This is a genomic window from Rhodococcus sp. MEB041, from assembly GCF_030208955.1.
GTDB lineage: Bacteria > Actinomycetota > Actinomycetes > Mycobacteriales > Mycobacteriaceae > Rhodococcoides.
The window spans coordinates 341647-456989 of record NZ_JARVSZ010000003.1 but is presented as its reverse complement, the minus strand read 5'-3'; the positions used below and the strand labels follow the sequence as shown (position 1 = coordinate 456989).

96 protein-coding genes and 2 pseudogenes (2 of these 98 only partly in view) are annotated in these 115343 nt (G+C 69.1%); 40 read left to right on the top strand and 58 right to left on the bottom strand.

The annotated features are described in order from the left end of the window. The 3 genes in view from QRN16_RS11950 to QRN16_RS11940 are tightly spaced (at most 2 nt apart) and all read left to right on the top strand, a layout consistent with a single transcriptional unit that may run on beyond the window. Positions 1-837: the 3' portion of a GlnX family signal transduction membrane protein gene (locus tag QRN16_RS11950; RefSeq protein ID WP_051613449.1), read on the top strand. Its footprint begins 474 nt before the window's first position; only the last 837 of its 1311 coding nucleotides appear in the window; its start codon lies off the left edge, out of view; the stop codon is at positions 835-837. Continuing rightward, positions 837-1808 carry a glutamate ABC transporter substrate-binding protein gene (locus QRN16_RS11945; RefSeq protein WP_027506227.1) on the top strand — a complete coding sequence of 324 codons (972 nt, stop codon included), beginning with the start codon at positions 837-839 and terminating at the stop codon, positions 1806-1808. The genes QRN16_RS11950 and QRN16_RS11945 overlap by 1 nt, the downstream gene beginning before the upstream one ends. A gap of 2 nt (positions 1809-1810) precedes the next feature. Next, a complete protein-coding gene (locus QRN16_RS11940; protein WP_051613448.1) occupies positions 1811-4132 on the top strand; it encodes a serine/threonine-protein kinase in 2322 nt (773 codons plus the stop codon). Here the strand turns inward: QRN16_RS11940 and QRN16_RS11935 are convergent, their stop codons facing one another. Both QRN16_RS11935 and pta read right to left on the bottom strand, forming a co-directional pair. Continuing rightward, complete coding sequence (locus tag QRN16_RS11935; protein ID WP_285186907.1) at positions 4133-5320, bottom strand: acetate kinase; 1188 nt, start codon at positions 5318-5320, stop codon at positions 4133-4135. Then, positions 5317-7434, bottom strand: a complete 2118-nt coding sequence (gene pta, locus QRN16_RS11930; protein ID WP_027506224.1) for a phosphate acetyltransferase — start codon at positions 7432-7434, stop codon at positions 5317-5319. Before pta ends, QRN16_RS11935 begins: the two co-directional genes overlap by 4 nt. Before the next feature lie 114 nt (positions 7435-7548). Between pta and QRN16_RS11925 the strand changes: the two genes are divergently transcribed. Continuing rightward, the gene (locus QRN16_RS11925) at positions 7549-9000 is read left to right on the top strand and encodes a DHA2 family efflux MFS transporter permease subunit (RefSeq protein ID WP_502943997.1); all 1452 of its coding nucleotides are present in this window, start codon (positions 7549-7551) and stop codon (positions 8998-9000) included. Further along, a complete protein-coding gene (locus QRN16_RS11920) occupies positions 8993-9463 on the top strand; it encodes a MarR family winged helix-turn-helix transcriptional regulator (protein WP_285186904.1) in 471 nt (156 codons plus the stop codon). The genes QRN16_RS11925 and QRN16_RS11920 overlap by 8 nt, the downstream gene beginning before the upstream one ends. On the opposite strand, the gene fgd is transcribed toward QRN16_RS11920, so the two are convergent. Further along, positions 9423-10436 (bottom strand): glucose-6-phosphate dehydrogenase (coenzyme-F420), encoded by a 1014-nt coding sequence (gene fgd, locus QRN16_RS11915; RefSeq protein ID WP_285186901.1) that lies wholly within the window; start codon positions 10434-10436, stop codon positions 9423-9425. The two genes, QRN16_RS11920 and fgd, sit on opposite strands and share 41 nt — an antisense overlap. 160 nt (positions 10437-10596) lie before the next feature. On the opposite strand from fgd, the gene QRN16_RS11910 reads away from it, so the two are divergent. Continuing rightward, complete coding sequence (locus tag QRN16_RS11910; RefSeq protein WP_285186948.1) at positions 10597-11700, top strand: LLM class flavin-dependent oxidoreductase; 1104 nt, start codon at positions 10597-10599, stop codon at positions 11698-11700. 2 nt (positions 11701-11702) lie between these two features. After that, positions 11703-13523, top strand: a complete 1821-nt coding sequence (locus QRN16_RS11905) for an FAD/NAD(P)-binding protein (RefSeq protein ID WP_285186899.1) — start codon at positions 11703-11705, stop codon at positions 13521-13523. Here QRN16_RS11905 and QRN16_RS11900 read toward each other — a convergent pair. Then, a complete protein-coding gene (locus tag QRN16_RS11900; RefSeq protein WP_285186897.1) occupies positions 13505-14851 on the bottom strand; it encodes an HNH endonuclease signature motif containing protein in 1347 nt (448 codons plus the stop codon). The two genes, QRN16_RS11905 and QRN16_RS11900, sit on opposite strands and share 19 nt — an antisense overlap. An 80-nt stretch (positions 14852-14931) precedes the next feature. Here QRN16_RS11900 and QRN16_RS11895 point away from each other — a divergent pair, with 80 nt between their 5' ends. Next, a complete protein-coding gene (locus QRN16_RS11895; RefSeq protein WP_051613446.1) occupies positions 14932-15591 on the top strand; it encodes a DUF998 domain-containing protein in 660 nt (219 codons plus the stop codon). Continuing rightward, a complete protein-coding gene (locus tag QRN16_RS11890; protein ID WP_285186894.1) occupies positions 15588-16358 on the top strand; it encodes a 2-phosphosulfolactate phosphatase in 771 nt (256 codons plus the stop codon). The genes QRN16_RS11895 and QRN16_RS11890 overlap by 4 nt, the downstream gene beginning before the upstream one ends. On the opposite strand, the gene QRN16_RS11885 is transcribed toward QRN16_RS11890, so the two are convergent. The 7 genes from QRN16_RS11885 to QRN16_RS11855 all read right to left on the bottom strand — a co-directional run bounded on the left by QRN16_RS11885 (position 16348) and on the right by QRN16_RS11855 (position 23462). Next, positions 16348-17319 (bottom strand): isopenicillin N synthase family dioxygenase, encoded by a 972-nt coding sequence (locus tag QRN16_RS11885; protein ID WP_285186892.1) that lies wholly within the window; start codon positions 17317-17319, stop codon positions 16348-16350. The two genes, QRN16_RS11890 and QRN16_RS11885, sit on opposite strands and share 11 nt — an antisense overlap. Then, positions 17316-18110 carry a DUF1684 domain-containing protein gene (locus tag QRN16_RS11880; RefSeq protein ID WP_285186890.1) on the bottom strand — a complete coding sequence of 265 codons (795 nt, stop codon included), beginning with the start codon at positions 18108-18110 and terminating at the stop codon, positions 17316-17318. The genes QRN16_RS11885 and QRN16_RS11880 overlap by 4 nt, the downstream gene beginning before the upstream one ends. Next, on the bottom strand, positions 18107-19234 hold the full coding sequence (locus QRN16_RS11875) for an LLM class flavin-dependent oxidoreductase (RefSeq protein WP_285186888.1): 1128 nt from the start codon (positions 19232-19234) through the stop codon (positions 18107-18109). Before QRN16_RS11875 ends, QRN16_RS11880 begins: the two co-directional genes overlap by 4 nt. Beyond that, positions 19231-20541 (bottom strand): LLM class flavin-dependent oxidoreductase, encoded by a 1311-nt coding sequence (locus tag QRN16_RS11870; protein WP_285186886.1) that lies wholly within the window; start codon positions 20539-20541, stop codon positions 19231-19233. Before QRN16_RS11870 ends, QRN16_RS11875 begins: the two co-directional genes overlap by 4 nt. Continuing rightward, positions 20538-21449 carry an LLM class flavin-dependent oxidoreductase gene (locus tag QRN16_RS11865; protein WP_285186884.1) on the bottom strand — a complete coding sequence of 304 codons (912 nt, stop codon included), beginning with the start codon at positions 21447-21449 and terminating at the stop codon, positions 20538-20540. Before QRN16_RS11865 ends, QRN16_RS11870 begins: the two co-directional genes overlap by 4 nt. A gap of 97 nt (positions 21450-21546) precedes the next feature. After that, positions 21547-22746: a GNAT family N-acetyltransferase gene (locus QRN16_RS11860; protein ID WP_285186882.1), complete on the bottom strand. Its 1200-nt coding sequence runs from the start codon at positions 22744-22746 to the stop codon at positions 21547-21549. Further along, positions 22746-23462, bottom strand: a complete 717-nt coding sequence (locus tag QRN16_RS11855; protein ID WP_285186881.1) for a GNAT family N-acetyltransferase — start codon at positions 23460-23462, stop codon at positions 22746-22748. Before QRN16_RS11855 ends, QRN16_RS11860 begins: the two co-directional genes overlap by 1 nt. Before the next feature lie 163 nt (positions 23463-23625). On the opposite strand from QRN16_RS11855, the gene QRN16_RS11850 reads away from it, so the two are divergent. Together QRN16_RS11850 and QRN16_RS11845 are read left to right on the top strand one after the other, a co-directional pair. Further along, positions 23626-24387, top strand: a complete 762-nt coding sequence (locus QRN16_RS11850; protein ID WP_037186095.1) for an HAD-IIA family hydrolase — start codon at positions 23626-23628, stop codon at positions 24385-24387. Continuing rightward, positions 24384-25469, top strand: a complete 1086-nt coding sequence (locus QRN16_RS11845; RefSeq protein WP_285186878.1) for an isochorismate synthase — start codon at positions 24384-24386, stop codon at positions 25467-25469. The genes QRN16_RS11850 and QRN16_RS11845 overlap by 4 nt, the downstream gene beginning before the upstream one ends. 72 nt (positions 25470-25541) lie before the next feature. Here QRN16_RS11845 and QRN16_RS11840 read toward each other — a convergent pair whose 3' ends face one another. Both QRN16_RS11840 and QRN16_RS11835 read right to left on the bottom strand, forming a co-directional pair. After that, positions 25542-26747 (bottom strand): O-succinylhomoserine sulfhydrylase, encoded by a 1206-nt coding sequence (locus QRN16_RS11840; RefSeq protein WP_027506211.1) that lies wholly within the window; start codon positions 26745-26747, stop codon positions 25542-25544. Then, a complete protein-coding gene (locus tag QRN16_RS11835; protein ID WP_027506210.1) occupies positions 26747-27157 on the bottom strand; it encodes a rhodanese-like domain-containing protein in 411 nt (136 codons plus the stop codon). The genes QRN16_RS11840 and QRN16_RS11835 overlap by 1 nt, the downstream gene beginning before the upstream one ends. An 82-nt stretch (positions 27158-27239) precedes the next feature. On the opposite strand from QRN16_RS11835, the gene QRN16_RS11830 reads away from it, so the two are divergent. Beyond that, positions 27240-28955, top strand: coding sequence for an MDR family MFS transporter (locus QRN16_RS11830; RefSeq protein WP_285186876.1), 1716 nt, complete (start codon positions 27240-27242; stop codon positions 28953-28955). A 6-nt stretch (positions 28956-28961) separates the two neighbouring features. Here the strand turns inward: QRN16_RS11830 and QRN16_RS11825 are convergent, their stop codons facing one another. Both QRN16_RS11825 and QRN16_RS11820 read right to left on the bottom strand, forming a co-directional pair. Further along, the gene (locus tag QRN16_RS11825; protein WP_051613444.1) at positions 28962-29363 is read right to left on the bottom strand and encodes an Rv0361 family membrane protein; all 402 of its coding nucleotides are present in this window, start codon (positions 29361-29363) and stop codon (positions 28962-28964) included. Positions 29364-29390: 27 nt separating this feature from the next. Further along, the gene (locus QRN16_RS11820; protein WP_027506209.1) at positions 29391-30443 is read right to left on the bottom strand and encodes an alkene reductase; all 1053 of its coding nucleotides are present in this window, start codon (positions 30441-30443) and stop codon (positions 29391-29393) included. Between the two features lie 294 nt (positions 30444-30737). Between QRN16_RS11820 and QRN16_RS11815 the strand changes: the two genes are divergently transcribed. Continuing rightward, a complete protein-coding gene (locus tag QRN16_RS11815; protein ID WP_027506208.1) occupies positions 30738-32117 on the top strand; it encodes an FAD-dependent oxidoreductase in 1380 nt (459 codons plus the stop codon). Between the two features lie 54 nt (positions 32118-32171). Here QRN16_RS11815 and QRN16_RS11810 read toward each other — a convergent pair whose 3' ends face one another. Continuing rightward, on the bottom strand, positions 32172-33041 hold the full coding sequence (locus tag QRN16_RS11810; protein ID WP_285186873.1) for an SMP-30/gluconolactonase/LRE family protein: 870 nt from the start codon (positions 33039-33041) through the stop codon (positions 32172-32174). Between the two features lie 77 nt (positions 33042-33118). On the opposite strand from QRN16_RS11810, the gene QRN16_RS11805 reads away from it, so the two are divergent. After that, positions 33119-33853 (top strand): amidohydrolase family protein, encoded by a 735-nt coding sequence (locus QRN16_RS11805; RefSeq protein WP_285186871.1) that lies wholly within the window; start codon positions 33119-33121, stop codon positions 33851-33853. Here the strand turns inward: QRN16_RS11805 and QRN16_RS11800 are convergent. After that, complete coding sequence (locus tag QRN16_RS11800) at positions 33850-34332, bottom strand: DUF456 domain-containing protein (protein WP_027506205.1); 483 nt, start codon at positions 34330-34332, stop codon at positions 33850-33852. The two genes, QRN16_RS11805 and QRN16_RS11800, sit on opposite strands and share 4 nt — an antisense overlap. Beyond that, entirely contained in the window at positions 34329-35558 is a 1230-nt protein-coding gene (purT, locus tag QRN16_RS11795; RefSeq protein WP_502943996.1) for a formate-dependent phosphoribosylglycinamide formyltransferase, read from the bottom strand. Before purT ends, QRN16_RS11800 begins: the two co-directional genes overlap by 4 nt. On the opposite strand from purT, the gene QRN16_RS11790 reads away from it, so the two are divergent. The 4 genes from QRN16_RS11790 (at position 35557) to QRN16_RS11775 (ending at position 39844) form a co-directional block, all read left to right on the top strand. Continuing rightward, complete coding sequence (locus tag QRN16_RS11790; RefSeq protein WP_200933792.1) at positions 35557-36129, top strand: DinB family protein; 573 nt, start codon at positions 35557-35559, stop codon at positions 36127-36129. The two genes, purT and QRN16_RS11790, sit on opposite strands and share 2 nt — an antisense overlap. A gap of 62 nt (positions 36130-36191) precedes the next feature. After that, complete coding sequence (locus tag QRN16_RS11785; RefSeq protein ID WP_285186864.1) at positions 36192-37280, top strand: CaiB/BaiF CoA transferase family protein; 1089 nt, start codon at positions 36192-36194, stop codon at positions 37278-37280. Beyond that, positions 37281-37883: a class I SAM-dependent methyltransferase gene (locus QRN16_RS11780; protein WP_285186862.1), complete on the top strand. Its 603-nt coding sequence runs from the start codon at positions 37281-37283 to the stop codon at positions 37881-37883. A 125-nt stretch (positions 37884-38008) separates the two neighbouring features. Further along, complete coding sequence (locus QRN16_RS11775) at positions 38009-39844, top strand: acyl-CoA dehydrogenase (protein WP_027506200.1); 1836 nt, start codon at positions 38009-38011, stop codon at positions 39842-39844. Between the two features lie 143 nt (positions 39845-39987). Here the strand turns inward: QRN16_RS11775 and QRN16_RS11770 are convergent, their stop codons facing one another. The 10 genes from QRN16_RS11770 to QRN16_RS11725 all read right to left on the bottom strand — a co-directional run bounded on the left by QRN16_RS11770 (position 39988) and on the right by QRN16_RS11725 (position 52661). Beyond that, positions 39988-40863: a PDDEXK family nuclease gene (locus QRN16_RS11770; protein WP_285186860.1), complete on the bottom strand. Its 876-nt coding sequence runs from the start codon at positions 40861-40863 to the stop codon at positions 39988-39990. Between the two features lie 212 nt (positions 40864-41075). Then, positions 41076-41852, bottom strand: a complete 777-nt coding sequence (locus QRN16_RS11765) for an HpcH/HpaI aldolase/citrate lyase family protein (protein WP_285186943.1) — start codon at positions 41850-41852, stop codon at positions 41076-41078. Positions 41853-41872: 20 nt separating this feature from the next. Further along, positions 41873-42352: a MaoC family dehydratase gene (locus QRN16_RS11760; protein ID WP_350310209.1), complete on the bottom strand. Its 480-nt coding sequence runs from the start codon at positions 42350-42352 to the stop codon at positions 41873-41875. Next, a complete protein-coding gene (locus QRN16_RS11755) occupies positions 42349-43518 on the bottom strand; it encodes an acyl-CoA dehydrogenase family protein (protein ID WP_027506197.1) in 1170 nt (389 codons plus the stop codon). The genes QRN16_RS11760 and QRN16_RS11755 overlap by 4 nt, the downstream gene beginning before the upstream one ends. Beyond that, on the bottom strand, positions 43515-45509 hold the full coding sequence (locus tag QRN16_RS11750; protein ID WP_285186857.1) for an acetyl-CoA carboxylase biotin carboxylase subunit: 1995 nt from the start codon (positions 45507-45509) through the stop codon (positions 43515-43517). The genes QRN16_RS11755 and QRN16_RS11750 overlap by 4 nt, the downstream gene beginning before the upstream one ends. A gap of 5 nt (positions 45510-45514) precedes the next feature. Next, on the bottom strand, positions 45515-47101 hold the full coding sequence (locus QRN16_RS11745; protein WP_285186939.1) for a carboxyl transferase domain-containing protein: 1587 nt from the start codon (positions 47099-47101) through the stop codon (positions 45515-45517). 171 nt (positions 47102-47272) lie between these two features. Then, positions 47273-47776, bottom strand: a complete 504-nt coding sequence (locus QRN16_RS11740; protein WP_285186855.1) for a flavin reductase family protein — start codon at positions 47774-47776, stop codon at positions 47273-47275. Between the two features lie 108 nt (positions 47777-47884). Then, complete coding sequence (locus QRN16_RS11735) at positions 47885-49618, bottom strand: VanW family protein (protein ID WP_350310208.1); 1734 nt, start codon at positions 49616-49618, stop codon at positions 47885-47887. 200 nt (positions 49619-49818) lie between these two features. Then, complete coding sequence (locus QRN16_RS11730) at positions 49819-51081, bottom strand: reverse transcriptase family protein (RefSeq protein ID WP_261775942.1); 1263 nt, start codon at positions 51079-51081, stop codon at positions 49819-49821. 281 nt (positions 51082-51362) lie between these two features. Continuing rightward, on the bottom strand, positions 51363-52661 hold the full coding sequence (locus tag QRN16_RS11725; protein ID WP_056441321.1) for an acetyl-CoA C-acetyltransferase: 1299 nt from the start codon (positions 52659-52661) through the stop codon (positions 51363-51365). Between the two features lie 127 nt (positions 52662-52788). On the opposite strand from QRN16_RS11725, the gene QRN16_RS11720 reads away from it, so the two are divergent. From QRN16_RS11720 to QRN16_RS11705, 4 genes are all read left to right on the top strand, one after another. Beyond that, complete coding sequence (locus QRN16_RS11720; RefSeq protein ID WP_027506192.1) at positions 52789-54138, top strand: 3-oxoacyl-ACP reductase; 1350 nt, start codon at positions 52789-52791, stop codon at positions 54136-54138. Positions 54139-54143: 5 nt separating this feature from the next. Continuing rightward, positions 54144-55025, top strand: a complete 882-nt coding sequence (locus QRN16_RS11715; protein ID WP_056442217.1) for a MaoC/PaaZ C-terminal domain-containing protein — start codon at positions 54144-54146, stop codon at positions 55023-55025. A gap of 220 nt (positions 55026-55245) precedes the next feature. After that, positions 55246-55854 carry an acyltransferase gene (locus tag QRN16_RS11710; protein WP_222637988.1) on the top strand — a complete coding sequence of 203 codons (609 nt, stop codon included), beginning with the start codon at positions 55246-55248 and terminating at the stop codon, positions 55852-55854. Beyond that, the gene (locus tag QRN16_RS11705) at positions 55851-57635 is read left to right on the top strand and encodes a glycosyltransferase family 2 protein (RefSeq protein WP_285186848.1); all 1785 of its coding nucleotides are present in this window, start codon (positions 55851-55853) and stop codon (positions 57633-57635) included. Before QRN16_RS11710 ends, QRN16_RS11705 begins: the two co-directional genes overlap by 4 nt. Here QRN16_RS11705 and QRN16_RS11700 read toward each other — a convergent pair. Then, a complete protein-coding gene (locus QRN16_RS11700) occupies positions 57630-58913 on the bottom strand; it encodes a hypothetical protein (protein ID WP_285186845.1) in 1284 nt (427 codons plus the stop codon). The genes QRN16_RS11705 and QRN16_RS11700 overlap by 6 nt on opposite strands. A 211-nt stretch (positions 58914-59124) precedes the next feature. Between QRN16_RS11700 and QRN16_RS11695 the strand changes: the two genes are divergently transcribed. Both QRN16_RS11695 and QRN16_RS11690 read left to right on the top strand, forming a co-directional pair. Then, positions 59125-60507, top strand: a complete 1383-nt coding sequence (locus tag QRN16_RS11695) for an O-antigen ligase family protein (protein WP_285186843.1) — start codon at positions 59125-59127, stop codon at positions 60505-60507. Position 60508: 1 nt separating this feature from the next. Then, on the top strand, positions 60509-61417 hold the full coding sequence (locus QRN16_RS11690; RefSeq protein ID WP_285186841.1) for a YveK family protein: 909 nt from the start codon (positions 60509-60511) through the stop codon (positions 61415-61417). 6 nt (positions 61418-61423) lie between these two features. On the opposite strand, the gene QRN16_RS11685 is transcribed toward QRN16_RS11690, so the two are convergent. The 12 genes from QRN16_RS11685 to QRN16_RS11630 all read right to left on the bottom strand — a co-directional run bounded on the left by QRN16_RS11685 (position 61424) and on the right by QRN16_RS11630 (position 74353). Further along, a complete protein-coding gene (locus tag QRN16_RS11685) occupies positions 61424-62437 on the bottom strand; it encodes a glycosyltransferase family 2 protein (protein ID WP_285186839.1) in 1014 nt (337 codons plus the stop codon). A gap of 71 nt (positions 62438-62508) precedes the next feature. After that, positions 62509-63693 (bottom strand): glycosyltransferase family 4 protein, encoded by a 1185-nt coding sequence (locus tag QRN16_RS11680; RefSeq protein WP_285186837.1) that lies wholly within the window; start codon positions 63691-63693, stop codon positions 62509-62511. Next, positions 63690-64922: a rhamnosyltransferase WsaF family glycosyltransferase gene (locus QRN16_RS11675; RefSeq protein ID WP_285186835.1), complete on the bottom strand. Its 1233-nt coding sequence runs from the start codon at positions 64920-64922 to the stop codon at positions 63690-63692. Before QRN16_RS11675 ends, QRN16_RS11680 begins: the two co-directional genes overlap by 4 nt. Then, positions 64919-66382: an oligosaccharide flippase family protein gene (locus QRN16_RS11670; protein ID WP_285186833.1), complete on the bottom strand. Its 1464-nt coding sequence runs from the start codon at positions 66380-66382 to the stop codon at positions 64919-64921. The genes QRN16_RS11675 and QRN16_RS11670 overlap by 4 nt, the downstream gene beginning before the upstream one ends. Before the next feature lie 4 nt (positions 66383-66386). Then, the gene (locus QRN16_RS11665) at positions 66387-67511 is read right to left on the bottom strand and encodes a DegT/DnrJ/EryC1/StrS family aminotransferase (protein WP_285186831.1); all 1125 of its coding nucleotides are present in this window, start codon (positions 67509-67511) and stop codon (positions 66387-66389) included. Continuing rightward, on the bottom strand, positions 67508-68155 hold the full coding sequence (locus tag QRN16_RS11660; protein ID WP_285186829.1) for a PglD-related sugar-binding protein: 648 nt from the start codon (positions 68153-68155) through the stop codon (positions 67508-67510). The genes QRN16_RS11665 and QRN16_RS11660 overlap by 4 nt, the downstream gene beginning before the upstream one ends. Then, positions 68152-69285, bottom strand: coding sequence for a DegT/DnrJ/EryC1/StrS family aminotransferase (locus tag QRN16_RS11655; protein ID WP_222637977.1), 1134 nt, complete (start codon positions 69283-69285; stop codon positions 68152-68154). Before QRN16_RS11655 ends, QRN16_RS11660 begins: the two co-directional genes overlap by 4 nt. After that, positions 69282-70274: an SDR family NAD(P)-dependent oxidoreductase gene (locus QRN16_RS11650; RefSeq protein ID WP_285186826.1), complete on the bottom strand. Its 993-nt coding sequence runs from the start codon at positions 70272-70274 to the stop codon at positions 69282-69284. The genes QRN16_RS11655 and QRN16_RS11650 overlap by 4 nt, the downstream gene beginning before the upstream one ends. Beyond that, positions 70271-71329 (bottom strand): Gfo/Idh/MocA family protein, encoded by a 1059-nt coding sequence (locus QRN16_RS11645; protein ID WP_285186823.1) that lies wholly within the window; start codon positions 71327-71329, stop codon positions 70271-70273. Before QRN16_RS11645 ends, QRN16_RS11650 begins: the two co-directional genes overlap by 4 nt. After that, a complete protein-coding gene (locus QRN16_RS11640) occupies positions 71326-72270 on the bottom strand; it encodes a WecB/TagA/CpsF family glycosyltransferase (RefSeq protein WP_222637974.1) in 945 nt (314 codons plus the stop codon). The genes QRN16_RS11645 and QRN16_RS11640 overlap by 4 nt, the downstream gene beginning before the upstream one ends. Positions 72271-72522: 252 nt before the next feature. Continuing rightward, positions 72523-73107, bottom strand: a complete 585-nt coding sequence (locus tag QRN16_RS11635; protein WP_027506190.1) for a TetR/AcrR family transcriptional regulator — start codon at positions 73105-73107, stop codon at positions 72523-72525. 64 nt (positions 73108-73171) lie between these two features. Beyond that, positions 73172-74353 carry a glycoside hydrolase family 3 N-terminal domain-containing protein gene (locus QRN16_RS11630; RefSeq protein ID WP_285186817.1) on the bottom strand — a complete coding sequence of 394 codons (1182 nt, stop codon included), beginning with the start codon at positions 74351-74353 and terminating at the stop codon, positions 73172-73174. Between the two features lie 85 nt (positions 74354-74438). Between QRN16_RS11630 and QRN16_RS11625 the strand changes: the two genes are divergently transcribed. From QRN16_RS11625 to QRN16_RS21815, 3 genes are all read left to right on the top strand, one after another. Continuing rightward, positions 74439-74906 (top strand): universal stress protein, encoded by a 468-nt coding sequence (locus tag QRN16_RS11625; RefSeq protein ID WP_285186809.1) that lies wholly within the window; start codon positions 74439-74441, stop codon positions 74904-74906. 102 nt (positions 74907-75008) lie between these two features. Continuing rightward, positions 75009-75170 carry a DUF2613 domain-containing protein gene (locus tag QRN16_RS11620; RefSeq protein WP_285186808.1) on the top strand — a complete coding sequence of 54 codons (162 nt, stop codon included), beginning with the start codon at positions 75009-75011 and terminating at the stop codon, positions 75168-75170. Further along, complete coding sequence (locus tag QRN16_RS21815) at positions 75167-79504, top strand: alpha-(1->3)-arabinofuranosyltransferase (protein WP_350310211.1); 4338 nt, start codon at positions 75167-75169, stop codon at positions 79502-79504. Before QRN16_RS11620 ends, QRN16_RS21815 begins: the two co-directional genes overlap by 4 nt. A 17-nt stretch (positions 79505-79521) precedes the next feature. Here QRN16_RS21815 and QRN16_RS11610 read toward each other — a convergent pair. After that, positions 79522-80607 (bottom strand): annotated as a pseudogene (locus tag QRN16_RS11610) (acyltransferase family protein); the annotation flags it as partial. 116 nt (positions 80608-80723) lie between these two features. Between QRN16_RS11610 and pgfA the strand changes: the two are divergent. Continuing rightward, complete coding sequence (gene pgfA, locus QRN16_RS11605; RefSeq protein WP_056441268.1) at positions 80724-81851, top strand: cell envelope lipid trafficking protein PgfA; 1128 nt, start codon at positions 80724-80726, stop codon at positions 81849-81851. Between the two features lie 47 nt (positions 81852-81898). On the opposite strand, the gene QRN16_RS11600 is transcribed toward pgfA, so the two are convergent. Genes QRN16_RS11600 through QRN16_RS11590 form a run of 3 tightly spaced genes read right to left on the bottom strand, consistent with a single transcriptional unit; the run spans position 81899 to position 85115 of the window. Next, the gene (locus QRN16_RS11600; protein WP_285186803.1) at positions 81899-82876 is read right to left on the bottom strand and encodes an alcohol dehydrogenase catalytic domain-containing protein; all 978 of its coding nucleotides are present in this window, start codon (positions 82874-82876) and stop codon (positions 81899-81901) included. Positions 82877-82926: 50 nt separating this feature from the next. Then, positions 82927-83889 carry a fumarylacetoacetate hydrolase family protein gene (locus tag QRN16_RS11595; protein ID WP_285186800.1) on the bottom strand — a complete coding sequence of 321 codons (963 nt, stop codon included), beginning with the start codon at positions 83887-83889 and terminating at the stop codon, positions 82927-82929. Next, on the bottom strand, positions 83886-85115 hold the full coding sequence (locus QRN16_RS11590) for a polysaccharide biosynthesis protein (RefSeq protein ID WP_222649882.1): 1230 nt from the start codon (positions 85113-85115) through the stop codon (positions 83886-83888). Before QRN16_RS11590 ends, QRN16_RS11595 begins: the two co-directional genes overlap by 4 nt. Positions 85116-85121: 6 nt before the next feature. On the opposite strand from QRN16_RS11590, the pseudogene QRN16_RS11585 reads away from it, so the two are divergent. Beyond that, positions 85122-86771: pseudogene (locus tag QRN16_RS11585) on the top strand (MmpA family trehalose lipid delivery protein); the annotation flags it as partial. Here the strand turns inward: QRN16_RS11585 and QRN16_RS11580 are convergent. Continuing rightward, positions 86709-88052 carry a glycosyltransferase family 4 protein gene (locus tag QRN16_RS11580; protein WP_285186796.1) on the bottom strand — a complete coding sequence of 448 codons (1344 nt, stop codon included), beginning with the start codon at positions 88050-88052 and terminating at the stop codon, positions 86709-86711. The pseudogene QRN16_RS11585 and the gene QRN16_RS11580 sit on opposite strands and share 63 nt — an antisense overlap. A gap of 100 nt (positions 88053-88152) precedes the next feature. On the opposite strand from QRN16_RS11580, the gene QRN16_RS11575 reads away from it, so the two are divergent. Together QRN16_RS11575 and QRN16_RS11570 are read left to right on the top strand one after the other, a co-directional pair. Continuing rightward, positions 88153-88962 (top strand): class I SAM-dependent methyltransferase, encoded by an 810-nt coding sequence (locus QRN16_RS11575; protein WP_285186793.1) that lies wholly within the window; start codon positions 88153-88155, stop codon positions 88960-88962. A 10-nt stretch (positions 88963-88972) separates the two neighbouring features. Next, positions 88973-89893, top strand: coding sequence for an ROK family protein (locus QRN16_RS11570; protein WP_285186791.1), 921 nt, complete (start codon positions 88973-88975; stop codon positions 89891-89893). 42 nt (positions 89894-89935) lie between these two features. Here the strand turns inward: QRN16_RS11570 and QRN16_RS11565 are convergent, their stop codons facing one another. The 4 genes from QRN16_RS11565 to QRN16_RS11550 all read right to left on the bottom strand — a co-directional run bounded on the left by QRN16_RS11565 (position 89936) and on the right by QRN16_RS11550 (position 94326). After that, on the bottom strand, positions 89936-91765 hold the full coding sequence (locus tag QRN16_RS11565) for a phosphoenolpyruvate carboxykinase (GTP) (protein ID WP_027506179.1): 1830 nt from the start codon (positions 91763-91765) through the stop codon (positions 89936-89938). Positions 91766-92043: 278 nt separating this feature from the next. Next, complete coding sequence (locus QRN16_RS11560; protein ID WP_051613439.1) at positions 92044-92361, bottom strand: DUF6802 family protein; 318 nt, start codon at positions 92359-92361, stop codon at positions 92044-92046. Position 92362: 1 nt separating this feature from the next. Further along, positions 92363-93742 (bottom strand): amino acid adenylation domain-containing protein, encoded by a 1380-nt coding sequence (locus QRN16_RS11555; RefSeq protein ID WP_285186789.1) that lies wholly within the window; start codon positions 93740-93742, stop codon positions 92363-92365. Further along, positions 93739-94326 carry a hypothetical protein gene (locus QRN16_RS11550; RefSeq protein ID WP_027506177.1) on the bottom strand — a complete coding sequence of 196 codons (588 nt, stop codon included), beginning with the start codon at positions 94324-94326 and terminating at the stop codon, positions 93739-93741. The genes QRN16_RS11555 and QRN16_RS11550 overlap by 4 nt, the downstream gene beginning before the upstream one ends. A gap of 132 nt (positions 94327-94458) precedes the next feature. Here QRN16_RS11550 and trmB point away from each other — a divergent pair, with 132 nt between their 5' ends. The 3 genes from trmB to QRN16_RS11535 are packed head-to-tail and all read left to right on the top strand — an operon-like array spanning position 94459 to position 99032. Continuing rightward, a complete protein-coding gene (gene trmB / locus QRN16_RS11545; protein WP_231476385.1) occupies positions 94459-95295 on the top strand; it encodes a tRNA (guanosine(46)-N7)-methyltransferase TrmB in 837 nt (278 codons plus the stop codon). Next, positions 95292-95984 carry an NYN domain-containing protein gene (locus QRN16_RS11540; RefSeq protein ID WP_027506176.1) on the top strand — a complete coding sequence of 231 codons (693 nt, stop codon included), beginning with the start codon at positions 95292-95294 and terminating at the stop codon, positions 95982-95984. The genes trmB and QRN16_RS11540 overlap by 4 nt, the downstream gene beginning before the upstream one ends. Further along, positions 95985-99032 (top strand): MMPL family transporter, encoded by a 3048-nt coding sequence (locus QRN16_RS11535; RefSeq protein ID WP_285186783.1) that lies wholly within the window; start codon positions 95985-95987, stop codon positions 99030-99032. Here the strand turns inward: QRN16_RS11535 and QRN16_RS11530 are convergent. The 5 genes from QRN16_RS11530 to QRN16_RS11510 form a co-directional block, all read right to left on the bottom strand. Beyond that, positions 98992-100821 carry a DUF2339 domain-containing protein gene (locus QRN16_RS11530; RefSeq protein ID WP_285186781.1) on the bottom strand — a complete coding sequence of 610 codons (1830 nt, stop codon included), beginning with the start codon at positions 100819-100821 and terminating at the stop codon, positions 98992-98994. The genes QRN16_RS11535 and QRN16_RS11530 overlap by 41 nt on opposite strands. A gap of 88 nt (positions 100822-100909) precedes the next feature. Continuing rightward, positions 100910-101566: a DUF1707 SHOCT-like domain-containing protein gene (locus QRN16_RS11525; RefSeq protein WP_285186779.1), complete on the bottom strand. Its 657-nt coding sequence runs from the start codon at positions 101564-101566 to the stop codon at positions 100910-100912. Between the two features lie 28 nt (positions 101567-101594). Beyond that, positions 101595-102269 carry a response regulator gene (locus QRN16_RS11520; RefSeq protein ID WP_222646350.1) on the bottom strand — a complete coding sequence of 225 codons (675 nt, stop codon included), beginning with the start codon at positions 102267-102269 and terminating at the stop codon, positions 101595-101597. After that, positions 102227-103384, bottom strand: coding sequence for a MacS family sensor histidine kinase (gene macS / locus QRN16_RS11515; protein WP_222632192.1), 1158 nt, complete (start codon positions 103382-103384; stop codon positions 102227-102229). The genes QRN16_RS11520 and macS overlap by 43 nt, the downstream gene beginning before the upstream one ends. Then, positions 103356-104534: an AI-2E family transporter gene (locus QRN16_RS11510; RefSeq protein WP_285186774.1), complete on the bottom strand. Its 1179-nt coding sequence runs from the start codon at positions 104532-104534 to the stop codon at positions 103356-103358. The genes macS and QRN16_RS11510 overlap by 29 nt, the downstream gene beginning before the upstream one ends. Before the next feature lie 103 nt (positions 104535-104637). Between QRN16_RS11510 and QRN16_RS11505 the strand changes: the two genes are divergently transcribed. The 4 genes from QRN16_RS11505 (at position 104638) to QRN16_RS11490 (ending at position 108363) form a co-directional block, all read left to right on the top strand. Next, positions 104638-106086 carry an adenylate/guanylate cyclase domain-containing protein gene (locus QRN16_RS11505; RefSeq protein WP_037186160.1) on the top strand — a complete coding sequence of 483 codons (1449 nt, stop codon included), beginning with the start codon at positions 104638-104640 and terminating at the stop codon, positions 106084-106086. A 30-nt stretch (positions 106087-106116) separates the two neighbouring features. Continuing rightward, on the top strand, positions 106117-107262 hold the full coding sequence (locus QRN16_RS11500) for a lysylphosphatidylglycerol synthase transmembrane domain-containing protein (protein ID WP_051613437.1): 1146 nt from the start codon (positions 106117-106119) through the stop codon (positions 107260-107262). A gap of 63 nt (positions 107263-107325) precedes the next feature. Beyond that, positions 107326-107877 (top strand): YceI family protein, encoded by a 552-nt coding sequence (locus tag QRN16_RS11495; RefSeq protein WP_027506170.1) that lies wholly within the window; start codon positions 107326-107328, stop codon positions 107875-107877. Positions 107878-107964: 87 nt separating this feature from the next. Continuing rightward, positions 107965-108363: a DUF3054 domain-containing protein gene (locus tag QRN16_RS11490; protein ID WP_285186771.1), complete on the top strand. Its 399-nt coding sequence runs from the start codon at positions 107965-107967 to the stop codon at positions 108361-108363. A gap of 13 nt (positions 108364-108376) precedes the next feature. On the opposite strand, the gene QRN16_RS11485 is transcribed toward QRN16_RS11490, so the two are convergent. The 3 genes from QRN16_RS11485 to QRN16_RS11475 all read right to left on the bottom strand — a co-directional run bounded on the left by QRN16_RS11485 (position 108377) and on the right by QRN16_RS11475 (position 112812). Continuing rightward, on the bottom strand, positions 108377-109114 hold the full coding sequence (locus tag QRN16_RS11485) for a sulfite exporter TauE/SafE family protein (RefSeq protein WP_027506168.1): 738 nt from the start codon (positions 109112-109114) through the stop codon (positions 108377-108379). A 25-nt stretch (positions 109115-109139) separates the two neighbouring features. Then, positions 109140-110780 carry a penicillin-binding protein 2 gene (locus tag QRN16_RS11480; RefSeq protein WP_027506167.1) on the bottom strand — a complete coding sequence of 547 codons (1641 nt, stop codon included), beginning with the start codon at positions 110778-110780 and terminating at the stop codon, positions 109140-109142. Positions 110781-110910: 130 nt separating this feature from the next. Next, on the bottom strand, positions 110911-112812 hold the full coding sequence (locus tag QRN16_RS11475; protein WP_285186768.1) for a penicillin-binding transpeptidase domain-containing protein: 1902 nt from the start codon (positions 112810-112812) through the stop codon (positions 110911-110913). 132 nt (positions 112813-112944) lie between these two features. Between QRN16_RS11475 and abmR the strand changes: the two genes are divergently transcribed. Beyond that, positions 112945-113622 carry an ATP-binding transcription factor AbmR gene (abmR, locus tag QRN16_RS11470; protein ID WP_285186766.1) on the top strand — a complete coding sequence of 226 codons (678 nt, stop codon included), beginning with the start codon at positions 112945-112947 and terminating at the stop codon, positions 113620-113622. Positions 113623-113787: 165 nt separating this feature from the next. Then, positions 113788-115343, top strand: partial view of an ABC-F family ATP-binding cassette domain-containing protein gene (locus QRN16_RS11465; protein ID WP_285186764.1) — the 5' portion only. Its footprint extends 61 nt past the window's final position; 1556 of the gene's 1617 nt are visible here — the first part of the coding sequence; it begins with the start codon at positions 113788-113790; the stop codon falls past the right edge of the window.

Below are 115343 nucleotides of genomic sequence, written 5' to 3'. Positions count from 1 at the left end.
GGCAATCCGGTGGGTTCCGCGTATCTGGCCGAGGCGTCGACCCTCATGCAGAACACGATCCTGCCGTGGGCCGAGGAACTGCACGCGGAGAAGTCCGGTGACGTGTCGGATGCGCAGCGCCAGTTCGCGACACCACCCTGGTCGGCGTTCGTCGTGCTGGGCATCACCGTGCTCGTGCTCGTCGGCGCGCAGATGTTCCTGAGCCGGAAGACCAAGCGCACCGTCAACGTCGGTTTCGCGGGTGCCACGGTGGGCGTCGTACTGCTGCTCGGCTGGATGCTCGTCGCGGGGCTCATCTCCTCGACCGCCACCGACCGCGCTCTGGTGCGCGGCGCGGAGCCCCTGGACCTGCTCACCACCAGCCGGATCCTCGCCCAGCAGGCACGCGCCGACGAGACCATCGGCATGACGCGGCGCGGCGGCTTCGCCGACTACGAGAAGTCGTACTCCGACGCGGTGTCCGGCCTCGCCGACACCCTCGGCACACTCGCGCACGACGACGACACGCACAGTCCCCGGATGGACGACGCCCGTGCGCTGGTGTCGCTCTGGACCAGCTCGCACGACCGGATGAACGCGTCGCTGGACGTCGGCGACTTCGACACTGCCGTCACCATCGCCACCGGAACGGCTGCCGGCGACTCCAGCGACGTGTTCGGTCGGCTCGACTCGGCTCTCGTCGAGGAGATCGAGGCGTCCCGCGCGTCCCTGCGAGACGACGTCCAGCGTGCGTCGGGCGTGCTGGCCGGCCTCACCGTGGGCACCGGCATCGTGTGCGGCCTGGCCGTGCTCGCCGTCGTGGGCGGTATGTGGTCGCGTATCCGGGAGTACCTGTGATGCGCCGCGCGGCCGTGATCGCCGCCGCGCTCATCCTCGTCCTGACCGGCTGCGCGGACACCACGCCGGTGCCGGAGGCGCCGGACCGCGCCACTGTCGCCGAACCGCTGCCCGACGGGGCTACCGGCGTCACCCCGGGCGCACCGATGCCACCGGCGGAGGACTGCGGCGACCCCCGTGCGAGCCTGCGGCCCAACTACGCCGCGCCCGACGGCGCACCCGTACCCGCTCCGAACGTCGACGCGATCCGCGCCCGCGGGCGCCTCGTCGTCGGGCTGGACACCGGCAGCAACCTGTTCAGCTTCCGCGATCCCGTGAGCGGTGAGATCGTCGGCTTCGACGTCGACATCGCCCGCGAGGTCGCCCGCGATCTGTTCGGGGACCCGGACCGGCTGGAGTACCGCATCCTCGCGTCCGCCGAGCGGATCGACGCCCTGGCCGAGGGCGAGGTCGACATCGTCGTCAAGACCATGACCATCACGTGTGCCCGGCGCGAACGGGTGACCTTCTCCACCGTGTACTACCAGGCGGATCAACGGGTCCTGGCCGTCAAGGGCTCGGGCATCACGGGTGTCGGTGACCTCGGCGGTCGGCGCGTGTGCGCCGCGGCGGGCACCACGTCGTTGCTGCGCATACAGCGTCTGCAGCCCAGTGCCCAGATCGTCAGCGTGCCCAGCTGGGCGGACTGTCTCGTGGTGCTGCAGCAGGGCGGTGTCGACGCCGTCAGCACCGACGACGCGATCCTCGCCGGACTCGCCGCCCAGGATCCGTACCTGGAGATCGTCGGGTTCTCCATCGCCGCGGAGCCGTACGGGATCGGCGTGACGCTGGGTCACGACGACCTCGTGCGCGTCGTCAACAGGACGCTCGAACGCATTCGCGGCGACGGCACCTGGAACCGCATCTACACCCAGTGGTTGTCCGTCCTCGGCCCGTCTCCTGGCGCGCCCTTTCCCGTCTACAACGGCTGATCATGAGTACCGAACCCGATCTCGAGGCGACCCGGGCCTCGTTGCGCGACGAGGATCCCGACGCCACCCGCGCCGCCCTGCGCGAGCAGGACTCCGACGCGACGAGGGCCTCGGTGCGCCCCGAGGAGGACGATGCGACGCGGGCCGCGCTGCGCGAGGACACCACGGGGCGCACCTCCCGGCCGAGCCGCCGCGTACGAACCGGAAAGCGTCGTCGCCTCGGTGGTGGGCTGGTGGAACTGCCGCGCATTCCCGAGGTCGATCCCGCGACCGCTGTCATGTCGGACCCCCGCGTCCCGGAGAGCAAGCGGTTCTGCTGGAAGTGCAACGCCCCCGTCGGGCGGAGCGTCGACGGCCGGCCCGCCCATCCGTCGGGTGACTGCGACAGGTGCGGAACGCATTTCGACTTCTCCCCGCTGCTCGAACCCGGTGAGATGGTGGCCGGGCAGTACGAGGTGCAGGGGTGTATCGCGCACGGCGGACTCGGGTGGATCTACCTCGCCATCGATCGCAACGTCAGCGATCGCTGGGTCGTGCTCAAGGGCCTGCTGCACTTCGGCAACGCCGAGGCACACGCGGTGGCGATGGCGGAACGCCAGTTCCTCGCCGAGGTGACCCACCCCGGCATCGTCAAGATCTACAACTTCGTGGAGCACCCCCGCCCCCTCGCGCCCGGCTCGCAGGAGGCGCCGTCGTCGACGGGGTACATCGTCATGGAGTACGTCGGCGGTCGCACGCTGCGCCAGATCATGACCGACAACCCGACGCGCACGAAACTGCCTGTGCAGGAAGCCATCGCCTACCTCCTCGAGGTGATGCCCGCACTGGCCTACCTGCACTCCATCGGTCTGGCGTACAACGATCTGAAACCCGAGAACGTCATGGTGACGCAGGACCAGATCAAGCTGATCGACCTGGGCGCGGTGAGCCAGCTCGAGGACTACGGGTACCTCTACGGCACGGCCGGATACCAGGCACCGGAGATCGTGCGGACCGGACCCACGGTGGCGTCCGACATCTTCACCGTGGGGCGCACTCTCGCGGTCCTGACGCTCGAGATCGCCTCGGAGCACGGGCGGTACGTGGACGGCATCCCGGAGGACGCGCCCGTCCTGCAGGAGTACCAGTTCTTCGCCCGGCTTCTCCGACGCGCGACGGCCGCCGACCCGCTCACCCGGTTCCGCAGCGCCGACGAGGCGGCGAGTCAGCTCAGTGGTGTGCTGCGCGAGATCCTCTCGCAGCAGACGGGTGACAGCCACCCGTCGCTCTCGTCGGTGTTCAGCCCGCAGCGCACCACCTTCGGCACCGACGAGCAGGTAGCCGTCACCGACGTGTACATCGACGGACGGCACCGCGTGGCCAGGCTGGATCCGCGCGACGTGGTGGCCGCGCTTCCGGTCCCCCTGATCGACACGTCGGACCCGAGTGCGCAGCTCATCGCCGCGGCCGTGCACAGCGAACCGCACCAGACGCTCGACTCGCTGCGCCTTGCCCGCGAGAACGGCCTCGATCGCACCGTGGGCGACGACTCCGTCGGGTCCGTGGAAGCGGTGCTGACCGAGGCCCGCGCGTATCTCGATCTGGGCGAGGGAGATTCGGCCGCGGAGGTGATGCGCAGGCTGGACGACGTGACGGGCAACTGGCGTGTCGACTGGCACCGCGGCACCATCGCGCTGCTGTGCCGTAACTTCGTCGACGCCGCCGACAAGTTCGACTCGGTGCTCTCCGCGATGCCCGGCGAGGTCGCACCCAAGCTCGCGCTCGCGGCGACGGCGGAACTGTTGGCGCAGCAGACCTCCGACGACGGCCACGACACGTGGTGCGCCCTGGCCGAGACGATGTACACCACGGTGTGGCGGACCGATCGCACCATCGTCAGCGCCGCGTTCGGTCTCGCCCGCAGGCTCGCGGAACGGGGTGCGCTGCTCGACGCCATCATGACTCTCGATCTGGTGCCCGCCACGTCACGGCACTACTCGATGGCACGGATGACCGGCGTACTCACACTGCTCTCCGGCTCCGCGGCCGACATGGACGAGGGTGCGCTCTACGAGGCGGCGCGGCGCGTCGAGGCGCTGCCGGCGCGCGAACCCCGTGCGCTGCAACTGCGGACGGTCGTCCTGGGCACCGCGCTCGAATGGATGGAGTCCGGGCACACGCCCGAGTCCACGGTGCCGCTGCTCGGCGTGCCCTTCACGCGGGACGGCCTCCGGACGGGCGCCGAGACCGCCCTGCGATCCCTCGCCCGGACCGCGCGGACCCGGTCGCACCGCTTCGCCCTGGTGGACCTGGCCAACGCGGTGCGGCCCAAGTCCCTCTTCTGATCAGCCGATCAGGGCCACCGCGGCGCGGGCGATGGCCAACTCCTCGTTGGTGGGCACCACGAGGACCGTCACCGGGGAATCGTCCGTCGAGATGACACGGATTCCCTTGCCGCGCTCGGCATTGCGCTCCTCGTCCAGCTCGATCCCGTACATCTCGAGGTCCGCCAGGGCCGCTGCGCGCACCTCGGCCGAATTCTCGCCCACGCCGGCGGTGAACGTGACGACGTCCACGTGGCCCAGCTCGATCATGTACGCGCCGAGGTACCGCCGCAGGCGATGGACGTACACGTCGAAGGCCAGGGCCGCGGCCTCGTCACCGTCGTCGATGAGGCGCCGGAGCTCACGGAAGTCGGTGACACCACTCAGTCCCTTGATACCGGAGCGGCGGTTGAGCAGTTCGTCGATGGCATCGACATCCATGTCGGCACTGCGCCGCAGGTGCATCACGATGCCGGGATCGATGTCGCCGCTGCGGGTTCCCATCACGAGCCCCTCGAGCGGGGTGAGGCCCATGGACGTGTCCACCGCGACGCCGCCGCGCACGGCCGATGCCGAGGCGCCGTTGCCGAGGTGCAGCACGATCTGGTTCACGTCCGACGGCGACCGTCCCAGATGCTCTGCCACGCGGCCACTCACGTACTCGTGGGACGTGCCGTGCATCCCGTACCGCTTGATGTCGTGTTCGGCGGCGGTGGCCGCATCGATGGCGTACGTCGAGGCGGCGGCGGGGAGGGTGTGGAAGAACGCCGTGTCGAACACGGCGACCTGCGGCACGTCGGGCAGCTCCCGGCGCGCCACCTCGATCCCACGCAGGTTGGCCGGATTGTGCAGGGGCGCCAGCGCACTGAGCTCGTCGATGGTGGCCACGACCGAGTCGTCGATGAGGGTGGGCTCGCTGAAGACGGTGCCGCCGTGCACCACTCGATGTCCCACTGCCGTGATGCCCGCCTCCGCCAGGGGCAGTCCCGCGTCGGCCATCATCTCGAACGCCAGCCGGAGGCCCGTGACGTGATCGGGGATGTCGGTCGTCTTCTCCGTCGTGTCGTCGCCGCGGGTGACGGCCACGCGCCCGTCGGCGTCCCCGATGCGCTCGACGATGCCCTGCAGGACGCTGTTTCCCGAGTCGGGGTTCACCACCTGGAACTTCACCGACGACGATCCCGAGTTGACGACCAGCACCGTGCTCACTTCGCGACCTCGAGACCGTCGGTACCGGACTGGGCCTGGATGGCGGTGATCGCCACGGTGTTCACGATGTCCTGCACCAGGGCTCCTCGACTGAGATCGTTGACGGGCTTGCGCAGTCCCTGCAGGACCGGTCCCACCGCCACGGCGTTGGCGCTGCGCTGCACCGCCTTGTACGTGTTGTTGCCGGTGTTGAGGTCGGGGAAGACGAACACGGTCGCCCGGCCCGCCACCTCGGAGTCGGGCAGCTTGGACTTCGCCACCGACGGGTCGATGGCCGCGTCGTACTGGATCGGCCCCTCCACCAGCAGATCCGGCGCCCGGTCGCGGACGAGGTCGGTCGCCGTCCGGACCTTGTCCACGTCGGCACCCGATCCGGAATCGCCGGTGGAGTAGCTCAGCATCGCCACCCGCGGCTCGATGCCGAACATCGACGCGGTGGCCGCGGACGAGACGGCGATGTCGGCGAGCTGCTCCGACGTGGGATCGGGAACCACGGCGCAGTCGCCGTAGGCGAGCACCTTGTCCGCGAGACACATCAGGAAGATGCTCGAGACCGTCGAGACCCCGTCCATGGTCTTGATGATCTCGAAGGACGGCTTGATCGTGTGCGCCGTGGTGTGCGCGGCGCCCGAGACCATACCGTCGGCAATACCCTTGTGCACCATCATGGTTCCGAAGTACGAGATGTCGGACATGATGTCGCGGGCCTTGTCCTCGGTCATGCCCTTGTGCTTGCGCAGCTCGACGTACTCCGCGACGAAGTCGTCCGTGTACTCCGAGTTCGTCGGATCCAGCACGGTGGCCTCGGACAGGTCCACCCCCAGTTCCCCGGCCCTGCGCGTGATCGCCGCCTCGTCGCCGAGGATGGTCAGATCCGCGACCTGCCGTTGCAGCAGTCGTCCGGCCGCGCGCAGGATCCGGTCGTCCGACCCCTCGGGCAACACGATGTGCTTGCGGTCGGCGCGGGCCCGGTCGATGAGCTGGTACTCGAACATCTGCGGCGTCACCACCGACGGCATCGCGACGTCGAGGCGGCCCAGGATCTCGGCGGCGTCGACGTGGCGCTCCATGAGCGCCAGCGCCGTGTCGACCTTGCGTTGCGATCCGACGGCCACCCGCCCGCGAGTGGACGCGGCCACACTCGCGGTGTCGAAGGTTCCGAGTTCGGTGGTGAGGATCGGTAGTCGGGGCTGCAGACCCTCGATGAGCTTGGCGATCATGGGATGCGGTGTCAGTCCGCCGTTCATGACGATGCCGGCGAGCGACGGAAACCCCTCGGCCTCGTGGGCGTTGACGAGCGCGAGCACGACGTCGGAGCGGTCGGCCGGAGCGATGACGACGACTCCCTCGGTGAGTCGCTCGAGAATGTGCTCGGCCGTCATGCCGCCGACCATCACGCGCAGGGCCTCCCGTTGCAGCAGTTCGGCGTCGCCGCTGTAGAGCTCGCCCTTCATCGCGTGCAGCAGTTCGTCCATGGTCGGTGCGACCAGCAGCGGTACCTCGGGCAGAGCCCACGCCGGCACGTCCTCTGTCGAGAGCTGCGCAATGACGTCGTCCAACGCGTCGGGATCGCACCGGTTGGCGACGATGCCGGCCAGATGGGCGCGGTGCGTCGACAGTTCCGATCGACACACGTCGGCGAGGTGGGCGATCTCCTCGGGCGTGCGTTCGGAGCCACGCAGCGCGAGGAGCACCGGGGCGCCCAGGTTCACGGCGACGCGCGCGTTGAACCCCAGCTCGCTGGGACTGGCGATGTCGGTGTAGTCGCTGCCCACGATCACCACGGCATCGCACTGGGACGCGACGTCGTGATAGCGGCGCACGATCTCGGCGAGCGCGGCGTCGGGATCCGCGTGCACCTCGTCGTAGGTGACGCCGAGCGACTGCTCGTACGTGGTGTCCGCGGTGGTGTGGTCGATCATGAGCTCGAGGATGTAGTCGGTCTCGGACGACGACCGAGCGATCGGCCGGAACACACCGACCCGAGCCGTCGAGGCACCGAGCATGCGCAGCAGCCCCAACGCGATGGTCGACTTGCCGGTGTCCCCCTCGGGCGACGCGATGTAGATGCTGGAGACGGGCGAGCTGGGCGTGTCTGCGGGCGCGGCGACCATGGTCTCAGCCTAATGGGCGCGCCGCCGCGGGCGTCCGAGACGATGTCCCGCAACCGGGCTGTGATCCCGGGAACAACTCCGCACTTTCTTAGCCTACGCAAGCATAATACTTGTGTGCCCACAACTGTCGCGTCAGGCGGTCTCGACCAGCGTCACAAGATGATCGTGCTGGCCACGTGCTGCCTCAGCCTGCTCATCGTGTCGATGGACGCCACCATCGTGAACGTCGCGCTGCCCGCCATCCGCACCGAACTCGGCGCAACCGTGTCCCAGCTCCAGTGGACCATCGACGTCTACACACTGGTGCTCGCCAGTCTGCTGCTGCTGTCCGGCACCACCGCAGACCGTGTGGGGCGGCGCCGTGTCTTCCAGATCGGACTCGTCAGCTTCGCCGTCGGCTCGCTGCTCTGCAGCCTCGCCCCCACCGCCCCGGTCCTCATCCTCGCGCGCATGATCCAGGCGATCGGTGGGTCGATGCTCAACCCCGTCGCCATGTCGATCATCACGCAGGTCTTCACCGGGAAGGCCGAGCGTGCTCGGGCGATCGGTATGTGGGGGGCCGTGGTCGGCATCTCCATGGCCCTCGGTCCCATGCTCGGCGGACTGTTGATCGAGATCTCCGGGTGGCGGTCCGTCTTCTGGATCAACATCCCGGTCTGCCTCGCAGCGTTCGTTCTGGCCGCCGTGTTCGTCCCCGAGTCGCGGTCGCCCGTCGTGCGCGCGTTCGATCCGGTCGGTCAGCTGCTCGGTGTCGTCATGCTGGCCTCCCTGGTGTTCGGCCTCATCGAGGGTCCCTCGCTCGGATGGTCGTCGCCCATCACCCTCGCGGTGTTCGCCCTGTCCGTGGCCGCGTTCGTCGCGTTCGTCCGCTACGAGAGCAGGCGCGTCGATCCGTTCATCGATCTGCGCTTCTTCCGCAGCATCCCGTTCTCGTCGGCGACGATCGTGGCCGTGTGCGCCTTCGGCGGATACGGAGCGTTCCTGTTCCTCATGTCGCTGTACCTGCAGGAGGTGCGCGGCTTCAGCGCGATCGGCACGGGAGCGTCCTTCCTGCCGCTCGCACTCGCCACGCTGATCTGCTCGCCGCTGTCCGGGCGGATGGTGGCGCGGTGGGGTGCCCGCCCCTCGATGACCATCGCCGGTGTGGTCATCGCCGTCGCCGGCCTGACCCTCACCCGCCTCTCCGCCAGCACCCCCGTCAGTGCACTGCTGGCCATGTTCGCGATCTTCGGAGTCGGCTTCGGGCTGGTCAACGCCCCCATCACCAACGCGGCCGTCGGCGGGATGCCCCGCGATCGCGCGGGTGCGGCGTCGGCGGTCGCGTCGACCAGCCGCCAGATCGGTGTCAGCATCGGCGTCGCGCTGTGCGGGAGCCTCACCACCGCGGGCGCCGCGGCCGGCATCGACGCGGGGTTCGCCGCCTCCACACACACGGTCTGGTGGGCTCTGGCCGCCATCGGTGTGATCGTCGCGGGCCTCGGGCTGGTCAGCGCGAGCAGGCGGGCCACGCGGACCGCGGACGACGTGGCCGCACTGTTCCGCACACCGGAGCCCGCCCGTGCCTGACCGCCGGAGCCGACCGATAGACAAGGCCTGGGCCGCAATGACCTCGCTGGTCTTCGAGAACCGCGACACCTGGCGCCGACGGGTGGCGGCCGAGGTCGACATGCCGTTCAGCCGGGTACGGGTGCTGCGGCGCCTGGTCGACGGACCGCTGACGATGAGCGCGGTGGCCACCGCGGCGGCGATGGACGCGCCGGCGACCACGGTGTGCGTCAACGAACTCGAGTCTCGCGGCTACGTCCGCCGCACCGTCGACGACAGCGATCGTCGCAGCAAGCGCGTCACGATCACCGACGACGGCCGCGCCCTGATGGACCGGGTGCACACGATCACCGACCCGGTACCCGACTCGCTCGCCGACCTCGGCGACGAGGACGCCGCGGTGCTGCACCGGATCCTGTCGGGCGCGGTGTCCTCCGGCGTCGTCAGCCCAGACGGCGCAGACGGGGCTCCAGATCGGTCTTGAACAGCTCCAGGAACCGACGCTGATCGTGGCCCGGCGCATGGAATACCAGATGGTTGAGACCGGCGTCGACGTACGGCTTGACCTTCTCGACGGCCTCGTCGGGATCGGACGCGACGATCCACCGCTTGGCCACCTGCTCGATCGGCAGCTCGTCGGCGGCCTTCTCCATCTCGATCGGGTCGTCGATGGAGTGCTTCTGCTCCGGCGTCAGTGACAGCGGAGCCCAGAAGCGCGTGTTCTCCAGTGCCGCATCGGGATCGGTGTCGTACGAGATCTTGATCTCGATCATGTGGTCGATGTCGTCGACGGGCCGCTCCATCTTCGCCGCACCCTCGGCGACGGCCGGAATGAGCTTGTCGGTGTAGAGCTCCATGCCCTTGCCCGAGGTGCAGATGAAGCCGTCACCGCTGCGTCCTGCGTAGCGGGCGACCACCGGGCCGCCGGCGGCGATGTAGACGGGGACGCCGCCCTCGGGCACGTCGTAGATCGATGCGCCCTTGGTCTTGTAGTACTCACCCTCGAAGTCGACGCGGTCGCCGAGCCACAGCTCGCGCATCAGCGACACAGCCTCGCGCAGACGCGCGAACCGCTCCTTGAACTCCGGCCACTCACCGTCGAATCCGGTGGCGATCTCGTTCAGAGCCTCACCCGTACCCACTCCGAGCATGATCCGGTTCGGGTACAGGCACGCCATCGTCGCGAAGGCCTGCGCGATGACGGCGGGGTTGTAGCGGAACGTCGGGGTCATCACCGACGTGCCCAGCTGCAGGGTCTTCGTGCGCTCACCGACGGCCGTCATCCACGCGAGCGAGAACGGTGCGTGGCCGCCCTCGTGGCGCCAGGGCTGGAAGTGGTCGCTCACGGTCGCCGAGTCCATGCCCGACGACTCCGCGAGAACGGCGATCTCCACGAGCTCGCGGGGGCCGAACTGCTCGGCCGACGCCTTGTATCCCAGCTTCAGTTCCTGTGCCACGCCGAACTCCCTCGTCTACCGCCGAACCCCGGTCACCGTCATGTCTATCAGTCGGGGCCTCCGATCCGCCCGAGGCCTTCGAATCGCAGTGCGCGCAACCCTGTCACCGAGGCGGGCGGCCCGGCACCGTGGGAGGTTGCACGAGCGCGAGGAGGCTGTGGTGCGCTTTCAGGTCCTGGACATCGTCTTCAATCCGCCCCACCCCGTCACCGGGGAGGTGGTACCCGCTGCCGAGCGGCTCGACCGAGTGGTCGACCTCGCCGTGCTCGCGGACCAGCTGGGAATCGACTCCTTCGCGGTCGGCGAGCGTCACGCCGGGGACGTCCTGTCGTCGAGCCCCACGGTGATCCTCGGCGCGCTGGCACAGGCCACGAACCGGATTCTGCTGTCGACCGGCGTCACGGTGCTCTCGGTACTCGACCCCGTGCGTCTCGCGGAGGACCTCGCGACCGTCGACCAGCTGAGCCACGGGCGGCTCGAGATCGTCGTCGGCAAGGGCAACGAGGCGTGGCAGTACCCATTGTTCGGGAAGGACATCGCGCGCCAGTACGAGTACCTGACCGAGAACTACGAGTTGTTCCGTCGACTGATCCGCGAGGAGAACGTCACGTGGTCCGGGCAGCACCGGACTCCGCTCGAGAACGCCACCACTCTGCCGCGGCCGTTCGCCGGTCCCTTCCGCGTCTGGCACGGGTCGGCGACGTCGACACACGCCGTCGACCTCGCGGCCCGGTGGGGTGACCCCCTCGTCACGGCCAACGCATTCCAGCCGCGGGAGAACTACGCCGTCCTCGTCGACCGCTACCGGGAGAAGTACGCCGAGGCCGGGCACGATCCCCGGTTCGCCTTCGTCGGGTCCGGCTCGGGAGGGCTGTTCCTCGCGGAGACGACCGATCAGGCCGTCGAGCAGTACCGCCCGCTCTACGAGGGTGCGGTGGCACAGGCCGACCAGCGTCGGCACGATCCCGGGGCGGTGGGCAAGGTGACGAGCTTCCGCTCGATCGAGGAGGCCGTGGATCGCGGTCCCGCGCTCGTCGGGTCGTCGGAGCGCGTCGCCGAGAAGATCGTGGACTACCACCACGCATACGGGCATGTCCTGCAGTCGGTGTCGATCAACCACCTGCTCGAACCGGAGCACCAGAAGGACATCCTCCGCCAGTTCGCCGAGGAGGTGGTGCCGCGAGTGCGCAAGGAACTTCCCGAACCACTGCTGTGGGGCGAGGACGATTCCCGGCGCGCTGCGGGCTTCACGGCGGGACCGTGATCGTGAGCATCGCGTTCGTGGGCGGAGGACCCCGCGCGACCGGCATCCTCGAGCGGATCGTCGGCCGGGCCGACGAGCTGACCGAACCGATCGACGTCCATGTCGTCGACCCCCACCCGCCGGGTGCGGGGCGGATCTGGCGACGGAACCAGGACCCCCTGCTGTGGATGAACTCCGTCGCGGCGGACGTGGCCATGCTGCCCGACGGGTCGGGCGGTCCCACCCTCGCGGAGTGGGTGACGGCGAACCGGGACACCCTCGTCACGGATCCGGCTCTGCGGGAGGAGGTTCTTCGTTTCACCCCGTCGTCGTTCGCGTCCCGGTCGCTGCAGTCCCACTATCTCGCTCACGTCTTCGAGAGCGCGGTGAAGGCGCGGCCGGATCGTGTTCGAGTGCACGTGCACCGGGCCTGCGTCGTCGACATCGAGGATCGGGGTGTCCACCAGCGTCTGATCCTCGACGACGGCACCGTGCTCGAGGTGACCGATGTCGTTCTGGCGCAGGGCCAACCCGACACTCTGCCGCCGGCAGACGTCCAGGCATTCGCCGCCCATGCCGAGACCCACGGTCTCCGGTACATCGGGCCGGGATACACAGCCGACCTCGACCCGGCGCTGGTTCCCGAGGCCGAACCCGTCCTGATCTCGGGCCTCGGTCTGGCCTTCGTGGACTGGATGGTGCTGCTCGCGGAGTCACGCGGCGGCACCTTCTCGCGCTCCGGTGACGGCACCCTGGTGTACACGGCCTCCGGCCGGGAACCCCTGGTGTACGCCGGATCTCGACGCGGGGTTCCGTACCACGCCAAGATCTCGTACTCCATCGCCGATGCGGCACCGCCTCTCCCGAGGTTCTTCGTACCCGAGGCTTTTCCCGGGACGGAGACGCTCGACTTCCGTACGGCGGTCTGGCCTCTCGCGGTCGCGGAACTTGCGTGGGCGCACTATCACGAGCTGTTCCGCTCCCACCCCGACCGTGTCCGCGGGCCGTTCATCGAACTCGAGGCCGCCCTGGGCCGTGACGGCGCCCGTGCAGTCGGTGAACTGGTCGAACGAATGGTCCCCGATCCCGAGGACCACTTCGACATCGACACGCTCGACCGACCGCTGCGGCACGCCCGAGTCGACTCAGCGGCCGATGCCGCAGAGCAGGTGCACCGCTACATCGAGGCAGACCTGGCACGACGGCGCGACCCCCGCTTCAGCGCGGACGCCGCCGTTTTCTCGGCCCTGCTGTCGGTGTATCGGACTGTGGGAGAGCTCGTTCGGACAGAGCGACTGCGCCCGGACGACGTCGCGTCGCAGGTGGAGGGACAGCTGCATTCCTTCTTCAGCTTCCTCGCGAGCGGTCCCCCGCCCGAGCGCCTGGAGCAGCTGCTCGCACTCGGCCGCGCCGGAGTCATTCGCTACCTCGGCCCCGAGGTGCGGTTCGAGGCGGACGGTGACGGCTTCCGGGCGACCTCGCACGTGCACCACGACGTGGTGCGAGCGCGGACGCTCATCGAAGCCCGACTGCCCAGCGCGTCCATCTCGCGCAGCGCCGACGCCCTGCTGCGATCGCTGCACGAGCGCGGTGAGGTCCGCGAGGTGAGTGCGTCTCCGACGAGTCCGGCCAAACTGGCCGTCGACGGCTCGTCCCGCGTGATCGACGCATCGGGCACGGCGCACCCCCATCGGTACGCGGTGGGAATGTGGGTGGCGGGCCACGCCTGGTCCGGCGCCTTCGCCCGGCCCGGCATCGACGCCGGCTTCTTCCGGCACAACGACGCGATCGCCGCGGATCTCGTGGCCGGCCACCGTGCTGTGTCTCACCCGGCTCGACGCTGAACGAGCAGCTCGTACAGCTGCGTCTCCACCATCGTGGTGGGAAGCGGCAACGGTACTGCCGGCGGAGCCGAGTCGTAGGTGTGGCCCGTCGGCGTCCGGAATCTGACGATGTGGCCGCCGTCGACGTGCTCGACGACCCGCTGGGCCTCCCACCCCTCCGCGTCCTTCGCGTAATTGCAGGCGGCGCACAGTCCCATGCCGTTCTCCGCCGTCGTCGGGCCACCGAACCTGAAGGGGCGTATGTGGTCGTGGTGTCGGATCGGCGCATCGCACCACGGTGTGCGGCACGTCCGGTCGCGGACGTCGATGTAGTGACCGAGTCCCGCCGGGAACACACGCGCCGTCGAGTCCATCGCCGTGAGCTGTCCCGTCGACGGGACGGCGTAGAGCCGCCGCAGGGTCGCACCGACACTCCCGCCGTCGATGCGGTCGGCCACCGCACGGCGGGCCACTTCGGCGGGAACCATGCCGTAGCCGGGAACGTGCGCGGCCTCGTCACCGCCGGCGAGCAACGACTCGTCGGACATGACCAGCTGCACCGCCACCGGGGGACCCGCCGCTGCATCTCCCCCGGTCACGCGCTCGAACAACAGGTCCGCCATCACCTGATCACGCGTTCGACCCTCGGCACGGCCGGCTGCGACGAGCGCGTCCGCGTCTCGGCGCAACGTGGCGTACACGCACACCGCCTTGTCCATCGGCAGCAGCGCCGTCGCGTATCCCATGAATTCCGGAGCCGGACGCACGCTCACGCGGCGCTGCGCAGCCGCACGCGCGTTCCTCCGCACCACGGCCGCGGTATCGAGCTCGACCGCCGCGGCCACCGCGAGCGCGACCACCTGCTTGTCGCCCTTCCCTTCCAACGTCGAGGCGTCGGCACACAACCGGCGATCGACCTCCCGCCGGTCCGCCACGGTGAGGTGCGCCGTCTCCCGCACCAGCAGCATCGCGCGGTACTCGCTCAGGCGGCCTTCGCGCATCGACTGCAGGGTGTACGGCATCTCGTGCACCAGTGCCCGTGCGAGTCCGAGGTATGTGCCACCACGCCGGTGTGACTCGCGACGTGCCAGACCCACCTGTGACGCGATCCCGAGATCCCACTGCTTCCTCGGCAGCCCGCGATCACGCCGATCGGCTCGAACGCTCGCCGCCACCCCGGCGGTCACTACCGCCTGCGTCGCCGCGCCCACGCACTTCAGGGCTTCGATGGCCGTCACGGCATCGATTCCTTCCCGCGCCGACCCGCCGTCCTCCACCAGCCCCAAACGCGCTGTGAACAGCCGTATCTCGTCCACCGACGGTGGGTGCAGCTCTACCGTGTCGTTCATCGATCTCCCCCCGGATCCTCGATTCCTGCAGAAGGTAACTCGAGGGTCCGACACCCTCCGCGCGCCGTAGAGTCGAGCCCATGAGCCCGCTCCGCGCCTGGTCCGACCCGCTCGCCGAGCACATCGTCGGCACGTATTTCGCGTTGCGCGCGGCGATGGCGATCATGGCCGTCGGGTTGCCTCTCCTGCTCGTCGCCTGGTCGCTGCTCGATCCCGACCTTCCCGTGCTCGGATCGATGAGCGAGTACTACTACAGCCCGGCCCGCGACGTGTTCGTCGGAGTGCTCTCCGGGACCGGTATCGCGTTGATCTGCTACCGCGGTCACGGGCCGCTCGAGAACAGACTGCTGAACGCGGCCGGCGCCTTCCTCGTCGTCGTCGCGCTCGTGCCCACGGATCCACCGGGGCAGAGCGACTTCGGCCTGCGTATGACGGTCCACGCCGTCGCCGCCGTGGCCTTCTTCGTCAGCTTCGCGGTGTCGGTCTGGCGGTGCGCGGACGACACCCTGGATCCGTCCCGGGACTCCGAACGGCGAATCCGCCGTTACCGCAGGGCCTATCGAGTCGTGGCGGTCGTGGTCGTCGTCGCTCCGGCGTCGGCGCTCGCCCTGGTGCTCGTCCTCCGCCAGGGCGCGCTCGCGGTACTGGTGGTGGAAGCGGTCGCAGTGATCACCTTCGGCGCGTACTGGACACTCAAGTCCTACGAGCTGCGGGGCACCGAGCTGGCCGAGCAGCCGTGAACCCCGAGCACCGTCAGCGGCGACATCGCACCCGGGTGGACTGGGGCCTGCGCGGAGCCGAGGCGATCGCGTCGGACGCCGACATCGCCGTGATCGTGGACGTCCTGTCGTTCACCACCACGGTGAGTGTCGCTCTCGACCGAGGAATCGGCGTCGTCCCGCACGCGGGCGCCGACACCGAGGAGGTCGCCCGACGTCACGACGCGTCCGTGGCGTTCCGCCGCTCGCAAGCGGCTCCGGGCCGCATCACATTGTCCCCCGGATCGATCCGGTCCGCGCGCGACGTGCCCGCCCGGCTCGTTCTTCCGTCACCCAACGGATCGACCATCGCCGAGGCGCTGGCGACGACACCCGTCCTGGCAGCGGCGTCCCTGCGCACGGCGACGGCGATCGCGCACTGGATCGCGCGCACCGCGGGACCGGACGACTCCGTGGCGATCATCGCTGCGGGCGAGAGATGGCCGGACGGATCGCTACGCCCCGCGATCGAGGACTTCTGGGGAGCGGGTGCAGTCGTCGCGGCACTCGCGGCCGTCGGGCGTCTTCTCGACCCGTCTCCCGAGGCCGACGCGGCGCAGGCAGCCTGGACGCCGGTGGCCGATGATCCGTCGACGGCACTGCGTGACTGCAGTTCCGGTCGCGAGCTGATCGCCCTCGGATTCGACGGCGATGTCGCGGTGGCAGCGGAGGTCGGGGAGAGCGCCGGCGTTCCGATTCTCCGTCAGGGGATCTTCGTCGATGCTGCGAGCGGCGGCCTCAGCGCCTGATCCCGTGGTGCTTCTCGGCCACGTCCGGGTGTGCACGGGTACGCGATTTCCACGCGTTCTCGCCGTAGGTCCGGAAGAGGGGGTTGTCCGGATCAGTGTCGACGCCCCGGGACCGCGCCGCCAACTCGGGTGGAAGGTCGATGAGCGGCACGCGCGCATCCAGTGCGGGGCTGAGGAAGTAGGGAACGGACACCCGGTCCGTGCCGGGCGTCGGCGCGAGGACGCGATGCCGAGTGGCACGCAGGTACCCACCCGTCGCGACCTCGAGCAGTTCCCCGACGTTGACGATGAACGCGCCGGCCACGGGCGGTACGTCGATCCACTCGCCGCCGCGCAGCTCCACCTGCAAGCCGGTCGACTCCGGCTCCACGAGAAGCAACGTCAGCACCCCCGAGTCCTTGTGCGCGCCCACCCCCTGCGGGTTCTCGGTGCTGCCGGGATACCGCACCACCTTGATCAACGTCGCGGGGAGCTCGGCGAAGGCGGCATCGAATGTGTCCTCGGCCGCGCCGAGGGAGACTGCCCAGTGTCGGAGCAGCCGAAGCCCGACGTCCGACAGGGCGGCGTCCCAGGCCTCGAACGCGGGACGCAGTTCGGGTAGCGCGGACGGCCACTGGTTGGGGCCCTGCAGGTTCCAGTATCCCTGCGCCGCGGGAATCACCTCGCGCTCCGGACCGATGTCGATCTGCTCTCGCCAATCGACGGCGCCGTTGGTCAGCTCGCCGCCGAGCCGACTGTAGCCGCGGAACTGGGGCGAGTTCAGTTGACTGATCTCGTCTTTGGCGTCTGCCGGCAGCGCGAAGAAAGTGCGCGCCAGCGACAGGACCGTCGACACGAGCTCGGGGTCGACACCATGACCGGTCAGGTGGAAGAAGCCGTGGTCGTGGGTGGACTCGCGCAATGCCGAACGAAACCCGTCGACATCCGCGGTCGACATGTCGAGAACGGGCAGCGCTGTCACCTGATCGGAAGCTTCTCGCCGGCCTCCACCGCGACGGTCAGCCGGTTCTCGGGAGGCGCCACCGGGCACGTCGCGTAGTCGGTGAGGGCGCACGGCAGGTTGGACGCGCGGTTGAAGTCCAGTGTCACCAGGCCGTCGGCGTCCGCATCGCCGACCGCGAGGGACCGGCACGCGGGGTAGGTGCTCACGCCGCTGGTCTCGTCGGTGAAGAGGATGTGGAAGCCGCCCGCCTTCCCTCGGAATGCGACGAACTGTTGCGGTGCGTTCCCGAGCGTGAAGTCGATGACGCCCAGCCCGGCGTGGTGGTGCTCCAGACCCTCGACGACGGCCGCGGTGGTGACCGTGCGCTCGGAGTCGTACGGCGTGAACGTGCCACTCACGCGCCACTTCTCGTCGGGTGCGAAGGTGGGGATCCCGCCGAACGACGCCAGGGTGGGGGCCGCGGGGTTGTGCACGCGCAGGGCCACCGAGCCGGTGCGGCGAATCACCTCGACGCGCCGCTCACCGGCGGCCACGAGGAGGCCGGGAGCCCCCTCGACGGGGTGCAGAGCGACAGTCCCGTCCACGACCACCCCGTCGACCGACAACCCGTCGCCCGTGCTCGCGGTGACCTGCAGAGTGTCGTCGTCGGCGCGCCACACACCGGGCAGATCCGCCACGGCCGCGTCGGTCTCGGTCAACCAGTACAGACCTGTGAGCGCGACCCAGCCCAACGGATCGCGGAAGTACTCCTCGCGATCGGAATGCCATGCAGTCCAGTCCTGCTCGAACGTGGTGACGGATGTTGTCATGATGCGTACTCCTTCTCGGACGGTGACGATGCGATTCTGCCGAGGACACCGGCGCCGACGTGACGTGCCTCCTCGAGATGGGGGTACCCCGACAGGATGATCTCGTCGACACCTGCCTCGCGATACTCCTCGATGCGGGCCACCACCTCGTCGTGGCTGCCGACCAGCGCGGTGCCGGCGCCGCCGCGTACGAGACCGATGCCCGCCCACAGGTTGGGGCCCACCACCAGGTTCCGACGATCACCGCCGTGCAACGCCAGCATGCGTCGCTGGCCTTCCGATCCCACGGCGCCCAGTTGCGCCTGTCGGGTCCGGACGGTCGCGTCGTCGACATCGGCGATCAGGTCCTCGGCTCGAGCCCACGCATCTTTCGCGCGCTCGCGGGTGATCACGTGCATCCGCAGTCCGGCACGCAGGGTGCGGCCGCGGGCAGCCGCCCGCTCCCGCACGTGGGAGATCTTCTCGGCCACCGCCTCGGGAGACTCGCCCCACGTGAGAAAGACGTCGGCATGCTCGGCGGCGACATCCAGTGCGGCGTCCGATGATCCGCCGAGATAGACGTCGGGAAGCGGCACCGGAGGATGCCCGCCGAAACCGCCGCCGTTCGGTCGGTCCACAGCGTAGTGGTCGCCGGACGGCCGCACCGGCCGGCCGTCGGAGACGGCGCGCGCGATGCCGAGGAACTCACCCGCCCGCGCGTAGCGGTCCTCCTTCGCCAGACGGTCGCCGTAGGACCGCTGCTCGACGTCGTCGCCCCCGACCACCACGTTGAGGAGCACACGTCCACCGGACAGTCGATGGAATGTACTGACCATCTGCGCCGACGTCACGGGCGAGACCTGGCCCGGCCGGAACGCCACCAGGAACTTCAGACGAGTGGTCGCCGGGATCAGCGCCGCGGTGACCAGCCAGGCGTCCTCGCAGTGCCCGCCCGTCGGGGTGAGCACGGCCTCGAAACCGAGTTCCTCGACGGTCACGGCCAATTCGGTCAGGTAGTCGAGTGTCGCGTCCCGATGTCCCGCACCCGCTGCCGAGGCGCCCCCACCGCCGATGGCGACTCCGTGCGAGTGCGCACCGAGCCTCTCGTCGTCACCCCCGGTGGGGAGGAACCAGTGGAATCTCACTCGCCGATACGGGGTCGACGTAGTCCGAGGTGCTCCCGCAAGGTCGACCCCTCGTAGGCGGCCGGGTACGAACCACGTTCCTGCAGTTCGGGAACCAGCTTGTCGACGATGCCGTCGAGCCCGCTCGGCACGAGGTACGGCGTGATGTTGAAGCCGTCGCTCGCCCCTCCGCGGACCCACCGAGTGAGCTCGTCCGCGACCTGGCTCGGCGTACCCGCGAATCCGGTACGCGCCGACGTCTCGATGACGACCTGCCGCAGCGACAGGTTCTTCGCCTCGGCGAGCGACCGCCATTCCCGCACGCGTGCATCCACGTCGATGCCGTTGAACGCCGACCCACGAGCACCGACGACGCCACTGACGATCGGATCCTCGGTGGGGAGCGGTCCGTCGGGATCACGATCGGACAGATCGCGCCCCCACACCTGGCCGGCGATCGACAGCGTCGTCGGGCCGGTGAACTGACCCTCCTTGACCCAGCGCACCTTCTCGTCCACGTCCCGCTCGTGGTCCGCGAGGACGATCTGGGTGCCGGGCAGGATCTTGATGTCGTCGTCCGGTCTCCCTCGGGCCACGAGTCGCGCGCGGATGTCGTTCGCGAAGTCGAGTGCGTCGTCGAAGTGGGTGCCGTGCGCGGAGAAGATCACGTCGGCGTGCTGGGCGGCGAAGTCGCGACCGGTGCTGGAATCTCCCGCCTGGAAGATCACCGGGTGGTCCTGAGGACTGCGGGGAATCGGTGCAGCAGTGACGATGTCGAACTGCGAGGACTGGATGCGCACGGAGTCGGGCGTGCCTCCTGCGTTCCACAACGCCCTGGCGACGTCCAGGAACTCTCCGGCGCGCACGTAGCGGTCCGCGTGGTCGAGGTAGCCACCGCGTCGGAAATTCTCGCCCGTCCACGCGTTGTCCGTCGTCACGACGTTCCAGCCGGCGCGACCACCGGACAGCACGTCCAGTCCCGACAGCCGACGCGCGAGGTCGACCGGTTCGTTGTAGGTGGTGTTCTGGGTGGCCACCAATCCGATGTTCGTGGTGATGCCGGCGAGCGCCGCCAACTGCGTGATCGCGTCGGGACGACCCGCGATGTCCAGGTCGAGGATCTTGCCGCCCTGCTCGCGTAGCCGCAGTCCTTCGCCGAGGAAGAAGGCGTCGAACAGTCCGCGCTCGGCGGTCGTGATCAGACGACGGAACGTCTCGAAGTCGATCTGCGAGCCACTGGCCGGGTCCGACCAGATCGTCGTGTGGTTGACGCCCTGAAAGAAGACACCCAGGTGGACGGTGGCGTCGGGACGGAAGTGAGCGGTCATCGCGCAGCCTCGAATCGGTTGACGGGGCGGGCCAGGCCCAGAGTGGAACGCAGCGTCGTGGCCGGGACCGGCCGAAGGGCCAGGTCCCGCTCGAACAGCTGAGGAAGGACGTAGCGTGCGGCGACGCGGAGATCGTCGTCGATCAGGTCAGGACGCAACCTGATCCCGCCGATCGCGTCGTCGAGGGCAGCAATGCGCTCGACGAGAGCCGCTGCAGCCGCCGGGCTTCCGGGGGCCTCGACGTCGAGAACGACGTGCACCCCGGACACCGCGCGCGCGTCCGCCTCGTTCTCCACGAGGACGACGTCGAGCAGATCTGTGTCGATCTCGCCGAATCGGCCGAACACCACCACCTGACCCTGCGGCGGCCGAGGCACGATCGCGGGGCCCTTCACCGAGTACTTCTCTCCGACGAAGTCGACGTAGTGCAGCTTCTGCTGGTCCAGGAACCGCCCCGTCGGAAAGTCGCGGATCACCGCGTCGTCCTCCCACGAGTCCCACAGCCCGCGCGCCACCGTCACCGAATCACGCTGCTCGCGCGCCAGATCGACGTCGGTCGAAACGACCTCACGGCCCCATGCTGCGGCGACGTCGGGTGTCAGCGACCGGGCCGCCACCCATCCCGCCCGGCCGCGGGACGCGTAGTCCAACGACGCGAGCTGCGACGACAGATGGAACGGCTCCGCGTAGGTGGTGCTGGCGGTGGCGACGAGGCCCACCGTGCTGGTGGTCGCGGCGACGAAGGCCGCGCGCGTGACGGCGTCGACGCCACCCGTCGCCAGATCGCCGTCGTCGAACGTGACGTAGCCGAATCCTGCGTTCTCGGCCGCGGTCACCGTGGCGGCCACGGCTCGTCCGTCGGCCGAACCGACTCCGACGTCGAAGCCGAGTGTCACCGTCCTGGTCATCGTGCGCTCCCTCGTATCGCCCCCGGACACCCGAGGTTAGGAGGGATCCGCACCCGGCACACGGGTTGGAATCGCAGAGATCGGAGGGGAATGTGCGTCAGAAACCGACGCCGGCGAAGGGCGCCGCCGCGGTCCGGAACAGAGCATCGGCCGCCGCGGGGTCGCCCTGCGCCAGGCCAGCGGTCACCAGAGTGGACCACGACGTCCCGCCGAGCAGCACCGACGCCAGATCTCGGACGTGCACCGTCAGATCCGGCGCCGCGTCGACCACCCGCACGCTGTCCGGTGCGACGGCGTAGGTCCCGGCGTTCTCCGGCAGGTCCGGGTCCTGCACGGCGATGGTCACAGCGTCCCCGGGCCCGTACGTGCGCGCGGACAGTGCCGCGGACACGTCGAGGATGCGCAGCCAGGTCTCGTCCTCGGTGCGATCGAGCCGTAGGGATCGGCGATCGTGCATCAGCAGTGGCAGCACGGTGTCGACGGGCAGTGCGGGAAACGTGATGCGGTCGACGAGGTCGAGTCGCAGGAGGAAGCGGACCAGGTCGGCGAACACCGCGTCGTCGGGCGCATGGAGGTCCTCGACGACCACCCGGCGGTCGTTCCCGGACCACCACGTCCGCGGGTCGCGCGGGCGGTACCGGACGTATCCGTCGTCGACCCCGCCGGTGGAGTGCACCGCGTTCCACACCGGACCGGTGTCGGTCCGCCCACGCAGCCTCGACGCGTTCCACCAGACGGGCAGTCGGGTGATGGTGCCCGGTCGACTCGACGGGTGCGACGCGACGATGCCGGCCTGCACGTCGAACACGTCCCCGTCGTCGACGAGGCGGACGGTGCCGCTGGACACGGCCTCCTCCCGCACCGACGCACGGGCGGTGACGACCTCGGCGGACACGGACGAGGTGGCGACGCCGTAGCCGTAGCGGCCGTAGATGACAGCTTCCGACGCACGGAGCGTGGCGACGACGTCCCCGGCATCGCGCGCGTCCCGCAGCTGGCGCCGCAGCAGAGCGGACACGACACCGCGGCGGGTGTGGGTCGGCAACACCCCGACATGGGTGACGGCCAGGTGGGGAACCCGAGCGCCGCCCGGCAGCGTCAGGGTTCCGCGGGCCGAATCGGTGGTCCCGACGAGTCGATCGCCGTCGAAGGCGCCGTAGGTCCGACCGGGCTCGCGCAGACTCGCGATCTCGTCCTCGGTGACCTGCAGCGTGGGCAGTCCCACCATCGCGGCACGGAAGACGCGCTGCGATTCCAGCAGGTCGGACCGCGACTCGAGAATGCGGATGTCGACCATCAGGCGACCTCGGCGATCGTCAGGGTGGTCTGTCGGCGGAGCACGAATCCGAGGGTGTCGTAGAGCGCGACGGCGCGGGTGTTGGTCACACTCGTGTGCAGGAACGGCACCTCGCCCCGCTCCCGGATGCCGTACCCGACAGCGCGGATGAGGCGGGTGGCCAGGCCCTGCCCTCGGTACTCGGGGTCGGTGCACACGGCGCTGATCTCGGTCCAGCCGTCGGGATGCATGCGCTCCCCGGCCATGGCGACGAGCCGCGACCCGTCCCGGACGCCCAGGTACGTGCCCATCTCGACGGTCCGCGAGCGGAACGGTCCCGGCCGGGTGCGGTGCACGAGATCGAGCATCTCCGGCACGTCGTCGGCGGTGAGCACCTGCGCGGCCGGTTCCGGCTCCACCACCAGCGCGGATCCGTCGAACTGCAGCAGCCCGATCCGGTCGAGAACGCGCCACCCGGCGGGCGGGGTGATGCCGTCGCCCCGCAGTGCAGCCTGCTCACCCACCGGGAGCAGGGCGCCGAGATCCACCCAGTCCTCCGCCGTCATGTCCTCGGGGTGACCGAAGAACCCGGCCACCTCGGGGTGGTAACGCGCGATCCGGCCCCGCCATTCGGCGAACCGGGAGTGGGCGCCGACGAGGGACGATCGGATGGGATCGTCCAGCGGATGCGCGTCGGGGAGGGTCGGGATCACCGGAACTCGGTCGTCGCACTGCACCAGGCCACTGTAAGGGTCGGCTCCGACGCCGCGGCGCGTTGTACTCGCGACGATTCCGGAGGGGCAGAATGGTGTCGTGAGCCCCGACAGAGTGAGTCCTGACGACGCCGTGCGACCTGACGATGCTCCGTCCACGACGGGGACACCCCCGTGGACGTACCTGATGGACATGGACGGTGTCCTGGTGCACGAGGAGCACCTCGTCCCCGGAGCGGACCGCTTCCTGAAGGAACTCCAGGACACGAACACCCCGTTCATCGTCCTGACGAACAACTCGATCCGCACCCGTCGCGACCTGCAGGCACGCCTGCGACGGACCGGCCTCGAGATCCCCGAGGAGTCGATCTGGACGTCGGCACTCGCCACCGCCACCTTCCTGGGGAACCAGCGGCCGAACGGTACCGCCTACGTGGTCGGGGAGTCCGGCCTGACGACGGCCCTGCACGACATCGGCTACATCATCACGGACATCGATCCCGACTACGTGGTGCTCGGCGAGACCCGCACGTACTCCTTCGAGGCCATCACCACCGCCATTCGGCTGGTCGAACGCGGAGCCCGTTTCATCGCCACCAATCCCGACGCCACCGGCCCGTCACGCGAGGGATCGCTGCCCGCCACCGGATCCGTCGCCGCGCTCATCACGCGCGCGACCGGACGTGAGCCGTACTACGTGGGCAAGCCGAACGCGCTGATGATGCGGTCCGCTCTGCGGGCCATCGGCGCGCACTCGGAGAACACGCTGATGATCGGTGACCGCATGGACACCGACATCGTGTCCGGGCTCGAAGCCGGTCTCCAGACCATCCTCGTGCTCACCGGTATCTCGACCCCCGCCAGCGTCGAGATGTTCCCGTTCCGCCCCACCCGTGTCATCGAGTCGGTCGCCGACCTCATCGGGCACACCGCGAACCCGTTCGGATGAGATTCGTCTACTCCCGGCCCGACCGCAGCGTCGAGGCGACGGGCACCCGGCAGGCGTTCGATCACATCGACGACGCGCGCGAGGCTCTCGAGGACGGGTCGGCGCGGGTTCTCGTGGGGGCCATCGGGTTCGATGCGTCCACGCGGTGTGCACTCGTCGAACCGTCGACGTTCGACCGGCGCGACGAGCCGCGGACACCGGAGCAGAGCACCCTGCCCGGAGCTGTGATCGCCTCCCAGAACCCACCACCCGACAAACACGTCGCGCGGGTGCAGCGTGCCCTGACGGTGCTGAACCATCCCGGATCCGCACTACGCAAAGTGGTTCTCGCGCGGTCGATCACGCTGGTGTTCGATGCCCCGCTGTCCCCGACGGCGTTCGCGGACACGCTCATCGAAGCGAATCCGATGCACAACGGTTTCGCCGTCGATCTCACCGCGGCGGGTGGTCCGTACTTCGGCCGCCACCTGGTGGGCTCGTCGCCGGAGTTGCTGGTGCGGCGCACCGGAACCCAGGTCATCTGCCGACCGTTCGCCGGAACTGCCGCACGACAACAGGATCCGGTGGCGGACGAGCAGGCGGGCGCCGACCTGCTCGCCAGCGCCAAGAACCTGGCCGAGCACCGCTTCGTCGTCGACGCCATCGCCGAGGCCCTGGCGCCACTGTGCTCGGAGGTGTCCGTCCCCGACGGGCCGACGCTGACCAGCACGCCGGCCGTGTGGCATCTGGCGACCCCGATCACCGCGACACTGGCCGACCCCGCCACCACGGCACTGGATCTCGCGCTCGCACTGCACCCGACACCCGCGGTCGCGGGCAGCCCCACCGACCTGGCGCTCCAGACCATCGATCTGCTGGAGTCCGGACGCAACCGCGACTTCTACGCCGGCATGGTGGGGTGGTGCGACGCGTCGGGCGACGGTGAGTGGATGGTGGCCATCCGCTGCCTGGACATCGCCGCCGACGGCCTCAGCGGGGTCGCGACCGCGGGTGGCGGCATCGTCGCCGCCTCGGACGCGAGCGCCGAGCTGGAGGAGACGACAGCGAAGTTCGCGACGGTGCTCAGGCCCTTCGGCCTCTGACGTCGATCCGGTGCGCCGAGCCGCGGATACCGCGGCTCAGCGCACCGAAGCCGGCCGTTGATGCACTCGGCTCTACCGGGCGAGCGCTCCCGCCAGATCGCCGAGCAGGTCCTCGAGGTCCTCCAGGCCCACGGAGATGCGCACGACTCCGTCCGTGATGCCCACGGCTGCACGGCCTTCCGGACCCATGGCCCGGTGGGTGGTGGTGGCGGGGTGCGTCGTCATCGACTTCGCGTCGCCGAGGTTGTTGGAGATGTCGATGATGCGCAGCTTGTTCAGGAACTCGAAGGCGCGCGCCTTGCCGCCCTCGAGCTCGAACGTGACGACGGTGCCGCCGCCGCTCATCTGCGAGACCGCGAGATCGTGCTGGGGGTGCGACGGCAGGTACGGGTACTTCACCCATCCGATACCCGGCTGCGCCTCGAGGAACTCCGCGACGGCCAGCGCCGAGGCGTTCATGTGCCGCACGCGGAGCGGCATCGTCTCGAGACCCTTCAGCAGAGTCCAGGCGTTGAACGGGCTCAGCGCGGGACCGGTGTGGCGCATGAGCGTCTGCACAGGACCGTCGATGTACTCCTTCGATCCCAGGATGGCGCCCCCGAGCACGCGCCCCTGTCCGTCGATGTGCTTGGTCCCCGAGTACACCACCACGTCGGCACCGAGGTCGAAGCTGCGCTGCAGCACGGGCGTCGCGAAGACGTTGTCCAGCACCACCTTCGCACCGGCCGCATGCGCCATCTCGGTCACGCGCCGGACGTCGACGAGCGACTGCATCGGGTTGGACGGCGTCTCGAAGAACACCGCGGTGGTGGGCACGGCGAGCGCCTGTTCCCACTGGTCCAGGTCGTCGCCGTCGACGAAGACGGTCTCGACTCCCCAACGCGGCAGGATCTCGTTGCACACGACGAAGCACGAGCCGAACAGGCTCCGCGCCGCGACGAGTCGGTCGCCGGCCTTCAGCAGCGCTCCGAGCCCGGTGAAGACCGCGGACATCCCGCTCGAGGTGCCGAAGGCCGCCTCGGCGCCGTCGAGCAACCGCAGCCGCTCCTCGAACATGGTGACGGTCGGGTTGCCGTAGCGCGAGTAGACGAAGTGGTCGATGTCGCCGGTGAACGCCTGCTCGGCGGCTTCGGCACTCTCGTACACGAAACCCGAACTGAGATAGAGGGCCTCGGCGTTCTCCTCGAACCCCGAGCGGTTCAGACCGCCGCGGACACCGAGAGTTCCCTGCCCGACCCCGTCGGGCAGGGGCTTGGAGAACCCGCCGCCGGTGGGGATCACTTCTGCCGCCAGGGCAGTCCGACGGCGCGCCACCCGGCACTGCCGCGGTGTCCCTCGGCGTCGGTCGCGCCCTCGAAGCCGTCGAGCACGTTGTAGGCGGGTCCGAGCCCCGCAGCGGTCGCGGCCTCGGCGGCACCGATGGACCGCTGACCGGAGCGACACAGGAAGACCACAGGGCCCTTGTCGACCCCGGCGGCACGGACCTCGTCGACGAAGTTCTCGTTTTTCGCGCCGTCCGGGTAGGCGACCCACTCGACGAAGGCCGTCGGCTTGTCCAGCGACGAGATGTCCGGGACACCCACGTAGCTCCACTCGGCGTGGGTGCGGACGTCGACGAGCGAGGCCTCCGGATCGGTGCTGAGAAGTTCCCAGGCCTGCTCGGGCGTGATGTCTCCTGCGTAGCTCACGACCCCAGTTTCTCACATGGTCGGCTCGGCCCGATATGTCCGATAGTCGCAGCGTACGGCCTCGAGGGGGCAAGATGAGCCGATGACGGACGACACACTGCGCCCTGCGACGGGCGCCGGCTCACCACAGCCGGACACGAGCGGCGACACGGGGCAGTTCACCCATCGCCAGATCATGACGATCATCTCCGGTCTGATGCTCGGCATGTTCCTGGCCGCGCTCGACCAGACGATCGTCTCGACGTCCATCCGCACCATCGCGGACGACCTGCAGGGCTTCTCCGTTCAGGCGTGGGTCACCACGGCGTACCTGATCACGGCCACCATCTCCACGCCGCTGTACGGGAAGCTCTCGGACATCTACGGGCGCAAACAGTTCTTCCTGACCGCGATCACGATCTTCGTCATCGGATCGGCGCTCTGCGGCTTCGCCACGTCGATGTACCAACTCGCGGCCTTCCGCGCGTTCCAGGGCCTCGGTGCCGGCGGCCTGTTCTCGCTCGCACTGACCATCGTCGGCGACATCGTCCCGCCGCGGGAGCGGGCCAAGTACCAGGGCTACTTCCTCGCCGTGTTCGGCACGTCCAGCGTGCTCGGTCCGGTCATCGGCGGCGTGTTGTCGGGCCAGTCCGAGATCCTGAACATCACCGGCTGGCGCTGGGTGTTCTTCGTCAACGTGCCCATCGGCATCGTCGCTCTGTTCGTCGTCGCCAAGGTGCTGAATCTGCCGCGTCGACACGGCAGCGCGGTCGTCGACTGGGGCGGCGCCGCGGCGCTGGCCGTCGGACTGGTGCCGCTGCTGATCATCGCCGAGCAGGGACGCACGTGGGGATGGGGCTCCGGGCGGGCCATGATCTGCTACACCATCGGCGTCCTCGGCATCGCGGCCTTCATCGCCATCGAGATCAGGATGAAGACGAACGCACTCATCCCGATGCGCTTCTTCCGCAACTCGACGTTCAGCGTCGGACTCGTGCTCTCGGTCATCACCGGTGCGGCGATGTTCGGCGGCATCACGCTGCTCCCCCAGTACCTGCAGGTGGTCAAGGGCTCGTCGCCGACGCTCGCCGGGTTCCAGATGCTCCCGCTGGTGCTGGGCATCATGGTCGCGTCGATCTTCTCCGGCCAGATGATCTCCCGCACGGGCCATTACCGTCCGTATCCCATCATCGGCACGACTCTCATGACGGTCTGCATGTTCGCGTTCTCGTTCATCGAGTACGACACACCGCTGTGGATGATCATGATCGCGATGTTCGGTTTCGGGTTCGGCCTGGGAAATCTGATGCAGCCGCTGACCCTCGCGATCCAGAACGCACTGCCGCCGCAGGACATGGGCGTCTCCACCTCGTCGGCCACGTTCTTCCGGCAGATCGGCGGCACCATCGGCGTCGCGGTGTTCCTGTCCCTGCTCTTCTCGCGCGTGACCGACGCCATCGCGTCGGCTCTGCGTTCCGCCGCGGAGACTCCCGAGTTCCGCGAGGCGGTGGGTCAGGCCGCGTCCAGCACCGATCCCGCGGTGTCCGGCCTCGCGCAGGGGCTCGTGCAGGGCAACGGGTCGGCCGCCGGGGGCATCCTGGACGACACGTCCTTCATCCAAAAGCTGCCCGACGCGGTGGCGGCGCCGTTCCAGATCGGATTCTCCGACGCGATGGACTCGGTCTTCGTCGTGGCCGGGTTCGTGCTGGCGCTGGCCTTCGTGATCAACCTGTTCTACAAGGAGGTCCCGTTGCGCACCCAGGGCGGCCTCGCAGCTCAGGCGTCGGAACGCACGGCGAGCAAGGACGCAGCCGAGTAGAGCTCGTCAGGGACTGCAGAGCAGCCAGTCGTCACCGGACCGCACCGCGTTCCAGGTGAGGCTCTGCTCGCTGCCGTCGAGGCTGACTCGCACGTCGGCCTCGGCGGCGTCACCCTTGACCCGCACCTCCTCGATGTTCTCGAGATCCACCGACGTACCCGCATCCGCCAGCGGTGCGTCGGTGATGCCGGGGCACTGCAGTGCGGTGACAGCGGCGGTGTCGCCGGACTTCACAGCCTCGACGTAGGCGGCGACGGCGGTCCCGACGCGCTGGTTGTCGCTGACGTTCTCGTCGGGCGACCCGGTCAGCGACAGGATCGCGATGATCACCGCCACGACGACCACCACCGCAGCGGCCGCGATGAAGGGCGCTGCGGTGGTGGGTCTCGGATCCTCTTCGGAGCTCATGCTCCGATCATGTCAGCTCGGTGCAGCTCAGCCCTCGAGCGACGGGTAATCGGTGTAGCCCTCGGCGCCGCCGCCGTAGAAGGTGCTCTCGTCGGGGGTGTTGAGCTCGGTGTCGTGGGTCCACCGGGTCACCAGGTCGGGGTTGGCGATGAACGGCCGACCCACCGTGACGGCGTCGGCGATCTCGTCGGACACCAGCTTCTCGGCCTCGTCGCGAGTGGTCATCGCGGCGAAGCCGGTGTTGAGCACGAACGGGCCGCTCCAGGCCGAACGCAGCTTGCCCAGGAACGGATCCTCGGCGTCGACGAGCACGTGCAGGTACGCCAGGCCGAGGCCGTCGATCTGCGACAGCAGCGCCTCGTAGGCACCCGTCGTGTCGTCCTCGGTGATGCCGCTCGCGGTGCCTCCGGGCGAGATGCGGATGCCGACCCGGCCCGCGCCGATGGCGGCGGAGACGGCGCGCACGACCTCCACGACGAGGCGCGCACGGTTCTCGGGGCTGCCGCCGTAGGAGTCGGTGCGGTGGTTCGCGCCGTCCGCCAGGAACTGGTGGAGCAGGTAGCCGTTGGCGGCGTGCAGCTCGACACCGTCGAGACCGGCCTCGATCGCACGGGTCGAGGCGTCGACGAACACGTCGACCACGCGAGCGATCTCGTCCGCGGCGATCTCGCGCGGCGCGGGGATCTCCTTCGACCCACCCTTGGTGAACATCTCGATACCGGGCGCGATGGCGGACGGTGCGATGGCCTCGAGGCCCGAGTTGTCGGGGTGGGACACCCGACCCGCGTGCATCAGCTGGACGACGATCTTGCCGCCCTCACCGTGCACCGCGTCCGCGATCTTCGCCCAGCCGGCCTGCTGCTCGTCGGTGTGCAGGCCCGGGGTGTTGGTGTAGCCCTTGCCGACGGCGGAAGGCTGCGTTCCCTCGGACACGATGAGGCCGGCACCCGCACGTTGGCGGTAGTACTCGACGACGAGGTCACCGGGCACACCGTCGTCACCACTGCGGCTGCGCGTGAGCGGCGCCATGAAGACACGGTTGCGGGCGTGGATGTCGCCGAGTTCGAGCGGCTGGAGCATGGGTGATTCGGGACTGAGTTCGGTCACGTCGATCGGCCTTTCGAAGGTGCTGACTGTCGGGCTGTCCTCTGACGCAAGCCCGAGGGGTCCGCGATCCATGCCCGACTGTGGGCCGCATCACTCGATGGAATCCTGATGTTCACCCAGTTCTCTGTGCACACGTCACGGCCACCTGGCGCACCGGAGGCGCCGCCTCGTCACTTATGCTGGGGTGTCCGCCTCCCTGCGGCCACGACGCCCGCTCCGAGCTCGATGGGCGGCCGGCCGACGACGATGTTAGGTAGATCCACGCTGATGACTGACCAGACCCGCCCGCTCCGAGTGGCCATCGTGGGTGCAGGCCCGGCCGGCATCTACGCCGCCGACGCGTTGATGAAGTCGGACCACAACGTCTCCGGCCCCGGCGTGAGCATCGACCTCTTCGAGCGCATGCCCGCTCCGTTCGGTCTGATCCGCTACGGCGTCGCACCGGATCACCCGCGCATCAAGGGCATCATCACCGCGCTGCACAAGGTGCTCGACAAGCCGCAGGTCCGCCTGCTCGGCAACATCGACTACGGCACCGACATCGACCTCGAGACGATGCGCCGCTTCTACGACGCCGTCATCTTCTCCACCGGCGCCAACGCGGACCGCGCGCTGAACATCCCCGGCATCGACCTCGACGGCAGCTACGGCGCCGCCGACTTCGTCTCCTGGTACGACGGTCACCCCGATGTGCCGCGCACCTGGCCCCTCGACGCCGAGAAGGTCGCCGTCCTCGGCGTCGGCAACGTCGCGCTCGACGTGGCCCGCGTACTGGCCAAGACGGGTGACGAGCTGCTGCCCACCGAGATCCCCGCGAACGTCTACGAGGGCCTGAAGGCCAACAAGGCCGTCGAGGTGCACGTGTTCGGCCGCCGCGGCCCCGCCCAGGCCAAGTTCACGCCGCTCGAGCTCCGCGAGCTGGACCACTCCCCCAACATCGAGGTCATCGTCGCTCCCGAGGACATCGACTACGACGAAGGCTCGGAGAAGGCCCGCCGCGAGTCCAAGCAGGTCGACATGGTCGCGAACACGCTGCAGGACTGGGCGATCCGCGATGCCGGCGACCGCCCGCACAAGCTGTTCCTGCACTTCTTCGAGTCGCCGCACGAGGTGCTCGGCCAGGACGGCAAGGTCGTCGGCCTGCGCACCGAGCGCACCGAACTCGACGGCACCGGCAACGTCAAGGGCACCGGCAACTACACCGACTGGGACGTCCAGGCCGTCTACCGCGCGGTGGGCTACCTGTCGCAGAACATCGCCGACCTCCCCTTCGACGACCTCGCGGGCACCATCCCCAACGAGGCCGGCCGCGTGAAGAACAACGACGGCACCCCCGTCGACGCCACGTACGTCACCGGCTGGATCAAGCGCGGACCCGTCGGCCTCATCGGCCACACCAAGGGTGACGCCAACGAGACCGTCGCGAACCTCCTCGCCGACGCCCCGTCGTTCGCGGGTGCCACCGACCCGTCCGAGGACGCCGTCGTCGCGTTCCTCGAGGACAAGAAGGTCCCGTTCACCACGTGGGACGGCTGGTACCGCCTCGACGCGCACGAGCGCAGCCTCGGCGAGCCGCAGGGCCGCGAGCGCGTCAAGGTCGTCGAGCGCGAGGACATGCTGCGCGCCAGCGAGCCCGACAAGGCCTGACCCCAGCAGCTGACGCACCGAAGCCCCGAGGATGTCCTCGGGGCTTCGTGCGTGTCAGATCCGGACGGACAGCAGCCGCCCCTCGCGCTCGTCCTTGCGGGCGTGCTCGTTGAAATCGGGTGCGGCGCAGACGAACAGGGTGCGGCCGTCGTCGCCGCCGAATCCGCACGCGAACACCCCGGTGTCGAAGGTCAACTCGTCGACCACTCCCTCGCCCTCGCGAATCTGCACGATGCGCTGCCCCAGTGCGTCGGCCGCCCACAGCGTGCCGTCCTGCGCGAGAGCGCAACCGTCGGGCGCCACCACCACCTGGCCGATGCCCTCGGCTATGTCCGTCGACTCGGGCATCGGACCGAGCACGGCCCAGTCGCGGCGCGGTCCGAGGACACCGTCGTCGCCGATCGCGAAGGCGCTGATCCGGTTGCCGAGCGTCTCGTCGACGAGGAGATCGCCGCCTGCGGTGACGGCCATGCCGTTCGGGAAGTGCAGATCGGTGGCGTCCTCGTGCACACTGCCGTCCGGCTCGACACGCAGCAGGGAGGCCGTCTCGATGGGCGCCATGTTCATGAGATCGAATCCGAAGTTGCCGACGTAGGCGCGCCCGTCCGCATCCACGTGCATGTCGTTGGCGTTGCCGGTCGCGTGCGCGGACAGGTCAGCGTGCACCACGAGGTCGCCGTTCTCCTCGCGCCGCAGAACGGTCTGATCTCGCATCGAGACGACCAGGAGCCGACCGTCGGGAAGCCACCCGAGCCCGGACGGCTGGTGCGGCACCTCGGCCTCCACCCGGACGTCGCTGCCGTCCTCGTTCGCCGACAGCACCTGGTGGGTGTAGAAGTCGGAGACCCAGACACGGCCCTCCCGCCACCGTGGACACTCGAAGTAGGTGTAGCCCTCCAGGACCACGGTCGGCTCTGCCTTCATGTGTAGCTCCTCGCACGACGAGACGGATGATCGAATGTGACGTACGCCTCATCACATCATGAGGCATCCTGGCAGACGTGTTCGACAGCCACGTCCACATCATCGATCCGCGGTTCCCTCTCGTGTCGAACGGCGGATACGAACCCCCCGTGTTCACTGCCGACGACTATCGCGAGGAGACCGACGGACTGGGGGTCGTGGGCGGCGCCGTCGTCGCCGGGTCGTTCCAGGGCAGCGACCAGAGCTTTCTGCTCGCGGCGCTGACCGAACTCGGTGACGGATGGGTGGGCGTGACCCACCTGCCGTGGGACGCCGAGGACGAGGACATCATCGCGCTCGACGACGCGGGCGTCCGAGCGCTCAGATTCAATCTGCGGCGCGGCGACACCGACGTGTCGACCCTCACCGAGCAGGCCGTCCGCGCGCACGAGATCGCCGGATGGCACGCCGAGTTCTACGCGGACGCCGGATTGTTGCTGTCCCTGGAGCCGGTCCTGTCCAAACTGCCGGCCATCAGCATCGACTACCTCGGCATGGCCGAGGACGCCATGCCGTACCTCCTCGATCTCGTCGACAGGGGAGCACGGGTCAAGGCGGCGGGCTTCGGCCGCATCGGCCACGACCCGGTGGAGGCGATGAGCAGGATCCATGCCGTCAACCCCGAGGCACTGATGTTCGGGACCGATCTGCCCGGCACGCGCTCCCCGCGACGCTTCGTCCCCTCCGACATCGACCTGGTGACCGAGGCAGTGGGCGGCGATCTCCAGAAGGTGCTGTTCAGGAACGCGAGGGCCTGGTACCGGGAGCGTTAGAGCACGATGACGGCAACGACCCACACGCCGGCCGCGAGCAGACCACCGAACAGCTCGACGAGGATCGACAGGCCGACGGCCTTGGTCGCGTGCACGGTCGACTGCCAGGCCGAACCCGACGTGCGCGCCCGTGGCAGCTCCGCCAGGTACACACCGAGGGGGAACCCGAGGAAGAGTCCGACGACCGGGACGACGAAGAATCCGACGATGCCGACGACGCCGCCCGCGACGATGGAACGGGTGGGCACTCCGGCCGTCTTCAGTCGTCTGCCCGGCCACAGGTACTTGACGACGCCCGATGCCACCAGCAGCGCCGTCGCGATGCCGAACACCGTCCACGCCGATGCGGTGCCGACGACGAAGGCCCAGACGCCGATCGCGGCGAAGATCAGGACCACACCGGGGAGCACCGGGACGACGATCCCGATCAGGCCGATCAGGACGACCAGTCCGACGAGGACCTCGGCACCGGCGGTCACCGTGCCGAGACCGGACGCACGCGGCTCGCGGCGTCGCGTGCACGCTCCCGCGCGGTCTCGACGTCCGGACCGGTCGACACGGCGACGCCCATCCGCCGCTTCGCGAAGCTCTCCGGCTTGCCGAACAAGCGGATGTCGGTCTCCGGGACGCGGAGCGCCTGCTCGACGCCCTCGAAGGCGATGCCCACCTCGTCGAGACCGCCGTAGATCACCGCGGACGCGCCGGGTGTCAGCAGCGTGGTGTCCACCGGAAGCCCGAGGATGGCGCGCGCGTGCAGCTCGAACTCCGACAGCCGCTGGGTGCCGAGCGTGACCAGGCCCGTGTCGTGCGGTCGTGGGCTGACCTCGGAGAAGTACACGTCGTCGCCCTTGACGAAGAGCTCGACGCCGAAGATGCCGCGGCCGCCGAGTGCCGCAGTGACCGTGCGGGCGACCTCGCGTGCGGCGTGCAGAGCGGCCGCCGACATGGGCTGGGGCTGCCACGACTCGATGTAGTCGCCGGACTTCTGGAGGTGGCCGATGGGCTCGCAGAAGGAGGTCTCGTCGGCGCCGTTCTCGTCGACCGCGCGGACGGTGAGCTGGGTGATCTCGTAGTCGAAGTCGACGAAGCCCTCGACGATGACCCGGCCCAGCGCGACTCGTCCCCCGGCCTGAGCGTGGTCCCAGGCCCGCTGGACGTCGTCGTCGCTCGTCACGACCGACTGCCCCTTTCCCGACGACGACATCACCGGCTTGATCACCGCCGGGAAGCCCGTGTGCTCGAGCGCCGCGCGAACCTCGTCCACACTGTCGGCGAACGCGTACGGCGACGTGGGCAACCCCAGCTCCTCGGCCGCGAGCCTGCGGATGCCCTCGCGGTTCATCGTCAGCTGCGTCGCGCGCGCCGTCGGCACGACGGTGGTGACCCCGCGGTCCTCGACCACGGAGAGCGCCTCGGTGGCGATGGCCTCGATCTCCGGCACGACGAAGTGCGGCGCCTCGGACTCGATGACGGCGAGCAGGGCGTCCGGATCGCTCATGTCCACCGTGTGGGCGCGGTGCGCGACCTGATGGCCGGGGGCGTCCGCGTACCGGTCGACGGCGATCACCTCGACGCCCAGGCGCTGGAACGCGATGATCACTTCCTTGCCGAGCTCACCGGAGCCCAGCAGTATCACCTTGGTGGCCGACGGAGAAAGCGGAGTACCGATGCGGGAGGACGTCACTCTTGGAATGCTATCGGGCATGGCGGAGACCGAGGACCTGCTCACCTACCTCCAGCGAGGACGGGACGCGGTGGTGTGGAAACTCGACGGCGCGTCGGAGTACGACATCCGTCGGCCCCTCACGTCGACCGGTACCAACCTGCTGGGAATCGTGAAACACCTGGCCATGACCGAGGCGGGGTACCTCGGGTCCACGTTCGGGCGACCGTTCCCCGAACCGATCCCGTGGTCCGACCCGACACTCGAACTCAATGCCGACATGTGGGCCACACCCGACCAGTCCCGCGATTCTCTCGTCGACCTCTACCGCCGGGTGAACGCCCATGCCGACGAGACGGTGCGCACCCTCGGACCGAGAGCGGAGGGGACGGTGCCGTGGTGGACGGCGAAGAACCCCGTGACCGTCGAGTACATCCTGGTGCACCTGATCGCGGAGACACACCGCCATGCCGGCCACGCCGACATCGTGCGCGAACTCGCCGACGGCAGCGCCGGACTGGCTCCCGGCAACTCCAACCTGGCGGACGGTGACGCCGACTGGTGGGGTGACTACCGGTCGCGGGTGGACGACGCCGCGTCGGAGTTCCTCTGAGTCTCCCGACCCGCACAGTCCGGTCCTGTCGTCGGGCAGGTTCCGGTGGATAGGGTCGCGCCATGACTACTGCAGGTGGACCTCTCGCCGGAATCAAGGTCGTGGAACTCGCGGGCATCGGCCCCGGCCCGCACACCGCGACGCTGCTGGCCGACCTCGGCGCCGACGTCGTGCGCGTCCAGCGTGCGGGCGCGTTGCCGGCCGAGGGATCACCGGGCGACCCCCTGCTCCGCAACCGCCGCATCGTCGAGGCGAACCTGAAGGATCCGGCCGAGCTGGAACGGGTGCTCGACCTGATTTCCCGCGCCGACGTCCTCATCGAGGGCTTCCGTCCGGGGGTCACCGAGCGCATGGGTCTGGGACCCGACGTCGTCGCCGAGCGCAGCCCCGGTCTGGTCTACGGACGCATGACGGGGTGGGGCCAGGAGGGTCCGTGGTCGCAGGTCGCGGGACACGACATCAACTACATCTCGGTCACCGGAGTGCTGCACGCGATCGGACGCGAGGGTGAGCGCCCGGTACCCCCGATGAACATGGTCGGCGACTTCGGCGGTGGATCGATGTTCCTCGTCATGGGCATTCTCGCGGCGCTGGTCGAGCGCGGTCGGTCCGGGAAGGGCCAGGTGATCGACGCGGCCATGGTCGACGGCACCGTCGCGTTGTCGCACATGATCTGGGGGTGGCGCGGGATCGGCATGTGGTCCGACGAGCGCGGCACGAACCTGCTGGACACCGGTGCCCCGTTCTACGACACGTACGAGACGTCCGACGGCAAGCACGTCGCCGTCGGCGCGCTGGAACCCCAGTTCTACGCCGCGATGCTGCAGGGACTCGGGCTCGATCCGTCGGCCTTGCCCCACCAGCTCGACCGTGAGCAGTGGCCGACGCTGCGGTCGACCTTCACGGAGGTGTTCGCCTCCCGCACGCGCGACGAGTGGGCCGCCGTCTTCGACGGCACGGACGCCTGCGTCACCCCCGTGCTGACCTTCGACGAGGCCACACGCCACCGCCACATGGCCGAACGCGGCAGCCTCATCGACATCGACGCAGTCACCCAGCACGCCCCGGCGCCGCGTTTCGGGCGTACCGCCACGTCCACGCCGGCGGGTCCGGCCCGCTCGTCCGTCGACCCCGACTCGGTCTGGACCTGAGTGGACGCCGCGGCCTGGGACGCCAAGTACGAACGCGCCGAACTCATCTGGGGCGCACCGCCGAACGACATGGTCGTCGAGTTCTGCACCTCCCTGCCGCGCGGCCGGGCGCTCGATCTCGCGTGCGGCGAGGGGCGCAACGCCCTCTGGCTCGCCACGCGCGGATGGAGTGTCGACGCCGTCGACTTCAGCAGCGTGGCGCTGACCAAGGCGGTCCGCATCGCCGCCACGGCCACCGCGTCGATCCGCGAGCGAGTGCGGTGGGTCCACGCGGACGTGACCACACTCACACCCGAGCGGAATTATGATCTCGTTGTCATCGCCTACCTGCATTTATCGCGGACCGAGCGTGAAAACGTCCTCGCGACTGCCGTCCGGGCGTTGAAACATGAGGGAATCCTCGTGATCGTGGGTCACCATTCTGCCAATCTAAAGAATGGCGTCGGTGGTCCTCAGGATCCCGAGATCCTGTACAGCCCAGACGATCTGGTCGCGGACATCGGCAACAGGATGCGCATTCTCGTCGCCGAGGACAGGGTGCGGCACGTAGGTGATTCCGCAGCGATCGACGCCCTTGTGGTGGGACGAGTTACCGACGAGTAGACCCCTATTGGCAGTGTTCCGGATCCGGCGTAACATAGCCGTATGTTACTGGCGAGTAGGTAGCGCCGGGCCACACAGGCGGTACCGAGGCCGGACCGCACCACTGAGACGGAGAACGCATCACCATGGGTCATTACAAGAGCAATCTTCGCGATCTCGAGTTCAACCTGTTCGAGCTGTTCGCCCTGGACAAGACGCTCGAGTCCGGACAGTTCGGCGATCTCGACGTCGACACCGTGCGTGACATGCTCTCCGAGGTCCGCCGCCTCGCCGAGGGCCCGCTCGCGGAGTCCTTCGCCGACGCCGACCGCAACCCGCCGACCTTCGACCCCGAGACGCACACCGTCACCCTCCCGGAGTCGTTCAAGAAGTCGTACCGCGCGCTGCAGGAAGCCGGCTGGGATCACCTGGGCCTCGACGAGGAACTCGGCGGCATGCCGGTACCGCGCCAGGTGTTCTGGGCCGTCGCCGAGATGATCCTCGGATCGAACCCCGCCGCCTTCATGTACTCCGCCGGCCCGGGCTTCGCCCAGATCCTCTCCGACAACGGCAACGAGCAGCAGAAGAAGTGGGCCGTACTCGCCTCCGAGCGCAACTGGGGCGCCACCATGGTCCTCACCGAGCCCGACGCTGGTTCGGACGTGGGCGCAGGCCGCACCAAGGCCGTCGAGCAGGCCGACGGCAGCTGGCACATCGAGGGCGTCAAGCGCTTCATCACCTCGGCCGACTCGGACGATCTCTTCGAGAACATCTTCCACCTCGTGCTCGCTCGCCCCGAGGGCGCCAAGCCGGGCACCAAGGGACTGTCGCTGTTCTTCGTCCCGAAGTTCCACTTCGACAGCGAGACCGGCGAACTCGGCGAGCGTAACGGCGTGTTCGTCACCAACGTCGAGCACAAGATGGGCCTCAAGGTCTCGGCCACCTGTGAGCTGACCCTCGGCGGACACGGCGTCCCGGCCAAGGGCTGGCTCGTCGGCGACGTCCACAACGGCATCGCGCAGATGTTCGACGTCATCGAGCACGCTCGAATGATGGTGGGCACCAAGGCCATCTCGACGCTGTCCACCGGGTACCTCACCGCGCTCGACTACGCCAAGCAGCGCATTCAGGGTGCTGACCTGACGCAGATGACCGACAAGGCCGCGCCCCGCGTCTCCATCACGCATCACCCCGACGTCCGTCGCTCGCTGATGACGCAGAAGGCGTACGCGGAGGGCCTGCGCGCGGTGTTCCTCTACACAGCCGCTCACCAGGACGAGGTTGCCGCACTGCACGTCTCGGGCGCCGACAAGGACACCGCGTTCCGCGTCAACGACCTGCTGCTCCCCATCGTCAAGGGTGTGGGTTCCGAGGTCGCGTACGAGCAGCTGGCGCAGAGCCTCCAGACGCTCGGTGGATCCGGCTTCCTGCAGGACTACCCCATCGAGCAGTACATCCGCGACGCCAAGATCGACTCGCTGTACGAGGGCACCACGGCCATCCAGGCGCAGGACTTCTTCTTCCGCAAGATCGCCCGGGACCGCGGCGTCGCACTGGCCCACGTCGCCGGCCAGATCAAGACGTGGATCGACAGCGAGGCGGGCAACGGTCGCCTCAAGAGCGAGCGTGCCTTGCTCAACACCGCCCTCGAGGACGTGCAGGGCATGGTCGCCACGCTCACGCAGCACCTCATGGGTGCCCAGGAGCAGCCGACCGAGCTGTACAAGGTCGGCCTCGGATCCGTCCGCCTGCTCATGAGCGTCGGCGACCTGATGATCGGCTGGCTGCTGCTGCGTCAGTCCGAGATCGCCATCGCCGCACTCGACAACGGCGCCGGCGAGAAGGACAAGGCGTTCTACGAGGGCAAGATCGGCGCAGCGTCGTTCTTCGCCAAGAACATCCTGCCCCGCCTGACCTCCACCCGTCAGATCCTGTCCGACCTGGACAACGACGTCATGGAGCTCGACGAAGCGGCGTTCTGATCCGCTGAATCCCCACTGCGGCCAGGCTGGTATTCCAGCCGGGCCGCAGTGCTGTTCCTGCCTGTTCCCGCACCCATGCTCGTACGCCGCACGCGTGTTGCTCGGCGAGGTCCCGTGCGGGCCACGAGCAAGGGTGCGGGAACTCAGAGGAGCGCGCGCAACCGGGCGATGAGCGCCTCGGGCCGTGCGAGATCCGCCCACGTCCAGCGCACGACGCGGAAGCCGAGCGCGCGCAATGCATCCTCGCGCCGCTTCTCCTCGAACACGGCGTCCCCGGCGTCCTGCCCGGGTCGGAGAAAGCGACCGTACTTCACGCGACCGTCGAACTCGCCGATCACATCGCCCCACAGGAAATCGACGCGCCACACCCCGATTCCCGCCTGAAGCACTGGTGGCGGGAGACCGACGCGATGGAACAGCACGCGGCTGCGCGACTCACCGACACTCCCCGAGAGCGGGTCGAGGAATGCGGCGACCCGCCTCGCGCCCGCGATGCCGTGCCGACGACTGGCCACAGCGAGTTCGTCCACCAGGGAGTCGCCCTCGATCCCCGCCGCGTCGCCCATGACCACGGCCTGCTCGAAGGGGACGGTCCGCGCCACGTCCACCAGGGTCCGAGCCGGCGACGTCACCGTGAACCCGTTCACCACGTGCACGGCGGAGCCCGGCAGCGGCGCGCAGTGCACCATCGTGTCGGCGCGCCGCCGTCCGCCGTTCCGCCGATCGCGCGTCACGTGCACCTTCGTCAGATCGACCGCCCACAGCGGCCACCCGTGCATCAGCGCTGCCGTCTGGTGGCTCATGACCGCACCACTCGACAGCGCGGGCATCACCGCCTCGAGCAGGACGCGGTGCTTCTCGACGCGGTTCAACCCGTCGAGACGAGTCGCGTCCAGATACGCCCCGTGACCCAGTCGGGTGATGTCGCCCCTCGTGTAGAGCCGTCGCAGCTCGTTGTCGGTGTACCCGTCCTGGAGAGCGTTCTGCCGCAGCACCAGCCGTGATGCATCGAGATCCATCGGTCGAGCATGAGCGGGTCCCCGCCCCGGCGATACCCGCTCGGCCGGCATCCTGTGGACAGCGCGCGGTCCGTCCACAGGCCAGTTCACCCGTTCCCGCACCGATGCTTGCGCGACGCACGCGTGTTGCTCGGCGAGGTCGGGTGCGGGACGCGAGGAAGGGTGCGGGAACGCCGGATCCAGCCCCTTCGTACCACCGCGACACCGACTCGCTAGCCGAGTCCCCGCAGGATGCGGTCGGCGTGCCGGATCACCGGCGCGTCGACCATCCTGCCGTCGACGGTGAACACTCCGCGCTCGGTGGCGGCGGCAGCCACGACCCGACGGGCCCAGTCCACCTGATCGGCTGTGGGGGTGTAACACTCGCGGATCACGGCGGCCTGCGTCGGGTGCAACGCCACCTTGGCGTCGAACCCCACCGCGACGGCGTCCTCCGACTCGGCGCGCAGTCCGTCGAGATCGGCGATGTCCAGATACACCGAGTCCAGAGCTTGGCGCCCGAAAGCCTTGGCCGCCAGCAGGGCGGTCGAGCGTGCGTGCACGGCCACGTCGCGATACGACCCGTCGCCGCGACGCGAGGACGCTCCGCCGAGCGCGGCCACCAGGTCCTCCGCGCCCCACATCAAGCCCTCGCACCCGTCGGCTGCGCAGATCTCCGCAGCGTGCAGGATCCCGAGTGGGGTCTCGACGAGGGCGACCACCGATCGTGGAGCCAGTGCCGAGACGTCCTGCGCCGATTCACACTTGGGCACCATCACGCGGTGGTAGACCGTCTCGGACAGGGCTGCCAGATCAGCCTCGAAGTACGGCGTCGATCGCGCGTTGACGCGGATCACGGTGCGGTCCGGATCGAGTGGGGTGTCGACGACGGCCTGCCGCGCCGCTTCCTTGTCACCGGGGGCCACCGCGTCCTCGAGGTCCAGGATCACCACGTCTGCTGCCGCGGCGGCTTTCCGGTAGCGCTCGGGCCTGTCGGCCGGGCAGAACATCCAGACCGGACCGAGCCCCGTCACGACGCGGGAGCCATCCGGACGAGGGTCTTCCGCACGGCGCGCGCGACGACGTCGCCGTGCTGATTGCGGCCCGTGTGCTCGAACGTCACGACGCCTTCTCCGGGTCTCGACGCCGACTCTCGCTTGTCCGCGATCACCGTCTCGCCGTAGAGGGTGTCACCGTGCAGCATCGGCTTCGGGAAGCTGATCTCCGAGAACCCGAGGTTCGCGACGATGGTGCCCTGCGTCAGCTGGGCGACGGAGAGCCCGACCAGCGTGGAGAGCGTCCACATCGAGTTCACGAGCCGCTCCCCGAACGCGGTGTTCACGCTGTACGCGGCGTCGAGATGCAGCGCCTGCGTGTTCATCGTGAGGGTGGTGAACAGGACGTTGTCCGCCTCGGTGACGGTGCGCCCGGGCCGGTGCTCGTAGACGGTGCCCACCGTCATCTCGTCGAACCACAGGCCGCGCTGGACGATGCGCTCCGGTTCGGTCACAGCCCCACCTGGCGCGCGATGAGCATCAGCTGCACCTCCGTGGTGCCCTCGCCGATCTCGAGGATCTTGCTGTCGCGGTAGTGCCGCGCGACCGTGTACTCGTTCATGAACCCGTAGCCGCCGTGCACCTGCGTGGCGTCGCGCGCGTTGTCCATCGCGGCCTCCGACGAGATCAGCTTGGCGATGGCCGCTTCCTTCTTGAAGGGCTTGCCCGCCGACATGAGCGCTGCAGCGTCGTAGTAGGCGGTCCGGGCGGCGTAGGCGCGCGCCTCCATGCGGGCGATCTTGAAGGCGATGGCCTGGTTCCGGCCGATGGCGGTACCGAACGCCTCGCGCTCCTTCGCGTACTTCACACTCTCGTCGACGCACCCCTGCGCCACACCGACGGCGAGCGCGGCGATGGCGATACGGCCCTCGTCGAGGATCTGCAGGAACCCGGCGTAACCACGGCCCTCGTCGCCGAGCAGATTCTCCAGCGGCACACGAACATCGGTGAACGACAGGGGGTGAGTGTCCGAAGCGTTCCAGCCGACCTTGTCGTACGCGGGACCGGCTTCGAAGCCGGGGGTGTCCGTCGGCACGATGATCGAGGAGATCTGCTTGCGCCCGGAGGCATCGGTTCCGGTCACGGCGGTCACCGTCACCAGCTCGGTGATGTCGGTGCCGGAGTTCGTGATGAACTGCTTCGATCCGTTGATCACCCAGTGATCACCGTCGCGCACCGCGGTGGTGCGCGTACCGCCGGCGTCGCTGCCGGCACCGGGCTCGGTGAGGCCGAACGCGCCGAGCGCCCGGCCCGACGTCAGCTTGGGGAGCCACTCCTTCTTCTGCGCGTCCGTACCGAAGCGGTACACGGGCATCGCGCCCAGGGAGACACCGGCTTCGAGCGTGATCGCGACGCTCTGATCCACCTTGCCCAGCTCCTCGAGGGCGAGGCACAGCGCGAAGTAGTCGCCGCCCATGCCGCCGTACTCCTCGGGGAACGGCAGTCCGAACAGTCCCATGTCCGCCATGCCGCGGACCACCTCGTAGGGAAACGTGTGGTCGCGATCGTGCTGCGCGGCGACGGGCGCCACCACGGTGCGAGCGAAGTCGCGCACCGAGGCGATCAGCTGCTGGTGCTCGTCGGACAACAGGCTGTGTCCCGCGACGGTCGATGTGCTCATGCTGCATCCTCTTTCGGGTCCGTGGTCATGCGTGCGAGTACCTGGTTCACGGCGACCTGGTCGCCTGTCGCCACCGTCACCTCGACGATGCCGTCCGCGGGAGCAGTGAGGGCGTGCTCCATCTTCATGGCCTCCACGACCACGAGAACGGTTCCGGCCGTGACGGTGTCACCGTTCGCCACCTCGACGGCGATCACGGTGCCCGGCATGGGGCTGCGCACCGTGTCCTCGAGCTCCGCCTCGCCCCCGGCGGCGAGGTCGATCTCCGCGGCGGGGCGCAGATGCCACACACCACCGGAAGCCGCGAGCCAGAGCCCGTCCGCGTCCCGCGCAGCCCTGTACGTCGTCCGGCGACCGTCGATCGCGACCACGAGAGTCGCACCGTCGAGAGTCACCGTCAGCGACCGAGCATCTCCGCCGTCGACGGTCACCGCCGCGTCGCTCGGCGACCCGGTCACCGCGACGGTGCGCCGCCGCCCGGAGTCCTCGACGAGGACGGTCGTCGGTGCGCTCCGACCACCGAGACGCCACCCGTTCGGAACGGTCCACGCGCCGTCGTCCTGCGCGGGCCAGGCTGCGCACCAGTCGAACACGGCTGCGGCGGAGATGACCTCGTCCGTCGCGACGGGCGCCGCGTAGTCGGGTGCGACCCGGTCCAGCAGGCCCGTGTCCAGACGGCCGGCGGCGACGTCGGGATCGGCCAGCAGGTACGAGAGGAAGTCGATGTTGGTGCCCACGCCGAGCACCGCGGTCTCGCCGAGCGCCCGCCGCAGGATGCGCAGTGCCTCGGCGCGGTCCCGACCGTGCGCGATGACCTTGGCCAGCATCGGGTCGTAGTCGCTGCCCACCACCGTGTCCGGTGCGAGCGACGAGTCCACGCGGACACCGGTGCCCGCCGGTTCGTGCAGTCCGATCACTCGGCCGCCGGTGGGCAGGAAGCCATGGCCCGGATCCTCCGCGTAGACACGCGCCTCGATCGCGTGACCGGTCAGCGTCACATCCTCCTGCTGCAGCGGCAGCGTGTCGCCCGCTGCCATCCGTATCTGCAGCTCCACGAGATCGATGCCGGTGACCTCCTCGGTCACCGGATGCTCCACCTGCAGACGGGTGTTCATCTCCATGAAGAAGAAGTCGTCGGGCGCGTCGGCGGAGACGATGAACTCGACGGTGCCGGCGCCGACGTAGTCGACACTCCGAGCGGTCGCACACGCGGCCTCGCCGATCCGCGCCCGCGTCACCTCGTCGAGCAACGGCGACGGCGCCTCCTCGATCACCTTCTGGTGACGGCGCTGCAGCGAGCACTCGCGCTCACCGAGATGGATCACGTGGCCGTGGGCGTCCGCCATCACCTGCACCTCGATGTGCCGGGGACGCAACACGAATCGTTCGAGGAAGAGGGTGTCGTCGCCGAACGACGACGCCGCCTCTCGCCTGGCCCGCACCAGTGCCGCCGCCAGGTCCTCGGCTCGTTCGACCAGATGCATGCCCTTGCCGCCGCCCCCGGCCGACGGCTTGATCAGCACGGGGTAGCCGATGTCGGCCGCGGCCGCGATCAGTTCGTCGTCCGTGAGTCCGGGTTCCGCGATACCGGGCACCACCGGCACGTCGAACGCGGAGACCGCCTTCTTCGCCGTGATCTTGTCGCCCATGGTCTCGATCGCACGTGTCGGCGGGCCGATGAACGTGATGCCGTTCTTCTCGCACGCCGCCGCGAATGCCGCATTCTCCGAGAGGAACCCGTATCCGGGGTGGATCGCGTCGGCGCCGCTGGCGAGAGCCGCGTCGATCACCTTGTCGATGTTCAGATAGCTCTCGCGTGCGGGCGCCGGACCCAGTCGTACCGCGGTGTCCGCGGAGCGCACGTGCAGCGCGTCGGCGTCCGCGTCGCTGTACACCGCGACGGAGCGAATTCCCATGGTGCGCAGTGTCCGGAACACCCGGACGGCGATCTCACCGCGATTCGCGACGAGCACCGTGTCGATCGTGGTCATCACACTCACATCCTGAAGACGCCATAGGACACCGGCTCGAGCGGCGCGTTGGCGCACACCGACAGAGCAAGTGAGAGAACAGTTCTGGTGTCGGCCGGATCGATGATGCCGTCGTCCCACAGCCGCGCCGTCGAGTGGTACGGGTTGCCCTGCTCCTCGTACTGACGGCGGATGGGTTCCTTGAACCGCTCCTGCTCGTCCTCGGTCCACGGCTCGCCGGACGCCGACCGCTGATCGCTGCGCACGGTCGCGAGCACCGACGCCGCCTGCTCCCCGCCCATGACGGAGATGCGCGCGTTCGGCCACATCCACAGGAAGCGCGGCGAGTACGCCCGGCCGCACATCGAGTAGTTGCCCGCGCCGTAGGACCCGCCGATGACGACCGTCAGCTTCGGTACCCGGGCACACGCCACCGCGGTGACCATCTTCGCGCCGTGCTTGGCGATGCCGCCCGCCTCGTACTCCCGCCCGACCATGAAGCCGGTGATGTTCTGCAGGAACAGCAACGGGACGCTGCGCTTGTCGCACAGCTCGATGAAGTGGGCGCCCTTCACGGCGGACTCACCGAACAGCACACCGTTGTTCGCGACGATGCCCACCGGGTGACCGTCGATGTGCGCGAAACCGGTGACCAGCGTCGTGCCGTACTCGGCCTTGAACTCCTGGAACTGCCCACCGTCCACCAGGCGGGTGATCACCTCGTGCACGTCGTACGGGGTGCGCGGATCTGTCGGCACCACGTCGTACAGCTCCGACTGATCGCTCGCAGGCAGCGGTGTGCGTACCTCCCACGGCGACGGCGTGCGGGGGCCGAGGGTGGCCACGATCGCGCGGACCCGGCGGAGCGCGTCACGATCGTCGGTCGCGAGGTGATCCGTCACGCCCGAGATCTTGGAGTGGACGTCGCCGCCACCGAGGTCCTCGGCCGTGACCACCTCGCCGGTGGCCGCCTTCACCAGCGGCGGTCCACCCAGGAAGATGGTGCCCTGGTTGCGGACGATGATCGCCTCGTCGCTCATCGCGGGCACGTACGCGCCACCGGCGGTGCAGGACCCCATCACCGCCGCGATCTGGGCGATGCCCTTCGCACTCATCGTCGCCTGGTTGAAGAAGATCCGGCCGAAGTGTTCCCGGTCGGGGAACACGTCGTCCTGCATCGGCAGGAACGCGCCACCCGAGTCGACGAGGTACACGCAGGGCAGCCGGTTCTGCAGGGCGATCTCCTGCGCGCGCAGATGCTTCTTGACGGTCATCGGGTAGTACGTGCCGCCCTTGACCGTGGCGTCGTTGGCCACGACCATCACCTCGCGGCCCGACACCCGGCCGATTCCGGCGATCACACCAGCGCCCGGGCACGCATCGTCGTACATGCCGTTCGCGGCCAGCGGGGCGATCTCGAGGAACGGGCTGCCGTCGTCGAGCAGCGTGTCGACACGGTCACGCGGAAGCAGCTTGCCGCGGGAGACGTGCCGCTCACGGGAGGCGTCACTGCCGCCGCGGGCAGCGGCCGCCATGGCTCGGTGGAGCTCGTCGACCAGCGCGAGGTGGTCGTCCCGCCTGCTCGTGCGCTCGAATCGAGCACCGTCCAGCATCGTCATCGCTCAGCCCGTCCGTCAGTTAACACTCACTAACCAGGACAGTAAACGATGATTAACTGAAAGTCCACGGCGGATGCGTGGATCGCCAGGCGCGCGTCCGGAGCCACCCGATCGCTCGGAAATCTGCGGATCCGCGGATTCTCGCTCGACATCGGAGGACGAGACTCAGCGCTGCTCGACGACCAGCTTTCGGAAGCGGCTGCCCTGGAACACGATGGGCGCGACGTCGGAGTGCACCTCGAGACCGTGCACGCGCAGCAGGACGATGGCGTGATCACCCGCCGGCAGCTCCTTCTCGATCGTGGTGTCGAGCCACGAGGACGCGCCGTCGATGAAGATGGCCCCGTCGGGCGTCGTCTCCAGCGTCAGACCAGCGAACCGGTCACCCGTCTTCGCCGCGAGGCTGCGCGCGGCCACGTCGTGGGCCTCGCCGAGAACGCTGATGCCGATGTGCGTCGCGTCGCGGAACTTGGGCCACGTGGTCGACGTGTTCTGGATGCACACCGCGACCAGCGGCGGGTCGAGGGAGACCGACACGAAACTGCTCGCGGCCAGACCGACCGGCACGTCGCCGATGCGAGCCGCGATGGCGACGACCCCACTCGGGAAGGTGCCGTACGCCTGACGGAGGGTCGCCTGGTCGAGCTCGGAGGATGCGGTCTGACTCATGGAACCCCACGGTAGGGCCGCGCGCCATCCGCCGCCACCATCGCGGGCCCGGCACTGGGCAAGGTCACAGCCCCTGGATTCGGATCACGCCGAGCCCAACGGCGGGCCTCACTCGCAGCGGACGATCGGCACCGGGTCGTAGCGCACCGTGCGCGTGTTCCGCGAGATCTCCGCACCCGTCGCCGCGTCGCGGATGATCCGGGTGTCGCTGGTGGTGAAGCCGGGCGCTCCGCTCGACGCGACACATTGCTCTCCGCGCGGCAGCCGGACTGTGTCCGGCGTGGTGGGTCGGCTGCGGGAGCCGGTGATCGACTCCACCTCGACGGTCTTGGTGCCCCACAACCGCACGGTGACGGAGGATCCGTCGGCGAACGACTCGACGACCACACCCGTCGACGCCGGGTTCCGGAACTGCAGATCGATCGCGCCCTCGAAGACCGTCGCCTCGCGGGCCTCGGGGTAGCGGCTGATGTAGTAGCTGTGTTCGGTGTGATCGACGTCGTCCATGCCGCCGAAGTAGCCGGCGTTGTACAGGGTGGTGGCGAATTGGCTGATGCCTCCGCCGACGGCGCGATCGGGTCGGCCGTTGTCGATGATGCCCGACTCGACGAACCCCTGCGCCGTCCCGCGGGGACCGGTGTAGCCATTGAGTGAGAACGTCTCGCCCGGCTTCACCACGGCGCCGTTCACGATGTCCGCCGTGAGACCGATGTTGACACCCGACGCGTACTCGAACCCGCCGGTCGTGTACTCGCTGATCACTTCCCGGATTCCGAGAGCGTTCGCCGCGTCCGTGGTCAGTGCCGCCGGACGCGGTCCGTACTGCGCGACGGTGGTGCGCGCGTCACCGGACGCCGCCAGCAGGTCCGGCAGGGTGGCCAGTGTCTCCGGCCAGCGCACCTCGGTGCCGTCGACGGACGGAACCACCACGGGTCGACCCCCGGAGAAGTCGAAGCGCGCGTCGACGGGCCGGGTCTCGGTGGCCGCCAGCCCGGGCGCGAGGATGCCGATCGCGGCATTCGTGTCGTACACCGGCCGCAGACCGCCGTCGTCGTCCGGTTCGAAGCTCAGGACCTCGCCGACGCGATCGGGTGCGAGCGTCGTCGTCGCACCGTCCTCGCCGGTCACGACCACCGGCGCCGACACCGCGGGCGTCGCCACGTCCTGGATCGCCGCGTCGATCGCGGCAGCGTCGACCTCGACGTCCTCGACGACGACGGGGAGCTCCACCGGACCGCCCTCGGCCCAGTCGGTGCGGAACGCGGACGCCGCACCCGGTACGTCGAGCGTGCGTCCGGGAACGGGTCCGACGGCGCGGGGCACGCCGGCCTCGATGACCACGTCGCCCTCCACCGCGGGGCGGTCGACCTGCAGGGACAACGACCCGACGGCGGCGGTGAGTGCCGCGTCGTCGACCGTGGACACGACACCGATCTCGCGGGTGCCGAAGAACGACGCGAGCCTGGTGAACGGGGAGAGAGGCTGGTCGCCGGCACGATCGAGGGTTGCGGCCCAGTCGATTCCGAGACCGGCGGCGGCCGGGGTGAGCGTGGCGGCGACGTCGTCCGCGCGCACGTCCACCGGGGCGTCGGTGCGCGGACCCAGGGCGTCGCGGAGCCGGTTGTCCGCCTCCGCCACACTGCGGCCGCCGACCTCGACGCCCGCGACGGTCACGCCGCGGGGGATGTCACCGGTGGAGGTGAACCAGTCGGCGGCGTACAGGAGCGCGGCCACGGCGACGACGCCGCCGGCCGCGGACAGCGCGATCGTGCGCCGGCGGGTGGAGCGCGTGCCCTCGGGGGCGGTCCGGTGCTCGTGCTGCGCCGGTACGTCCTCGGTCACCCGGCTCCCTTCCGTCGTGCTGAACAGGCGCGTTCGCCCTCTGCTCGAGCCTACCCACTGGGGTCGGAGCCCGACTCCTCACGAAGACGGCTCCGCACCGCTGCCGGGTCGGGGGTCAGGCAGCGATGCGGAGCCATGAGGAGTATCGCCGGACGACCGCACTCGTTACAACTCGAATCAGACCGAACGTCCCGGATCTGTCAGGAGTCCCAATCGACTCGTTCCGCCATGGCCAGAAGTCGTGACCGCCGCGAAGGACTGCTTTCGCCGATCCAGGCGATCTGCCCGTACACCGAGGCACGGAAGTCCGGTACACCTGCACGATTCTGGGCAGCGGCACCGGTACGAACACTGTTGTGGAGCAGCGCGCGGAGAGCGTCGTAGCGGTCGCGGGGCGCCGCGGCACTCTCGTTCACCACCAGCCCGGCCAGCGTCTGCCGACGGTGTGCACGCGCCACGTGAGTCTTGTCACCGTTCACCACGAAGCCCTCGTCGCGCACGATGCGGTCGAGCGCCCAGAGGATCGTGCCCACATCGGTGTCCGACGGGCCCGACAGCGCCAGGTCGTCGGCGTAGCGGGTGTAGACGAGCCCACGGGCGCGGGCGAGACCCGCGACGCGACGGTCGAGTCCGCGGGCCACCAGATTGGCGAGCGCAGGCGAGGTCGGTGCCCCCTGCGGGAGGTGCGGGACGCGCAGCAGTGCCGCCTGAGTCCGGGGCAGACCGGCGACCTCGTCGACCGGCATCGCGGTGGTGCAGATGCCGGCGAGGACCGACGCCACCCGGTACGGGTACCCGCAGGCCTCGAAGACGGCGCGCACGCGCGGCCTCGTCACCGTCGGGAAGAAGTCCGCGAGATCGACCCGGACGACGACGTCCCGGCCCTCGTGCGGGCGCGCGAAGGTCACGGCACTCCGACCGGCCCGGAAACCGTGAGCGGCAGGATGCGGCACCACGTGATCGAGGACGCGGTGGAGCACGCGCCGCTGCATCTCGCGCAGTCTCGGCTTGGGAATCTCCAGGATGCGCGTCCCGCCGCGACTCTTGGCCACCTCACGAGCCCGGTAGTGGCGCAGCGGCGGAGCCGCCCGACGCAACCAGCCGCCGACGTCGGCGAACCAGTCGAGTTCGGAGACGGTGACGTCCAGGGACGCGGCGAGCTCGGCGGTCGTCGCGAACGCGGGAACCCCGAAGCGCACCGCCGGAGTGGGACGGACGGGCGGCGCGGGGAGGACGAACGGATCACCGGGATACCCGATGACCTCGAGGAGTTCGGCGGCGACCTCCGTCGAATCGGGTGCATGGTTGCGCCGCTCGAGGAGCCTGGTGATGAGAGTCTCGACGTCCGCGACGTGCTCGAACCGGGCCAGCACCTCACCGAGCTCGGTGCTGTTCCACGCGATGTCGACCAGGCGCGGTGCGATCATCCGCGCCGTGCGGTGATGCCAGAACGACTCGGACATCAGCGAGCAGTGGACCGAGGACGTGCGGCGGGGCGAGGCGACCTGAGACTCTCGTCGTCGTCGCAGGCCAGCACGCGAAGCGTGCATCGCTGCGTCGGACGCAGTGCCCGATTCCGTGAATGTTCCCGAGGGTTGCCCTCGAGGAGGGTCGCGCAGGACCCACTCTCGCCTCGCCACCGCTGCACCCCGCCACTGTGCCAGACGCAGACCGCTCGGTCCGGGAAACGGCAGAGGACCCGGCCACCCCTCGCAGCCGGGTCCTCGTGTTCGGTACGGGAGGCTCAGGCCTCCACGATGGCCGTGATGCCCTGGCCACCGGCGGCACAGATGGAGATGAGTCCGCGGCCGGAACCCTTCTGCGCCAACATCTTCGCGAGCGTGGCCACGACGCGTCCGCCGGTCGCCGCGAACGGGTGACCCGCGGCCAGCGAGGAGCCGTTCACGTTCAGCTTGCTGCGATCGATCGATCCCAGCGCACCGTCGAGACCCAGACGCTCCTTGCAGTACTCGTCGCTCTCGAAGGCCTGCAGCGTCGCGAGCACCACGGAGGCGAAGGCCTCGTGGATCTCGTAGTAGTCGAAGTCCTGCAGTGTCAGGCCGTTGCGCTCGAGCAGACGCGGGATGGCGTACGTCGGCGCCATGAGCAGGCCGTCCTTGTACGAGCCGTTGCCGTGGATGTAGTCCACGGCCGCGAACTCCGAGTCGACGAGGTGCGCGAGCACCGGCAGGTTGTGCTGCGCGGCCCACTCGTCGGTGGACAGCAGCACGGAGGACGCGCCGTCGGTGAGCGGCGTCGAGTTGCCGGCCGTCATCGTGGCGTCGCCCAGCGAGGTGCCGAACACGGGCTTCAGCTTGGCCAGCTTCTCGGCCGTGGAGTCCGGACGCAGGTTGTCGTCGCGGGTCAGACCGAGGTACGGGGTGACCAGGTCGTCGAAGAAGCCACTGTCGTAGGCCTTCGCCATGTTCTGGTGGCTGGCCGCGGCGAGGGCGTCCTGGTCCTCGCGGCGCACGCCGAACTCCTTGGCCGTGACGGCGGCGTGCTCGCCCATCGACATGCCGGTGCGGGGCTCGCCGTTCTTCGGGATCTCGATCCCCAGCATCGACGGGCGGACGCCCGCGAGCAGCTTGAGGCGGTCGGCGGTGCTCTTCGCCCGGTTGAGCGTGAGCAGGAACTCGCGCAGCTCGTTGTTGACGCTGATGGGCGCGTCGGACGTGGTGTCGACACCGCTGCCGATTCCCACGTCGATCCGGCCCGACGCGATGGCATCGCCGACGGCGATGACCGTCTGCATGCTCGTGCCGCAGGCCTGCTGCAGGTCGAACGCCGGGGTGTACGGGCTCAGCGCGCTGCCCAGGACGACCTCGCGGGTGAGGTTGAAGTCGCGGCTGTGCTTGAGCACCGCACCACCGGCCACGAGGCCGAGCCGCTCACCCTGCAGGTTGAAGCGGGAGACGAGACCGTCGACGGCCGCCGTCAACATGTCCTGGTTCGAGGCGTTGGCGTACACCTTGTTCGAGCGCGCGAACGGTATTCTGTTTCCACCGAGGATCGCGACGGGGCGCTTCTCTTTGCTGGTCATCGAACGATTCTCCCTGTGCGCAGATGGCGCGGCCACAGTCGGGGCCGCTTCGTCGTGGACTCTATTCTTACTCACGAGTAAGTTACTTGTCGATACCGTTCGACATACCCGACACGAAGGTAGGAACATGGCAGCCACCAAGGGAGCCCCTGACCTCTACTCGCAGTTCCTCTCCTCTGCTCCCGGCGCGTTTCTCGCCAAGCAGGCGGGACTGCCGAAGCCGGAGACTCTGCGTCGCTACCAGCCGGGCGAGCCTCCGCTCGCCGGCCCGGTCCTGATCGGCGGCAGCGGTCGCCTCGTCGAGCCGCTGCGCGTGCTGCTCTCGGACTACCCCGCCGCGAGCCCCCACGACGACAAGCTGGGCGGCCTCGTGTTCGACGCCACCGGCATCGAGAACATCGAGCAGCTCGAGCAGCTGTACCAGTTCTTCCAGCCCGCGGTCCGCAACCTCGGACCGTCGAGCCGCGTCGTCGTCCTCGGCACCACGCCCGAGGAGACCGGCGACATCGAGGAGCACATCGCTCAGCGCGCCCTCGAGGGCTTCACCCGCAGCGTCGGCAAGGAACTGCGCCGCGGCGGCACCGCGCAGCTGGTCTACGTCTCCCCCGACGCCGCGCCGGACCTGTCCGGTGTCGAGTCCACCCTGCGCTTCCTGCTCTCGGCCAAGTCCGCGTTCGTGTCCGGCCAGGTCATCGCCGTCGGCAAGGACGGGTCCACGGCTCCCGCCTCGTGGGACCGGCCGCTCGAGGGCAAGGTCGCTCTGGTCACCGGCGCCGCCCGTGGCATCGGCGCCACCATCGCCGAGGTTCTCTCACGCGACGGCGCGCACGTCATCTGCGCCGACATCCCCGCGGCCGGCGAGGCCCTCTCGCAGACCGCCAACAAGGTCGGCGGCACGTCGCTGGCACTCGACGTCACGGCTCCCGACGCCGCCGAGGTGCTCGAGAAGCACGTGAAGGAGCGCCACAGCGGCGGCCTCGACATCGTCGTCCACAACGCCGGCATCACGCGCGACAAGCTCCTCGCCAACATGGACGACGGCCGGTGGAACTCCGTCATCGGCGTCAACCTCGCAGCGCCGCACCGCCTCACCACCGCTCTGGTGAAGTCCGGCACGCTGAACGACGGCGGCCGCGTGATCGACGTGTCCTCCATCGCGGGCATCGCCGGCAACCGCGGCCAGACCAACTACGGCACGTCCAAGGCCGGCGTCATCGGCCTGGTGCACGCCGAGGCACCCGAACTGGCGAAGAAGGACATCACCATCAACGCGGTGGCGCCCGGCTTCATCGAGACGGCCATGACCGCGGCCATTCCGTTCGCCACTCGCGAGGCCGGCCGCCGGATGAGCTCGCTGCTGCAGGGCGGCCAGACCGTCGACGTCGCGGAGACCATCGCGTACTTCGCGAGCCCGGCCTCCAACGCTGTCACCGGTCAGATCGTCCGCGTGTGCGGCCAGTCCCTGATCGGAGCGTGAGCGACGTGGCCACGGTGATCCCGCTCGACGGCCCGCCGAGGATCCGCGACATCTACACCCGCGCGGCTCTCGACTCGCTGCCGATCATCGGCGGCGGCAAGCGCACGCCGACGGCACCGGACGCGACGTACACCCTCGGCGGAATCCGGATCGATCGGGACAACCTCGCGACGTACGCCAAGGTGACCGGCCTCCGTCTCAGCGACACCCTGCCGCTGACGTACCCCTTCACCCTGGTGTTCCCCACCGTGATGTCCCTCATGGTGTCCAAGGACTTCCCGTTCGCGGCCATGGGATCAGTGCACGCGGAGAACGTGATCGAGAGCTTCCGCCCCGTCGGGACCTCGGAGCCGCTCGACATCGCGGTGCACGCGGAGAACGTCCGCGAGCACCGGAAGGGACTGCTCGTCGACGTCGTCAGCGACGTGTCGGTGGGCCGAGAGCTGGTGTGGCGTCAGACGTCCACCTTCCTCAGCCTCCAGAAGACGTCGCTGTCCGGTGGACCTCGCGAGGCACCGCCGGCCGACGAGGTCCCGCCGCCGCCCACCTCGACTCTGCGGGTGGACCAGAAGACCATCTCGCGCTACGCGGCGGTGAGTGGTGACCGCAACCCGATCCACGTCTCGTCGCTGGGCGCCAAGGCCTTCGGCTTCCCGCGCACCATTGCTCACGGGATGTGGAGTGCGGCGGCCGTACTCAGCGCCGTCGACGGCAAGATCCAGGACCGTGTCACGTACTCGGTGCGCTTCGGCAAGCCGATCGTGTTGCCCGCCAAGATCAACGTGTACGCCGAGCGGGTGGGCACGGGCGTCGGGCCGGGGCAGTGGGACGTGGCGCTGAAGCACCCGAAGAAGGGCTACCCGTTCCTGACGGGCACCCTGCGCTGACTCCGCGTCGGAACTCCTCCTCCGCACCCCTCCTCGACTCGCCGGTTCCGCGGGTTCGGGGAGGGGTGCGGTCGTCGGTCGGTCGAATGAGTGACACGGGCTCGACGCGACCGTAGCGTTCTCGGGCATATGCCCCGTTTCCCATCGTGACGCGGTCTCTCGCGACTGTTTCTCGGTTTGCCGAACACCTCGGGGCGAGCGCGACGACGAGGAGCACGACATGGCGGAACCGACGACGAGTACGGGCGCGGTTCGAGCCACCTCGTTCTTCGTGCACCCCGCAGCCCTCTGCGAGAGCGACTCGGTCGGCGACGGGACCCGGGTCTGGGCGTTCGCACACGTTCTCGCCGGCGCCGTCGTGGGCAAGGACTGCAACGTGTGCGACCACGCCTACATCGAGGGGAGAGCCGTGGTCGGCGATCGGGTCACCGTCAAGAACCGGGTCCTGATCTTCGACGGAGTCACCGTGCAGGACGACGTGTTCCTCGGCCCGGGCGTCACCTTCACCAACGACCTCCGCCCACGCGCCCACGTCAAGAAAGGGCCGGACGCGCTGATGCGCACTCTGGTGGAGCAGGGGGCCACCCTCGGCGCGGGTGTCGTGGTGGTGTGCGGCACGACGATCGGTCGTCACGCGTTCGTCGCCGCCGGTGCCGTCGTGACTCGGGATGTCCCGGATCATGCCGTCGTGGTGGGTAATCCGGCACGTCGCATCGGGTGGGCCTGCCGGTGCGGCGAAAGCCTTCCGGAGGATCTCGTGTGCGGCTGCGGTCTCTCGTACGGACTCGTCGACGGCGTTCCGGCACCCAGCGTGGCTCGACTTCCATGACCGAGCCGATCTCCCGCATCGAGCGTTCGACGGCCCACTTCGTCACCGGCGGCGATGCCACCGTCACCGCCCTCGTCGTCACCTACAACAGTGCCGACTCCATCGGCGGCCTCCTCGACAGTCTCAGAACGGAAGCAGCTGGAACCACCCTCCGGGTCGTCGTGATCGACAACGACTCGGCGGACGACACCGCAGCGCGGGTACACGAACATCCCGATGTCGTGTTCGTCGACGCCGGTGGGAATCTGGGATACGCCGCCGCGATCAACCTGGGTATGGAGCGCGTGGATCGGTCCGACGCGATCCTCGTCCTCAATCCGGACGCGCGGGTGTCCGCGGGGTGTGTCGAGGCTCTGGTGGCCGCCGTGACCGAACCCGATGTGGCCGCGGTAGTGCCGTTGCTCCAGGACGAGTACGGTTCCGTCTCTCCGTCGCTTCGTCGTGAGCCGGCCCTGCTCGCCACCGCTGTCGACGCCGTTCTCGGTGCGTACGTCCCGCGCAGACCTCGGGCACTCAGTGAGACGGTCCGCGATCCGAAGGCCTACGCCACTCCGCACGACATCGACTGGGCCACGGGTGCAGCCCTGATGATCGACGCCGATGCAGCACGTCGAGTGGGCGCGTGGGACGAACGCTTCTTCCTGTACTCGGAGGAGACCGATTTCTTCCGACGTCTCCGCACGGTGGGCCGCGTCCGGTTCGTACCCGATGCCGTGGTCGTGCACACGGGCGCCGGGTCGGGATCGTCTCAGGCACTCCAGAACCTGCTGTCCGTCAACAAGATCCGATACGCGGAGATGTATCACGGCAGACTGTGGAGCACGGCCTTCCGACTGTGTGCGGTGGTGTCCGAGATCGCGCGGACAGGATCCGCGTCCCATCGTGCGACCCTCCGAGTGCTGGTCGATCGGCGGCGCTGGACGCACCTGCCGTCAGCTCGACAACGGCCGGTCGAGGGCCGCACGGGGATGGGAACGGTCATCGTTCCCGCACACGACGAGGCAGCCGTCCTCGCACGCACACTGCGACCGCTGTCCGATCTTGCCGACCGCGGGGTCGTCGAGGTCATCGTCGCCTGCAACGGCTGCACGGACGACACCGCTGACGTCGCGCGGCACTTTCCCGGCATCACCGTGATCGAGACGTCCGCCGCGTCGAAGACCGAAGCAATGAACGCGGCGGATGACATCGCCATGTTCTGGCCGAGGATCTACCTCGATGCGGACGTGGTGATGACTCCGAAAGCCGTGACGGACGTTCTCACGCGGCTCACCGCGGGCGCGCCCATGTCTGCACGTCCTCGCTCCCGATACGACACCGGGCACAGTTCCTTCCTGGTGCGCCGCTACTACGCGGCCCGACAACGACTGTCGACCTTCGACGGACACCTCTGGGGTGCGGGGTGCTACGGCCTCACCGAGGAAGGCCACCGCCGCCTGGGCCGATTCCCGTCGGTCGTCGCGGACGACGTCGTCGTCGACGGACTGTTCCGGGGGGACGAGAAGTGCGTGGTACTCACCGATCCCGTGGTGATCTCGGTTCCCAGGACTGTCGCGGCCTTGCGGACCGTTCTGTCCCGGACCTACCGAGGTAACACCGCCGTCGCCCGAACCACGCAGACATCGAGCACGTTCCGAGAACTTCTCCGCTCGGTGCGAGGTCCCGTCACCGCTTTCGATGCGGCGGTGTACGCCGGATTCGCACTCGTCGGACGCCGCGCCGCGCGACGCGTGGTCGACACCGGCTGGGCTCGCGACGAATCGAGCCGAATCGGATCATGACCCGGCAGGCGGGAGACCACAGCCGTCGAGTCCGGTGATGCGGTAGACGTGTGCACTGTTCGAATCCGCGAAATCGTCCACGATCACACCCTTGTCGACCTCGACCCGACGGTCCTCTCCGACCACGTCCGCGGTCGAGTCGACAGCGCAGGACAATGTCATACGTCCAGTGGCACCGCCCTGTTCGGACATCGCCAGAACATGAACCACCCCATCGGTGTACTTGACCATCGTGTCCAGTCCCGGCGCCGACGCGAGAAACCCGTCGAGGTAGGGAGAGTTCAGGACCGGTGCCAGCTCGGTGATTCTCGCGTTGACGTCACCGACGCGCTCGAGCATGCCGCGGCCGCAGTCCAGAAGAACGTGCTGCGATCGGCACTCGCCGCCGAAGCTGTGGTTGAAGTACACGACACCCTGCGCACCGTGAATGATGCTGCTCCACACCGCACCTTCCACCTCCGCCGGTTCGATCGCTCGTCGAGATTCGGCGAACGGCTGACCGACCTCGACGAACGCCCACACCGGCTTGCTCCCCGCCGGCTCCACGAGTGATCTCACACGATCCACAGTCGCACCGTAGTTGGACGCGCGAAGGCATTCGTCGGGGTCGAGATCCACGCCGTCCTTCAGCAGCGTCCCGCCCTCGGTGGCGTCACAGATGTTGGGATCGGTGAACCAGTAGGCATCGGCGGACACCACGTCCTGGTAATCGTTCACGAACTTGCTCGACTGCTCGTCGGTTCCCCAGAACAGCACGCTCTTACCGTAATTGGTGTAGGTCAGACGCGTGCGATCACTCTGGGCCTCGAGCGCGTCCATGACCGTGTAGCCGCACTTCTCCGTTGCAGGAACGCAGATCTCGCCCTCTCCCGGGTAGAGACCTGTCCACGTCGCGTCACCCGGCCCCGCCCACATGTCGGCTTCGTCGGTGGTCACTCGACCGTCGGTGGGACCGTCCGAGCGCGACGACAGAACGTACATGCCGTTGAGGCCGATACGGGCGAGATCCGTGTCCGGTGTCGGTTCGACATACGTGGTGAACGAGGCCGCGGAGTACGAGGGCAGACGCGTGTCGTCGACCACTGATTCGGCCCAGACTCCGATGGGGAAGAACCCCGGGTCCGATGGCAGCGACGGCGAGAACTGCGAGAAGTACGTCGCCCCGCCGTCGATCTCGCGCAGCATCGGACGACCGTCGCTCCGATGTGCGCTCGACGGGACACCGCACGCGGCGGACAGCATCACTGCGCCGACCACGGCTGCTGTTCGAACCTTCACACTCGACCCTCCTGCACCACCGGATCGTGCCGTACCGACTGCACGTGTCCGCAGATCATGCCGTACCGAATGCCGGTTACACCACACGGAAGAATCATGCGATCGAACGACTTCCGGTTTACCGAACCGTGAGTATGTTTGTCGGAGAAAGGCCGATGTCGGGGGATTTTCGTCTTTCGCTCTCAGCACCCGACTCGAGGATGTCGCATTGATGGCAGCACGGGGCGTTCGCGCGATCGACGTGCGGGCACCAGGGCGGGACGCCACCACAACGGTTCCGCTTCTGTTGCGCGTCACGATCTTCGCTGCCCTCGTCCTCCCCGCCAACATGGTCTTCGAGGCGATCGGTGCTTCCGGCTACCTGGCGATGCTCATCGGGCTCGCGCTGTTCGCGGTGTGGGTGGCCGCCGTGACGTGGGGCGTGCACGATCCCACGAGAGTCCGTCATCCCGCCCGCATCGGTCTCTGCCTCTTCTGGGTCGCCACCGTGGTCTCGTACCTGCGAATGGGAGGTGTCGAGCCGATCCAACGCGCCGCCGCAGATCGGTGGCTGTTGGCTCTGTTCGCGATGTCCGTCCTCGTCCTCGCCACCGCCGAATGCGTCCGCACCGTCGAGCAAGCCCTCGTCATCGCCCGCACCGTCGCTCTCGGTGCCAGTGTGACAGCCGCGGTCGCCTTGTGGCAGTTCGTCGTCAAGACCGATCCCCTCGACCTGGTCCGCTCGATGATGGTCGGTATGACCGACAACGGCGGCGGCACCACGTTTCAGGGGCGTGGCCTGCTGACCCGGGTCGCGGGTAACACCTTCACCCCCATCGAACTCGGTCTCGTCACCGCGATGATTCTGCCGTTCTGTGTGTGGCGCGCACTCTTCGACACCTCGGGACGCCACTGGGTGCACTGGTTGCAGTGCCTGCTCATCGCGTTCGCCTCGTTTCTCACGGTGTCTCGTTCAGCTGTGCTGGGTCTCGTCGTCGCCGCCGTCGTCACGGTGCCGTTTCTTCCCCGGCACGCCCGACGGTGGGCAGCGATCGCCATTCCCGTTCTCATCGTCGGCGTGTTCGTCACGGTTCCCGGCCTCATCGCCACGCTCAGTGCCACCGTGCGCGCCGACAGCGGAAACGATCCGTCCCTGGCGACTCGGGTGAACAACTACCCCCGGGTGCAAGCCATGATCGTCGAACGCCCGTGGTTCGGTACAGGGCCGGCGACGTACTTGCCCACCAACGCACTGGAGATACTCGACAATCAGTACTTGCACACGGCCGTGGAGATGGGGCTGTTCGGACTCGCTGCGCTCATCGCACTCTTCCTCTGCCCCATCGTCGCCTCGCTGTCGGTGGCTCTGTGGTCGCGGGACCCGGCACTGAAGTTGCTCGCGGCGAGCGCCGCCGCGGCGTGTCTGGTCGCGGCCGTAGGGTCGGCCACGTTCGATTCGCTCTCGTTTCCGGTGTTTCGGCTCATCTGCCCGGTCTTCTTCGGCATGTCCGGCGTCGTCTGGATCATGGCCCGGAACGCGCCCTCCCGCTCGGCAGCACCATCGCACACGGCCGACTCACCCGGCCCGTCAGTTCGTTTCAGTGAGAGGACCTGATATGGATCCGATGTCGGTACTGCGCATCCTGTGGCGACACAAACTCGTCGCCCTGCCGTTCGTCGTCCTGACGATCGCCTTGTTCACGGGCGCCCTGTTCTTCGGGCCTCGCGCGTACCAGGCCACTGCCAGCTACGCGATGATCACGCCGTCGCTGCCGAGTGCGATCGAGATCGAATCGAGCCCGGCGCTGGGAGCGGCGACAGACAATCCCTACCTCCGATCCGCCGACCCGACGCTGGTTCTGCAAGTAGGCAAGACGCGGCTGTCGTCGGAGGAGTCGGTGCGGACACTGCAGTCCGAAGGATTGTCGACCGACTTCGTCGTCGGATCGGGACTGTCCACCAGTGCACAGATACTCACGATCACGGCGAACGCGGAGAGTCCGGAGGTGGCGGTCCGGAGCGCGCAACGGTTGGGAGAGATCCTCGATGATCAGATACGCCAGGTGCAGCTCGTGAACGGCGCGTCGGATCGCTACCTGATCACGGTCCAGACGATCAACGAGGCAACCGGCGCCGCGGAGCGTGTGTCCAGCCGACTGCGCAACGCAGCCGTCGCCGGCATCGGCGGAGTCGTCCTACTCATCGCAGCGGTGGCGATGGCACGCGTCATCGACGAACGTCGTTCCGGCGCGACCAGGTCCACACCGGACACCCGGGTGGTCGCCGAAACGCCGACGACCGTCCGCGATGTGTCGCATCAGCCGCAGAACCAGGTCCGCCGCGACCCTATGCCGCACCGTCCGGCCGATCCCCCGCGTCCGCTCGCACCTCGTACGGGGCCTCCACGGATCGCACCGAGCCCGCCGGTTCGCCGTGGTCAGATCGTGACTCCCCCAGCCAACGGTCACGCATCGCGTCTCGGTGCCCGGCCGGCGCCGGTCAGTCAGAGCCCGCGGAGCAAGTGACTCGCATCAGAAGGTGCCGTCGCGGTGCCACCGCCGCCAGGAAGCGTCCGTCCGCACCTTTCTGGCCAGACGCCGCCCGACATACAGAGGGTGCGTCGCCGACCCGCGACCTCGTCGCATCCGCCGAATGAGAGTGCGCCACCCGTCGAGCGATGTCGGGTCCTCCACCGCGTCACGCACGAAAGCGACATACCCGTTCACCAGGTCATGGTCGACCTCCCGTCGGTCGTAACAGCCAGTGGCCATGGCGATCCCGTACTCGGCCACGGCTCGAACCGCGGTGCGATGCAGCTCGGCGGCGGCGGGAATCTGCCCAGCCGGCCCGGAGAACAGCACGTCGAACGCGTCCCTCCGCTCGTACAGATCACGCAGTGGATCCACTTCACGACTGGACAGACTCCGCGGGTGATCCCGGTGCCACGCCTGGTCGACGCCGCGGATGTACGCCACGTCCGCGAACGCCGCGATCCGAAACCACATCTCCATGTCATGCGTGTGCGCCAGCGGCATCTGCCCACCGACTCGGTCCACCACTGACTTCCGCATGAGCACCTCGGGCGAGGTGATCACGTTCAGCCCGTCGCGACACCTGTCCGCCAACCATTCTCGCCCCGACCATATGGTCCATCCCGTCGGTGAGATCCGCGGTGCCGGCAAGTGCTCGTCCGCGACATGGAGGGGATGCCCGTACACGAGTCCCACCTCGGGATGGGCACGAGCGAGTGCAACCGCTCGGTGCAGTGACCCGGGGGTGAGCATGTCGTCGGCATCGAGTCTCACCAGGTACTCACCCGAAGCGACGCGGAGACCGTCGTTGAACGTGTCGACCGGGCCTCGATTGTGGTGGTGGGCCACGACGGACACCCGTCGGTCCGTCGCCGCCCACCGCCTCGCGATCGCGAGGCTTCCGTCGGTCGAGGCGTCGTCCACCACGATCACCTCCACAGACACGCCCACCTGCGAGAGAACGCTCGTCACAGCGTCGGAGAGGTAGTCGGCGTAGTCGAAACACGGGATCACGACCGACACGGTTGCGGCGCCACGCCTCGCACCGACGACGTCGTGCGAGGCACCGCCGCGACCTCGGCGAATCATTCATCACCCCGCAGGGCCTTGCGGCGTGTGAGCACACGCCGAGTGTCGAGTCCGAATTTCATCGAACGGGCGGCAGACACGAGAAGTCCGACAGCGCGCCGCCGAGGTGGGTCGGCGACGATGCGTTCGTACAACTGGGTGAGGTCGGCAGCCACGATGCCCAAGGCGAACCGTTGTTCGACGACGCGGAGGCCGTATGCACCGAGGGTCGAGCGCCGAACACTGTCGTCCACGATGGTACGAAGCGCCGCGCGGAGGTCCTCGGAACCGCGACCACGCTGCCCGAACCATCCGTTGTCGTAGAATTCTCCGATCGTCGACTCGTCCAACAACTTCCAGAATCCGAGTTCTCCCTGAACGATCAGCGGTTTCGCGAAAGCCATACTCTTCAGAGCCGAACTACCCATCCCCAACATGATGTCCGCGCAGTTGTACGCTGCGCGCGGATCGAGCATGGCACCGACTGCGTTGACCACGATCTCACCGTGCGCAGAGTTGACTGCCGCGGCGCGCGCTCGAACTTCGGCTAGTCCCGACCCGTCTCCCACGATCAGCAGTCTCACCGGGAAATGCTCGGCCAGTTCGCCCACGACCTCGATCGCGTCGAAGACGCCATGTACCTTGCCCAGGTCAGTCGTCAATCGGCACACTATTCCGACCACGATGTGATTCTCGAGGAATCCGAACGAGACTCGGTCCAGCATCCCCTCTCCAGGGGTGTTGTGGGTCGTGTCGACGGGGGGCTCCGTCAGGTGAACCGACGACCAATCCACTCGGTGTCGGTACATCAGTTCTTCGGTACCCACCGTCAGCGGGAGGTGACGAGCGAGGAAGTGCGGGACGTCCATGGACAGCACCGTGGTGAGAACCGGAACGCGGAGAAACAAGTGGGGACCGAAGGTCGACTCCAGACTGGGTCCCCACTCGTAGGCATGGACCATGTCGATGGATTCCTGTCTCACCAACCTTGTGAGCTCTCTGACCGAGGAGACCGAGAAGTTTGCATCGGTGCTCTTGTGCACCCGGCGAAGACCCATGTCTTTCACCAAGGGGTCGAGAACCCCACTGGGTGCGTACACGGTCACGTCGTGTCCGGCATCCTGCACCGCTTTCGCCAGTTCCAACGCGTTGATCTGGCTGCCACCCATGCACATCTGATGCGGAATGACGAGAATCTTCACTGTCGACTCACAGAAATGCGACCGGCATTCTCGAGGATGTCCACCACCATGTCCGCCGAACGGTCCCAGGAGCCGGTCCTTCTGTCCGCGGCCGCCGACGCGGACAACGACCCGTTCGAGCCGGCATCCACAAGTTCGCACAAGCGGTCTGCGATGGCCGTCGGGTTCGGTGCTGCCCATGCGACACCAGGGTGCTTCATGTCGGCCCGTGCCATGCCGCAGTCGTTGACGACCGGGATCGTTCCGCACATCAGCATCTCCTCCACCACCAGTGAGATGTTGGTGAACGACATACCTATTCCCGCAATGGTGGTGTTGTACAGGTCGGCGAGTTCTGCGGGAGCCAGGTGCGGGTGGACGACAGCGGGAGCTGACATGGAGAACGGTCGGGCACCGATGACGTGGATCGTGTGGTTCGGCCGTCGTTCATGAAAGAGGTCCAGCGCGAGACCGGCGAGGGTCGAACCCCGCCGCGCGGTGGTCGGTCGCGAGTAGAACGCGACGCCGTGTCGTCGACCGTTGTCGTTGGTCAACGAATACGTGTCGACATCGCAGCCGAACGGGACCAAGACACAGTGTGCCCCTGTGTTTCCGACTATCTCGTCGTGCACCATTCGCCCGAGAGCCAAGATCTCGAAGCCGAAGCGATACGTGTCCTCCGCCAGTGCGTATTCGCTTCCCCGAGGATAGAAGTACGGTTCGTAGTCCTGCACGAAGTACACCCGCCTTCCCGCCTTCTGTGGTCGCGACGCGAGAACGTGCGCGGTCTGCCAGGACGTCGCGACGAACACGTCCGAATCGCACAGCCCCGAGTCGATGTCCGCGACGTCAGCCTGAACCTCCGGCCAATGCCGTCGAATGATTGCAGTGAAATCGGCGAGTTGCACGCCGTAGGGGTCGTACAGGTGAAGCACACACGTGTGTCCGGCGGCTTCCAGCCTGCGGATGAATCGGAACATGGTCGTGTGGCCGCCCGATCCCGGCCCGGGAGGAGCGCAGATCCACGAAACAGTGAGGGGTCGACCAGGATCGACAGGACCTGCGGATTCGGTCCACCAGATCTTGGTCGAATCGGCAACGTCCTGCACGCGCAGGGGGAAGTCGAGTTGCTCGGCACCCGACGCCTGGTACGCCTTCCGCGCCACGCGTTTCACGAGCTCGTTCACGCCGCCGGTCAGTGCGATTCGCACGAGTCTCGACACCGATGTCGTCGTCCCGAACATGCTCATACCCGATGCGCTCCTCGTGCTCTCGCGACGACCGTCGGACGATCGTCGTCGGGGTGTCGGACGATGCCGACGACCCAGTGTCGAATGACGACGCCGTAGAGGAGCAGCCCGGCGACTCCGGCCGCCGACGCCTGAAGAATCGGATGCTCGAATGTTCGCGCCACGAAGATCACTGGACATACCGCGACCGTTCCGGCCACGACGGGAGGCAGAAGCCCTCGCGCCAGAGCGGCGAGATCGGCGCCTCGACGCTGCGCTGCGACGAGGTAGGCCGGCGCCACCAGAACGACGCCCACGATGGTGTGTGCCCACGCCACTCCGACTATCCCGTGACCATGTGCCCCGACGATCACCGCGGGAACCAGGCCGACGACCCACAGGATCTGGATCCACAGGACGGCCCGCGGCGCTCCTCGTGCCGTCAGGTAGGTGGCGAAGAGATCGAACATCACGCGGAGCGCACCGAAGACACCGAGGGCGGCCAGCGCTCCGGTGGCGCCGCTCCAGTTCGGGCCGTAGAGCGTGGCGATGATAGGACCGGCGAGTAGTGCCAGCAGTCCGCCCGCCGGAAGGGCCGCCGCCCACGTCAACGCACCGGCCCGCGCCAGCGAGCGATCAGACGCAGCACTCTCCGCGTCGGGAACTGCGAACCACGGGAGCGCCACCGAGCGGACAGCCTGACCTATCGCGGTCATCGGCCACGTCGACACGTTGAAGGCGAGTACGTAGAGGCCGAGCGCGACCTCGCCCCCGATCCGTCCCACGATCACGTTGTCGACACTGATCACGACCCAGGACAACAGGTTGGCGCCGGCGATGGGCAGGCCGAATCTGACTGCCGGGCTCACTCGTGCACTGTCGAACCCGAAACGCGGCCGCACGCCGGCACCGAGGTACTGCACCGTGGTGGAGGCGGCCTGCGCGGCGACGCGAGACACGGCCAGCGCCATCGGACCCATTCCGAGCGAGACCAGGACGAGGGTGACGGTGGTCCCGACCACGAAGTCCGCGGCCGACGCCATCAACACCTGCTTCTGGTGGTATCGCCTCAGCAGAAGGGCGTACGGCACCAGACCCGCGGAACCCACCGGAATGGAGAGTGCGATCACGGACACCACCGCAGCCGAACCGGCGACCCCGAACGCACGCTCGACCAGTCCCGATGCGGACATGACGAGTATGCAGAGGGCCAGACCGACGCTCAGCCCGATCGTGGCCACGGTGGGTCCGTCACCGTCGGGGTCCTTCGAGCGAATCAGCCCTGCACTGAGACCCAGATCCGAGATCGACATCAGGATCGTCGACACGGTCAGGGCCACGGCGAAGACGCCGAAGTCCGCCGGGGTGAGTAGTCGCGCGAGCACGATTCCCACGACGAGGCTTCCGAACCGCATCAGGAGGGACCCGCCGGCACCCCACGCCAGGGCGCGACCGATCGTCGACGATCCCAGACGAATCACGGTCTCACGAACCAGCGGGGGTCAGTGCTCGCATCGCCCCCGCCATCACGTCGGCGACCCGCTCCTGCTGCGCCGCGGTGATGTGGGCGAACATCGGCAGGGACAGGATTCTGTCCGAGGCCGCCTCGGACACCGGGAAGCTGCCGGGTCCTCTGCCCAGGTGCCGGTAGGCCTCGGTCAGGTGGATCGGCGTCGGGTAGTGGATTCCCGTGCCGATACCCGCAGCCGCCAGTTCGGCCGCCACCCGGTCACGATCGTCGAGTTGCACGACGTAGAGGTGCCACACGTCGACATTGCCCGGGAGCGATTGCGGGAGAGTGAGTTCGGCGATGCCACCGAGCAGATCGGCGTAGCGCGCGGCGGCGGCGCGCCGAGCGTCGTTCCACCGGTCCAGACGCGCCAACTTCGCCGACAGCACGACTGCCTGCAGCGCGTCGAGTCGTGAGTTCACACCCACGACATCGTGGACGTACTTCCGAGAACTGCCGTGCGCCGCGATGGTGCGCACGCGGTCGGCCAGGAGGGGGTCGGACGTCACGACGGCACCGGCATCGCCGGCGGCACCGAGATTCTTGCCGGGATAGAAACTGGTCGCCGCGGCCACGCCGAGAGAGCCGGCCGGGCGGCCGTGCCGCGTCGCACCCTGTGACTGGGCGGCGTCCTCGATCACCACAGTGCCGTCGGCCTCGCACAGTCGAATCAGTTCTTCCACCGGCGCCGTCTGACCGTAGAGGTGAACCGGAAGAACGGCAGCGGTTCTCGACGTCAGCGAACGCTCGACGGCCGCAGGATCGATGAGGAGTGACGTCGGGTCGACGTCGACGAGTACCGGTGTCGCCCCGACCCTCGACACCGCTTCCGCCGTCGCGATGAACGTGTTCGCCGGGAGAACGACTTCGTCTCCTGCACCCACACCGACGGCTCGCAACGCCAATTCGATGGCGTCGGTACCGTTTCCGACACCCACACAGTGGTCCACTCCGACGAACTCGGCGTACGCAGATTCGAACTCGCCGACGGCCGGACCGCCGATGAAAGCCGCTCGACGCAGGATGTCCTCCACTCGCGGCATGATCTCGTCATGGATCTCCGCCTGCTGTGCGGCGAGGTCGACGAAGGGAACGCTCATGCCGCACCTGCGCCGGTCATCGGCACGGCCGGGCATCCCACCCGCGTCTCACCGGGCGGGACGTCGGACACCGCCACCGCCGCCATGCCCAGAACACTGTCTCGGCCCACGGTGAGATTCTCCCGTACCGAGCTGTTCATTCCCAGGTACGCACCGCTCTGTACGTGCACTCCACCTCCCAGAACTGTTCCTGCGCAGAGAGTCACGTAATCATCGACCGTACAGTCGTGTGTCAGGACCACGTGGGGCATCACCACCACGTGAGCACCGACCGTGACGTCGGCGGTGAGAACAGACCCCGCGAGAATCACCGAACCGACACCCACCGTGCATCCCTGCGGAATGCGCACGGAGGGATCCACGATCGTCGCGAAGCGGGACGGCTCGACTCCACCGGCGACGACGCGCCGCACGATGGCGGCGCGAGCCGACCCGGATCCGGCGCAGACCACGAACGAGCACTCGGGATGATCGACGGCGTCGCGACTGGTTCCCGCGATCGTCCACGATCCGAAGCGCGTTCCGACTCTGCGCAGGTCGTCGTCCAGCACCGCGACCACATGGTGCTCGCCACCGGCCCGGACCGCGGCGGCGACCTCGCGCGCGAGGCCGGACGCGGCGATGATCACCAAGGATCTGCTCATGACGTCCTCGACATCACCGCGACCACGCGGTCGTGCTCGTCGTCCGTCATCGCGTGGAACAGCGGCAGAATCAACGTCGACGCGGTGAGATGCTCGGTGACCGTCAGATCGCCCATCACGGCGTCACTTCCGATATAGGCCGGTTGCAGGTGCGTGGCCATGATTCCGCGACGTGCCGAGATGTCGTGCGCTGCAAGGTCACGAAGGTAGTCGTCGCGACTGCGAGCGGCGTCCGCTCCGATCTCGACCCAGAAGGACTGGAAGTTGCCCTCTCCGTCGTCCGGATCACCCACGCATCGGAGGCCCGAGACATGTGCCAGTGCTTCTCGGTACCGCCCGGCCAGCGCGCGACGTCGCTCGATCACGGCATCGAGCTTCGTCAGCTGCACCAGGCCGACGGCAGCCTGCAGGTCCGTCATCCGATAGTTGTAGGCGACCTCGGTGTACGACTCGGCGGCGGGCAGCGTGTCCTGGTGACGGTCCGCGGCCGACTTGCTCGTCGCGTGCTCACGCAGTGCACGTGCACGTTCCGCCCATTCCGGCCGATCGGTGGTGATCATCCCGCCCTCACCGGTGGTGAGGATCTTCCGCGGGTGGAACGACCATGCGGCGATGTCGGCACTCACCCCCACCGGACGGCCACGGTAGGTGGCTCCGGCACCACACGCGGCATCTTCGACCAGCACGATGTTCGACGGTGCGGTCACCCGGCGGATGTCGTCCACCGCGACGGGGACGCCGCCCTGGTCGACGGCGATGACAGCACGGGTCCGCGGCGTCAGCACCCTCTTGACCGTGTCGCCGTCGATGTTGCCGGTGATCCGGTCGACATCGGCGAACACGGGCCTGGCGCCGACGTACCGCACTGCGTTCGCCGTGGCCACGAACGAGAACGACGGAACGATCACGTCGTCACCCGGTCCGATACCGGCCACCACCAGGGCAAGATGGAGACCCGTCGTGCAACTGCTGACCGCCACGGCGTGCGCGACCTGCATGCGAGCCGCGAAGGCGCTCTCGAACTCGGCGACCCGCGGTCCCTGAGCGATCCAACCGGACTCGAGCGCCGCCGTGACGGCAGCCACCTCGTCGGCGCCCAACCACGGGCGCATCACGTCGATCCGCGTCACGTCGCAGTCACCGCGAGGCCGGACACGGCATGGCGGCGCGGCCGCCACCAGTCGACGAGTGCGCGCAGTCCGCTGTCGAGATCCACCGACGGCGCATAGCCGAGGTCGCGGGAGGCTGCCGTCGTGTCCGCCAGCCGGCGGGTGACCGCATTGACGGTCCGAGCGGGTCCGAACTCGATCGGAAGATCCGAGTCCATCACGCGCAGCAGCGCTTCGGCGAGCTCCCGCAGACTCGTCTCACGACCGCTCCCGATGTTGTACACGCCGTCCACGACGGACGACGAGGCGGCTGCGACGTTCGCCCGAGCGATGTCCTCCGTGTAGGCGAAATCCATGGTCTGGGTACCGTCACCGAAGATGAGCGGGGAACGGCCGTCCTCGATTCTCTCCATCCAGCGGACGAGCACCTCGGTGTACAGCCCGTGAACGTCCATGCGCGGCCCGTAGACGTTGAAGTAACGCAGGGAGACGTGGTCAGTGCCGTACATGGCGCGGAAGCTGCGCAACATCCCCTCACCGAACGACTTCGCGGCACCGTAGAACGTGTCGTTGTTGTGGTGGTGGTGACGCTCGTTCGTCGGAAAGGATTCCGCGAGACCGTAGACCGAAGCGGAGGAGGCGGACACGATCTTGCTCACCCCGTGTGCGGCCGCTGCCTCGTACACGGTGAAGGTGCCGTCCACGAGCACTTCCAGAGCGAGCCGGGGCTCCTCCGCGCACTGCGTGATGCGAATCGCGGCCTGGTGGAAGACCACATCCGCCCCGGACACCACGTCGTTCACGAGGTCTCGGTCACGAATGTCGCCCTCCACCAGCTCGACCCGTGGATCGGACAGTGACGTCTCGAGGTTCTCACGGCGACCACGGGTGAGGTTGTCGAGAATGATCACCCGCGCACACCCGGCCTCGACGAGCTGGTCGACGATGGTCGATCCGATGGTGCCGGCACCGCCGGTGACCACCGTCGTCGCGCCGTTCAGGTCTGTCATTCCATGTCTCCGGTCTCGGGGTCGACGGCACGGGGACGAACGGGGCGTCCGTGATCCGCTGCGCTGTCGGTGGCGGCTTCGAGCACGGACAGCACTCGGAGTCCGGCGGTACCGTCCGTTCGAGCAGGACGGTCTTCTCTGATCGCGGACGCGAACTCTCCGACCATGGTGTGGAGGGCCTCCGTCTCGGCGAGCGCGGGAACGGTGATGTCGCCCAACCGATACGACACCGCCGCACGACGCTTCTCGTCCGCTCCCGGCTGGCCCAGATGTACTCCACGATCGTGGATCGACACTCTGCGCAGGGGGTCGAGGTCGTCCCAGACGAGGGTGCGGTGGCTGCCACCGATCACCATCTGACGAATCTTCGTCGGCGACAGCCAATTCACGGACACGTGCGCCGAGGCACCGTCCTCCAGACCCAGCGTCAGATGTGACACGCAGGATCGGCCGGCGCCGAGCGGGTCGGAACCTGTGGCCGACACCCGCGTCGGGGCGAGCCCGCCGGGAAGCACGAAATCGAGAATCGACAGGTCGTGCGGTGCGAGGTCCCACAGTACGTCGACATCGGGCTGAATCAGACCGAGATTGATCCGTGTCGACTCGATGTAGAGGACTCGTCCCAACATGCCCTTGTGCAGGACATCGTGGATGTACTGCACTGCAGGCGTGTAGCAGTACGTGTGGTCGATCATCAGGACCAGTCCGGCGTCCCGAGCCGCTCGGACCATCTTCCCGGCGTCCACGGATCCGGGCGCCAGGGGCTTCTCCACCAGGACGTGTTTACCTGCGGCCAGGGCAGCGAGAGCGATCGGGGCGTGGGACGCCGCGGGCGTCGCGATCGCGACGGCATCGATGTCGGACCTGCCGAGAAGCACGTCGACATCGGTCTCGATCTCCACGGTCGACCGCGACCCGACCACACGCTCGGCCCGGCTCCTGTCCCGGTCACACACCGCGACGAGATCCCACGACGGATGATTTCTGAAGTTGCGCACCAAGTTCGGACCCCAGTAGCCGGCGCCGATGACAGCAACGCCGTACGGCCTGCTCACGAGTCACCCTGCCGACGGTCCGACGACGGGTCGGAGTCGGCGACCAGATAGGCACCACGCAGACGGAACCACGCCTCCGGCCCCTGGACGATGTAGCGACGTGCGAGGCGCCGTGGCTCACGGGCGAGGCGATAGAGCCACTCGAATCCGTGATCGCTCATGAAGCGCGGCGCACGTGTGGAATCACCGGCCATGAAATCCGTTGCGGCGCCGAAGGCGAGGAGCAATCGCGCTCCGGTGTGGTCCCCGTACCGTTCGATCCAGAGCTCCTGAACCGGTTTGCCGAAGCTGACCACCACGATGTCCGCACCGGACTCGCGCACCGACTCGGCCAATTCGCGGCCCAGTGTCTCGTCCTGGACCGTCCGGCGGTCGGGAGCCCAGTAGCCCGCCACCCGCAGTGCCGGGTGATTGCGTGTCAGACGGCGCCGGAGGCGTTCGTGGACCTGAGGGGTGCCCCCGAGGAACCCGACCGAAGCGCCGGCCGTCTCTGCGAGAGAGAGGATCTCGGGAAGCAGGTCGGATCCCGTGAGTCGTGGCCACTTGGTTCCGGTGAGATCGTTCGCACGGTCCACGATCGGCTGACCGTCGGCCAGCAGCAGCCATTCATGAGTGGGTCGCTCGTCCGGCAGGTTCAACCTGGACCGCTCGATGCCACCGAAGTGGTGGATGTGGTCGAGGTTGACCGATCCGATCGCGAGGGGCTTGCCGCCCTTCAACCTGTCCCCGACCAGGCCCAGAACATGCGGGGTACCGCACAGGTCCACCCGAGTACCCGCCACGATCATGCGTGCGGTTCGTTGCGGGGAAGTCCGCGTCGGCTCTGTTCGGATGTCGACTGCCGTGCCGTCACCGACCGCGTCGTCGATCGCGGCGGTGAGATGCAGAGCTGCAGAAGTGGGTGTGCTCTCGCTCGAACCGAGTGCAGTGGAAAGCTTCATGGGTCACCTCGATGATCAACACTGATCCGAGCCGTGGGAGTCGCACGGCGTGCGCGGGATCCGCCACCGCATGACGGAGTCGGGTCCCTGTGCTGTGTTCGACGCGACCTCGTGCACGCCGACAGCAGACTGAGTGATCAGTACTTTAAACAGAAACCTTCGCCATGACGCTTATCGAGGACTTTTTTCATTCGACCGAATGATGTGAACGGTCGGTACGTTCCCGGAACCGACTACGGGTCCGGCCTCGCGTCAGGCCCGAAGCCCCCGCCACGCGAGGCTCTCGAGAAGGTCGACCGCCTGGTGCACGTCGATCTCGCCGCCGGCGACCCTGTCGGCCACGGCCTCGCCGGCACCGACCAGGGCGACGGCCATCAGTCCGAAGTTGTGTTCCGGCCGCGGGTCCTTGGTGCTCATCTCGAGCAGCGACGCGGTGAGGCTGATCAACCGATCGCGGCTGCTCTGCACCTGACCGGCGAAGGCCTGCTGGCCGATCGCCTGCCGGTAGAGCACCATCCACGACGAGCGGTGCTCGTCCACGAACGTGAGGAACCCGAGCAATGCCTTGCGCAACTGCTCGCGGGGAGTGAGCGTCGGGTCCGCCGCGGGAGTCATCGCAGCGACGAACTCGAGGCCCTCCCGATGGATGCACGCGGCGAAGAGTTCGTCCTTGCTGCCGTAGTACAGATACAGCATTGGTTTCGAGATCTCGGCCCGTGCGGCGATGGAGTCCATCGACGTGCTGTGAAAGCCGTTCTCGGAGAACACCTCGATGGCGGCGTCGAGCATCTGCTGCTCACGGACGGCGCGCGGCAACCGCTTGGTTCCGCCTGCCATGCGTCCTCCCCGGAGCTGTCCGCCGTACGACCTCCCGACTCTACGTCACCGTCCGCAGGACGAGTCAGGCGCAGCCGAGGGCTCCCTTGGCCGTGAGGACGGTCCGGGCCGCGTCGTCCACGCGCGCATCGCTCAACTCCCCGGACGCCACGGCCGCCTCGAGACGGTCGAGGACGCTCGGCACCGCGTCGGTGGTGATCCAGAGGGCGACGTCGGCCCCGGCGACGAGGGCGGCCAGCGCCGCGTCCTCGATGCCCAGTCGCGACGTGATCGCCGCCATGCCGGACAGGTCGTCGGTGAAGATCGGGCCGGTGAACGGCGCCGCCCCGTAGCCGGTGCCGTCACGCAGCAGTGCCATCGCGGCGGGACTGATACTGGCGGGCACGCCCTCCGTCGTCAGGCCCGGAACGTCGAGGTGTCCGACCATGGCACCCACTCCGGTGGACACGAGATCGCGGAACGGAACCAGGTCGCGGGCCTGCAGTTCGGAGAGCGGCGGTGTTGTGACGGCGCCGGTGTGCGAGTCGCCCGATCCGGAGCCGTGCCCCGGGAAGTGCTTGATCACGGGCATCACCCCGGCGTCGCGGAGACCGCGCGCAGCAGCTCCGGCGTACGCGACGACGGTGGCGGGATCGTCCGAGTACGACCGGTCACCGATCACCGAGTCGTCGGGCTGGCTGCTGACGTCCACGTCGGGAGCGAAGTCGACGGTGATGCCGAGATCCTTCAGTCCACGTCCGCGCTCGAGCCACATCTCGTACGTCTGCTCGGGGGTCATCGTGGCGGCGGTCTCGCGTGCCGAGGGCACCGAGCCGAGCAGGTCGGCTGCCCGCGACACCCGGCCGCCCTCCTCGTCGATCGTCACCATGACGGGCACGGTGGCGGCCGACTGCATGCGATCGACACCGCCGCCGGTGAGCATCGTCTTGTCGGTCCAGCTACCCACGAACACACCACCCACCTGCTCGGCGCCCACCACCGCCACGGCGTCCTCGGTCCCGGTGACCCCGACCGTCAACAGCTGGGCGAGCCGCTGCCGCAGCGTCATGGCGTCGATGGCGGTGGCGCACGAATCGGGCGTGGCCGCAGGCATCTCGGACGTCGACACGACCGCCGAGGGAGCCGAGGGCGGTGCCGTGGCCGCACCGGTGGTGGTGGGTGTGGGAGCCGCCGCGTCCCCCGTCCCGCACGCCGTCGTGGCGATCGCGCACGTCGCGACCAGTGTCAGAACTCGGCGCAGGTACATACCCGAAACGTTATCGCGTGAGCCTCCCCGCAACCCGACCGCGACGGTAAGATCGTCAGCCACCGCCACAAGCCTGGAGGCTCTCATGTCGTGTGACGTCATGTTGATCGCGTACGACGGTTCGGACAATGCGCGCAGGGCGGTGGACTACGCCGGCAGATTCCTTCAGGCGAAACGCGCCATCGTGCTCACCGCGTGGGAACCGATGGTGCGACAGGCGGCCCGCATGTCCGGCCTGTCCGGAGTGATGGCGCCGGAGTGGCTGCCGGACGAGCAGACCGAGGACATCGCACTCGCCGACGCGAAGGTCACCAACAGCGAGGGCCTCGAGCTGGCCGCCCGCGCCGGCATCAACGCCGACGGGCGCTGCGAGGAGTCGCACTCCGCCATCTGGACCACCATCGTCGAGACGGCGGACGAGGTGAACGCCGACATCATCGTCACCGGGACGCGCGGCCGGACCGGTCTGCGGTCGCTGCTGCAGTCGTCCTGTGCCGATCTCGTGCTCAAGCACAGCCATCGCCCTGTACTCATCGTGCCGCCCGGCAGATGAGTGACGGGCAGGCCGGAGGCCGGTCGAGGTGAACGGGCAGGCCGGAGGCCGGTCGAGGTGAACGGGCAGGCCGTTGGCCGGTCGAAGTGATAGGTTCTGCTCGTGAAATCCGCAGCGATCAGTGCCGTCATCGGCGTCGTGCTGGGAGTGGCCGTGGTGTTCGGCGCCACTGCCGCCGCCTCGTCCAACACCCGCCCCGAGGTCGATCGTTCCGGTAACGCCGAGTCCTCCCTCCTCAACCAGGTCGAGTACGGCAGCCGCTGACGTCCGATGCTCCCGTCACCGCGCCCGTAGGGGCCCGGTGGCGTTTCTTCTCCGCGGTCGGTGCGCTGGTCCTGGCGTTCCTGCAGGCTCCCGGCCTGACCGTCGCCGACACCAAATACGACCTGACGCAGAACCCGCTGGGGTTCCTCTCGCGTGCGTCCCATCTGTGGACGTCCGACGCCACCTTCGGCCAGGTACAGAACCAGGCGTACGGCTACTTCTTCCCGCACGGGTCGTTCTTCGCCCTCGGTGACGTGCTGGGGCTGCCCGGGTGGGTGACGCAGCGTCTGTGGTGGGCGGTGCTGATCTTTCTCGGGTTCTGGGGTGTCCTGCGCTTGTGCGAGGCCCTCGGGGTCGGGAGCCGCGGGTCGCGGGTGGTGGGTGCGCTCGCGTTCGTCCTCGCTCCGCGGGTGATCACCACCCTGGGGTCGATCAGTTCCGAGTCGCTGCCGATGATGCTGGCGCCGTGGGTGCTCATTCCCCTGGTCCGCGTCTTCTCCGGCCGCGCCGTGAGCATTCCGCGCGCCGCCGCGTGTTCGGCGCTGGCCGTCGCGGCGATGGGTGCCGTGAACGCCGTGGCGACGGCGGCAGCCACCCTCGTGGCGGTCGTGTGGTGGCTCGCGCACAGGCCGGACGCCCGGTGGCGCCGGTTCTCGCTGTGGTGGATCGGGTGTCTCGTCGCCGCGACGACGTGGTGGCTGGTTCCCCTCTTCATCCTGCGCGGCGTCAGTCCACCGTTCCTCGACTACATCGAGTCGGCCGGCACGACGACGCAGTGGGCCTCGCTGGTGGAGGTCCTGCGCGGCACGAGCAGCTGGACACCGTTCGTCTCGCCGGAACGCATCGCCGGCGCTGTGGTGGTGACACAACCCGCCGCGGTGATCGCCTCTGCCGTCGTGGCCGCGGCGGGAATGGCCGGGCTCTGCATGCGGTCGATGCCGGCACGCGGTCGGCTGACCCTGGTGCTGCTGATCGGGCTCGTGGGCATGACCGCCGGGTACGTCGGCGGACTGGCCTCCCCCGTCTCCGAGCAGGTGCGACTGTTCCTCGACACCTCCGGTGCGCCGCTGCGCAACATCCACAAGCTGGAACCGGTGATCCGACTGCCGTTGGCGCTGGGCCTCGCACAGTTGCTGGCGCAGGTGCCGCTGCCGGGTTCGGTGCCGTCGCCTCGCTGGCGTCGCGCGGCGTCGCACCCGGAACGGGAGCCCCTCGTCGCTTTCGCCGCACTCGTCCTGGTGGCACTCACCGTCTCGACCTCGCTGGCCTGGACCGGGCGGCTCGCGCCGCGGGGCGCGTACGAGGCCGTTCCGGCCGAATGGTCCGACGCGGCGGGCTGGTTGGCCGACCACGCGGGCACCGGAGCCGAGGGGTCCCGCGCGCTCGTCGTTCCCGGTGCGCCCCTGGCCGCTCAGCTGTGGGGGCTGACGCGGGACGAACCGTTGCAGGCGTTGGCGGCCTCGCCGTGGGCCGTCCGTGACGCGGTCCCGTTGGTGCCGCCCGGCGCGATCCGCGCCCTCGACTCGGTGCAGCGGCTCCTCGCGGACGGCAGACCGTCCGACGGGCTCGCCGACACGCTGGCATCGATGAACGTCCGCTACCTCGTGATGCGCAACGATCTCGACCCCGAGACGTCGCGTTCGACCCGGACCTCGCTGGCGCACCAGAGCATAGAGAACTCGCCCGGGCTCGAGCGGGTCGCGACCTTCGGCGACGACATCGGGCCCGGACGGGTGGACGGCATCGTCGCCGACTCCGACCTGCGCCCCACCTATCCCGCGATCGAGATCTTCGAGGCGACTCCCGGCACCCCCGCCGTCGCCGGCCCGTACACGGTGGTGGCCGACGACGTGCCCCGAGTGCAGGGCGGGCCCGAGGTCCTCGCTCGCCTGAACGAGCACCGCGAGCGCGGCGGCCTGGACCCGACTCCGGCGGGACCGGTACTTCTCGACGGCGACGCCCGGGCCGCCGGGCTCACGGTCGACGACGTCCTGGTGACGGACACCCCGATGAACCGCGAGGTGGACTTCGGCTCCGTCGACGATCACAGCAGCGCCCTGCGCACATCCGACGATCCCCGCCGCACACTCAATCTCGTGTCCGACTATCCGGTCGACGGTGCGCCGCTGGTCGAGGGCGCGTGGTCCGGTGCCCGGGTGTCCGTCTCCTCCTCGGCATCGGACGCCACCCAGTTCGGCGGCGCCTCGCCCGGCAACGGTCCGGCGGCGGCCGTCGACGGCGACGCCGCGACGAGTTGGGTGAGCAACGGCCTCGAGAGCTCGGTCGGTCAGTGGATCCAGCTCGACCTCGATCGCCCGGTGCAGTCCGGCCTGCTCGACTTCCGCACCAGCCCCGGCGCTCTGGGGTCACCGGTGAAATGGGTCGAGATCGAGACGGACAACGGGACCGCAGCCGCACGCATCACCGAACCGGGCGATCCGGTGACCGTCTCACTGCCCGCCGGCACGACGACGCGGATCCGGGTGACAGCCACCGAGACCGAGAACGGTTCGGTCGGAGCACAGTTCGGCGTCAGCGACCTTCGCCTCACCGATTACACGGATCCCGATGCACCGGCACCGGTGGTCGTCCGGCACCTCACGGAGATGCCGGCTCCGGCCGACGGCGTCACGGTGACGGGATGGAATCTGGCACAGGAGCTTCCGGGCCGGACAGGCTGCGTCGACACGCCCGATCGGGTGCGCTGTGCGGGTGGCGTGGCCGTCGAACCCGAGGAACTCGACAGTTTCCAGCGCACGCTCTCGGTTCCCAGTGGCACGGCGGTGACCCCCGAACTCTGGCTGCGCTCGCGTCAGTCGTCCGCGCTGGAGGATCTCCTGCAGGACGCCACACGTCCGCGGGCTCGGGGTGCGGCCGAGGTCACCGACGTCCGGGGGTCCACCTTCGCCCTCACGGACGGCGACGACCGCACGTCCTGGACCGCGAGCCAGGACTCGATCGAGGGCCGGGCCGGAACGTATCCCACCGTCACTCTCGAACTGCCGCAACTCGTTTCGGTCGAGGGGCTCGACATCGCCCAGAGCCTCGGCGCACTGCCGTCTCATCCGACCAGGATCGCCGTGAACCTCGGGACCGGCCCCCAGGTCCGCGACGTCGACGCGGACGGCGACACCAGAGTGTCCCTCGAACCGGCGGTGACCGACCGGATCACGGTCTCGCTGCTGGAATGGGACGACGTACTCGACCGCACGGCACTGGGATTCGACCAGGTACGGCCTCCCGGTCTGGCCGAGATCACGGTGCTCTCCGGATCCGGATCCGGATCCGAATCCGAATCCGGTACCGCGTCCGCGGGGGCGGCGTTCGATCCCGATCGCCCGATCGTGACGTCGTGCGCGACCGGCCCCACCCTGACCATCGCGGATCAGCTCGTCCGCACCGCCGTCTCGACGACGGCCGGGGCGTTGGCCACCGGCGCACCGATCCGTGCGTCTCTCTGCGAGGGCGATGTCCCCGTCGCGGCGAACGTCTCCAATCCTGTTCCGCTTCCCTCGGGTTCGCAGTCCGTGTCGGTGGACCCGGGCGACGCCTTCGTCGTCGACAGCGTCGTGCTGCGCACGGCACCGCTCGCTGCGTTCCCCCACACCGGCCCCACCCCCGTGGCGGTCACCGCGGACGAGTGGACCGCCGACACCCGCCGCGTCGTCGTGGCCGGGTCCTCGACTCAGCGCATTCTCGTGGTGCCCGAGAGCACCAACCCGGGATGGGTGGCCACGCGCCCGGACGGAGAGGTGCTCGCCCCGGTGATCGTGAACGGGTGGCAGCAAGGGTGGATTCTCCCCGCCGGCCTCTCGGGCGAGGTGACCCTGACGTTCCCCGCCGACACCTGGTACCGCACGGCGATCGTCGCGGGCCTGGCGCTTCTCGCGGCTCTGGCCGTGATGACGATGCGGCGCCGCCCGTCGGACCCCGCGACGGCACCGACACCCACCTGGCAACCCGCCCTCGTCGGCCACGCGGGGCTGGTCGCCGCCGTGTGGGTCATCGGTGGGCTCGCCGCACTTGGCTGGCTGGCGGTTCTCACCGTCGCGGTCGCCGCCGTCGACCATCGCTGGGGAGCCCGTGTCCGCGGTCGTGTGCTCGTCGCGATCGCGGGGCTCGGACTCAGTGTCGCCGGGGCGATGCTGTCGACCGGCCCCTGGCGTGATCCCGACGGCTACGTCGGCCACTCGGCCGTCATTCAGCTCGCAGCGCTGGCATCCGTCGGCGCCGTGGCGCTCGCGGCGCTTCCCTCGTTCGCCCGGATCCGGTCGGCCCTGCGCGCTTCCCGTCGACGCAGTGCGACACGGACCGGCTCCTCCACCAGCGCGTAGCTCGCCGCGGCGACCGGCAGCGTCAACACGACCGTGGCACCGGCGACGAGGAGGAACTGCCCGCCGAACGGGGACACCCCCAGCACGGGGAACACCACGGCCAGCACCGCGAGGTGCCAGATGAAGATGCCGTAGGACCACCGGCCGATCATCAGCGCGAACGGACCCGACAGCCACCGGGTACGGACACCCGTTCCGACGGCCAGGGGCGCGATGAGACAGAACGCGACGACGGCGCCCAAGGCCACCTTGACCGCGAACTGCCATGCCGCCGGCGTCGTGAGGTCCTGTGCGCCCGCGATCGGTGTCGACGACGCCGCGAAGGCCGCCGCCGCGATGCCGGTGAGCAACCATCGTCGGCTCGCGATCCGGACGACCAGCGGGACAGCGGGCAGGTCGGAGACCGGTCGGGACTGAGCGGGCAGGTCGGCAGCAGCCTCGGCCACCACCATCCCGGCCGCGAACCACGCCAGGTAGCCGGGCAGCCAGTTCTCGATGTTCACGCCGTCCGCGGTGGAGATCGGGAGAAAGGTCCACCCGAGCGACAGGGCGGACACCCCGACCAGCACCGGCGTGCGCAGACGGGCTCGAGGTCCGCGGAGCGCGGCCATGGCGACCCCGATGAACGGGAGCAGCAGATAGAACGCCACCTCGACCGACAGCGACCACATCTGGGTCATGCCCTGCGTCAACGTCAACGGGACGAACACCTGCACGAGGGTCAGGTTGGCGATCCACCCCCGGACGCCACCACCCGCACCCGGCAGCAGGGCCAGCACGACGACGACCACGAGCCAGTACGCGGGCAGGATGCGTGCCGCGCGGTGCACCAGATAGGTACGGACGGACGGCCTCGGCCGCGAGCCGCGCGCGGCGGCCGCGTGGGGTCGCCACAGCAGGAACCCCGAGAGCGCGAAGAACACGGCCACCGCGAGATCGAGACGGCCGAGCAGCGGGCCCACGAGGGGTGTGCCCGTCGATCCCGTCTGGAACGCGACGTGGGTCAGCAGCACGCCGACGGCCGCGAGACCGCGCATCCCCTCGAGCGCGGGCACGAATCCGCCGATGCGCGGATCGACGCGGGCCTTCTCTGCAGTGGTCATCGTCAGGAGAGTCTGCCGCATCGCACCCGAACTCGGAGCGGCCCAATACGTTAGTGTTCGACCCATCACGGCCGGTATGCACTGACAAGTGCACATGCACAAAGGGGACCTCCAGTATGGCGAACAGATCCACACCGACGCGTGTGATCCCGCCGATCCTCATCGGGCTCGGAGCTTTCTTCCTGGTCATCGCGATCCTGATCCCGCTGTACACGGTCGGGCGCCTCGAGAAGACGCCGCTGGACCTCGAGATCACCAGCGTGTCCACCGGCACCGGGTCGGTGCTCGATTCGCGTTCGCTCACAGCGGGTTCCGCCGTCGTGGATCAGAACGTCCCCCTGATCTCCCAGCGCTTCGTCACCACGGAGGAGCCGTCGAACTCCGACGTCATCACCGTGCAGGCCGGCTCGTCGCTGCGACGCACCGATCGACAGGGTGACACCGGTCTGCTCACCGCGACCGTCGACCGCGTGAGCCTGGACCGCGTGTCCTCCATGCCGGTCGACCCGGTCGGATCCATCCAGAGCCAGGCCGACAAGCCGGCCGAGGAAGTGCCGCACACCGGACTGCAGTACAAGTTCCCGTTCGACTCGCAGAAGCAGACCTACCCCTTCTTCGACACCGTGGCCCGCGAGAGCTACGACATGACCTTCGTCGAGGAGACGCAGATCGAGGGCGTCACGGTCTACCACTACACGCAGACCATCCCCGCGGTGGACCTGTCCGCCGTCGTCCCCTCGCCGGCCAACAAGCTTGCTCTCCCCGCGAGCACGTGGGGCGTCGACGGCGGCGCCACGCCGATCACGATGACGCGGTACTACGAGAACACCCGGGACATCTACGTCGAGCCCGTCACCGGCGTCATCGTCAAGGGCCAGGAGGACGTGCACCAGTACTACGCACGCCGCGCCGGAACTCCCGAGGTGGACGTGGTCAAGGCCGTCATCGGCTTCGACGACAACACCGTCACCTACCAGCTCGGTCGCGCACAGGACGGCAAGGACCAGATCGCCCTGATCGGCCGCACCGTGCCGATCGTCGCCGGCGTTCTGGGCGTCATCCTCCTGGCAGTCGGCATCGTGCTGCTCCTGCGCGGCGGCCGCACCACCCGCGGAACACGTCCGGTGGCCGACGGACCCACGACCGGACCTCGTACCTCCGGCGCCGGTTCACCCGCACCGGACCACGACTGGACGACGGACCGTACCGAGGAGATTCCCCGCACCAACCTCCGCAAGGACTGACGTCTCCGGCCTTCAGGTCATGAATCGGCCGGCCTCCGGCCTTCCCGTCAGGGAAGTAGCAGCGTCACTCCTGCAGACTGACCGAGGGCGTCCAGCGCGAGCTGGGCGTCCTCGAGTCGTCTGCGGCCTCCGATCATCGATTCCACGGCGGCGTGCGGGAGAGTGCGCAACAGTTCGGGGTACTCGTGGGCGGCCAGCCCGTGGCTGCCGAGCACGTCGATCTCTCGCGCGATCACCACGTCCATCGACACGTGCCCGCCGCCCGGAAGCAACCCGATCTGCACGTGCCGACCGCGCCGTCGCAGACCCCGGATCGCCTCGTCCGCCAACCCGGCATGCCCGGAGCACTCCAGCGCGACGTGCATGTCGTCGACCGGCGTCTGCACCGTCCGAGCTGCTCCCAGTCGGCGCGCCAGGTCCAGCGCCGAGGTGGAGCGATCCACTGCCGTCACCTCCGCGCCGGCCCCGGACGCGATGATCACCGCGGACAGGCCGAGCCCACCGCACCCGTAGACGGCGACGCGCTCGCCTGCCACCACGCGGGCGCGGCGATGAACCGCCCGCCATGCGGTCGCGTACCGGCATCCCAGAGTGGCCGCCACGTCGAACGACACCTCGTCCGGCAACGCGATCAGGTTGGTCGAGGCATACCGGACGGCGACGAACTCGGCGTACGACCCGTCGTGTGTGAACCCGGGCTGTTCCTGACGGGGACACACCTGGTGGTCGCCGGCAGCGCACGTCGGACACGACCCACACGCACACACGAAGGGGGTGGTGACGCGACGACCGATCCAGTCGCGGTCGACGTCCGCACCCACGGCGACGACCGTTCCCGCGAACTCGTGGCCCGGAACGAACGGCAGTCGCACGTCCCCGTCGTGTCCCTGCCAGGCATGCCAGTCACTCCGGCACACCCCGGTGGCGGCCACCCGGATCACCGCACCGTCGGGACCCGCGTCGGGACGGTCGATCTCCCGCACGGTTCCCGGTCGGCCGAACTCCTCGATCACCAGTGCACGCATGCACCGACACTACTGTCGAACGACCGGCCTCCGGCCTGCCCGCTACCCAGCTAGGCAGGCTCCGCCACCGTGTTGGTCACCGACCCGATGCGCTCGACCTCGAGGCGCACCACGTCGCCCGGCCGCACCCAGCGGTCGAGTTCCATCCCGCACCCCGACGGCAAGGTCCCCGAGGTCAGCAGCTCGCCGGGGCCGATGCTCTCGGACCTGCTGGCGTAGGCGAGTCCGTCCACCAACGACCACCGGCCGCCTCGTGTCGACGTCTCCGACCACACCTCGCCGTTGACGGTGACGGTGCCGCGCAGATCGGTCAGGTGCGGCAGGACCTCGTCCGCGGTGACCACCTCGGCACTCACGGAACTACCGAACGTCTTGGTCTTCACGACGGGTCCGAAGGGACCGTTGCGCTGCTCGTCCCACTGCACGTCGCGCGCGCTGAAGTCGTTGAACACCACGAAGCCGCCGATCGCCGCTTCCGCTTCGGCCGTCGAGGCGCTGACGACGGGCCGGACCACCAGGGCGCCGAACTCGAGTTCGAAGTCCAACAGCTCGGTGTACGCGGGCCACGACATGGGGTCGCCGTCGCCGACGACGGAGAGGTGATTGCCCGTGTAGTAGATCGGGTGCTCGACTGCCGCGGCGCCCGGCCGTAGAGGCGGGAACGGCTTCCGCGCGATCGCCTGGAACGCCTTCGCCAGTGGCACGACGGCGGGCAGGTTGCGCCGCACCATCTGCTCGGCCGCCTGGTGCCAGTGCTGGTCCCACCCCGCGAAGCAGCGAAGCGATCGCGGCTCGAACGGCAGGGAGGCGAAGGACGTCGACGCAGTGGCGGTCCCGGCGGTGACGGCCCGGTCCACGAGATCGCGCGCCACGTCGCGAGCACGCTCACCGGCACCGAGGAACTCGACGATTCCGCTCGGAAGTTCCTCTCCACCAGCAGCTCTCAGATCGACCCACGTTCCCGTGGTCTCGTGCAGCACGTCGATCCCCGTCATGCCCCTACGCAGCCTCACGGACCCACCCCCCGGATTCGGTCATCCACCGATCCAAGCACACGGACACGCCCGAGCGCGCTGGTCGAAACCACAACAGATGCCACCGCAGCACATGCCGCGGCCACGACGACGAGCTCGGTCGCGCTGTCGACGATCGTGAGCACCAGGACGGCCTCGACCAGCAGCACGGTCCACGCCGCCAGCGCCGAGCGCGTGTCGCCGCGGGCCACGGCCGCCAGGAGACCGCACTGCACCACGGCCAACAGCGCGCCCTGCGCGGCGAACAGCCACAGCAGGTACTGCACCGGCGCGTAGTCCGCGCCCATCACCAGCGGAACGATCGGCCCGACGATCGCGGCACCCACCACCACGACGGATCCGACGCCGAGCAGCACCAGCAGGGCGGTGCGGACCGCCGACGCCGACCGACGCGGATCCGCCATCCTCGGGTACAGCACCACGCCGACCGACTGCGGGAGCCAGAAGGCGGCCTTCGCGGCGACGGCGCCGAGCGCGTAGACACCCGCGGCCTCCGGGTCGAGGACGCGTCGGGCGAGCAGGAGGTCGACCGAGGACAACGCGACGATCACGAGTTGGACCTGCGATGCGGCCAGCACGTCACGCCAGGTCCCGGCCGCGGCGTGCCGGTCGTGCTCGTCCGTTTGCTCGGCGCGGTCGACGACGATGCGCGCGGCCAGCGCCATGACCGCGGTCCCCACCGCACCGGCGACCAGGGCTGGTCCCACACCTCCGCCCAGCACCAGGGCGGTCACGGCGGGCGCCACCTTCGCCAGGCCGCTCGCCGCGAGTACACCGCCGAGGGCACCGAAGCGCGAGTCTCCCTGCAACAGGCCCTGTTCCGTGGCCAGCAGCACGAGGAACGGCGCCGTCACGACGGCCGCCGCCGTGGTCACGACGTCGGTGTGGAGCAGAGCCGCCACGACGGGAGTCGCGACGACGGCGAGACCGGCGACGACCACGGCGTACAGGTGTCCGAGCCTGCGGGAGGCAGCCACCGAACGACCGCGCACCCGGTCACGCGCCACGACGGTCTGCAACGCCAGCGCCGGCACCGCGAGTACCAGCTGGGCGGCGAGCAGCGACGCGAAGACCCCGTAGCCCTGCGGCCCGAGCACACGCCCGGCCGGGAGGTGCAGCAGATACGAGGCGATGTTCGCCGCCATCGACCCCGCCGTCACGATGCTCACCCCGGCCACCACGGTGGAGGTGCGCGCAGGGATCATGCCCTCATGATCGCAGGGTCGAGCAGGACAGCCGGGGCGTGGTCCCTCGCCTGGTCCGTCGTGCTCACCGGTGTCGTCCTCGGCCCGCTCCTGCGTGTGTTGCTTCCGGGTGGCGGCCACCTACTGCTGCGTGACGCGGTGTCGACGCCCCGGTCGTATCTCACCGACTCGGCCTTGGGCCTGTCCGACTCGGCAGCTCGGGCGGTTCCCCAGGACGCCGTCGTCGCGGTCGCCACCACGGTCGTCGACGGCGGTGTACTGGTCGTCGGACTGCTCGCTCTCGCTCTGATCGCCGCCGGGTGGGGCGCCGCGCAGATGACGGCGCGGGTGCTCGGCGGCGCCTCGACCGGCCCACGTCTGGTGGCCGCCACGGTGGCCGTGTGGAACCCATATGTGGCCGAACGTCTGCTGCAGGGACACTGGAGCCTGCTCGTCGGCTACGCGGCTCTCCCCTGGACGGTCGTCGCGACCATGACGCTCCGCGACCGCGGTGACCTGCGGTCCGCTGCGCCCCTCGTGCTGTGTCTCGGCATCGCCGGGCTGACCCCGACAGGCGTGCTGCTCTGCGCTGTTCTCGCCGTGGTGGTCCTGGCCGCACCGGGAGGGGCACGCCGCGTACGGCGGCTCGTCGTCGTGGCTGTCACCACGGTGATCGTGTCGCTGCCCTGGCTGGTGGCCACCGCCGTGTCCGGGGCCGGTACCGGCGCCGATCCGGCGGGTGTCGCGGCCTTCGCGGCGCGGGCCGAGCCCGGACTCGGGACGATCGGAGCGCTCGCCGGTCTGGGCGGCATCTGGAACGCCGATGCGGTTCCCGGCAGCCGAACCAGCCTGTTCGCCGTCGTCGGCACCGCCGTGCTGCTCGGCCTGGCCGCCGCCGGACTCCCTCGTATGCGCCGGACCGCGTCGCCCGTGGTCGCGGCGCTCCTGCTCACCGGCGCCGTGTCCATGGTGCTCGTCGCCCTCGCCGCCACCCCGATCGGGTTCGACGTCGGCCGATGGGCCGCCGAGTCGGTACCCGGTGCCGGGCTGTTCCGGGACGGTCAGAAATGGGTCGCCCTGTGGATGCCGGCACTCGCCCTGAGTGCAGGCGCCGCGGTCGATCGACCCGGTCGCAGCGGGACACGTCCCCGGCTCGCAGCCGTGTCCGCCGTCGCCGCGCTGCTCGTCGTCCTGCCTGATCTGGCATGGGGGGTGCACGGCGCGCTGCGTCCGGTCGACTACCCCGCCGGGTGGTCCTCGGTGATCGACGGGGTCGGACCGTCCGACGCTCTCGTGGCCGTCCTGCCGACAGGTACCTTCCGCCGGTTCGACTGGTCGGGCGAGGCACCGGTCCTCGATCCCGCTCCGAGGCTGCTGGACGCCGATGTGCTCGGCACCGGAGATCTCCCGGTGGGCGGGACGGTCGTCCGGGGAGAGAACACCGTCGCGGGGCGAGTCGAAGGCCTGCTCCTGGCCGGTGCCCCGGCGAGCGACCTCGCCGCACTCGGAGTCGGGTGGATCCTGGTCGAGAGGTCGGCGGGCGAGAGCGGGAACTCCGCACGCACCCTCGCGGGCCTGGAACCCGTGTACGCGGACGCCGATCTCACGCTGTACTCACTCGCTGATCCGGTACCTCGTGCACGCTCGGATCGTCTGCCGGCGATCGTCGCTCATCTGCTGTGGGCGGCCGCCGTCCTGATCTCGGCGGGCGTCGCCGTCACGAGAGCGCGTCGCACCCGGACTCGCTGACTCCGGACCCTCCGGCCTTCCCGCGACCAGCCCGGACACCGCTCGGCCGTGTACCCGCTCGCGCAGCACCGACTCCACCGCTCGCGCGCACCACGTCCACGAGAACTCTCGGGTCCGCAGCCGCGCCTTCTCCCCGAGCTGCCGACGGAGATCGCCGTCGTCCAACAGGGTCCGCACCGCGTCGGTCAATTCGTCGACGTCGGAGTCGCGGCTGAGCCACTCGTCGCCCACCAGGACGCCGGTGACGCCGTCCACCACGGAGTCGGTCAGCCCCCGAGAATGCCGGTAGCCGACGGTGGGGACACCGTGCTGAGCTGCCTCGACGACGGCGAGTCCCCACCCCTCCTTCCGGGACGGGAGCACGTGGATCCACGACTGCGACAGGATCTCGTGCTTGCGGGTCTCGGACACGTGACCGTGGAAGGCCACGGCGTCGGCCACGCCACGCGCGCGGGCGTGGTCGCGCAGGTTGTCGTCCCACCACCCACCGCCGATGACGTCGAGACGCAGGGCGGGCGTCGCATCGCGCAGCGCAGCGACGACGTCGATCGCGTCCTCGATCTGCTTGTGCGGGACGAGACGGGACAGGACGGCCAGCGTCGGGGCGTCCGCACGCGTGTCCGGATCGCCCACCGTGACGGAACCGGGAATGTCGTCGACACCGTTGCGGACGACGGCCACCCTCTCGCGGTCCACGCCGAGGGCGATCAGCTCGTCCGCCGAGGGAAGCGACACCGTCAGGTACTGCGAGCGTCGATGGACCCGCGGCGACAGCCTGGACTCGATCCACCATCCCAGCCGCGCCATGACCGCACCGGCCACCGGCCATTGTTCGCGGTGACAATGGTGGACCAGCACGGTGACGGGAGCCGCCGTCACGAGTCGTGCGAAGAACGGGATGCCGTTCTGCGTGTCGATCACCGCGTCGGGCTTCAGTCCCGCCAGGGGACCGAAGCCGAGCCGCCCGGCGAGGAGCGCTCCGAGCGCTCGCGGGTAGACCGTCAGGCGTCCGCCGCCGCGGCTGATGCGTACACCGTCGATCGTGTCCGACGCTGGTGCGCCGGGGTAGCCGGCCGTGCGCAGGGTGACCTTGATGCCCTGCGACGCCAGCCCTGCGCCCACGTGCTCGAGGTAGCGCTCGCTACCTCCACCCTGCGGATGACCGCTGTCACGCCAACAGAGCAGCAGCACCTCACGTAACTCGGTCATCTGCTGTCACCCCCGTGACGGTTCTCGGTTCTTCGACGTCGTCAAGTATGCCGTCGTCCCGCCGCACGATCACATCGGAGAGGCTCTACAGTCTCCACTCGTGCCCTCGTCTCCCGTCACCGCCGGACTCGCTCGACGGGCCACCCTTCGACGGTCACTCTCGCTCGTGTCGGACTTCCGGTTCGAGCAGTCCGATCCCGCACGCTTCTACGGGGCGCTGGCTCGCGACACAGCGATGCTGATCGACGACCTGTGGACCGGGGCGACCGGAACGACTCTCGACGGACTGACGGTGCTCGACGTCGGCGGCGGACCCGGCTACTTCGCCGACGCCTTCGCGGACGCGGGTGCCCACTACGTCTCCGTGGAACCGGACGCCTCGGAGATGCACGCCGCGGGGCTCGACGCCCGCGGGTCCGTCCGAGGATCCGGTACCGCGCTGCCCGTCCGCTCGGACAGCGTCGACATCTGCCTCTCCTCCAACGTCGCGGAGCATGTCCGCCACCCGTGGATCATGGCCGAGGAGATGCTGCGCGTGACGCGGCCCGGCGGACTGGTGGTGTTGTCCTACACGATGTGGTGGGGCCCGTTCGGCGGGCACGAGACCGGACCGTGGCACGTGTTCGGCGGCGAGCGCGCCGCTCGCCGCTACGCGCGCGTGCACGGCGCCGAACCGAAGAACCGTTTCGGAGTGTCGCTGTTCCCGATCCGCGCCTCGCACGGATTGCGCTGGGCTGCAGAGACTTCGGGCGGAAAACTCCTCGCGGCCTTCCCGCGTTACCACCCCCGCTGGGCGTGGTGGTGTGTCCGCGTCCCCGGATTTCGCGAGCTGGCGGTGAGCAACCTCGTGGTCGTGCTCCGCGCGCACTCCGCCGCCGACCGCGGACTCGGGACCACGCTCGCCCGTTAGGGTGGCGTGAATGACGACGACCGAGAGAACATCGCTCGCACTCGACATCGGTGGCACCAAGTTCACCGCCGCGGTGGTGGGTGCCGACGGACGACCGCAGGACCCCGTCGTCGTTCCGACCCCCACCGAGAACGTCTGGGCGGCGTGCGAGGAGCTTCTCCTCTCGGTGGTGTCCGCGGCAGGGGTCGAGTTCCAGGACATCGAGGCCGTCGGTATCGCGTCGGCCGGGCCCGTGGACACCGTTGCCGGCACTGTGGCGCCGATCAACATCGCGGAGTGGTACGAGGGCTTCGGGCTCGTGGAGGCCGTCCGCGGCGTGGTTCCGAACGCCACCGTGACCCTGGCACTCGACGGTGCGTGCGCGGCCCTGGCCGAGCATCGTTTCGGGGCCGCCCGCCACGTGCAGAACGTGCTGGGCATGGTGGTGTCGACCGGCATCGGCGGCGGCCTGGTCCTGGGCGGCGAGATCGTTCGCGGCCACAGCGGCAACGCCGGGCACGTGGGACACATCGTCGTCCCCGGATCCATCGAACCCTGCACCTGCGGCGGGGTCGGCTGTGTCGAGACGGTCGCCAGCGGCCCGAACGCGGTCCGTTGGGCCCGCGAGAACGGCTGGGATGGTGCCACCGGCATCGACCTCGCCGAGTCGGCCCGCGCCGCCGACCCGGTGGCGGTCGCCGCCCTCCAGCGGGCCGGCGTGGCGCTGGGACAGGCGATCGCGTCCGCCGCGGCGCTGCTCGACATCGAGACGGCCGTCCTCGGCGGTGGCTTCAGCGCGGCCGGCCCGGCGCTGTGGAACCCCATCCGCGAGACCGTCGCGTTGCACGCCCGGCTCGGCTTCCTCGAGTCGTTCACGGTGGTCCCCGCTGCCCTCGGGGCCGTCGGGACTCTCACAGGAGCGGCCGCACTGGTCACCCCGAAACAGCACTGACGCCCGCCCCCGTGATCGGGAGCGGGCGTCAGTGGTGGTGGATCAGGAGTTCAGGCGCTGCTTGAGAGCGTCGAACTCGTCCTGGATGCCGGTGGGGAGCTTCTCGCCGACGAAGTCGAACCATTCCTCGATGAGCGGGATCTCCTTCTTCCACTCGTCGACGTTCACCGCGAGCGCCTCGGCCACATCGGCCGTGGCGACGTCGAGTCCGTCGATGTCGAGCGCGTCGGCCGTGGGCACCACACCGATGGGCGTGTCGACACCGGCGGCCTTGTGCTCGATGCGCTCGACGATCCACTTCAGCACGCGGGAGTTCTCACCGAATCCGGGCCACAGGAAGCGCTTGTCGTCGCCGCGGCGGAACCAGTTGACGTAGAACACCTTCGGGAGCTTGGACTCGTCGGCGTTCTTGCCGAGGTCGATCCAGTGCTGGAAGTAGTCGCCGACGTTGTAGCCGAGGAACGGCAGCATCGCCATCGGGTCGCGGCGGATGGTGCCGACGGTTCCCTCGGCCGCCGCTGTCTGCTCGGAACCGACGGTGGCGCCCATGAACACGCCGTGCTGCCAGTCGCGAGCCTCGGTGACCAGAGGAACGGTGGTCTTGCGACGGCCACCGAAGAGGATCGCCGAGATCGGCACACCCTGCGGGTCGTCCCACTCGGGCGCCATGGACGGGCACTGGGACATCGGCACGCAGTAGCGCGAGTTGGGGTGCGCCGCATTGCTGTCCGAGTCCGGCGTCCAGTCCTTGCCGGTCCAGTCGATCAGGTGCTGGGGGTCGCCCTCGAGGCCCTCCCACCAGACGTCGCCGTCGTCGGTCTGCGCGACGTTGGTGAAGACGGCGTTGCCCTGATCGATGGTGCGCATCGCGTTGGGGTTCGAGTCCCAGTTGGTACCGGGCGCGACACCGAAGAAGCCGAACTCCGGGTTGACCGCGTACAGCCGGCCGTCCTTGCCGAAGCGCATCCACGCGATGTCGTCACCGATGGTCTCGGCGCGCCAGCCCGGAATGGTCGGCTGGATCATCGCGAGGTTGGTCTTGCCACAGGCGGACGGGAACGCCGCGGCGATGTAGTACGCCTTGTCCTCCGGCGAGATGAGCTTGAGGATCAGCATGTGCTCGGCCAGCCAGCCCTCGTCGTGGGCCATGGCCGACGCGATACGCAGCGAGTAGCACTTCTTGCCCAGCAGCGCGTTGCCGCCGTAGCCGGAGCCGTAGCTCCAGATCTCGCGGTCCTCGGGGAAGTGCGAGATGTACTTGGTGTCGTTGCACGGCCACGGGACGTCCTGCTGACCCTCGTCGAGCGGGGCTCCGAGCGAGTGCAGAGCCTTGACGAAGAAGCCGTCGTCCCCGAGCTTCTCGAGCACCTTCGCGCCCATGCGCGTCATGACGCGCATGGAGACGACGACGTACTCGGAGTCGGTGATCTCGACACCCAGCTTGGGGTCGTCGGCCTCGAGCGGGCCCATGCAGAACGGGATGACGTACATGGTGCGACCGCGCATGCATCCGCGGTACAGATCGCGCATCGTGCCGCGCATCTCCTCCGGGTCCATCCAGTTGTTGGTGGGACCGGCGTCGATCTCCCGAGTGGAGCAGATGTAGGTCCGCGACTCGACGCGCGCCACGTCGGACGGGTCGGAGTTGCCCAGGAACGAGTTGGGCTTCTTCTCGGCGTTCAGCCGAGTGAACGTCCCCGCGTCGACCAACTGGTCGGTGAGGCGGTTCCACTCCTCGTCCGAACCGTCGGCGAAGACGATCCGGTCGGGCTGGGTCAGCTCGGCCACGTCACGTACCCAGGCCAGCAGGCCTGCATGCGTCGTGGGCGGCGTGCCGTCGGTTCCGTTGAGACCCGGAATGGTCGCGGTCATCTTGTCTCCTGGGGTGGTGCAGGAACGTGTGGCCGTCACCGCCTCGGTCCGTCGATCGGCGCCGAACCGAAGTGCGTGAGCGAACCATGGGTTCCCAGTGGGCGGGGTAGTCCCGTGACCTTCGATCGACAGATCGCAGGGCCCCGAGTGTCCTGGACCTAGAGGTTAACGCTGTGAAGAACGGCCAGGGCACTCGGGGCATGTCCGTTCCGTCACAAAACCGATTCAGTGACCTGGCCGTAAAGCGCACTATGTCAGGACATTTGGTGTCTATCGCGTCACAGCGACCCGCGCTCGGACGCACGCCAGACGGCGTCGGGACCGTCCGCGAGGTCGGTGGAGGACACCCACACGGTGTAGTCGCCGTCGGCCTCGAAGACCGTCGCACGGTCGACGTCGCCGTCACCGTCGAGATCGCTGAGAACCGTCATCTCCGTCGCACTCCGATGGAATGCCGACGCGTGGACGTCGGACAGACCTCCGTGCAACACCGCCGTGTCGGCGGTGCCGTCCCCGTCGAGATCGAGGGCGGGGTCGAACCCGTCGTCCGCGACACCCGGCCCGTCCGGGTCGAACGATCCCGACCACTCGGCCATCTCAGTCCCCCGTGTTCCTCGCTGTCGTTCCTACCTCGTGCTTGGACGCATCCAGCGAAGAGACGGTTCCCCGCCGCCCGAAAGTGAGGGCGACGCGGTCCAGCACGTCGAGATCCCGTTGATAGGCGGCCGCCCGCGAGGCAGCTCGGGACGTGATGTCTCGGATCTCGCCGTCGATCTCCGCGATCAGCGCGTTCCGCCGGGCGGAGGCGTCTCTGACCTGCGCCGACAGTCTCGCGGTCAGCCACGAGTCGGCGATCACGAGACGGGACGCGGTGTCCCGTTCCCAGCCGGAGGCGGCATCGGCCACCACGTCCGCAGCCCATCGGCGCAGGCGCGCGCGGCGCGTCGAGAGCAGCCTCGTCCGCACCACCGCGGCGGCCATCATCGCGGCGCAGAGCACGGTCACGAACCCGGCCGACGTGCCGCCGAGGGAGGCCGCCCACACCGCCACCCGCCCCACCCCTGCACCCGCCGAGGCACCGACGACACCCGCCAACACGTCGTCGACTCCCCACCCGGCCGACGGGGGCGGTTGGTGGGTCGTCGACGCGCGTTCGACCGGGGGTGCGGAGTCCACGGCGCCGACCGCGGTCAGCGCGGTGGTCACCTCGTCCGCGAGCCGACCCGTCGCCGCATCGATCTCCGCGGCGACCACGGACGGAAGGCGTCGGAGGTCGGCGAAGCTCGCGTCCCCGACGGCAGCGGCGACCCGCGCGCCCGTCTCCCGCCGATGCACGCCGACCCGGTGGGCGAGATCGAGGCGCAGCTCGGCCGTCGACCGCCGGAGGAGCAGTCCGTCGTCCGTCGCGATCGACGCGGCCCGGCGCCGGCGTTCCCGCGCGTCGGCGAGGTCCGCGCTGCCCGTGTCGCGTCGGGCCGCCGCTGTCAGTGCCGTGCGGGCCTCGGCCAGCGCACGGTCCACCGCCGTCCGCTCCGCCTCTGCCGGGTCCACCCGGTCCGCTGCCCGAGCGAGCGCGTCCAGGATTGCATCGTCGTCGGGACCGCACAGCACCACCGCGTCGGCGCGCGGGACCGACGCCGCCCATCGGGCGAGGACGCGCCGCGCGTCGTCCGGTCCGGCGGCGATCCGGAGCACCACCGGAAGATCGGCCGGGATCGACCGCGCCGCCCGGACGAGGGCACCGCCCGGCGGCAGGGCGGGATCCACCAGGACGAGCACGGCCGAGGCCGCGCAGACGGGACGGACGGACCATCCCGCGGAGGTCACCACCGCACCGACCGCCTCCTGGTCGAGACCCGGTGCCGCGAGAACGGCGACGGTGCGCGCCGGTGCGGGTCCTCGCCCCAGCCGACTCAGGGAGTCGGGACTCCACGTCCGCACCACTCGGGCCGCGTCGGCGGGCAGGTCGAGACTCACGCGCGTGCACCGCTCCGGACGTGAGCCACCTCGGGGGCGCGCAGAAACGTCTCGATCGACGACCTTCCGAGCGCACTCCGAGCGGCCACCGTCTCGACCGCGGCGAGCAGGGCGATGTCGCGGCACCTCGCCGCGCGCGACACCGCCGTCGCCCAGGCACGGGTGAGCGTGTCGACGTCGTCCACGCCGATCACGGGCATCCCGGCCGGCAGCACCGCGGCGACGGCGTCCGCGTCGATCGGGAGGTCGGTGCGCCCGAGGACCACGAGGGTGTCACCGCCGGGCCGTGCCGCCACCACCTCGAGGTCCGCGGCGCTCACGGTCCGAGCGACGACGAGCGCGAGAACGTCGTGGTCCAGGACGGGAGGAGGAAGGTCGGGGGCGTCCACCCCGTGCACCTCGGCCGCCTCGGGAAGGACCAGCGCCGTGACGACGCGGGACTTGCCCGCACCGGGGCGTCCCGCGACGGCGAGACGCACCGGGGAACGCCATCGCTCGATCACCGCCCGCAGAGCGGCGTCGTCGACGCTGCGTTCCAGCTCGGTCACCGCGCGGTGCAGCGCGCTCGACTCGGTCCCCGGCATCCGTGATCCCCCGATTCTGCAGATGCGACGGGGCGATTCTCACACGCCGATCCCGGTGTCGGTAGGCCAGAGTCTCGACCTGAAGTCGAGACCCTGCTGTCACGAAATGCGTCCATGGGAGACAATGACAGGATGACCGACCCCCGTGCCGTGGACGCAGCGCCCGAGAACGGCCTGTCCGACGGTGCCGACGAGAGCCGGTCCGGCGGTTCCCGGCTGTATCCCCGGGTGACCAGTTTCCGGTCCCGACGCGGCGCGCTCACCGAACCGCAGCAGGCCTCGTGGGACCGGATGTGGCCCGGCATCGGCCGCGAGGTGGCCGACGAGCCGCTCGACGCCGCGTCGTGGTTCGGCCGGACCGCCCCGGTGGTTCTCGAGATCGGCTCCGGGACCGGCACCGCCGCGCTCGCGATGGCGGCCGCCGAACCGCACGTGAACCTCGTCGCCGTCGAGGTCTACCGACCGGGAATCGCGCAGACGGTCCAGGGGATCGAGCGAGAAGGTCTCTCCAACCTGCGCATTCTGCGGGGCGACGCTGCCGACGTGCTCGAGAACATGGTCGCTCCCGGTTCGCTCGCCGGCGTCCGAGTCTTCTTCCCCGACCCCTGGCCCAAGGCCCGGCACCACAAGCGCCGACTGCTGAAGGCCGCCACATTCGCCCTGGTGGCGGACCGTCTCGAGCCCGGCGGCATTCTCCACGTCGCCACCGACCACGCCGACTACGCGGAGTGGATCGAGGAAGTCGGTGACGCGGAGCCCGCTCTGACGCGGCTGCCGTTCGATGCCGAACGACGTACCGTCGAGGGGTCCTCCCTGTCCGTCGACCGTCCGGTGACGAAGTTCGAGGGCAAGGCCCAGCAGGTCGGCAGGCCGACGAGCGAGTTCGTCTGGGGCAGGCCATCCACCGGAGCGACCGACGTCGCTGCGGCGACGATCACGCGACGAGAGAGCGAGAACCCACTCCGATGAGCGTGGACGAACAGAACACGGACACGGCCGTGCTCGACGGCGCCGGTGATTCTCGCCATACCAAGAAGGTCCTGCTCGTCTGGGATGCGCCCAATCTGGACATGGGCCTCGGCGCCATCCTGGGCGGACGACCCACCGCCGCCTACCGCCCGCGCTTCGATGCGCTGGGCCGATGGCTGCTCGGCCGCACCGCCCAGCTCTCCGCGCACCAGACCGCGAGCCTCGAACCCGAGGCCACCGTCTTCACGAACATCGCCCAGGGCAGCGCCGACGTCGTTCGTCCCTGGGTCGAGGCCTTGCGTAACGTGGGCTTCGCGGTCTTCGCCAAGCCGAAGATCGACGAGGACAGCGACGTCGACTCCGACATGCTCGATCACATCGAGCTCCGCTCACGGGACCACGGTCTCGCGGGAGTGGTGGTCGCGTCCGCGGACGGCCAGGCCTTCCGGCTCCCACTCGAAGCCATCGCGGCAACGGGTGTGCCCGTTCAGATCCTCGGGTTCCGTGAACACGCCAGTTGGGCCGTCACGTCGGAGACTCTCGAGTTCCTGGATCTCGAGGACATCCCCGGTGTGTTCCGCGAACCACTGCCGCGGGTCAGCCTCGAGTCCCTTCCGGACGAGGGCGCCTGGCTGCAGCCGTTCCGTCCGCTGTCCGCCCTGCTCGTCGGGCGTCAAGGAGTGTCCTGAGTGTTTTCTCGCTGGGGAGATCTGGTTCACCGATCACGGTTCACCGTCATCGGTGTGATGGTCGCGTTCCTGCTGGGCCTCGCCGCGTACGGACTCAGCCTCAACGATCACCTGAGTCAGAGCGGCTGGGACGACCCGAACTCGGAGTCGGTGCACGCCGCCGTCACCGCGGACGGCACCTTCGGTCGCGACAGCACCGGCGACGTCGTCGCCCTCTACACCGCACCCGAGGGATCGACGGTCGACGACCCGGCGTTCCAGCAGACCGTCACCGCTGGTCAGGACGCCATGATGGCGGCGCACTCGGACAAGATCTCGAAGATCAACATCAACTACTTCCAGCAGCGGCTCCCCGCGCTGGCCTCGCCCGACAAGACGAAGGCGATCGCCACGTTCGCGATCGCCGGCGCGAACGACACGGAACTGACCAACAACTTCCGTGACGTGAAGGACGCGTTCGCCATCGACGGCGTCGACGTGCAGCTCGCCGGCCTCCAGCCCATCGCGAACGCGCTGAACGACACCATGGCCGGCGACATCAAGCGCATGGAGATCCTCGCCATCCCCGTGGTGGGCGTGCTCCTGTTCTTCGTGTTCGGCGGCGTCGTGGCTGCGGCGTTGCCACTGATCATCGGTGGTCTCACCGTGGTCGCGGCCAACGGCATGGTCCGGCTGTTCACCAATTTCGTCGAGGTCAACAGCTTCGTCGCGCCCGTCGTCTCGCTCATCGGTCTCGGGTTGGCCATCGACTACGCGCTGTTCATCGTCAGCCGGTTCCGAGAGGAACTGGCCGACGGCCGCACGACACAGCAGGCCGTGCAACGCTCCGTCATGACCGCGGGCCGCACGGTCGTCTTCTCGGCGACGATGATCGTCGCGAGCCTCGGCGGTCTGCTGCTCTTCCCGCAGGGCTTCCTCAAGTCCGTCGCGTTCGGTGCGATCGCCACCGTCGCGCTGGCGGCCCTGACCGCCATCACCATTCTCCCGGCGATCCTGTCGATCCTCGGCCCGCGCATCGACGCTCTCGGACTGAAGAGCATGCGCAAGACCAAGACGACCGAGGAGATCGAGTCCGGGCCGTGGGGCAAGCTCACGCGCTGGGTCATGCGGAACCCGCTCAAGGTGTGCGTGCCCATCGTCCTGGGCCTGCTGATCCTCACGCTGCCGGTCGGTGCCATCAAGTTCGGCGGCATCAACGAGACGTACCTGCCGCCGGACAACCCCACCCGTGTCGCCCAGAACGTGTTCGACGAGAACTTCCCGTCCTACCGCACCGAGCCGCTCAAGATCGTGCTCGAGAACGCGGAGGGTCCGCAGTTGGGCACGGTCCTGCGCGAGGCGTCCAACGCTCCCGGGCTCGTCGAACGGTTCTCCATCGAGCGCAACGAGAACGGTGTCGCCGTGCTCAAGGCGGGCCTGGTCGACCGCAACGTGTCGTCGCCGGCCATCGACTACATCCGCTCCATCGACGTTCCCGACGGGGTGACCCTGTCGGTCGGCGGCACGCCCGCCATCGAGCAGGACTCGATCGCGGCGCTCGTGGACCGACTACCCCTCATGGCGACGCTCGTCGTGCTGGTCACGACGCTGCTGATGTTCCTCACGTTCGGGTCGCTGGTGCTCCCCCTCAAGGCCATCCTGATGACCACGCTGGGCCTCGGCGCGACGCTCGGCATCCTCACGTTCATCTTCGTCGACGGCAACGGCGCGGGTCTGCTGAACTTCACTCCCGGGCCGATCATGGCCCCGGTCCTGGTGCTGATCATCGCGATCATCTTCGGGTTGTCGACGGACTACGAGGTGTTCCTGCTCTCCCGCATGGTGGAGGCACGAGCCCGCGGAGCCAGTACGACCGAGGCCATTCGCGTCGGTACCTCGCACACCGGTCGCATCATCACCGCGGCCGCACTGATCCTCATCGTCGTCACGGGCGCCTTCGCCTTCTCCGAGCTGGTGATGATGAAGTACATCGCCTACGGCATGATCGCCGCGCTCATCATCGACGCGACGTTGATCCGCATGTTCCTGGTCCCGGCGACGATGAAGCTGCTCGGCGACGACTGCTGGTGGGCGCCGCAGTGGATGAAGCGCATCCAGCAGAAGCTGGGGCTCGGCGAGCCGATCCTCGACGCCGAGATGATGCCCACCGATGTCCCCGAGCTCGTCGCGATCGGGTCCGCACCGCTCCCGGCGCGGACGCGGGAACCGCTCACCCAGCCGATTCCGCGGGTCATGCAGAGCGGCCCGTCGGCCGCTCGTGCAATGCCCGAGCGCGTCGCACCCGATCGTCCCCGGCCCGTCGCCCCGCGTCCGGCTCCCGAGCGCGTGCAGAAGCCCGCTGTGCAGGAACCCCCGGTGCAGCAGCCCGCCGCGCCGGAGCCCGTCGCACCGCGCGCCGTCGAACCCACGGCACCTCCCGTCGCACCCGCGCCCGCGGAGGAGATTCGGGTCGCACGCCCGGCGGAGACCCGACCCGCCCGGGCCTCCGACGATCAGCAGAGTCGTCCGACGGCCGGTCCCGAGCCGACGTCGGCCGAGCCGGCACCGCGGAACGGCGCACCCGCCCCGCGCCCCATCGAGAGCTGGCTCGCCGAACTCCGCGCGCCGTCGGTCGCTCAGCGTTCGAACGGCTCGAACGGCTCGAACGGGCACGAGACCACGTCGTTCCGGTACGGCTCGGTCTCGGGCGACGGCATCGATGTCGATCGGCCCCGCAACGGCGACAGCAACGGGAACGGCCACTCCAACGGCAACGGGAACGGCACCGGGAACGGAGGGCCCCACGGGAACGGCTCGCGCACCAGCGCCGAGGTCGATTCCTGGATCGCCGGTCTGCGCATGCCCGAGCGCGAGGATCGGCCGGCACCCGAGCCCGAGACCCACAACCCCTCCACGCCCGAGGTCCCCGAGCCCGACGAGACACCGCCGACGACCACATCGGGTCGCCGGCGGGCTCGGGACGGGGACGACGAGTCGGGCGGTCGTCACCACGGTCAGTCCGGTGCCATCAGTGTGAGCGAGTTGCTGGCCCGCCAGCGTCGGCAGTGACGGCGCGGTCCGCGAACGACCTCGCGTAGCGGGTGCCGATACCGAGCAGCATCACTCCCACCACCAGGAACGCTGCGGCGCGGGGCAGTCCACCGAGTGCGCTGAGGTCGAACAGGAACAGCTTGGCGATGGCCGAGGCCGCCACGGTCAGACCAGCGGCGAGGACCGCGCGGGTACCGGTGGCGTCGGACAGACCACGCATCAGCAGTGCGACGGCGACGGTCATCCACACGATGGTCGCTGCGCCGTGGCCGACGAGGAACCCGGTGCGGCCGCCGATCTCGATGCCGGTGATGACGCACACCGCCGTCGCACCGAAGAGGCCGGCGACTCCCGCCAGGCCGGCGGCGAGGGTTCGGAGAGTCGCGTCCCCGATGGTGCGCAGTGCCGCGAGCACTCCCGCCACAGCCATCGCGATCATGGCGACCGACGCGGGCACCGAGGCCCAGCCGGAGTCGAGCGCGCGAACGGGGCTGCTCAGCGAGTCGACCGAGGTGATCTGCGAGTGTGCGCTGGTTCCGAGGAGGGCGAAGAACGCGCCGGCTGCGGCCGACACACCCGAGCGGGTCCGGGCGCCGACGAGAAGCGCCGTGGTGGCGACCAGCAGCAGGGCGAGAATGCGGACCTGATCGGCCGTGCCCGTCACCAGCGCCGACGCCACCGCCACCGAAGCCGTCGCTGTGAGCACCAGACGAACCGTGGTGACCAGCTCGCGTCGAGCGACCAGGATCGCCACCAGGGCGAGCGCGACCGCAGCGTCGACGCCGCCGGCGACGGGGCGAGAGAACAGCGTCACGGTGACGAGGACCGCGGCGGCGGTGGCCGCGATCGAGGCGAGCGACGCCGGGTCCACGGCGCGGTGGGCGAGGGTGGTCCACCAGGCGACGACAGCGGTGCCGAAGGACAGTCCCGCGACGACGAGCAGCGGCAGCAGATCGGCGGTCGGGACCGTCTCCACGTGGGCGAGCAGCCCGGCGAGCAGCACCGCTCCGACGACCGGGACGGTGCGGACGACGCGCAACCAGACCCACTGTTCGCGGACGTCGACCGGCGAGGCGGCGATCTGCACGACCACCAGGAATGCGAGGAGTGCCGGCGTGATGCCGCCCGTGACGACGGGTGCCAGTGTCGCGATGCCGGCCACGACCATCACCGCGAGTGACTGCGACGACCAGCGCAGTGCGACCGCGACTCCGAGCGCGGCGACACCGAGTCCCACCACGAGCCCGACGACGGGATGCACCCACCCGTACAGCGCGGTGACGGCGGCGAGGTCGAGATACAGCCCGGCGAATCCCGTCGCGGCGAGTGCGACGGCGCCGACGCGGCCACCGGGTCGGGCGACCACACGGTGCGCGGCGGCGACGAGCGCTCCGGACAGCAGCGCACCCGCGGCGACACGAGGACCGGGCCCGAACCAGCCCGACTGCGCCGCGAGCACCACCAGCATCACGACACCGATGACGGTCACCGCAGCGCCCGCGGCGGCGAGCACACGACTGACGACACCGTCGCGTTGCCACCACGGGGTGGTGTCACGGCGAGGCGTGGGCATCGGGCGCGGGATCGGCCGTACCGGGGGAGTCGACACCGGAGGACTCTGCACCTGTGGCCTCGAGACGGGGTGCTGCTGCGGGGGCGCCTGCAGCGGGGCCTGCATCGGCGGACCGTCGAGCTGCTGTCGGAGGAGACCCAGGTCGTGGCCGACGCGGGCGAGATGCTGCTGCAGGGAGGCAACCTCACCGGACAACACGTGCACGAGTCGCGGATCTATCGAGGGAGTGGTCATACCTCGATCGTGCTGGCCGGGGCGGACCGGGGGAACACGGGAAACTACTCGAGTCCGACGCCGTTCTACTCAGCCGAGGGTGCAGTTCCTACCCGAACATGCGCTTGATGGACGTCCCGAACGGGTGCTTGGCCGTGACGGATCCGAAGCGGATGCGTCCGCGCACGACGACGTGCAGTCCACCTTCGACAGGCCGGCTGCGCACCTTGTTGGTCGCACTGCCGCCCATGGTGTCGAGGCCGTCGAGATCCACCGACGCACCCTCGGGCACCACGACGGTGATGGTGCTGCAGTAGTCGTCCACGTCGATCCGCACCTCGCGCGAGGTCAGAACCGCGGAACTGAAGTCGAGGGTCACCGTGGCCATCTTCGACGCGACCCGGATGGCCGACGGCGCGGTCCAGGTACCGGAACGGGTGACCGTCGACATCGTGGCTCGGATGTCCACGGGTGCACCGTCGGTGGCCGGGTGTCCGGGTGCCGACGTCAGCGCGTCGCTCGGGACCACGGCGAGCGGCCCGGCCTGCTGGGGTGGGCCGCCCTGCAGTGTCATGCCCGGCAGGTCGACCAGCACCGCGTTGAGCTCACCGCGCGTCTTGGCCGCCAGTACCGAGTCCATCCGCTCGGTGAACTCGCCGAGCGACAGCATCCCCTGTCCGACGGCGCGTTGGAGCAGGCCGCCCACGTGCTCTCGTTCGGCGTCGCTCACGCGCATGTTCCTGGGGTCGGTGCCGTCTCCGGTCATGGCGACCAGAGTAGTGAACACGACGCCGTCACTGCAGCCCCTGCTCGAGCGCCCACCGGGTGAGTTCGACACGATTCGCGAGGTGCAGCTTGCGCAGGGTCGCCTGCACGTGGTTCTCGACGGTGCGATGACTGATACCGAGCCGAGTGCCGATCTGCTTGGCGCTCAACCCTTTCGCGACCATGCGCAACACCTCCGTCTCGCGCTCGGTCAGCACGGGAGGCGGTTCCGCAGCCGTGGGGGCGGCTGCCATGCGCCGGTACTCCCCGAGCACCAGCCCGGCCAGTCCGGGCGTGAACACCGCATCGCCGCGACTCGTCGCCTGTACGGCGGACACCAGATCGTCGATGGAGGCGCTCTTCACGAGGTAGCCGGTCGCCCCAGCCTTGACCGCGCCGAGCACGTCGTCCCGTTCGGCGGACGCGGAGAGCACCAGTACCCGACTGTCGGGCGAGACCGCCAGCACCGACGCGGTGCCCTCGGCTCCGGTTCCGTCTCCGAGGTCCATGTCCATGACGACCACCTGCGGCGACGTCGCCCGCGCACGCGCGGTGGCCGAGCGGACTCCGTCGGCGGTGGCCACCACACGGAAGCCCCGCGCGTCGAGGTCCCGCGCCACTCCGTCACGCCACATCGGGTGGTCGTCGACGACCATCACCGTCACCGAGGCGTCGGCGCTGTCCGTGGCAGCGTCAGTTCCCATTCCGTTCCCTCTCCTGGCCTGCTGTCCACCCTCGCACGCCCACCGATGGCTGCCGTCCGGCCCACGATCGAGCCGGAGACGCCGAGCCGTCCCTCCGCACGCGCCTCGTCGAGACGGCCGGGTGCCATTCCTGCTCCGTCGTCGCGCACCGTCACCATCACCTCGTCCCCCAAGTCCTCCACCAGCACGAACACGTGGACGTCGGACCCGCCGTGTCGATGCGCGTTGTCGACGGCGGCGAGCGTCGCGGCCGCGAGCTCCGACGCGGCCGACGCCCGGAGAACGACGGCCTCGGACGGCGCCGAGACCACGGCGCGCGTGCCCACCGCAGCGCGCACCAGCGCGGCCAGGTCGGCAGTGCCGTCGGTACGCCCGGTGGCCGACCCGGACAGCAGGGCGCGGAGCGCAGCCTCCTGGCTGCCGGCGAGATCTGCCAGTTCTGCTGCTGCGCCGCCGATCTCGTGGCCGCGACGACTGACCATGGCCAGCACCTGCAGCACACCGTCGTGCACCTCGCGGGCCAGGCGCTCGCGTTCCGCGGTCGCCGCGGCCAGGGCCACCGCCTCGTCCAGGCGGCTGCGTGCGAGGCGAGCCGTCCGCGCCGCGAGCCCCAGTGCCAGACCGACGGACAACAGCACGGGCCCGGTCGAGTCGCGCCACAACTCGCCGTCGACGGTGCCGCGCACCACGGCGATGGCGGCGGTCATCACCGCCGCCGAGGCGAGCCCCGCTCGGGGGCCTCCCAGGACGGCGGCACCGATCACGGCGTTGGCCACCCAAATCGTCGTCGGGAGCACCTGGTGGTCCTGGCGCCATGCCGGACTCGCCACCAGCAGCGTGCTGCAGATCAATGCCGGCGTCATCATCTGGTCGGCGACGACGACGGGGCGCCGCGCGGGCGTCGTCAGGGTCGCGACGGCCGCGATTCCGGACCAGATGACGGTGACGACGACGAACAGCCAGCTCAGGCGCGGTGCGTCGTACCGGTCCTGGACGACCAACTGGAACCCGACCACGTACAGGACGGTGACCAGTCGGAACGCTGCCGCGGCGCGCCACAGCGGTGCCTCCGCGACACCGGTGGCGTCAGCTCGCGGGACCGTCGACCTCGCCACGGCTCAGCTTCTGGTTCTCGGGGTGCGGACTGTTCGGCGCGGCCGGGAACATCGGTTCCGACGGATCCGTGTCGGCGATCTCCTCGTACGCCTCCTCGGGATCGTCGGCGAGCAGTGAGCGGATAGCGGTATTGGCCATCGCGACGAGCGGCACCGAGAGCAGGCCACCGATGATGCCCGCCATGACGATGCCGGTGGCGATGGCGAGCACCACGGCCAGGGGATGCACACGGACTGCGCGACCGAGCAGGAGTGGTTGCAGCACATGGCCTTCGACCTGCATCACGGCGATGACGATCGCGAGTGCGATGAGCGCCGTGATGAATCCCTTGGTCACCAGGGCGACGAGCACCGCGACGAAGCCGGTGAGCACCGCACCCACGATGGGAATGAACGCTCCGATGAACACCAGTGACGCCAGCGGAAGAGCCAGCGGGACACCGAGGATCGCCAGTCCCGTGCCGATACCGATGGCGTCCACGGCGGCGACCGCGACGGTGGCGCGCACGTACCCCACCAGCGAGCCGAACGCCTGGCTGCCTGCCAACCGGACGCGGCGGCGCGCCCGCGTCGGGACGATCCGGGACACGAAGTCCCAGATCTGCTGTCCGCCGTAGAGGAAGAAGATGAGGGTGAAGAGCACGAGCAGAGCCCCGGTGAGCATCTCGCCGATCACCGCGGCGGTGGTCAACGCGCCACTGGTGAGAGCTTCCTGATTCGACTGCACCGACCGGACCACCGAGTCGCCGGCACTGCGGATCTGGTCCTCGCTGAAGTGCAGGGGCCCCTGCGTCAGCCAGTCCTGGATCTGGGTGACGCTGCCGGTGAACTGATCCGTGAGGGCGGGTACGCCCTCGATGAACTGCTCGACGACGAACGTCAGGATGCCCACCAGCAGCCCGAGACTGCCGAGGATCGAGACGATGACCGCGACGACGCGCGGGATTCCGCGCCGCTGCATCCAGTCGACGAGCGGGGAGAGCAGCGCCGACGCCAGCAGGGCGAGTGCCACCGGGACGACGACGCTCTCGAGCCGGTGCACGATCATGCCGATCACCACGAGACCGGCGAACAACACCAACAGACGCCACGTCCACGCAGCTCCGACGCGTACCACAGGGTGTACCGACTCCGCCGGATCGTCCGTCACCGAGGAAGCCTAACCGAGCACCCGGTAAGTTGACCTCGTGCTGACGCTTCTACGTGCGGTCTCGTTGACCCTGAGAAGTCGCTGGCCGCTGTACCTCGCGTCGATGCTCCTGGCCAATCTGCTCGGCGCGATCCTGGTGTTCGCCTTCGTCCGGTACGGGCTGCCCATTCCCGAGAACGAGTCGATCGTCGTCGATCGGGTGCGCAATGTCTTCATCTTCGGGGCGTACCTGCTCTTCGCGGCCGTCGTCAGCCTCGCGACCGCCGCCGTCATGCTGCGCAGTGTCATGCGGTGGCAGATCCGCGGTGGACCGCCCAGCCGATCGGAGCAGATGGCCGCCCTGCACGCACCGCTGCGCCAGGCCATCGTGCACCTGGTGCTCTGGATCGTGGGCGGCGTCATCTTCATGCTGCTCACCGCGTCGGAGATGCCGTCGCTCGCGGTGGCCGTCGCGGTGACGGTCGCCATGTCCGCGGCGATCACCTTCGGCTTCACCTACATGCTGGGCGAACGCATCCTCCGGCCCGTCGCCGCGCAGGCGCTCAGCGAGGGCAGTTTCGACCGCACGATGACGCCCGGTGTGGGTACACGCATGGCGATGACGTGGGGACTGGGCACACTGATCCCCGTCGTCGGCATCCTGCTGCTGTGCGCGACCCAGCTGACCACCGACCTGGTCTTCTCCCCCGACTCGCTGGCCATCGCCATCAGCCTGCTCTGCGTGCTGGCGATCATCCAGGCGTTCTGTCTGTCGATGCTCACCGCCAGCCAGATCTCCGATCCCATCCGTCAGCTGCGCCGCGCCATCGAGAAGGTGCAGGAGGGCCACACCGAGGTCCAGGTCGAGGTGTTCGACGGCAGTGAGATCGGCCGTCTGCAGGTCGGCTTCAACCGGATGATGGCCGACGCGTCGGAGCGTGCAGTCCTGCGCGAGCTGTTCGGGCAGCACGTCGGTGAGGACGTCGCGCGGCGCGCCCTCAAGTTCGGCACCGAGCTCGGCGGCGAGACCCGATTCGTCGCGGTGCTGTTCGTCGACATGGTCGGCTCGACGGCCGCCGCCTCCGAACGTCCGCCCGGCGAGGTCGTCGACCTGCTCAACGACTTCTTCCGCGTCGTCGTCGACGTGGTCGACCGGCACCACGGCTTCGTCAACAAGTTCGTGGGCGACGCGGCGCTGGCCATCTTCGGCGCGCCCCTGGATCGCCCGGACGCACCCACCGCGGCACTGTCCGCAGCGCGGGAACTGCGCAGCGAGCTCACCGAGATCGCCGGACTCGACATCGGCATCGGCGTGTCGGCCGGACTGGCGGTGGCGGGAAACATCGGCGCCAAGGAACGCTTCGAGTACACCGTCATCGGTGATCCGGTGAACGAGGCGTCGCGCCTGACGGAACTCGCGAAGTTCACTCCCAGTCGGGTTCTCGCGTCGACGTCGGCACTGTACTTCGCCGACGAGGACGAGCAGTCCGAGTGGGAACTGGGCGAGAAGGTGCAGCTGCGCGGACGGCGGCGCGCGACGCACCTGGCCTCCCCGGTCGACTATCCGCGCTGATCGTCGGCACCGTTCGTTACTCTCGGTGCCGTGGTAGTTCCGGAGCAGGGCCGATCCGCTGGGTCGCCCCGCGCCGGTGGCAGATGGCGATGGCTGCGCTGGGTGGCCGCGGTCGCCCTCGTGGCGTTGCTGGTCGGTGAGGGTGTCTACCTGTGGCCGCGCCTGCACGAGTCGTGGCGCGCCCTCACCGAGATCCACTGGGGATGGGCCGCGGCCTGCGTCGTGATGCAAGCGATCTCGCTGTCCGCGTTCGCGCGTGTCCAGAAGCAGTTGCTGCGCGCGGGCGGTGTCCGCGTATCGCAGCGACGCTCGCTCTCCGTCATCTACGGCAGCACCGCCATGGCGCTGACACTGCCGGCCGGCCAGGTCTTCTCCACAGCGTTCACGTACCGCGAGACACGCCGCTGGGGCGCGAGCCCGGTGGTCGCGTCGTGGCAGCTCGCCATCTCCGGCGTCATCGCCGCGCTCGGGCTGGCGGTCCTGGGCGTGACGGGAGCCTTCCTCGTCGGCGGCAGCGCCAACACCCTCGCACTGATCGTCCCCGTCGCCGGCGTGATCGCCCTCATCGCCGGCGTGCGCTACGTCCGCTCCCACCCCCAGTCGATCGTGGGCATCGGCCGGTGGGGGCTGTCGAAGTACAACTCGCTGCGCAACAACGATCCCGACACGGGCATGGCTCGGCTGGACGAGATCGTCGAGCAGGTGAAGTCGGTACGCCTCGGTGCCCGCGACGGCACGGTGTCGCTCGGCTTCTCGGCGGTGCACCGCCTCGCGGACGTCGCGTGCCTCGGGTTCGCCTGCTACGCCATCGGCGCGGATCCGAAGATCTACGGGCTCCTCATCGCCTTCTCGGCCAGCAAGACGGTGGGGTCCATCCCCGGTGCGCCCGGTGGTCTGGTCATCGTGGACGCCACTCTCATCGCGACCCTCACCACCGCGGCCAGCATCAGCGCGTCACAAGCGGTCGCGTCCGCACTGGTGTATCGCCTGGTCAGCTTCATCCTGGTGGCACTCGTCGGCTGGGTCGTCTTCCTGATCCTGTTCCGCAAGCATCAGCACGAGGACCTGCACTTCGATCTCGCCGTCGAGCAGCGCGAGCGGACGGAACTTCGGGAGCGGACGGAACAGCCGTCGGCCACCCACCCGCTCGGCAAGGATTCCCCTCCGCGGGAATAGATGCGGACCACGGTCCGGTTGTGTACTGTGAGGCTTGAACCTTCAACCACACAGGAGTTCGTCATGACTGCAGCAGTGTCCGTCCCCCAGCTCACCGCTGGCACGTGGGCCATCGATGCCACCCACTCGACCGTCGGGTTCACCGTCCGCCACCTGATGGTGAGCAAGGTCCGTGGCCGTTTCCAGACCTTCACCGGCACCATCACGGTCGACGAGAACGGCGCGCCCACCATCGACGCCGAGATCGACGTCGCCTCCATCACCACCGACAACGCGCAGCGCGACGGCCACCTCAAGACCGCCGACTTCTTCGAGGTCGAGAAGTTCCCCACTGCCACCTTCCGGTCCACCTCGGTCAAGGCCAAGGGCGACGACTTCGTGCTCACCGGTGACTTCACGCTGCACGGCGTGACCAAGTCCATCGATCTGAACGTCGAGTTCAACGGAGTCAACGCCGGCATGGGCAACGGACCGGTCGCCGGCTTCGAGGCCACCACCACGATCAACCGCAAGGACTTCGGCATCAGCATCGACATGCCCCTCGAGGGTGGCGGCGCCGTCGTCGGCGACAAGATCGGCCTGCTGCTCGAGATCGAGGCCGGCCACCAGGCCTGACCTCCTCCCGGAAAGACCCGCTCGACGCCCGCACAGCCGGCGCCGGTGCGGGTCTTTCCGCGTCTCGGCGCCTCGTAGTCTGGTGGCATGCCCGCGCGCACCCGCACTCCCGCCCTGTCGGCCCTCGCAGTGCCGGCGGTGATCGACGTCGTTCTCGTCCTCGTCTTCAGCGCCATCGGCCGAGGCAGCCACGAGGAGGGCGTGACCGTCGGGGGCACTCTGTCGACGGCCTGGCCGTTCCTCGTCGGCCTCGCCGTGGGATGGGCGGTGACCTACGCGCTGTACCGCGAGAAGTTCGTCGCGGTGTCCCTGGTCCCCACCGGGGTGCTCGCGTGGATCGGCGCCGTCATCGTGGGCATGGTGCTGCGGCAGGTGTCCGGCGAGGGAACGGCCTTCAGCTTCATCGTGATCGCGACGGTGACGCTGGCGGTGTTCCTGCTCGGGTGGCGTCTCGTCGCCCGCCTCGCGCAGCGTCGTCGCGCCTGACCCACACAGTTCCTCAGCCCAGCCACAGCCACGCTGCGAGGCCGAACCCGCACAGCGCCACGGCGATCCGGAGCGGATTCGGCGGAAGGTGTCTCACGATGCGCGGGCCGAGCGTTCCCCCGGCGATGGTGCCGATGCCCATCGCCAGTGCGGCGAGCCAGTTCACCTGGCCGGAGAACGCGAATATCACCGCGGCGACCAGGTTGGCCACACCCAGCAGGTAGCTCTTGAGGAGCGTTGCGCGCCAGACGGGTTCGGCCGTGCAGATCAGCGTCAAGGCCATGAAGATGACGCCCGCACCCGCGCCGAAATAGCCGCCGTAGATCGCGACGAGGAAGATCGCGCTCGGATACAGCACCGGGAACGTCCGGTCACCGGCGAGGACGCGGATCCGCGGCTGCAGCAGCATGGCGACGGATGCGAGAACGACCAGGATCGGCACGACCGCCTCGAACGTCTCCCCCGGCGCGCGCAGCAGGACGACGGCTCCCGCGATGCCGCCCAGCGCGGCCCACAGGGTGAGCCAGAGCAGCGAACGACCGCTCTTGGCAAGCTCTTTGACCGACGACGCGGTGGCACCCACACCGGCCCCGACGAGCGCCACGGTGTTGGTCACGTTGGCCGCGACCGGTGGCAGCCCCACCGCCAGCAGCGCGGGGTACGACACGAGCGACGCCAGGCCGGTGATGTAGCCGATGACTCCGGCACCGAAGCCCGCCGCGATCAGCAGGACGAACTCGGTGACGGTCACGGGGTGAAACGTAGCAAGCCGGTGATCACTCCGACGGCGAGGCCATCTCGCGCATCAGCATGTTCGTCATGCGCGCCGCGGCATCGGTTCCGTCGGCGTCCTCGATGTAGACCGCGAAGGCCAGATCGCCCTTGGTGCCGAGGAACCAGCGATCGTCTCCGTTGTCCCCGGCGAGCCCGGTGACCGACGGATCGCTGACACCTTCGCTGCGGGCGTTGTCACGCAGTGTGTTCCGCAGCGAGGTCAGCACGGCCGGGGCGACGGGCGAGCCCGCACCGGACACCGTCGCCGGTGCGCCGCCGACGATCATCGGAGCCGGTGCCGATCCGCGAGCGACGGCCGCCGCCATCTCGGCGAGGCCGAAGGGTGTCACCGTCATGCCGGACACTGACGACGTCCGGCTGACACCGCGGAACTGGTCCACCGCCGACTGGCCGTCGGGGAGCGAGGCGGTGACGGCGTCGAGACCGGGGATGTCGAAGGAGGTGCCCAAGCCGAACTGGCGTGCGGCGTCGGAGAATCCGATCTTCTGGCGGTCGGCCGACGCCTGGATCACGTCCACGAGCGTCCCGGCGGGGTAGAGGCCGGTGAACGCCGGCGTGCCCTCGTCGTTGGCGTAACTGTTCTGCGCGGTGGCGACGACGGCGCCGGTGGACGGCTTCATGACCACGATCGAGGCCGGGGTCCCGACGCTGACGGCGGCGGTCTCCGCAGCGAGCTGCACGGCCGGGTCGAGAGTGGACGTGATGTCGGGTGATCCCGGACCCTGGAAACCTGCCAGTCGGGTGGTCTCGCCGTCGGTGTCCGCGACCTCGACAGCCCAGCCCGCGGTGGCGTCGCGGGAGTCCTGCCACACGGTCCGCAGCGAGTCCAGCACCGGCGACGTCAGCCGCCGGTCACCGGCGATGAGCTTGGGTTCCGCGTAGAGGACCACACCGGGGATCGCACGCAGGTCGTCCTCCAGCACGGCGTAGTCGTCGGCACGCAGGTTCACGGCGGTGATCACGGCACCGGGGTCCGCCGCGACATCGGCCTGGAGCGACTCGGACGTGATCAGCGGCGCCACGACGTCGATGACGTCGGCGAGGCGGGACGTCGTGTCGGCCAGGTCGGAGGTCGCGGAGGGATCGAGCCGCACGGAGGCGACGTTCTGTTCCGCCATCATCACGGCGCCCGAGGCGTCGAGCACGCGCGGTGCGGGTGCATCGGTCCGGGCGTAGCGGACGGACCCACCGGCACGCAGTTCCGGGGCGAGGATCGACGGATCCCACGAGATGCGCCAGCCGACGCCGAGCTTGCGCGTCGACCCCTGGGTGGTGACGCGCCACTCGCGCGAGTCCTGGCCGCGGGGCTCGCCGAACGACCAGGTGGAGTCGACGGTGAAGAAGCCGGACTCGTCGTCCAGGCCGATGTACTGCGACATGCGGCTCGTCGAGACTCCGGGCCCCATCGAGTCGAACATGGCGCCGATCGTTTGGGCCGCGGCATTGGGGTAGGAGGTCAGCGCGGCGGCCGCGGCCACGTCACGTTGATCGAGGGCGGCGACGAACCGGTCCACCAGCACCGCCGCCTCACTGCGAGGCTTGTTCACCACGAACGAGGCGACGGTCGCGAGCGACACGAACACTGCGAGCAGCGCGACGACGTACCTGGAACGCAGAACCATGCCCCAATAATCACATGAGTCACACCAGTAACACAGCACGGTGAGCACTCGGACCGGTCACGATCCGGTCACCCCGTGCGCCTTGTGCGTATCCAGGGGTGCGCAAAAGGCGCACAGCGCCGAAGGCCACTCAGCGCAGGAAGGACCCCGCCACCGTCAGCGCCGGCGCGGAGGAGTCGCCGCCCTCGACGAACACGGCGAACGCCAGGTCACCGCGGATGCCGACGAACCAGCCGTGCGCCGGGCCGCTCGCGACCTCGGCGGTGCCGGTCTTACCGAGCAGTCCGTCGATGTCCTGCAACTGCGTCGCCGTACCGGCGGTGACCGTCTCCCGCATCATGGCGCGCAGCTGGTCGGTCACCTCCGCCGGCGGGGCTGCGACGGTGCGATCCGCGGTACCGGGTCGTCCGCTGATCATGGTCGGCGACGGGGCGGATCCGTCCGCGATGGACGCCGCGACCAGGGCCATGCCGAACGGGGACGCGGTGACGGTGCCCTGCCCGATCGCGCTCTCGACGCGCTCGGCCGACGTCGTCGCGGGCGGAACGCTGCCGGTCACGGTGGTGAGCCCGGGTGTCAGGTAGTCGACGCCGAGCCCGAACTGCAGAGCCGCCTGCTGCAGCGCGTCGTCGGGCAGATCGACGGCCAGCTGACCCATGGTGGTGTTGCACGAACGCGCGAATGCCGTCTGGAGCGGAACCGATCCGAGGTCGAAGTTGTCGTCGTTGGGGATGGTCCGGCCCTCGATGTTCGCGGATCCGGGGCACGGCACCACGGTCGTGGGGGTGACGGTGCCCGCCTGCAGTGCCGCCGAGGTGGTGACGGTCTTGAAGGTGGAGCCCGGCGGGTACAGGCCCGTGAGGGCGATCGGGCCCTGCGCGTCCGCGGCCGAGTTCTGCGCGACGGCCACGACGTCTCCGGTGGAGGGCCGGATCGCCACGACGGCCGCGGCGTTCGCTGTCGACGCGAGAGCGTTCTCCGCCTTGAGCTGCAACAGTGTGTCGAGCGTGACCTGGATGTCCGGGCCGACGGTCGCCTCGACGCCGGTCACCCGCTGGGCGACGGAACCGTCGGCGGCCACCAACTGCACGGCCCACCCGGCGGTGGCGTCCTGCTGCTCCTGCCACAGCTGCGCCACGTCGTTCAGCGCGGGAGAGGACAGTGCGCGATTCTCGGTCAGGAGCCGCGTCTGCGGCGCCAGAGTGACGCCGGGCAAGGCGGAGAGCAGAGACTCGATGGGGGCGAGATCCTCCTGCCGCAGGCTCACGGCCGTCACCGACGGAGCGCTCGACTGCGCGTCACGAAGGGATTCCGCCGTGACCGTCGGCGCGAACGGCGACACCAGTGCCGCGACGGCGCCGGGATCGGCGGTCTGGTCGAGATTCACCAGCGTCACCACCTGCTGCGACATGAGTGGCGCTCCCGAGGTGTCGACGACGCGAGGCGCGGTCGACGCGGTGACGGGCGTGTACCGAACCGTCGTCTCCGGAGTCAGGCCCGGTACGACGACACCCGGGTTCCAGGTGACCTTCAGCCCCTGTCCGCCGTCGGCGACGGATCCGGTCGTCGTGTAGGTCCAGACGCGTTCCGCGTCCGCCGGGGCCGACGTGGTGGGAGCTGCCGTGGTGGTCGCCGTCGCGGATGCGGTGCCGGTCGCGGGTGCCTCCGCATCCTCGGGCGGTGCAAAGGACCAGGAGGCGGACAGTGTGAACGTCTGCTGCTCGTCGTCTGCCTGGCTCACCGTGAACCGCGGTGTCGCCGTGACTGTTCCGCCACCGCCGAGTCCGTCGTACATCTGGGTGAGCACCGCGGTCGCTGCCGCCGGATCCGAGGTCAACTCTGCCGCGGCGCCCACGTTCTGTGTGCTCAGCGCTTCGGCGAACCGATCGGCCGTCACACGGGACGCCGGGGGCTCGTCGGCACTGCACGCGGTGGCGGCGAGCGCGACCGCGATGGTCGCGGCGGCGAGACGGAGTCCGCTGCTGGTGGAAGGGCCGAATCGGCGGGACGGTCGAGACATCAGCGAAGGCACGCACTGATAGTGCCCCACCGATCCGTCGGTCACACGACGCGACGAACTCTTGACGCTCGGCGCGACATGTGTAATCTTGTAATCAATGGCGTTGTAATCAAGTAATCGCGCCACTGGCGAAAGTAGAACATCATGAATCCCCATGACACCTTCCCCTTCGGGGAACGACCCTCCAGTCCCTTCGGTCGAGGTGACGCACCCCGGCGCGGTGGACCCCACGGACACGGCCGCGGTCGCGGCGCAAAGCGCGGCGAACGCGTCGGCCGGCCCGGCGGATGGCAGCAGAAAGACGTACCCGACGCAGGCGATGCGGAACAGTGGTTCCTCGGCCGCTTGCCCGACGACTGGTTCGACGGCACTGCCACGGTCGAGGTCGACCGCGAGGAGATCGTCGTGATCGGCGAGCTGAACGCCCCCGAGTCCGATGCCGGCGCCGAGGGCCGCATCGCTCGATTCCGCGAGTCCACCCGCGACGATCGGATGCGTATCGCCGACGAGGCCGAGGCACGCTACGGCCGCAAGGTCGCCTGGGGTGTCACCATCGACGGCGACACCACCCTCTTCACCCACCTCGCGGTGCCGGTCATGACTCGACTGCGTCAGCCGGAGCGCAAGGTGCTCGACACGCTCGTCGACGCCGGCGTCGCACGCTCGCGCGCCGATGCTCTCGCCTGGGCCGTGCGGTTGACCGGCGATCACATCGACCCGTGGCTCGCAGAACTGCGCGAGGCCATGGCGAAGGTGGACGACCTGCGGGCCCAGGGACCCGACGTCCGGAACACCCACACTCAGGACGACGAGACCGACTGATTCACAGCCGTATTCGACATCTCTGTTGACCGTTCTGCGCTGCCGACCTAGAGTTGGTAGCTCATCGTCCCCGACGAACGGACAGGCAGTTGCTCCTCTCGTAAGTAGTGCGGATCCCACCGACGCGCACGTCGCGGTGGCACGACACTCCTCTCGAGGTGCTCCATGTCAATATCACCCTCCGTCGTTCTCTCCGATCTCACCTTCTCCTGGCCCGACGGCCGGCCTGTCCTCGACGGCCTGGACGCATCGTTCATGCCGCGCCGGACCGGCCTCGTCGGCACCAACGGAGCGGGCAAATCCACTCTGCTGCACCTGATCACCGGGCGGTATCGACCGCAGCGCGGGTCCGTGCGCGTCACCGGCACCGTCGGCCATCTTCCCCAGCAGGTGGTCATGAACGTCTCGGACACCGTCGCCGATCTCCTCGGCATCGGAGACGTCCGACGGGCCCTGGCACGCATCGAGCACGGCAGCACCGATCCCGACGACTTCACCGTCGTCGGGACGGACTGGGACGTCGAGGAGCGCACTCTCGCGTTGCTCGACTCGGCCGGCCTCGGCGAGAGTCTGGGCACGGCAGCAGATCTCGATCGACCGATGAGAACCCTGTCGGGGGGCGAGTCGACGCTCGTCGCACTCGTCGGTCAGGTGATCCGGCGGCCCTCCGTCCTGCTTCTCGACGAACCGACGAACAACCTGGACCAACGAGCTCGCTCCGCTCTGGGACGAGTACTCGACGAGTTCTCCGGCGCCGTCGTCGTCGCGAGTCACGACCAGGGCCTGCTCGACACCATGGACGACATCGCCGAACTCCACTCGGTACGGTCGTCGCCCGCGTCGCTCCGGATGTTCGGCGGGAACTGGACGCACTACCGGAGCGTCGTGGAGGGCGAGCAGGAGGCGGCGCGGTCCGCGGCGCGGTCGGCCGATCAGGATCTGCGCCGGCAGAAGCGGGATCTGGTCGAGGCGCAGACCACCGTGGCCCACCGGCGACGGATGGGAGAGAAGGCATCTCGCGAGAAGCGGGTACCGAAGATCGTCGCCCACAACCGGCGCAGCGCCGCACAGGAGTCGGCTGCCAAGTACCGCATCGGACACGAGGACCGCGTGGCGGATGCCCGCGCCCGCGCCGACGAGGCGCACGAGATGATTCGTGACGACACCGAGATCGTGGTGGATCTGCCCGAGACGGCGGTGCACGCGTCGAAGTCGGTGGCGTCGACGGGCGAGATGCTGCTCGATCTGGACGGTCGGTACCCGGACAGGACGGTCGAACTCACGATCATGGGCCCGGAACGCATCGCGCTCGTCGGGGACAACGGAGTCGGCAAGACGACTCTCCTGCGATCTCTGGCGCCGTCGGTGCCGACCGCGGTGCTGCCGCAATCCCTCGACGTGTTCGACGACGATGCGTCCGTGGTGGAGAACGTCCGCCGCGCGGCACCGGACACGTCGATCACCGACGTCCGAACTCGGCTCGCTCGCTTCCTCTTCCGCGGTCGGCGCGCAGACGCGGTGGTGCGCACGCTGTCGGGCGGGGAGCGGGTGCGGGCGGCACTGGCGATGCTGCTGCTGGCCGATCCGGCTCCGCAGCTGCTCATTCTCGACGAACCGACGAACAACCTGGATGTCGCGTCGAGGACGCACCTGAGCACGGCGCTGTCGTCGTATCGGGGAGCCCTGATCGTGGTCAGCCACGACGAGGCGTTCCTCGATGC

Bases quoted from the DNA above. Each gene is read 5' to 3' on its own strand.
- QRN16_RS11945 (WP_027506227.1), top strand. From the start codon at position 837: ATGCGCCGCGCGGCCGTGATCGCCGCCGCGCTCATCCTCGTCCTGACC.
- QRN16_RS11940 (WP_051613448.1), top strand. From the start codon at position 1,811: ATGAGTACCGAACCCGATCTCGAGGCGACCCGGGCCTCGTTGCGCGAC.
- pta (WP_027506224.1), bottom strand. From the start codon at position 7,434: ATGGTCGCCGCGCCCGCAGACACGCCCAGCTCGCCCGTCTCCAGCATC.
- QRN16_RS11900 (WP_285186897.1), bottom strand. From the start codon at position 14,851: ATGAACGACACGGTAGAGCTGCACCCACCGTCGGTGGACGAGATACGG.
- QRN16_RS11895 (WP_051613446.1), top strand. From the start codon at position 14,932: ATGAGCCCGCTCCGCGCCTGGTCCGACCCGCTCGCCGAGCACATCGTC.
- QRN16_RS11880 (WP_285186890.1), bottom strand. From the start codon at position 18,110: ATGACAACATCCGTCACCACGTTCGAGCAGGACTGGACTGCATGGCAT.
- QRN16_RS11870 (WP_285186886.1), bottom strand. From the start codon at position 20,541: ATGACCGCTCACTTCCGTCCCGACGCCACCGTCCACCTGGGTGTCTTC.
- QRN16_RS11865 (WP_285186884.1), bottom strand. From the start codon at position 21,449: ATGACCAGGACGGTGACACTCGGCTTCGACGTCGGAGTCGGTTCGGCC.
- QRN16_RS11860 (WP_285186882.1), bottom strand. From the start codon at position 22,746: ATGGTCGACATCCGCATTCTCGAGTCGCGGTCCGACCTGCTGGAATCG.
- QRN16_RS11850 (WP_037186095.1), top strand. From the start codon at position 23,626: ATGGACATGGACGGTGTCCTGGTGCACGAGGAGCACCTCGTCCCCGGA.
- QRN16_RS11845 (WP_285186878.1), top strand. From the start codon at position 24,384: ATGAGATTCGTCTACTCCCGGCCCGACCGCAGCGTCGAGGCGACGGGC.
- QRN16_RS11830 (WP_285186876.1), top strand. From the start codon at position 27,240: ATGACGGACGACACACTGCGCCCTGCGACGGGCGCCGGCTCACCACAG.
- QRN16_RS11825 (WP_051613444.1), bottom strand. From the start codon at position 29,363: ATGAGCTCCGAAGAGGATCCGAGACCCACCACCGCAGCGCCCTTCATC.
- QRN16_RS11820 (WP_027506209.1), bottom strand. From the start codon at position 30,443: ATGCTCCAGCCGCTCGAACTCGGCGACATCCACGCCCGCAACCGTGTC.
- QRN16_RS11815 (WP_027506208.1), top strand. From the start codon at position 30,738: ATGACTGACCAGACCCGCCCGCTCCGAGTGGCCATCGTGGGTGCAGGC.
- QRN16_RS11810 (WP_285186873.1), bottom strand. From the start codon at position 33,041: ATGAAGGCAGAGCCGACCGTGGTCCTGGAGGGCTACACCTACTTCGAG.
- QRN16_RS11790 (WP_200933792.1), top strand. From the start codon at position 35,557: ATGGCGGAGACCGAGGACCTGCTCACCTACCTCCAGCGAGGACGGGAC.
- purT (WP_502943996.1), bottom strand. From the start codon at position 35,558: ATGCCCGATAGCATTCCAAGAGTGACGTCCTCCCGCATCGGTACTCCG.
- QRN16_RS11785 (WP_285186864.1), top strand. From the start codon at position 36,192: ATGACTACTGCAGGTGGACCTCTCGCCGGAATCAAGGTCGTGGAACTC.
- QRN16_RS11775 (WP_027506200.1), top strand. From the start codon at position 38,009: ATGGGTCATTACAAGAGCAATCTTCGCGATCTCGAGTTCAACCTGTTC.
- QRN16_RS11770 (WP_285186860.1), bottom strand. From the start codon at position 40,863: ATGGATCTCGATGCATCACGGCTGGTGCTGCGGCAGAACGCTCTCCAG.
- QRN16_RS11765 (WP_285186943.1), bottom strand. From the start codon at position 41,852: ATGTTCTGCCCGGCCGACAGGCCCGAGCGCTACCGGAAAGCCGCCGCG.
- QRN16_RS11755 (WP_027506197.1), bottom strand. From the start codon at position 43,518: ATGAGCACATCGACCGTCGCGGGACACAGCCTGTTGTCCGACGAGCAC.
- QRN16_RS11750 (WP_285186857.1), bottom strand. From the start codon at position 45,509: ATGACCACGATCGACACGGTGCTCGTCGCGAATCGCGGTGAGATCGCC.
- QRN16_RS11745 (WP_285186939.1), bottom strand. From the start codon at position 47,101: ATGCTGGACGGTGCTCGATTCGAGCGCACGAGCAGGCGGGACGACCAC.
- QRN16_RS11740 (WP_285186855.1), bottom strand. From the start codon at position 47,776: ATGAGTCAGACCGCATCCTCCGAGCTCGACCAGGCGACCCTCCGTCAG.
- QRN16_RS11730 (WP_261775942.1), bottom strand. From the start codon at position 51,081: ATGTCCGAGTCGTTCTGGCATCACCGCACGGCGCGGATGATCGCACCG.
- QRN16_RS11725 (WP_056441321.1), bottom strand. From the start codon at position 52,661: ATGACCAGCAAAGAGAAGCGCCCCGTCGCGATCCTCGGTGGAAACAGA.
- QRN16_RS11720 (WP_027506192.1), top strand. From the start codon at position 52,789: ATGGCAGCCACCAAGGGAGCCCCTGACCTCTACTCGCAGTTCCTCTCC.
- QRN16_RS11710 (WP_222637988.1), top strand. From the start codon at position 55,246: ATGGCGGAACCGACGACGAGTACGGGCGCGGTTCGAGCCACCTCGTTC.
- QRN16_RS11705 (WP_285186848.1), top strand. From the start codon at position 55,851: ATGACCGAGCCGATCTCCCGCATCGAGCGTTCGACGGCCCACTTCGTC.
- QRN16_RS11695 (WP_285186843.1), top strand. From the start codon at position 59,125: ATGGCAGCACGGGGCGTTCGCGCGATCGACGTGCGGGCACCAGGGCGG.
- QRN16_RS11690 (WP_285186841.1), top strand. From the start codon at position 60,509: ATGGATCCGATGTCGGTACTGCGCATCCTGTGGCGACACAAACTCGTC.
- QRN16_RS11675 (WP_285186835.1), bottom strand. From the start codon at position 64,922: ATGAGCATGTTCGGGACGACGACATCGGTGTCGAGACTCGTGCGAATC.
- QRN16_RS11665 (WP_285186831.1), bottom strand. From the start codon at position 67,511: ATGAGCGTTCCCTTCGTCGACCTCGCCGCACAGCAGGCGGAGATCCAT.
- QRN16_RS11660 (WP_285186829.1), bottom strand. From the start codon at position 68,155: ATGAGCAGATCCTTGGTGATCATCGCCGCGTCCGGCCTCGCGCGCGAG.
- QRN16_RS11650 (WP_285186826.1), bottom strand. From the start codon at position 70,274: ATGACAGACCTGAACGGCGCGACGACGGTGGTCACCGGCGGTGCCGGC.
- QRN16_RS11640 (WP_222637974.1), bottom strand. From the start codon at position 72,270: ATGAAGCTTTCCACTGCACTCGGTTCGAGCGAGAGCACACCCACTTCT.
- QRN16_RS11635 (WP_027506190.1), bottom strand. From the start codon at position 73,107: ATGGCAGGCGGAACCAAGCGGTTGCCGCGCGCCGTCCGTGAGCAGCAG.
- QRN16_RS11630 (WP_285186817.1), bottom strand. From the start codon at position 74,353: ATGTACCTGCGCCGAGTTCTGACACTGGTCGCGACGTGCGCGATCGCC.
- QRN16_RS11625 (WP_285186809.1), top strand. From the start codon at position 74,439: ATGTCGTGTGACGTCATGTTGATCGCGTACGACGGTTCGGACAATGCG.
- pgfA (WP_056441268.1), top strand. From the start codon at position 80,724: ATGGCGAACAGATCCACACCGACGCGTGTGATCCCGCCGATCCTCATC.
- QRN16_RS11600 (WP_285186803.1), bottom strand. From the start codon at position 82,876: ATGCGTGCACTGGTGATCGAGGAGTTCGGCCGACCGGGAACCGTGCGG.
- QRN16_RS11590 (WP_222649882.1), bottom strand. From the start codon at position 85,115: ATGATCCCTGCGCGCACCTCCACCGTGGTGGCCGGGGTGAGCATCGTG.
- QRN16_RS11580 (WP_285186796.1), bottom strand. From the start codon at position 88,052: ATGACCGAGTTACGTGAGGTGCTGCTGCTCTGTTGGCGTGACAGCGGT.
- QRN16_RS11570 (WP_285186791.1), top strand. From the start codon at position 88,973: ATGACGACGACCGAGAGAACATCGCTCGCACTCGACATCGGTGGCACC.
- QRN16_RS11565 (WP_027506179.1), bottom strand. From the start codon at position 91,765: ATGACCGCGACCATTCCGGGTCTCAACGGAACCGACGGCACGCCGCCC.
- QRN16_RS11560 (WP_051613439.1), bottom strand. From the start codon at position 92,361: ATGGCCGAGTGGTCGGGATCGTTCGACCCGGACGGGCCGGGTGTCGCG.
- QRN16_RS11550 (WP_027506177.1), bottom strand. From the start codon at position 94,326: ATGCCGGGGACCGAGTCGAGCGCGCTGCACCGCGCGGTGACCGAGCTG.
- trmB (WP_231476385.1), top strand. From the start codon at position 94,459: ATGACCGACCCCCGTGCCGTGGACGCAGCGCCCGAGAACGGCCTGTCC.
- QRN16_RS11540 (WP_027506176.1), top strand. From the start codon at position 95,292: ATGAGCGTGGACGAACAGAACACGGACACGGCCGTGCTCGACGGCGCC.
- QRN16_RS11530 (WP_285186781.1), bottom strand. From the start codon at position 100,821: ATGACCACTCCCTCGATAGATCCGCGACTCGTGCACGTGTTGTCCGGT.
- QRN16_RS11525 (WP_285186779.1), bottom strand. From the start codon at position 101,566: ATGACCGGAGACGGCACCGACCCCAGGAACATGCGCGTGAGCGACGCC.
- QRN16_RS11520 (WP_222646350.1), bottom strand. From the start codon at position 102,269: ATGGGAACTGACGCTGCCACGGACAGCGCCGACGCCTCGGTGACGGTG.
- QRN16_RS11505 (WP_037186160.1), top strand. From the start codon at position 104,638: ATGCTCCTGGCCAATCTGCTCGGCGCGATCCTGGTGTTCGCCTTCGTC.
- QRN16_RS11495 (WP_027506170.1), top strand. From the start codon at position 107,326: ATGACTGCAGCAGTGTCCGTCCCCCAGCTCACCGCTGGCACGTGGGCC.
- QRN16_RS11490 (WP_285186771.1), top strand. From the start codon at position 107,965: ATGCCCGCGCGCACCCGCACTCCCGCCCTGTCGGCCCTCGCAGTGCCG.
- QRN16_RS11480 (WP_027506167.1), bottom strand. From the start codon at position 110,780: ATGGTTCTGCGTTCCAGGTACGTCGTCGCGCTGCTCGCAGTGTTCGTG.
- abmR (WP_285186766.1), top strand. From the start codon at position 112,945: ATGAATCCCCATGACACCTTCCCCTTCGGGGAACGACCCTCCAGTCCC.